This is a genomic window from Phaeobacter sp. 11ANDIMAR09 (genome assembly GCF_001294455.1).
Lineage (GTDB): Bacteria > Pseudomonadota > Alphaproteobacteria > Rhodobacterales > Rhodobacteraceae > Pseudophaeobacter.
On the sequence record NZ_LIKT01000007.1, the window covers coordinates 1 to 115343 of the forward strand.

The following is a 115343-nucleotide window of genomic DNA, read 5'->3' on the forward strand; positions in this document are numbered from 1 at the left end:
TATTCACCCGCCGCAGGACCAGTTCTTCGCCGCCGGGCAATCCCGCCTCTTCCAGAATTGCATGGGCCGGGTGGTCCCTGCCCAGCTCGAATTCCGCAATGACCTCTCCCTGGGCAGCCCCCTGGCGGACCAATTCAGCGCGTCCACGCCACCCCAGCACAAAACCAAGCGAATCCAGCAGGATCGACTTCCCTGCCCCGGTTTCACCGGTCAGCACATTCAAGCCTGGCTGAAACGCCAGCTCCAGGTGGTCAATGATCAGCAGATCACGGATATCAAGTGCACGCAGCATGGCCAGATGTATCGCCTTGTTCTTTCGGCAGGCAGATCAGAGCCAGCGCCCTTTGATCGACTGGCGGTAGATCTGGCTCAGCCAGTTATTGCCGCGATCCTTCAGTTTAAGCCCCTGCGAAGTCAGCAGTTTATAGCTGTCCTCATACCAATCGGTAGACTGATAGTTATGGCCCAGAATAGCCCCGGCGGTCTGCGCTTCGTCGAGCAGGCCCAAAGACAGATAGGCTTCGACCAGGCGATGCAGAGCTTCGGCCGTGTGGCTGGTGGTCTGGAACTCCTCGACCACAACCCGGAAGCGGTTGATGGCAGAAGTATAATGGCCACGGCGCAGATAGTAGCGTCCGATTTCCATTTCCTTGCCCGCCAGGTGATCAAAAGCGAGATCAAACTTGAGGATTGCGGAAGTGGCATATTCGCTGTCTGGGTAGACTTCGATCACTGTGCGCAGCGCCTGCAGCGCCTGGAAGGTCAGCCCCTGATCGCGGCCAACTTCGTCGATCTGGTCATAATAGCTCAACGCCAAAAGATACTGCGCATAGGCGGCATCTTCATCCGTCGGATAGAAATCTATGAAACGCTGCGCGGCACCGCGACTTTCCTCATAGTTTTTGGCTTTGTGATTGGCAAAGGCCTGCATGATCAATGCCTGTTTGGCATATTCCGAATAAGGGTAAAGCCGTTCGATTTCAGAGAAGTAGAAGGCTGCGTCCTTGGTGCGGCTGCGCGCCAGCTCGAACTCACCACGCTCAAAGATCTGCTGAGGTGTAAAGCTCTCCAGCGGCACGGTCTGCTCGGCGGCGCCACCGTCCCCGCCACATCCAGAGAGTGCTGCCATCAACAGAGCCGCGCTGATAAATTTGGCTCCTGCCTTGATGCCGATCATATCGCCTTAACCTCACCGTCTTTGACTTTCGGGTGTCATGCCCCGGGTTCTGCCCCGTTTAGCACATTCATCCAGCGTGCAAAACGTCTTTCATCCACATTGCCCCCACTTGGCAGAGAATGTTTGGACAGGTCAAGCCTGTCCGCTCGGTGCCTAGGCCACGCCGGCGGGGCTCCGCCTTTTGATACAGAAAAAGGCCCCGGAAAACAGGGCCCTCGCAACAATCTTGCCGCGCATCTGGTCAGTTACAATCAAAGCCAAAGGCTGAAGCCGGGCGATCAGGCCACGCGGCGGCTGATACGGGGAATTTCCGAGCGCACAAGACCCTGGCCTGGAAGGCGCGCGGTCATTGCCAGATCACAATCTACCTGGCGCATAGCACCGGGGGTCGCAAAGAGCGCACGCAGGAGCGTATTGGTCAGGGCATGTCCCGCCCGGTCACCAACATAGCGCCCCAGCAAAGGGCCACCCGCCAGCGCCAGATCCCCAAGCGCATCCAGCATCTTGTGACGCACAGGTTCATCTGAGTGACGCAGACCAGCCCCGCTCTCAACCCGGTTACCATCAAAGACAATTGCATTTTCACCAGGAACCCCACCCAGCGCCAGGCCATTGGCCTGCATGGCCTCAACATCGGCGCGGCGGCAGAAGGTGCGGCTGTCACAAAGTTCGCGTACAAAGGCGCCATTGCGCAAATCCAGAACCCGGCTTTGACGGCCAATTTCCTGCTCGTCAAAATCGATGTGGAATTCAATCATAAGGCGATCGCAGGGCAGCAATGTAGCAGTTGCCCCATCTTTTTCTACGGTCACCGGTTTGAGCACCTGGATCGCCGAAACCGGGGTGTTCAAACGGTGAACCCCCTGAGCCATAATCCCATGCACAAACTCCGCAGAAGAGCCGTCCAAGATCGGAACCTCAGGACCATCAATTTCAATCAGCGCATTGTGGACACCACAGCCGGCCAAAGCCGCCATGACATGCTCAACGGTGGAGACAGAAACGCCTGCTGCATTCACCAGTCGGGTACATAGAGCGGTGCGCTCAACATAGTTCCAAAGAGCGGGAACGATGGTATTGCCCAAAGCGATGTCAGTGCGTTTGAAAACGATGCCGTGTCCTGCTGCTGCAGGGTTGATCACCAGGCGTGTCGACTGACCAGAATGCAGGCCGACCCCTTCAAATGTCACTGATGCTTTAAGCGTATTTTGCACCTTGTGCTCCTGGTCCTTATGTCCGGCGACAGGCGCCGTGTTGGAGAAATAGGTAAGGATTTCACAAAAAAGCCACAACTCAATCTTTGTAACGGATTGAAACATGACTGTAACAGATAGGCAAAACACTGCTCAGTCGCGTATAAAATATTGTTTTTAAACAAAAAAGGGCCGCCTGAAGGCGACCCTTAATCTTGATTAGTGAAAAGTTAATTTGCCTGGCGGCGCAGGAAAGCAGGAATTTCGATACGATCTTGCTCTGCATCGGGCTCCTGTTGCTGAACCGGCTGCGGCTGTGGCGCTGCTGCCTGCTGCTGAATCGGTGGCTGCTGGCGCACGGGCTGCGGCTTTGCAGCCTGGGTTTCAGCGGCGCTACCGGTCATCCGGTGGATCAGAGAGTTGAGCCCAAAACGGCGTTGCTCGGAATGCTGTTCAGCTTCCGAAGAGGACGCTGCGGCCGCCTGACGCTGCTGCGGCTGAGCGGCTGGAGCCGACTGAACCGGCGCTTGAGCCGGAGCGGGCTGCGCCATCGGCTGCTGCCCCTGGGCCCGCGCCGCTGCCGCTTGCAGACGCACGATAGCATCCGCCGAAGGTGTCCCCGGAGCCGGGGCTTTGGGTGCTACAAAAGAGGCACCGGGCTGCTCTTCGGCCGCATCCGCCTGAGGCTGGAACGCAGGAACCTGTGGCTGATAGGCGGGCTGTGGCAGCCCGTCCTGGCCGGTGTCTTCGATCTCTTCAAAAATGTCCTCGGCCTGCTCTTGAGCAGCAACCTGCTGCACATCCATACCTTCGAACAGGGAGGGCTCCTGTGGCGCCGGTGCCGGCTCAGGTACTGCAACCTGAGGTTGCTCGATTGGGGTGCTCAGCTCAAGAGGAGCCGCGCGTGTCTGTTCGACGCTGACAGATTTTTTCAGCGGCGCCGACATCGGACGGCGCGGAACCGGAATCTCGGTCATCACTTCGGTGGCATCAATGCCCGTTGCCACGACGGAGACGCGCATCTTGCCTTCCATAGCCGTATCCAGTGTGGAGCCGACGATGATATTCGCCTCAGGGTCCACCTCTTCGCGGATGCGATTGGCGGCCTCGTCCAGCTCAAACAGCGTGAGGTCATGTGCGCCGGTGATATTGATAAGCACACCCTTGGCGCCACGCAGGCTGATTTCATCGAGCAGCGGGTTGGCGATGGCCTTTTCAGCGGCCTGAACGGCGCGATCTTCGCCCTCGGCCTCACCGGTCCCCATCATCGCTTTGCCCATCTCGTCCATCACGGCGCGCACATCGGCAAAGTCGAGGTTGATCAGGCCCGGACGGACCATCAGATCAGTCACGCCTTTAACGCCCTGATACAACACGTCATCGGCCATCGAGAAGGCCTCGGTGAAGGTGGTCTTTTCATTGGCCAGACGGAACAGGTTCTGGTTGGGAATGATGATCAGCGTATCCACGACCTTTTGCAGGGCTTCGACACCCTCCTCGGCCTGCTTCATCCGCTTGTTGCCTTCGAACTGGAACGGTTTGGTCACAACACCAACCGTCAGAACCCCCAGCTCACGGGCGGCCTGCGCGATGATCGGAGCAGCCCCCGTGCCTGTACCACCGCCCATACCGGCTGTGATGAAGCACATATGTGCACCAGCCAGGTGATCCACAATCTGCTCGATGCTTTCTTCAGCAGACGCCGAGCCAACGGAGGGGCGCGCCCCAGCGCCCAGGCCTTCGGTGACTTTTACGCCCAACTGGATCCGGCTTTTCGCCGCGTTTTGTTGCAGGGCCTGAGCATCGGTATTGGCGACGACAAAATCGACGCCCTCCAGCTCTTTTGCGATCATATTGTTGACCGCATTGCCACCTGCGCCGCCGACACCGAACACGGTGATCTTAGGGGCCAGTTCTTCCTGCCCGGGCATCGAAAGGTTCAATGTCATGCTCTTTCCGCCTGTTTCTTGAGCCCTCCCGCAAGGGCTATTCCTGTTAATCCGCTTCAATCCTACCGTGAAGGCGGAGTCTCGTCATCCTAAAAAACGAAATATACCACAAAATATGGGCCAAATTCGAGAAGAACCCGCAACTCTCCGCTCATTCAGGCAGATCTGGTAGAAAACGACAAACCATGACACAATAGAAAACAGGGCCCAGTGGCGGCACCCCAGGGTCCTTAGGTTTGTATGTATGGTTGCCTTCTGCTCGGCAATTCGGCGTCACTTTTTGCGACTGTTAAATCTTTGTTATCCGGTTTTCCCAGCCCTGTCACCCAGTTCGTTCCAGGTTTTTCCACAGGCTGGGGATATTTTTTTCTACGCTTACCAATTGTCCCGGAACCAGCGCACCGCACGGCTGAGTGATCGAGCCGGATAGCGGTCGACTGGCGTTTCAAAGTCCCACCATTCATCCTGCGGATGGGCGGCAAAGAGACAAAGTCCAACGGAAGCCGCAAAACCAGGGCCTGTGGCCGATTGCGGTAGGCCATGAACCCGCAAAGGACGCCCCAAACGCACCTGCTGCCCCAGGATCCGGGAGGCCAAACCGTCGAGCCCAAGGATCTGACTCGAGCCGCCGGTGAGAACGATCTGCTGGCTGGGAAGGTATTCGAATCCGGCGGCATCAAGCCGCGCGCGCACCTCTTCGAGGATTTCCTCGACACGGGGGCGCATAATGCCAATGAGTTCGGCCCGGCTGACGGTGCGGCGGTCATGCTCCCAATCGCCGGTATCACCGCCAATATCGATCATGTCGCGATCATCCACCCCAGTGGCATGAACGCCTCCGCAGAAGGTTTTAATCCGCTCAGCATTGGCCATAGGCACACCCAGCCCCATGGAAATATCGCTGGTGATGTGATCACCGCCCATCCGCACCGCATCGGCATAGATCATATGTTTCTTCATAAAGACCGAAATGGAGGTGGAGCCGCCCCCCATGTCAATGCAGGCCGCGCCCAGCTCCTGCTCGTCCTCGACCAGTGCCGCATAGCCTGAGGCATAGGCCGAAGAGGCAATTCCCGCGAGCTCCAGATCGCAGCGTTGAATACAGCGCACCAGATTTTGCACCGTTCCAGTATCCACGGTCAGCATATGCATATCCACCGCCAGGGTCTGCCCCAACTGGCCACGCGGATCTGCAAGGCCAGAGCGGTTGTCCAGCGCAAAATTGACCGGCTGCGCATGCAAAACTTCGCGATCTGCCCCATATTCCGGCACCTCGCAGGCGGCCAGAACCTGGGCGATCTCTCCCTCAGAGACCTCCTGGCCCTCCAGCTCCAACCGGGCATCCAGCCCATAGGATCGCGGATTGGCCCCTGAGAAACTGGCGATCACGTGATCCACACGCACCCCTGCCATTTTCTGCGCCGCCTGCACGGCGGTACGAATGGCGCGCTCGGTTTCCTGCATGGCGGTGATTTCGCCAAACTGTACCCCACGAGACCGCGTGGTCGCAGCGCCAATCACCCGAAAGCCAGATTGCCCTGCCAAGGAGCCAATGGAATTGTCTTCGCTGAGCCGGCTGGAGCCATCGAAGCGCAGCACCAGGCAGGCAATCTTGGAGCTGCCGATATCCAGAATGGCAACGACACCACGCTGCATCGCCTGACGGCGCATCTGCCGCATCGCGCGCTGGGACTGATAAAGATCCGTCATCCTACAACCCACCCTCGTTCATTTCTCTGATGCGCCACCAGTTTTCCACTGCTTTCTCCGTCATTCGAACTGTCGGCCGTGCCGCAATCCGCATATCCACCGCCGCGACATCGCGCTCCAGCAGATCCTGTACTTCACTCACCACGATCACCCGCTCCAAGGCCTGGACCGGCTGGTCCTGCGGCAGCATGATGCGCTGCCCGCGATCCAGCACCACGTCCCAGCGGCGCTTCCCAATGCGGACCAGCCCGCGCAGACGGGTGCCAAGAGGGCGGGCGGTGGCAAAAAGCGCCAGGGCCTCAGCCGCAACAAGATCCGCGGACTCGCCTGCGATCAGAGGCAAATCCGGGTGCATGGCCCGCCGCCCCAGCTCAGCCACATGAGCCCCCGTATCGTCCAACAAGGCCAGACCTTCGTGGTTGCGCCAGATCAGAGCGGGGCGGCGCTCTTCCACATCGATCTGCAAAATGCCTCCGGGGCGAATGCGCACATTGGCGGTTTTCACCGGGTCCAGGCTTTCGATCTGCATCCGGATCTGCGCCAGATCCAGGTCAAAGGAGCTGACCGGAAATTCCAGCGGCATCACTTCACGTACATCCTGCGCAACCGAAGTCCCTGCCCCGTCTATGGCCATGACATTGACCATGAATTCGGGGCGCTCTTCGATTGCGGCCCAGAGTGCGCGCAGATTGTCACCAACCATCTCGCGCCGGGACCCATCCGCCAGAAACGCGCCACCAGCGGCAAGCATAAGGCACAGCGGCACGCCGTATTTCAGCCCAAAGCGAATACCAGGCGTGAGCATCCAGCGCTGCAACCGATACTTCAGGCGCGAGGGCGCTGGATCGGCCTGGTTGCCCTTGCGCTTAAACTGGCCCTTCAGCGTCCGCATGATGCATCCTCAACCAGCCAGGCGCACAGAGCCCCAAAAGAAATCCCGCAATAGGCCGCCTGTTCTGGAGCCAGTGAGGTCGGAGTCATACCGGGCTGATTGTTTGTCTCCAACAGGATCAGGCCCTCGGCCCCCTTGGTCTCATCCCAGCGAATGTCTGTGCGGCTCAGCCCCCGACAGCCCAGAGCGCGATGGGCACGCAGCGCGTAGTCGCAGCAGAGGTCGCGAACATCAGCCGGAAGATCCGCCGGGATCACATGACGTGAGCCGCCAGCCTTGTATTTGGCATCATAGTCATACCAGCCATCGGTAAGAATATCTGTCACCTCGAGGGCCCGATCTCCCAGCACTGAAACGCTAAGCTCGCGTCCAGGAGCAAAGGCCTCGACCAAGACCTCATCCGGCATATCGGGAGACAGTTGCGGCGGCCCATTGGCCGCCTCATGCACCAGGTATATTCCAACACTGGAACCTTCATTGTTGGGTTTCACCACATAGGGTGGCGCCATCACATGCGCGGCCATCACCGCATCTTTGGCAAACAGGCCACTGACCATGATCGGCAGACCTGCCTCCTGGAACACCATCTTGCTGCGCTGCTTGTCCATCGCCAAGGCCGAGGCCAGCACGCCAGAGTGAGTATAGGGCAGCCCCATCCATTCCAACAGCCCCTGGACACAGCCATCTTCGCCCCAGCGGCCATGCAGGGCGTTAAATACCACATCTGGTTGGAGTGCCGTCAGCTGTGCATAAAGATCCGGACCCGCGTCCAGTTCAACCACATCATATCCTTCGCCCCGTAGTGCGGCTGCGCATTCACGCCCACTGGACAAAGAGACCTCGCGTTCAGCTGAAGGTCCGCCCAATAGTACCGCCACTTTCGGGAGTGTTCTGCTCGACTCACCCACGATAGCGCCTCAAAATTATCGGGCTTTTCGCCCTTGGTTATTGGAGCCCTTGAAATTGGCCCGCTTTGTTATCGGGACGTTGCCCGTATTTTTGTCTGGGTCGTTGCCCATCGTCATTATTAGGGGGCCTAGCCCCTTTTTCACTGCAAGATCCAGGACCTTGCCTCCCCAAATGGCCGCCTGATGCCACCGAGAAAAAAACATGTGCCCAGCTCTCAGGGCCCTATGCCATCTTAACGCCGCATGTCTTACCGGAGTATTAACAGCGCCTTTACCAGTCTTAAGATTACCCCTGCCCGCGGTCACGCCCCATTGGATCAAAAATACATTCAAAAGTCCCCAAATTGCCCCAGAGCGGGTTGAAAAGGCGACTAATTTCGGAATGTTCCGAGGCTACTCTTGCGTCAATCATATTCTTTTGGCTGGGGTTCTCCGACCCGCATGATTTCCCACTTTAGCTCTATGCCGGAATTGGCGTAAACCTTTTTTCTGACATCTTCGCCCAAAGTTTCCAGATCTGCGGCAGTTGCGCCACCGGTATTGATCATAAAATTAGAGTGCTTCTCGCTCATCTGTGCGCCACCAACGCGCGCGCCGCGCAGCCCGGCGTCGTCAATTACCTTCCAGGCCTTCAGATCCTGAACGTCATCCGCGCGCCCCGTAGAGGAAAACCCGGCAGGATTGCGAAAGGTCGACCCGGCCGAACGTTCCTTGGTGGGCTGGGTCTCATCCCGCTTTTTCAGCTGCGCCTCCATGCGCGCGTGCAGGGCTTCGGGCTCTGCTGCATCGGCGCGCAAAGTGGCTGACACCAGCACCGCGCCTTCGGGGAGTTCAGTCTGCCGGTACTGAAATTGCAGCTCTTGCCCGGTGATCTGGCGCAGCTCTCCATGGCGTGTGACGATCTGGGCAGAGACAAAGTGATCCGCAATATAGGAGCCATAGCAACCAGCATTCATTCGCACCGCTCCACCAATGGAGCCCGGAATTGTACGCAGGAACGTAAGGTCGAGCCCGGCGTCCGCCGCCTTGCGCGCTACATGAGCATCCAGCGCCGCCGCTCCCGCAGTGACCAGATCACCCTCCGTCTCGATGGTGTTGAAGCCGCGTCCCAGACGGATCACCACCGCCCGCAAGCCCCCGTCTCGCACAATAAGATTGGAGCCAACACCCATAGGAAACACAACCACTTCGGCAGGAAGTTCAGCCAGGAAATGCTGCAGATCCTCAACATCAGCGGGCTGAAACAAATAGTCGGCCGCACCGCCAACCCGTAACCAGGTCAAGTCTGACAAGCTACGGTTCGCCGTCAGTTTTCCTCTAATCCCGCGAATGTCCATTCCTAAGCCGTTCCTCATTCCGTCCGCTTTGAGCCGGAGTTTACGTCAAATGCGCATCGTCCAAACTGCCTTTTGCCCGTGATCGCAGGCAAAGACAACGGCCCCGCCTCAGACAATAGCTAATCCGCTGTGGGTTCAGTCCAAGCCTGTCTCGGACTTGTCAGCACCTGACCCAATATTTGAACCAAGCCAGCGCCCCAGATAGATCACCGGCCAACGCAGCACACTCACCCCGGCGCAAAGCACGCCCAGCCCCCACCAGGGGCCGTTTTCATAGACCACATAGCCCAAGAGCGGAATGCCAATTGCGATCAATACATAGGCGCGTCGCCAGTGATTGTCCTTGCTGGGAAACATGGCCAGCAGATTGGCCAGCAGCGCCCAGACTGCGGCAAGCGTCAGCGAGAGTGTCATTGTACCTCCTCCTTTGGCTCGCGCCATTTTCTCCAGTAATAGCGGATTGGGCGGCGATACATCGACCCCACGGCAAACAAGCCAAAGGCCACAGCCAACCAGCCGAGCTCGATCCCCATCCAGATCAACAGCACCGGGGCCAAAAACAGAAGAATGCGACCCGGCACAAAGTGCCGTTCAACCGGAAGCATCGCCACCGCCGTGGTGGCCAGAACCCACAAAATTCCAGCGATCAGGCTCACATCCAGCCCCCGATAGCGGTGGCAAGCGCCAAAAGCGACAGCAGCAGCCCCACCACAGGAACCGCCATTGGCACCTGAAACGGTGCCTCGGGCTGGCGGCGCTTTTGAAGAATGAGGGCCAGGTTCACCAAGACAAAGACAGAGAGCAGTGTCGTTGATGTGGCCTCCGCCAAGCGCGCGACCGGCAGCCAATAGGCGGCAACCAGAACCGCCACACCAATCATCACTGTGGCACGCACCGGGGTGCCAAAGCGCGGATGCGCGTGGCGAAAGGCGGCCAAGCCGGTTGTCCGTCCGCCCAACCCATAGAGCACCCGCGAGGCCATGACGATCTGCGCCAACACCCCGTTCAAAGCCGCAAAAACCGCAATGGCAGACAAAAAGCGCGCATTGCCCCCCTGCGACTGCTGCCAGACCAGCGCCAGCGGGCTCTGTGATCCGGCCAGTGCCTCCAGCGAAACCGTGCGCACCGCTGCCCAGCACACCAGCGCGTAGATCACCGAGGTCACAGCCAGCGAGAGTACAATCGCCTTGGGCAAAACGCGGGTTGGATCGCGCACTTCTTCGGCCATATTGACGATGTCTTCAAAACCGATGAAAGCAAAAAAGGCCAGGACCGCGCCAAAGGCAATCCCCGTGGCAACACCCGGCGTCACGAGGGCCTCAGTCAGCAGCGGGGCGGCAAGCCAATCCGGGCTGGCGGAGGTGGAAAACCCCGCCCAAACCACCAGCGCCAGGCCCAGAACCTCGATCAGTGTAAAGACAGCCACCAGGGCAAAGCTTTCGAGCACGCCGACAATAGCAACCAGGATCAACGCCAGCCCCATGGCCACAATGGCAATCTCTGAGCCCAGCCCAGTGGCAGCGGCAAAATACCCAGCCCCTCCGCGCAGCACCGCCCCGGCAGAAACTGTCCCGGCCAGCACCACAGCCAGCCCGACAAAAACGGCAAAATTCTTGGAATTGAACCCCTGCCCCACATAGGCGGCTTCCCCTGCGGCCTCTGGCAGGCGAGAGGAAAATTCAGCATAGGACAGTGCAGTGGGCGCTGCGATCACCCCGGCCAGCAAAAAGGCCAGCGGCGCCAAAACTCCGGCCTCCCCCGCGACGGCCCCCACCAGAACATAAATCCCGGCCCCCACCATGACGCCAATCCCATAGGCGGTCAAAAGACCTAATCCGATGCGACGCTTCAGATGTTCGCTGCTGGACTGGCTCATGGGAGAGGTTTCCTTTGCTCTAGTAGAGGGTCACTTTTTCTGCAATCGATCCGGCAGACCATTGGCCCAGGCGCTGATTGTCCCGGCGCCAAGGCAGACAACCATATCACCAGAGCGCGCCTGCTCGCGCACCAGGCGCTCCAGATCATCTTCATCCAACAGCGCCCGGGCGTGACGATGACCATGGCGGATCATGCCTGCCACCAGATCATCGCGGCTGGCGCCGGGAATTGGATCTTCTCCGGCGGCAAAGACTTCGGCGATGGCAACGACATCAGCCTCGTTAAAACAAGCGCAGAAATCTTCAAACAGATCTGACAGGCGCGAATAGCGATGGGGCTGATGCACGGCGATGACCCGCGCGCCCGGCGTATCGGCAATGGCTTGGCGCGCGGCCTTGAGCACCGCGGCAATCTCAACCGGGTGATGGCCGTAGTCGTCGATGATGGTGACGCCGTCCACTTCACCTACCTTGGTAAAGCGGCGATTGACGCCGCCAAAATTGGCCAGGGCTTCGCGAATTTCGCTGGTATTCATGCCCAAATGCCGGGCCACGGCCACAGCGGACAGGGCGTTGGAAACATTGTGATCGCCCGGCATGGGCAGGCTGCAGCCTTCGATCACCTGCCCCTCGGCCTGCAGATGGATGTCAAAATGCGCAACCCCGGCCTTATAGGTTAGATTGGTGGCACGCACATCTGCCTGGGCGTTAAACCCATAGGTGACAACCCGGCGATCGGTGATCCGCCCCACAAGGGCCTGCACCTCGGCGTGATCGGTGCAACAGACTGCCACGCCGTAAAAGGGAATATTAGAGACAAACTCGTGGAAGCCATCCCGCAGCCTGTCAAAATCCCCCCAATGCTCCATGTGCTCGGGGTCAATATTGGTCACCACCGCAATGGTCGCAGGCAGGCGATTAAAGGTGCCGTCGCTCTCGTCGGCCTCCACCACCATCCATTCGCCCTGCCCCATGCGGGCATTCGATCCATAGGCATGGATAATGCCGCCGTTGACAACAGTAGGGTCAAATTTGCCCGCCACCATGAGCTCTGCCATCATGGTTGTGGTGGTGGTTTTGCCATGGGTGCCGCCAATGGCGATATTGGATTTGAGCCGCATCAGCTCGGCCAGCATCTCGGCCCGGCGCACCACCGGCAGGCCACGACGGCGGGCCTCGTCCAGCTCGGGGTTGCCCGGTTTGATGGCGGAGGAAATCACCACGACCTCAGCCTCGGTCAGGTTTGCGGCCTGCTGTCCTTCAAAGACCAGCGCGCCCAGTTTTTCCAGCCGCTGGGTGATCTTGGAGGATTTCAAATCCGAGCCCTGCACCACATAGCCCAGGTTCAGCAGCACTTCGGCAATGCCAGACATGCCAATGCCACCAATGCCAACAAAATGGATCGGGCCTACGTCACCGGGCAGTTTGGTTGCTGGGGTCATCACTATCCTTCCTCAGCCAGTTGCTCGACCAGAGCCACCAATCTTTCGGTGGCGTCGGGAACACCGGCGCTTAATGCGGCAAGCGACATTTGCTGTGCCGCCTGCGGGTTACTCAAAACTGCCTCGATTTGCGCCGACATGGCAGCGACGTCAAGAGCGCTTTCGGGAATAAGGATCGCAGCCCCTGCGTCTACCAGCCCACGGGCATTGGCGGTCTGGTGATCCCCAGTTGCCGCCGCATAGGGCACCAGAATGGACGGGCGACCGATGACGCTGATATCCGCAACCGAAGAAGCCCCAGCGCGCGAAATCACCAGCTGGGCCTCGGACATGCGCGCCGGTACATCATGGAAGAAGGGCTGCACATCCGCAGCAATGCCATGTGTTTCGTAGAATTCACTGACCCGCGCCATATCCTCATCGCGGGCCTGATGCGAGACGCGCAGGTATTGGCGGATCTCTTGTGGCACAGCCGCAATGGCCGCAGGCACCACATCCGACAGAATGCGGGCGCCCTGGCTGCCGCCCATCACCAGGATCGACATCGGGTAATCCCCTGGTGATATATAGCCAGCCCCCGCCCGCTCCAGCACCGCGCCCCGCACCGGATTGCCGACGTGCTCATGGGCTACGTTTTCGGGCAGCTCGGTCGGCCAGGTGCCACAGGCAACCCCGGCAACCCGGGTGGCAAACAGCTGGTTTACACGGCCCAGCACGCCGTTTTGTTCGTGGATCATCCGGGGGCGCTTTAGCAGGGTCGCCGCGCCCAGAGCCGGGATTGAGGGATAGCCACCAAAGCCAATCACCGCATCAGGACGATCGCGCCGCATCTGCCAGGCCATCGACAAAACACCACCCGCGATCTTGGGCGCCACTAGGGCCTTAGCCAACAGCCCGCCGCGGGCAAAGGTGGCCGAAGACACCTCGGTAATTTCAGTGGTATGGGGAAAGCCACCAGTGTAGCGCGCGCCCCGTGCATCCGTCGACAGCTTGACCCGCCAGCCTTTGCGCAACATCGCCTCGGCCAGAGCCTGGGCGGGAAACATATGTCCACCGGTGCCACCGGCCGCCATCAAAAGCAGTTTCTGTGTCATATCAATCGCGCTTCTTTGCTTGGGTCTGGCCCCCGGTGATCATTCCGGTGCCAGTCGTTTTGGGTCTTCTTGGGCTCAGCCGCGCCCGCGGCCACGCAGGAAATCGGCGATCTCACCCTGCGGCCTGGCACGGGTAAAAGACAAGAGCATCCCCAGGGCAATCCCGCCGGCAATCAGCGAAGACCCGCCGTAGCTGACAAAGGGCAGCGTCATGCCCTTGGCTGGAAGCAGCCGAACAGCCACGCCCATGTTGATGATCGCCTGCACGCCAAACATGCAGATCAGACCGGTGCCCGCCAAACGAATAAAGGTATCGCGCTCCCGCATCAGTCGAAACAGCGAGCGCACCACCACCATGGCGTAAAGACCTATCAGCACCAACACCAGGATCAGCCCGTATTCCTCGGCGGCAACCGCCACGATGAAATCGGTATGGGCATCGGGCAGCGACCATTTCACCTGCCCCTCTCCGACGCCAACGCCGAACAGCCCACCTTCGCGGATCGCATTGGTGGCATAGCCCATCTGAGTGGTGGGATCGATCTCGGGGTTGAGAAAGCCGTCGATGCGGCGAGCAAAGTGCTCGGAATTGGAATAGGCAACAACGCCGCCCAGGACCACAACGCCTGCCATCCCCACCAGCAGCAACATCGGCGCACCAGCGACAAAATACATCACACCCCAGCCAAACAGGATCAGACAGGCCTGGCCAAAATCGGGCTGCAGCACCAGCATCATCACCACTGCCATACAAATCCCAAAGGAAATCAAAGTGCCAGGAGGGCCGTTGATCTGCTGACTAGACGAAATCATCCAGGCGGCTACTACGACAAAACCGGGTTTTAGAAACTCGGAAGGCTGCAAGGAGGCAAAGCCGAGCGAGTACCAGCGCACGGCTCCTTTGCCAAAGTCAGTGCCCAGAATAGGCAACAGCGCCAAGGCCAGAAAGGCACAGGCAAAGCCAACAACCGCCAGACGGCGCACCAGCTGCGGCGACATCATCGAGGTCAGGATCATCGCCATCAGCGCCGTGCAGCCAAAAATGGCCTGCCGCTGTACATAGTGAAAATTGTCAAACCCGTTGCGCTCAGCCAGCGGCACCGAGGCCGCCAACCCCAGTAGCAATCCCAACACAAAGAGCATCAGAATGCAGGACATGGACCACTTGTCCAGGGTCCGCCACCATTTCGGAAGGATCGGTTCACCTGTGGGTACAGGAACCGCTCCATAGACCATCTCAGTCATGGGTTTACCGCCAGTCTTGCCTCAAAATCAGCCCCGTTTTCGGGGTCATTGCAGGCACAGTAACCGCAAACCATTGCTCAAGCCAGCCTTTGAATGGTTAACGGGCAGGAAATCGCGAGGGGGCACGGCAAGGCCTGCCCTCTTGCGTCGCCGGGGCATCCATGGTCGATGCTGCGCATGTATATAAACACCGTGATTCTTGGCGCTGGCGCTGCTGGCATGATGTGTGCCGCCCATGCAGGTGGCGACTGCCTGGTGATTGACCATGCCAAATCTCCGGGTGAGAAAATCCGCATCTCCGGCGGCGGGCGTAGCAATTTCACCAATCTGGACGTCACCCCGGAAAACTACCTGTCGCAGAACCCGCATTTCTGCAAATCCGCCCTGGCCCGCTATACGCAATGGGACTTTATCTCGCTGGTCGACCAATATGGCATCGCCTGGCATGAAAAGACTCTCGGCCAGTTGTTTTGTGATGGATCCGCCAAACAAATCGTCGCTATGCTGGTGGAAGAACTAACAAAAGCGGGCGCCCAGCTCTGGCTACTGACCTCTCTTGAAACCGTGCAGTATGAAGACGGCCACTACCAGCTGACCCTGCTGCGCGAGGGCAAGCCGCACAAGGTCCGTTGCAAGAACCTGGTCCTGGCCACCGGCGGCAAAAGCATCCCCAAGATGGGCGCAACCGGCCTGGCCTATGACATTGCCCGCCAGTTTGACCTGCCGCTGATTGACACCCGCCCCGGTCTGGTGCCCTTCACCTTCCCCGAGGGGCGCTTTGCCACCTTAGCCGGCACCGCCCTGCCCGCACGTCTCTCCAATGCGCGGACCAGTTTTGATGAGGCGCTTTTGTTCACCCATCGTGGTCTCTCTGGCCCCGCGGTGTTGCAGCTCTCCTCTTATTGGCATGAGGGCGAAGACATCAGCGTCAATCTAATCCCGCAGACTGATCTGTTCACCCTGTTGCGCGACCAGCGCCAAAGCCAGGGCCGCCGCGCCCTGACAAATGAGATCGCCCGCCATCTACCCAGTCGACTGGTGGAGTTTCTGGCCGCGGAGTTCTCCATCACCGGCCGTTTGGCCGATCAGTCTGACGCCGCGCTACAGGATCTCTGCAACGCCCTGCAACATTGGCCTCTCACCCCTGGCGGTTCTGAGGGCTATCGCACCGCCGAGGTCACCCTGGGCGGTATCGACACCGATGCGCTGTCGTCCAAAACCATGCAGGCCAAATCACAGCCCGGTCTTTTTGCCATCGGCGAGGCGGTCGATGTCACCGGCTGGTTGGGCGGCTATAATTTCCAATGGGCCTGGGCCTCGGGCCATGCGGCAGGGCGCGCGATCGCAGCTACCACCTGCCCCCCTCAGCCGCTGTAGAATTTCCGTTTCGGAGTCACCCTCGCCTGTCCGCTCCAGACAGGAGGGGACAGGCTGGATCAGGAGGGGTCGCTGCGGGGCCCCGCTCCCGGCGGGGATAGGGGCTATGTCTTTTGAACCGGACGCGGCTCCTGTCAGCAAGAGCTTAGGCTTGGGTGCACCGCAACGGATTTTCCGTTTTGGTGACCCCGAGCCCCAACCAAAATCCTCGGCAAAAAATCAGCCCAAATGCTTGTGGACTTCCGCAATGAAATCATCACCGCGCTGCTCAAAATTGTCGTATTGATCAAAACTCGCCGCGGCCGGAGCCAAAAGCACCACATCCCCCGGTTCGGCCTCTGCCACCGCGCAGGCAACCGCCCGCTCCATTGTGGTGCAGACCTCGGATTCAACATCCAACTGCATGGCAAAACCGGCGGCCTCGCGGCCAATCACATAGGCCTTGCGCACCGTTTCTGTCTGACCCTTGAGTGCAGCCAAGCCGCCCTCTTTTTCCAGCCCGCCGCAGATCCAGCGGATATTCTTGAAAGCGCTCAAAGCTTTGACAGCGCTGTCCAGGTTGGTGGCCTTGCTGTCATTGACATAGCGCACGCCCGCCACCTCTGCCACGGTCTGGCTGCGATGCGGCAGGCCTGGATATGTCGCCAGCGCTGCCTCGATCACTCGGGGCGCCAATCCCAGAACCCGCGCCGCCGCATAGGCCGCGCAGGCGTTTTGGTGGTTATGGGCACCCGGCAACCCGGTCATCTGGCGCAGATCAATCGAGGCCACCTGCCGCCCCTTGCGCATCTCGCTCAGGAACCCTTTGCGGGCAAAAACCTGCCAGCCGGGGCCCGTGAGCTTGCGCCCCGAGGCCACCCGGATCACCCTGTCATCGCTGGCCGCCTGCGACATCTGCCCCGCCAGAAACAGGCCCTCATCCTCATCCACGCCAATAATGGCCCGGTCCGGCCCGCCCTCGGCAAAGAGCCGGCGTTTGGCGGCAAAATACCCTCCTACCCCCGCATGGCGGTCAAGGTGATCTGGAGATAGATTGGTCAGAATTGCTACATCCGGGGTCAGGGCGCGGGCCAGTTCGGTCTGATAGCTGGACAGCTCCAGCACCACCACGCCAGCCTCACCGGGCGGATCGATGTCCAACACCCCCCGGCCGATATTGCCGGCCATCTGGCTGTCACGGCCTACGCTTTCCAGAATATGATGTAACAGCGCCACCGTGGTGGATTTGCCGTTGGAGCCGGTGATGGCCACCACCTTGGGCGGCTGATCCAGCATGTCCCATCCCTGGGCAGGCAATGAGGCAAAGAACAAGCCGATGTCATTGTCCACGGGCACGCCTGCCTCCAGCGCGGCCCGGATCACCGGGTTGGGCTGTGGGTAAAGATGCGGGATCCCAGGCGAAGTCACCAGCACGGCAACATCATCAAAAGCCCCCCGTTTGTGCAGATCGCGCAGCTCAAACCCCTCAGCCTCAGCCCGCTCACGTGCCTGTGGCTGGTCATCCCAACAAATGGGATTGGCACCGCCACCCAGCAAGGCCCGCGCGGTAGCCAGCCCTGACCGGCCCAACCCCAAAACGGCGACAGTTGCGCCTTCAAACCCTTGAACCGGGATCATTGCATACACTCCGCCTGCACTTCATTTATCCAGATATTGAGCAGATGGGCCAGGCAGGTGCAAGCGAGTCTAGCTACAGGAAGTACTTTCCGAATACACTTTTGGGCCACAACGCCTTGAAAGCCTCAGCTTTGTCGCTCACATGTGACGACGCAAATTGGCGCCTAAACGACGATCTGGCCACTAGCCACTGCCATAGCCACCGTATGGGTTGAGTTGAGTGCTCCCAACTTGAAGCGAGCGCTCTCGAGATAGACCCTTAAAGTGTGCTCTGAGATCGAAAGAGCCTTGGCCACCTGTGCCCGACTGTAACCAATTGCAAGTAATTGCAAAGCATCTACTTCGCGCTGCGAAAGGGTCTCTTTTTCTTGTGGCACTGTTTCGCGAAGTGTTTCCGCCTCTTCAAAACGTCCCAATTCAGTTAGCAATTCCGCAAATTCATTCAACCGCGTGGAGTACACAGGGTGGTGTATGCCAAGTGACTTTCGCGTAAGTTCCAAGGCTTCACTTAGTAGAGGTTCGGCTCTATTAAACTGCCTAGAAGCAACAAACAATTTTCCCAGCTGGGACAAGTATTCTGGGTAGCCAATGCCACCTTTTTCTAGCACCTCATTGCCCAATCGCTGACTAGCTTCGGCCAATGCTCTCCCACTCAATCCCGTGACTTCCTGCACAGCATCGACAAAGCTGCCTTCCGAACAGAAAAGTTTGGTCATAGCTTCGTAAAAGGAGACTTTCATTGCTATTCGTCCTCAGAGATCACATCCGCTACAGTAATGGACGCAAACTTTTCCGCCACACCCTCAAATTCCAAACCTTCAGATGCTAGAGTATCTTTGATAATTGCCTCCGCCAATCGCAGCTTTACCGCTTCCCCGACCCCACGTCTTAGTAGTCTTTTCGAAACAGTCTTTGGCTCCAAGTCCAATATATCAATATCTTCGCGAAGGCATTTAACTTGGACCTTCACAACCGGAGAGATTTTTTTCATTGGCTCCACGTGTTTGACTTTCATCAATGGATCAGTTCGATCAAACGCTTGTCCTAACAGATGTTCTCCTCCTACTGGAGAGAAAGACCAACGGTTATTGCCATCCAAATCAACGGAATGCTCGACTAACGTTCCGCTTGCTCTTAACTTTCGAGTTGATTTGGTCGTCTCGCCCACCTTTTGAGCGGCGTTTGCAGTTAGACGCAGGTTTCCTTTCGCGCCGAGTGGCGAAACCTCTCCAGAAACCTCCCCACAAATATCAGCCCCTTTCTCTTCAGTCCTCTCTTGTTCATAGGTTGCTTCAACATTCAGGCGGTCACGCCGAACGCTAGATTTGGGGATCTTTAGCGGTTCTTCAACACTCACAACCACATCTGCTTTGCGTAACCGCAATCGGAAACGGACGGACTGCTCTGGTTCGCCGCCAAAAACCGCCTCTTGAAAACGAACATGCATGAAAAAATCGCTTTCTCGGTTCTCTTCACTGAATCGAGTGTACCACGACTCAACAGATACGATTTCACTAAGCGACTTAGACAGATTCGACTTCAATGAGTAGCCTCCCGTTGCAAAAAATAACCCACTTCAAAATACAGAAATCCGCACGCACTCCACTTCGACTCCAAGATGGCTCGGACAAAATTGCGGACCTACCGCACTTTCAGGGTGGCCAGACCAATCATCGCCAGGATCAGCGCGATGATCCAGAAACGGATCACAATCGTGGGCTCGGCCCAGCCCTTTTTCTCATAGTGGTGATGGATTGGCGCCATCAGGAACACCCGCCGTCCGGTGCGCTTAAAGTAAAGCACCTGAATGATCACCGACAGGGCCTCCAACACAAACAAGCCGCCAACGATGGCCCAGACCAGCTCGTGTTTGGTGACCACCGCAATCGCCCCCAAAGCGCCGCCCAGGGCCAGCGAGCCAGTATCGCCCATAAAGACCGCAGCGGGGGGCGCATTGTACCACAAGAAGCCCAGACCACCGCCAAAGAGCGCGGCAGCAAAGATCAGGATCTCTCCGGTGCCCGGCACGTAGTGCACATCCAGATATTCGGTGAAATCGACTCGGCCCACCGCATAGGCAATCACGCCCAGGGTGCCCGCTGCGATCATCACCGGCATGATCGCCAGACCATCCAGACCATCTGTCAGGTTCACCGCATTGGCAGAACCCACGATGACGCAGATCACAAAGGGCACGTAGAAATAGCCCAGATTTATCAATGTATCCTTGAACACCGGCAGGGCCAGCTGGTTCTGCAGCGCCTCGGGGTGAAAGGCCCGTGCACAGAGCGCCGCGATCACCGCGATTATGATCCCCAAAAGCAGCCGCACCTTGCCAGAAACCCCGGCGGTGTTCTGCTTGGACACCTTGGCATAATCATCCGCAAAGCCGATCAGCGCAAAAGAGAGCGTCACAAAAAGCACCAACCAGACAAAGGGATTGTCTAGCCGTGCCCAGATCAGGGTCGCCGTCAGCAGCGCCCCAACGATGAGCAACCCGCCCATTGTGGGGGTGCCGGCCTTAGTGAAATGCCCCTCTGGGCCGTCATCGCGGATCGGCTGCCCCTTGCCCTGTTTGCGGCGCAGCACATTGATCAGCGGCTTGCCAAACAGAAAGCCAAACAGAAGCGCCGTCATAAAGGCGCCCCCTGCCCGGAAGGTGATATAGCGGAACAGGTTGAAAAAATCGCCGCCATCCGACAGGGCCGTCAGCCAATAGAGCATCTCGGATTGATCCTCGCCTTTACATAGGTTTCAAGATTAGCGCTTGCCATGACCCAATTCCCGGATGCCGTCAACGATCTTGGACAGCCCCGCACTCAATGACCCCTTGGCCAGCACAATATCGCCACAGCCCAATTGTGTGGGCAAATCTGGCAGCACATCCTCAGAGGTTGCGTAGTGCGATCCACGCTTTTCCGCAGGTAGAGCTTGATGGAGGTGGGCCATAAGCGGGCCAATACAGTGCACCCTGTCTATGGCCTCCAGTGCCGCCAGATCAGCCAGCCCCGCATGCAAGGCCACCTCCTGCGGTCCTAGCTCGCCCATGTCACCAAGATAAGCAATCTTGCGCCCCTTGACGCCCGCATCAGATCCCAGATCCGGCGTTGCCGCCAGTACAGCCAGCGCCGCTGCCATAGAGGTCGGATTGGCGTTGTAGCTGTCATCAAGAAGCAGCAGTTTGCCGCCCTCCATGGCGACCTCAACACGCGCGCCGCGCCCCTGTACCGGTGACCAAAGCGCCAGCACCTGCGCGGCCCGCTGTACATCTGCGCCAACCGCCGCCACACAGGCCAGCGCGCCCAGGGCGTTCATAGCAAAATGCGCCCCCAATGACTGAATGGTGAGCTGCATCTGCTCAGCGCCACAGCGCACCTCTGCCAGAGTGGCCTCCCCACTGATTTTAGTGCTCAGCAATTTATACTCTGTTGCACCCTCACCAAACCACTGATGGGCAACCCCAAGTCTCTGAGCCTCAGCCGCCAGAATCTGCGCCTCTTCGATATCGGCGTTGAGAACAGCGATACCCCCGAGCTCCAGCCCTTCCATAATGGCGGATTTTTCACGGGCAATGCCCGCCACATCCTCAAAGGCCTCCAGATGCACAGCAGCAACCGTAGTCACCATGGCCAAATGGGGGCGGGCCTGACGCGCCAGCGGCGCGATCTCGCCGGGGTGGTTCATGCCGATCTCGATCACCGCAAATTCCGTGTCGCGTGGCATCCGCGCCAGCGTCAGCGGCACCCCCCAGTGATTGTTGTAGCTGGCCACCGCCGCATGGGTACGGCCCTGATCTGCCAGCATGCAGGCCAGCATTTCCTTGGTGGAGGTTTTGCCAACCGAACCGGTGACCGCAATCACCTTGGCCTGGGTGCGCGCCCGCGCGACCTGCCCCAGGCCTTCAAGCGCCGCCTGAACATCTTCGACGATCAGCAAAGGCGCATCCGCAGCCACGCCTGCCGGGCGATGGGTCACCAGGGCCGCGCCTGCGCTCTTCTCCAGCGCATGAGCCACAAAATCATGGCCATCACGGGCCGCCTTTAGCGCGACGAAGAGATCCCCCGGCTGCAAGGTACGGGTGTCAATCGAAATCCCCGAGACTTGCCAGTCGCCTATGGCCTCACCACCTGTCGCCGTTGCGGCCTCTGCCGCCGTCCAAAGCGCGCTCATATTGCTTTTCCATCCAAAACGGCCACCGCCATGCTGGCCTGTTCCACATCATCAAAGGGCAAGATATCCGTGCCAACCACCTGGCCGCTCTCGTGGCCCTTGCCGCAGATCAACAGCACGTCGCCTGCGCCCAGCATATCGACCCCGCGCAGGATTGCCTCAGCCCGATCGCCGACCTCCAGCGCATCCGGGGCGCCGCCCTTGACGGCGGCGCGGATCAGGGCGGGATCTTCCGTGCGGGGGTTGTCATCGGTTACAATGACAACATCCGCATTGTCCTGCGCCGCCTGGCCCATCAGGGGGCGCTTTGTGGCATCCCGGTCCCCGCCGGCGCCAACAATCGCAATCAGCCGCCCCAAAACATGCGGGCGCAGCGCCTTGATCGCCGTGGTCACCGCATCCGGGGTATGGGCGTAATCGACAAAGACCGCAGCGCCATTGTCGCGGGTTGCGGCATGTTCCATGCGGCCGCGCACCGTGGTCAGCTGCGGCAGGGTGTCAAAGACCGCTGCGGGGTCTTCCCCCCCGGCAATCACCAGGCCGCAAGCCAGAAGCACATTTTCGGCCTGAAAGCCGCCGATAAGGTTCAACCGCTTCTGGTAGGGTTGGTCGTGCCAATTGAAGCGCAGGTCCTGCCCGGTGTCATCATAACGCAGCCCCGTAAGGCTGATATCGCCCAAGCCCCGCCCGATGCTGATCACCTCTTGCCCGCGGGCTGCGGCCACCGCGCGCATCTCTGCCCCGCGCGGGTCATTCATATTGATCACCGCGACGCCATCCTCGGGCAGAACCCGGCGAAACAGCCCGGCCTTGGCGGCAAAATAGGCCTCAAATGTCTCGTGATAGTCCAGATGATCCTGGGTGAAATTGGTAAACCCCGCCGCCGCCAGCTGCACCCCATCCAGACGGCATTGGTCCAGCCCATGGGACGAGGCCTCCATCGCCGCATGGGTAACACCGGCCTCTGCGGCCTTGGCCAGGGCGCGGTGCAGTGTGATCGGCTCAGGCGTGGTATGGGCCAGCGGATGACTCCAGGCGCCTTCAATCCCGGTGGTGCCAAGGTTCACGGCCTCATGGCCCAGGGCGCACCAGATCTGGCGCACAAAGGTCGCCACCGAGGTTTTGCCATTGGTGCCCGTCACTGCAACCATGGTCTGCGGCTGGGCGCCAAACCACAGAGCCGCCGCATAGGCCAGCGCCTGACGCGGGTCTTCGACAATCACCACAGCGGCATGGCTTTCTTCGAGCGGCTGCGCCGCAATCTTGGCGCCAGCGGCATCGGTCAAAATCGCCACAGCGCCCTGCTCCAATGCCGCTGGGATGAATTTAGCCCCATGCACCTGACTGCCCGGCAGAGCGGCAAAAAGCGTGCCCTCTGCCACGCGACGGCTATCAACCGCGAGGCCGGAAATCAGCGGATCTGCGCCGCCACGAGCGGTGAGGCCCAGCTCGCTTAGGGGGCGGAGGTCGGAAGTATCGTCGGGGTTGCTGCGCATCTGCGGCCCTCACCAGGTATTAGGCCCGGGATCACTCGCCGGGGTCAGTTTGAAGTGAGGGTTATACCAGTCACCTCGGTGGGTTCAACTTGTGGTCTGAGCCCCAAAAGCGGCGCCAATCGCCCAATCATTTCCGCTGCCACCGGAACGGCAGTCCAGCCCGCTGTGCGGCGCTCTTCGCCATGGGCAATGACTGAAGGTTCATCCAGTGTCACCACCAGCACATATTTGGGATCATGGGCCGGAAAGATCGAGGCAAAAGTGGCGATCACCTTGTCCTCATAATACCCACCGCGCGGTTTGGGCTTGTCGGCAGTGCCGGTCTTGCCACCGACCTGATAGCCGGGCACGCGGGCAAAGCTCGCGGTGCCTTCGGTTACCACCTGACGCAGCATGGTACGGGCTGCTGCCGCGGATTCTTCGGACATGATACGACGCCCCAGCTGCGGGCCATCCTGCTTGAGGATGGTCGGGCTGACATAGCGCCCCCCATTGGCCACAGCCGCATAGCCAGCCGCCAAATGCATCGGCGTCGTCGAGATCCCGTGGCCATAGGAGATGGTCATTGCCGAGAGCTCGGACCAGTTCTTGGGCAGCAGGGGCTTACCCCCCTGGGCCTCAACGATCTCAAAGGGTGTGGCCTCCAGCATGCCCAGCTGCTGCAGGAAATCCTGCTGACGCTCAGCGCCAATTTGCTGCGCCAAGCGGGCGGTGCCGATATTGGAGGATTTGACAATGATCTTGGTCACTGACAGCTCATTGCCGTAGTTGCGGAAATCCTTGATCGAGAATTTCCCCCACCGCAGCGGTCCGCGGGTGTCAATGACGGTGTCCGCATTCACCAGCCCCAGATCCATGGCCTGAGCCGCCGTAAAGATCTTGAAGGTCGAGCCAAGCTCATAGACGCCTTGAACTGCACGATTGAACAAGGGGCTCACCGATGGGTCAAAGCCCGAGGTCGGCGGCGCGGGGCGCTCATTGGGATCAAAGTCAGGCAGCGAAACCACCGAGATAACCTCGCCGGTCTGCACATCCATCAGGATCGAGGTTGCGCCTTCGGCGTTCATCAGCTTCATGCCGCCGTCCAGCACCCGCTCAGCCGCTGCCTGCACGGTTAGATCCAATGAGAGCTCAAGAGGTTTGGTGCCATTGCCCGGGTTGCGCAGGTAGTCGTCAAACTGTTTTTCGACGCCTGCCACCCCGATCACCTCGGCGGCGCTGACCCCTTCCTTGCCAAAACTCGCACCGCCCAGAACATGGGCCGCAACCGAGCCATTGGGATAAAGGCGCATCTCGCGCGGGCCAAACAATAGGCCGGGATCTCCAATATCATGTACAGCTTGCTTTTGCTCGGGGCTGATTTTCTTTTTGATCCACAAAAACTTGCGTGATCCGGTGAATTTCTCAAGCAGGTCGGCATGATCAAGATCCGGGAAGATCTCGACCAGTCGGTCCACCGCATTTTGCGGATCAATCAGTTGCTGGGGCTGCACATAGAGCGAGTGTGTCTCAAAATTGGTCGCCAGAATGCGCCCCTGGCGATCGACGATATCAGCCCGCTGCATGGCAATTGCGCTGCCCGCCACGCTGGCAACTGGCTCACGCGGTTCAGAGGTCGCCATGACCCCCATCCGCGCGGCAACCGCTGCGTAGGCACAGAGAAAAAACACCCCCAGAACCAACAGGCGCCCTTCGGCGCGCTGGCGCGATTTCACCTGCATCTCGTCATGGCGTTGACGGATATTCTCTTTCTCGATGACGTCAGGGTTTTCGCCTTTAGCGCGGGCATCCAGAACCCGGGCAAGGGGGCGCAGCGGTTTGCGGATCATTGGCCGGGCTCCTCACCACTCTGGGCGTTCAGACCCGAGACATCAACGCCTTCGGTAATCAACAAAGCTGGCTGCACCGGGTAGGAGACCTCATCTACCCGCCCGAACTGATCAGGGCGCAGCGGCAACAAGCCAAGGCGTTCAAAGTTGAGCTCCGCCAGTTCCATCAGCCGGTCAGGACGGTTGAGATAGGCCCATTCCGCCCTGAGCACACTAAGCCGTTCCTGCGCAGCGCCGATTTCACGTTGCAGCCCACGGGTCTCTTTTAGCACCTGCTGGGTGGCGTAGTTTTCGCGGTAGGCCCAAAAGGCGAGTCCAAAGACGGCCAGAGCCGTCAGCGCATAGAGCAAAGACTTCATTTTCGCCCCTCTTTCAGCTGAGGCATGCTCAGATCCTTCGCGGTGATCGGCGCCGGAGCCGCCTCGGTCCGTCGGCCAACCCGCAATCGGGCGGACCGGGAGCGTGGATTTTCTGCCAGTTCCTCGTCATCGGGACCCACGGCCTTGCGGGTCACCAGTTCGAACTGCGACGGCACCTCTTCGATTTCAGGCGCATAGCGGTTGGCGCGCCCGGTCTTGTTGGCCCGATGCTGAAAGAAGCGCTTGACCATGCGATCCTCGACAGAATGGAAAGTGACAACCGCCAGTAGCCCGCCGGGCTTGAGCGCACGCTCCGCCGCCAGCAAACCGTTGAACAGCTCTTCGTATTCGGCATTTACGGCAATCCGCAGAGCCTGAAAACTGCGTGTCGCAGGATGTGACTGGCCTGGTTTTGAACGCGGCAGGCAGCCCTCAACCAGCTGAGCCAGCTGCAGGGTTGTGGTGATCGGTTCCAGCTCGCGGGCCTTGACGATGGCCTTGGCGATACGGCGGCTGGCGCGCTCCTCACCAAAGTGGAACAGGATATCGGCCAGCTGCACCTCGGAAAGTTCCGCCACCAGATCCGCAGCCGACGGCCCGGCCTGCGACATCCGCATATCCAACGGCCCGTCGCGCATAAAGGAAAAGCCGCGTTCCGCCAGATCCAGTTGCATCGAAGATACGCCAAGATCCAGCACCACGCCGTCCAGATCCTGAGCATATTCATCCATTTTGGAAAACACACCCTGCTGCATAATCAGACGGTCGCCATACTCCCCGGCCCAGGGTTTGGCGAGCTCAAAGGCCAGCGGATCACGGTCGACGCCGATGACCTGACCGGCTCCAGCCTCAAGCAATCCGCGGCTATAGCCGCCCGCACCAAAGGTACCATCCAGCCAACGCCCCGACACAGGCGCAACCGCTTTGAGAAGGGGGCGCAGCAGAACCGGAACATGGGGAGCAGAGGGGGCGGGGTGTTCCGTGGTCATTTCTTATGCGCCTCCGGCGCCATCAAGGAACTCCAGCGGGTCAAACCCTTCTGGCAGCTCATCCATCCATTTGTCGGCAAGCGCCATTTCTTCTTCTTCATAGGTCTCGGGCTTCCAGATCTGGAAGGTATCACCGGCCGCCATAAAGAAGGCTTCTTTTTCCAAGTCGATCTTGTTGCGCAGCTTGGCTGGCAACACCAGGCGACCCGTCTCATCAATTGTGGTGGGAAAGGACTGGCCATGAAACAGGCGCTGCAGCATCTTGCGCTGCATAGAACCACGCGGCAGAGCGTCGATTTTGTCATCGACCTCTTCAATCGCTTCGATGGTGTAGCATTCCAGGTAGTTGCGGCGATGGTCGCCATAGACGATAACCAGCTCCGGATTCTCTCCGGACTTCCAATTCGGGTCGCTGGCTTCGATCACACGACGAAAGGAGGCCGGAATCGATACCCGCCCCTTTGTGTCCACCTTATGGTGGCTTTCGCCTCTGAACCTACGGCCCAAGAATTCGCCCTCTACCTGCGCCCGGCGGCGCGTTGCCTTCCCCAGAAACTAAGGAAGGCGGGTTGATCTGCTGCCACTGATCAACCCGCCTCCTAATTCCCGCTTAGCGGGGTGTCCGACTGCGCGCGCCACCTGGGGGGATGTCTGCTCGCCCGCGCGCCGGATCTCTCATTGTTCGGATGAAATGAAGGCCTGTATGAACCTGCTTATTATTATGAGCTGGGGTCTTTAGCGCCCCGATGTGCTCTTCGTCGCATCCGATGAATTAGGGATACTATGGGAAATCATGGCCTGACAACCCACTATTAAAAAAACTCGCCACAATACCGCCTCGAACGCCGCAGAGAAGCCACATTTCATTAACCATATTCTGAAAAATATCGCCCTATTTGCGCCAAAAGCGGCATCAAACACTACATATAGTGAGGCAAAAAAGTTGTAGAAAGGCACAAGGTTTGGCCCATGAAATCCCAACTCGAGACCAACTTGTTAACAACAGATTAAGAGTTCACTTAATGTTCTAGCCTCAATCTGTGCATAACTCTGTGGGTAATGAGAATCGAAGGCGGACTCAGCGCTCCGATTCGGAAAAACTGCACTGCAAGGGAGAGCTCATGCCCCATCTCGTCCCAAAATCGGACCCCGAATTCCCATGGGTCCCATAATTTCCCATATTCGCAAATTCAGCGCATATCACCCCTGGGTTGTGACGAGGGCTGCGAGCCCCGCAGGATCAGGCGAGTTTTGTAGAATACCTCAAAACTCAAGCCGACCTGTAATGCCCAAGGCGCCCACTCATACTATTGGCGCCTCAGACAAGGGAAATAGCAGCACGGCGCAACGAGGCCTAAGCCATGCCGCCCGCCACAAGCCCCTTGGCAATTTGTGCATAGGCCTCAGCAATTGGCCCCGCTCCTGTGGCGACAGGCCTACCGGCATCCCCGGCCAGGCGGGTGTCAAGATCAATGGGCAGCGCTCCGAGCAAAGGCAGACCCAGCGCCTCGGCCTCGGCCGCGACACCCCCATGACCAAAGATATGATGCTCACCGCCACAATCCGGGCAGGTGAAGAAGGACATGTTCTCGATCAGACCCAGAACCGGCGTCTTTAGGGTTTTGAACATATCCAGCGCCTTGCGGGCATCTATAAGTGCAACATCCTGCGGCGTGCTGACAACAATGGCGCCGCTCAATTCGCTCTTGGTGCAGAGGGTCAGCTGCACATCCCCCGTTCCGGGCGGCAGATCAACGATCAGCACATCTAACTCGCCCCAGTTCACCTGGCCCAACATCTGTTGCAGAGCCCCCATCAGCATGGGCCCCCGCCAGACGACAGCCTTGTCTTCGGGCACCATAAGACCAATGGACATCAGGGTGACGCCATGGGCGTGCAAAGGTTCTATCACAGTGCCATCGGAACTGCTTGGCCGCCCAGAGACCCCCATCATACGCGGCTGGCTTGGGCCATATATATCGGCATCCAGCAAACCAACGCGCCGCCCCTGCCGCGACAGCGCCACCGCCAGGTTGGCACTGACGGTAGACTTCCCCACGCCTCCTTTGCCAGAGGCCACAGCCAGAATACGGGCAACCCCTTTGGGTTTGATTGGTCCAGCTTGGGCTTTTGAGTGTCCGCCAATTTTTAGACTTGGCGCTGCGCCCGCCTTAGGCGGGGAAGACGCAGGCGCATCTGCCGGACCATGGGCTGTCAGCGCCACCGAAACAGCCCCCACCCCGCTGAGCGCCAGAACAGCGGCCTCCGCCGCGCGACGCAGAGGCTCCATGTGTTGCGCTATTTCGGGGCTTGGGGCTTCGATGACAAAACGGACCTTAGCCTGCCCCTCTGTGCCCGGCATCTCATCAAACCTTAGCGCACGCACCATATCCCGAGATATCAAAGTACCCCCATCCGGCAGCGCCAAGCGCTCCAGCGCGGCTTTTACCTGTTTCTGTGTTACCGGCATGTCCCGCCCTCCTACGCCCGATTCCCAAGGCCCACCCCTAGCTCAAGGAGCTGTCTTGGTGAAGCAGGCAGCCTGGACCCGCCCGGCCCATTCCGCAAGGGAAAGCAGGCAGAGGGTCCGAGCAAGTTGCCCCATCGGAAAGCAGAAATGGACAATTTCGCCCAAAAAACAGCCTGTTTACAAAAGGGTAACAATCAACCCATGCAAATGCTGCATAGCAGAATTGCTTTCAAAGGGGATTGTGCAAGTGCAGCATTTAGCTATTTTGAATTCAAGAAACGCCGAGACCGGCACAACACATTAGACCAGTTCTGAGGATAGACCCGATGGCCGCTGTAAACCAAATCGCAACACCTAAGTCTGTATTCTCGTTCCTGCCAATCGCCTGGTTCGACGGGCTGAGCACAAAATTCGCGCGTTACCGTCTGTACCGCGAAACCTACAATGAGCTCTCCGAGCTTTCGGGGCGTGATCTGGCAGATCTGGGTTTGAACCGCTCGATGATCAAACGCGTCGCCTATCAGGCCGCATACGAAAACAACTAATAGAGATCAGGCTCTTTTCTCCTCCTCCCTAAAGAGCCTGTCCTACGCGGTGACATCCTCCTCCTCCCTGATGTCACCGCACCCTATACCGGCCAAGCCGGAACAGAATACATCTGGATCTCCTCCTCCCTTGGTCCCGATGTTGTCATGAACGGCGGTGCCCCCTCCTCCTCCCTGGGCGCCGCCGTTTCTTGTTTTTGCCCTTTCGAACCCGATTGCGCTGCTCTGCACCGGAATGCGCCTCACAACTACCCCCCCTTCGCGCCCCGTGGCCCTCGGCACGGCGACAGGAGCTGGGCTCAGAGGGCTCTCTGGCAGCAAGAAACGCCCCAGATCATTGCTTGGCCCGGCACTCAAACAGCTCGGGAAAGATCGCCAGCTCTGCGGAGAAGCCTGGGTAAACACCGGGCTCGGTGGATCTCGCCCGGTTTGCACTGACGGTTTGCACCGCTCATGTAAAAAGCATGGGGTTTCACGTCAGTGCCGACCGACCAAGGCTGAACCCCTGGTACGGAAACCTGCTAAAACAGGCAGGCCGAGCGTTCCCTGGCTTCAGGTTTTAACTGGGCATTTCCGCAGGTTTTCCTCTCCACCCCGACAGTTCTCGACCAGGGACGAAATCGGGGCACAATCCGGCCCAGGCAGCCCCTGAAAACGTGGCGACTGTTGCGGATCTCAACAGTGGCAAGGGGGTGGCGGGGGCGCCGAGACAGTTTACTGTCTCGGCGCCCCCGCCCGGATCGGATCGCTCTGCGATCCGATCCGGTGATCTTTCAGATCACATATCGCCTCAAAACGGGACATCATCCGAGCCGGTTGAAGCAGTCTCACCACCTGCAGAAGAAATAAAGCGGGCAACCACCTTTTTCACCCCGGCCTTTTCAAAGCTCACTTCCAGCTTGTCGCCTTCAATACCTGTGATGGCACCATAGCCAAATTTCTGGTGAAACACCCGATCGCCCAGGGTAAAGCTGGAACTCGCCGTCAGATCAATCACCTGGCTCTGCGCCGCTTTGGGCTGGGCAGTCCCACGCTGCGCTGAACGCGCCTGCATGCGCTTCCACCCAGGCGAGTTGTACCCATCAGCCTGGGCCACCTTGGCATCAATGGTCGAGCGCACCGGCTCAGCCGCACTGGCCGCAGCACCATAGCCGCCCCCATAAAGGCCGGGTGGCGTCAGCACCTCGACATGCTCTTCCGGCAGCTCATCCACAAAGCGCGAGGGCAGCTGCGACTGCCATTGGCCAAAGACACGGCGATTGCCAGCAAAGGAAATGGTACAGATCTCTTCGGCGCGGGTGATGCCGACATAGGCGAGACGGCGTTCTTCCTCGAGCCCCTTGAGCCCGCTTTCATCCATCGAGCGCTGCGAGGGGAACAACCCGTCCTCCCAGCCCGGCAGGAAGACAGCCGGAAACTCCAGCCCCTTGGCCGCATGCAGGGTCATGATTGAAACCTTCTGGTCCGAATCCTGTTTGTCATTGTCCATCACCAGACTGACATGCTCCAGAAAACCCTGAAGGTTTTCAAAGTTCTCCAGCGCCTTGACCAGTTCCTTGAGGTTTTCCAGACGGCCCGGACTGTCCGGGTTCTTATCCATCTGCCACATGGCGGTGTAGCCGCTTTCATCCAGAATGATCTCGGCCAACTCCATATGGGAGACATCAGCGTCCCCAACCATACGCCCCCAGCGCGCCAAATCTTCGACCAGGCGCCGCAGGGCAGCGCCACCCTTACCCTTGATCGCGCCAGCCTCCACAGCCAGCCGCGCGCCCTCTATCAGCGACACGCCGTTTTCGCGAGCAAAACTCTGAATCGTCTGCTGTGCTTTGTCACCCAGGCCACGTTTGGGGGTGTTCACAATCCGCTCGAACGCAAGATCATCATCAGCTGAGGTGACCATGCGGAAATAGCCCATAGCATCGCGGATCTCCAGGCGCTCGTAAAAGCGAGGCCCCCCAATGACGCGATAGGGCAGACCGATGGTCAAGAACCGATCTTCAAAGGCGCGCATCTGATGCGAGGCCCGCACCAGGATCGCCATATCATTCAATCCAATGGGGCGCTGACCGCGAGTCCCACGCTGGGTCGCCTCGACCTCTTCGCCGATCCAGCGCGCCTCTTCCTCGCCGTCCCAGTGACCGATCACGCGAACCTTCTCGCCCCCCTGGGCAGCGGTCCACAGCTCCTTGCCCAAGCGGCCGGAATTGCCGCTGATCACTCCTGAGGCGGCCGCCAGGATGTGTTCAGTCGAGCGATAATTCTGCTCCAGCCGCACCACCTTGGCGCCGGGGAAATCCTTTTCAAAGCGTAGGATATTGCCCACCTCGGCCCCACGCCAGCCATAGATCGACTGGTCATCATCGCCAACGCAGCAGATGTTTTTATGACCGCCCGCCAACAGCCGCAGCCACATGTATTGGGCAATATTGGTATCTTGATACTCATCCACCATGATGTATCGGAACCAGCGCTGATACTGCGCCAGAATATCGCTATGGGTCTGAAAGATCGTCACCACGTGCAGCAGAAGATCGCCAAAATCGACGGCATTGAGCTCTAGCAGACGGCGCTGGTACTGGGCATAAAGCTCTGGCCCGCGATGGTTATAAGCACCCGCCTCTGAGCTAGGCAATTTCTCCGGCGTGAGTGCCCGGTTCTTCCAGTCATCGATGATGCCCGCCAGCATCCGCGGTGGCCAGCGCTTTTCATCAATCCCCGCAGCGCGGATCAGCTGTTTGAGCAGCCGGATCTGATCATCTGTGTCGAGGATGGTGAAATTGGATTTCAGATGCAGGGTGTTGCGCCGACGTGGTGCCGCCGATGCTCCCAAATCCCCATAGGGGTTCGGGTTTTCCGATTCCTCAACCTCTTCGACAACTGCATCCGAATTTGGCGAGGCTTCACCGCAAATCAGCTCCGCATGGCGGCGCAGCAGCTTTACGCAGACCGAATGGAAGGTCCCTAACCAGGGCATGCCCTCGGCAGGTTGCCCCAGCATAGTGCCAACCCGCTCTTTCATCTCGCGCGCGGCCTTGTTGGTAAAGGTCACCGCCAGAATCTCGTTGGTGCGGGCTGAACCGGTGTTCAGCAGGTGCACAATCCGTGCCGTCAGCGCCTTGGTCTTGCCCGTTCCGGCGCCAGCCAACATCAGAACCGGCCCCTCCAGGCATTCCACGGCTTCTCGCTGGGCCGGGTTCAGCCCATCAAGATAGGGGGTAGGACGGGCCGCCATGGCCCGGGACGACAGGGAGGCGCCCTCGAAGGCGTCCATTTCATCAAAACTGCTCATGGCCATAACCCTAGCGTGATTCAACGCCCGAGAAAAGGGGACGTTCGCATTCTGTTCGCCACTTATGTCGGGATTAAACTGCGTCGAATTTGACGGAAAATGCGCAACCCAGAGCTGGTTCCCTACTGCAATTTTCCCTTTTATTACGATATATTTAACTCTCAAAGCGCATCGTGACCGGGACGAGAAAGCCAGGTGAAACATGAGTAATAAGTTTAAGCCGCTGATCCATGGAAAGTTGCGCAGCCTCTTCCTATTGGTCTTGCTGCTGGGGATGGCTGCCGGATCCATCTGGGCCATTGTAGCGGTCCCCACTCCGGTTGTGGACCGCATGCTGGAAGCAGATATCCGCCAGGAGTCACAGCTCTGGCAGCGCCGTGTTGTCCTACACCTGGAAGACGCGGAGGCAACACTTGAGGACGGGATTATCACGCCCTCGGACGCCAAGTATCTGAATCTTATGCCCGAAGCATCAGATGTCTACCGCTTTCGCCTGTTCAACAGCGACGGTATGATCTTCTGGTCCACACGGCCGGAGGAGATCGGAGAGTATGAGTCGCGCGCCTATTTCGACACCATCGTCGCCCAGGGCGAGACCTTCTATATGCATGAAACTCTGCCCACCTCCGAGATCGACGGCATTCTTATGCATGTGGGAGACAGCTATGCAGCGGGCGCGCGCGAGGTGGCTCAGATCTATGTGCCCTTGATGCACAATGGCCATTTTGATGGCGCCATTGAATTCTTCACCGATATCACAGAGCGCCGCGATACCTTTGTCAATCGCGCCCGCCTTTCGCTTATTGTCTTGACCACGATTGCTTTTGTTGCGCTTTCGGTTGCGGTCTACATGACCTTCAGCGCCAATAGCATGCGGATGAAGCAGCTGAACGAGCGCAATGAAAGCGAGCGCGCCATTTTGGACGAGCAACTGCGCCTGGCCCGCGAAGTGCAGCTGCTGGGGGAGCTGAACGAATGGCTGCAATCCAGCCGTTCGCTGGACGAGCTGTTTGACATGGTGGCCCGCTTTATGACCCACATCCTGCCCGAAGCCGAGGGCAGCGTTTATGTCTATTCAAACTCGCGGGATGTCCTGGATGGCTGTGCCAGCTGGAACGGCGGCACGCATAAGGATCACATCCACCCAGAAGAATGCTGGGGGCTGCGCCGGGGGCGCACCTATGAGTATGGCTCTTCCGAAATCGACTTTGTCTGTGAACACGCCGAGCCACATGACGGCCGCAGCTACTACTGCTTCCCGATCCTGGCCCATGGCGAAACCGTTGGCTTGATGCATCTGCGCGCGGCCCAAGAAAAGGGGGACAATTTCAGGGAAAGTAAGAAATTGGCGCAGATGTGTGCCGAGCAAATCTCTATGGCCATTGCAAATGTGCAGATGCGCGATCAACTGCATGACCAGTCGGTGCGCGACCCGCTCACCGGATTGTTCAACCGACGCCACATGAATGACTCGCTGCGCAAACTGATCAATGCCAGCCAGAACTCTGGCAAGAAGCTCAGCCTCATTGCACTCGACGTGGATCACTTCAAGAAGTTCAACGACAACCATGGCCATGATGCCGGCGACATGGTGCTGCGCGCTGTAGGATCGGTTCTGGAACAGGCCTGCGATGTTGATGACATTGCCTGTCGCCCGGGCGGCGAGGAGTTCACCCTGATCGTGTCCGGCAGCAGCCAGGAAGATGTCATCACCAAGGCCGAATTGTTGCGTCAGGCGGTTGAGGCCATTGTGGTCCGCTACGGCGAAAAATCCCTGCCGCGGATCACCATCTCGCTGGGGGTGGCCCATTACCCCGCCCACGGCACCATGCCGCAGGATCTTCTGCGCGCCTCGGATGAGGCGCTTTATGATGCGAAGGCAAAGGGACGCAATCAAGTCTGTATCGCTTCCGGTGCCGAGGTTGAGCCTCGCGCGCCGCAGGAAAAGACACAGTTTGGTCCCGAGCGCCCCGAGGACAGCGCCGTGGCCTGACGGCGGATGCCGTCTTCCGGCCCCCTCTTGCCAAACCATCATCTCCGCTTATCAATGCGGGGATGGATTTGCATCAACACTGCCCCGGATTGTCAGACCTGCGCGCACGGGCCAAGGCCCGCCTGCCCCGCTTTGTCTGGGAATATCTCGACAGCGCCACCGGCACCGAGGCCACCAAGCGACGCAATCGCGAGGCTCTGGATCAGATTGGTTTTCTGCCCTCGATCCTGCATGGACCACAGGAGGTGGATCTGACAACACGCCTGCTGGGGCGGGACTTGCCGCTGCCCTTTGGCATAGCGCCCGTGGGCATGTCCGGCCTGATCTGGCCTGACGCCGAGGGCCAGCTGGCCCGGTTTGGTGCCAGCTCTGGCATCCCCTATTCCCTGTCGACGGTGGCCAGCCAATCCCCCGAGGATCTGGCCCCACACCTGGGGGAGGAGGCCTGGTTCCAGCTCTATCCCCCCAAAGATGAAGGCATTCGGCAAGACATGCTGGCACGCGCCCGTATCGCTGGCTTCAAGACTCTGGTGCTGACTGTAGATGTCCCCGTGGCCTCGCGACGCGAACGCCAGGTGCGCTCGGGCCTGACCCAGCCGCCGCGCTTGACCCCGCGCCTCTTGGCGCAGGTCGCCCGGCGTCCCGCTTGGGCCATGGGCATGGCGCTCAAACACCGGGCACAGGGCGGCATGCCGCATATGCGCACTCTGGACAAATACATCACCGAAAACAGCCGAGGGCTCTCCTCTACCGCCCATATCGGCTATCTGCTGCGCACCTCCCCCGATTGGGACTATGTGAAATGGCTGCGCGACAACTGGCAGGGGAGCCTGGTTATCAAAGGCGTGATGCGCGCAGAGGATGCCGCTCCGCTGGAACAGCTCGGCGTTGACGCGCTTTGGGTGTCAAACCATGCAGGGCGCCAATTTGATGCCGCCCCCGCCGCAATCGAGATGCTGCCGGAACTGCGCGCTGCCACCCAACTGCCGCTGATTTTTGACAGTGGCGTCGAGGGCGGATTGGACATCCTGCGCGCCCTGGCTCTGGGGGCGGATTTTGTCATGCTGGGGCGGGCCTTTCACTTTGCACTTGCAGCATTGGGCGCCAAAGGCCTGCCGCATCTGGCAGAGATCCTGAGCAAGGATCTGGAGGCCAATATGGGGCAGCTTGGGCTACGTTCCCTGGCAGAGGCGAAGACTTTGCAAATTCGCAATCTGACGTTACGGGCGAATGTGAAAACCCTAAACACCTGAAACATGTAGCAAAGCCTGCGAGCGACTTTCGCTCTTCTTCCACGGATTGTGGCACCGGAGACGGGGTTAGACATATGTCAGTAGCAATGACCAAAGATTCGCTACGGCCTGATTTGCACAAAATTTAGGCGAAAAAAGAAGGGCCCTGCGCGCAATTTCAGCCGCAAATGCTGCATCTGCACAGAAAACTGACGGATTCTAGCCGTATGCGAGCGCAATCATGCCGCAGATACCCAATACTACGGCTATACCAGTGGCTAAGATGTAACTAACACTTCGCCAACCCTAGACTACTCCGAGGAGCGACAATGCCTGATTTCAAGAAGATCCTGATTGCAAACCGGGGCGAAATCGCCATTCGCGTCATGCGTGCTGCAAATGAAATGGGCAAACGCACGGTTGCCGTCTATGCCGAAGAGGACAAGCTGGGCCTGCACCGCTTCAAAGCCGATGAGGCTTACCGCATTGGCGAAGGCATGGGCCCGGTTGCCGCCTATCTGAGCATTGACGAGATCATTCGCGTCGCCAAAGAGTGCGGCGCCGATGCGATCCACCCCGGCTACGGCCTGCTGTCGGAGAACCCGGATTTCGTCGATGCCTGCGCCCGCAACGGCATCACCTTTATCGGCCCCAAAGCCGAAACAATGCGTGCACTGGGCGACAAGGCCTCGGCCCGTCGCGTTGCCATTGAAGCCGGTGTGCCGGTCATTCCCGCCACCGAGGTGCTGGGCGATGACATGAAGGCCATCGCAGAGGAAGCTACCGAAGTCGGCTATCCGCTGATGCTCAAGGCCTCCTGGGGCGGTGGCGGTCGCGGCATGCGCCCCATTCACGGCCCGGACGAGCTGGAAGAAAAAGTGCTGGAAGGTCGCCGCGAGGCCGAAGCCGCCTTTGGTAATGGCGAGGGCTATCTGGAAAAGATGATCACCCGCGCGCGTCACGTCGAGGTGCAGATCCTGGGCGACAAGCACGGCGAGATCTACCACCTGTTTGAGCGCGACTGTTCGGTGCAACGGCGTAACCAGAAAGTGGTAGAACGCGCGCCCGCCCCCTATCTCTCTGAGGAACAGCGCGCCGAGATCTGCGAGCTGGGCCGCAAGATCTGTGCCCATGTAAATTATGAATGCGCCGGCACCGTTGAATTCCTGATGGATATGGAGAGCGGCAAGTTCTACTTCATCGAGGTGAACCCCCGCGTTCAGGTGGAACATACCGTCACCGAAGAGGTCACCGGTATCGACATCGTTCAGGCGCAGATCCTGATCGCCGAGGGCAAACCCATTGCCGAGGCCACCGGCAAGGCCGCGCAGAGCGAGATCCGCCTCAATGGGCACGCGCTGCAGACCCGGGTAACCACTGAGGATCCACTGAACAACTTCATCCCCGATTACGGCCGTATCACCGCTTACCGTTCGGCCACAGGCATGGGCATCCGTCTGGACGGCGGCACCGCCTATGCCGGCGGGGTGATCACCCGCTATTATGACAGCCTGCTGACCAAGGTCACCGCCTGGGCACAGACCCCAGAAAAGGCCATTGCCCGTATGGACCGCGCCCTGCGTGAATTCCGGGTCCGCGGTGTGTCCACCAATATTGCCTTTGTTGAGAACCTGCTGAAGCACCCGACCTTCCTCGACAACAGTTATACCACCACATTCATCGACAATACGCCGGGCCTGTTCCAGTTTGCCAAACGCCAGGACCGCGGCACCAAGGTGCTGACCTATCTGGCGGATATCTCCGTGAACGGCCACCCCGAGACCGAAGGTCGGGCCGCCCCTGCGGCAGATCTGAAAGAGCCGCGTGCACCGCATGTGGACCCGGCGCCGCTGCCCTATGGTACCCGCAACCTGCTGGAGCAAAAGGGCGCCCAAGCCGTGGCCGACTGGATGAAGGCCCAGCGGCAGTTGCTGCTGACTGATACCACCATGCGCGATGGCCACCAGTCGTTGCTGGCCACCCGGATGCGCAGCCATGACATGATTAAGGTGGCCCCTGCCTATGCACAAAACCTCAGCCAGCTGTTCTCGGTGGAATGCTGGGGCGGCGCGACCTTTGATGTGGCCTATCGCTTCCTGCAGGAATGCCCCTGGCAGCGCCTGCGCGATCTGCGCGAAGCCATGCCCAATGTGATGACCCAAATGTTGCTGCGCGCTTCCAATGGCGTGGGCTATACCAACTACCCCGACAACGTGGTGCAGGAGTTTGTCCGCCAGGCGGCGGAGACCGGCGTTGATGTGTTCCGGGTGTTTGACAGCCTCAACTGGGTGGAAAACATGCGCGTCGCCATGGATGCGGTGGTCGAGAGCGGCAAGCTCTGCGAAGGCACCATCTGCTACACCGGCGATATCCTCGACCCCAACCGGGCCAAATATGACCTGAAATACTATGTCGGCATGGCCAAGGAGCTGGAGGCCGCAGGCGCCCATGTTCTGGGTCTGAAAGACATGGCCGGCCTGCTGAAGCCCGCCGCCGCCCGGCAGCTGGTCAAAGCGTTGAAATCCGAAGTTGGCCTGCCGGTCCACTTCCATACCCATGACACCTCGGGCATTGCCGGGGCCACCATCCTGGCGGCCGCAGATGCCGGCGTCGATGCGGTGGATGTTGCTATGGACGCCTTCTCCGGCGGCACCTCGCAACCCTGCTTTGGCTCCATCGTCGAAGGGCTGCGCAACACCGACCGTGACACCGGGCTGGATATCGCCGCAATCCGCGAAATCTCAGACTACTGGGAGCAGGTCCGCGCACAATATGCCGCCTTTGAAAGCGGCCTCGCCGCCCCTGCCTCGGAGGTTTATCTGCACGAAATGCCCGGTGGCCAGTTCACCAACCTCAAAGCGCAGGCTCGCAGCCTTGGTTTGGAAGAGCGCTGGCATGAGGTCGCCCAGACCTATGCCGATGTGAACCAGATGTTTGGCGATATCGTCAAGGTGACCCCCTCCTCCAAAGTGGTGGGCGACATGGCGCTGATGATGGTCTCTCAGAACCTCAGCCGCGCCGAGGTCGAAAGCCCCGACACCGAGGTCTCCTTCCCTGACAGCGTCGTCGACATGATGCGCGGCAACCTGGGCCAGCCTCCGGGCGGCTTCCCCGAAGGGATCACCGCCAAGGTGCTCAAAGGCGACGCCCCCAATCTGGCCCGTCCCGGCGCCCATCTGGAGCCGGTGGATCTGGAAGCCACCCGCACCGAGCTCAGCCAGCAGCTGGAAGGCAAAGTGGTGGATGACGAAGATCTCAACGGCTATCTGATGTATCCCAAGGTCTTCCTCGACTACATGGGGCGTCACCGCCAATACGGTCCGGTGCGTACCCTGCCCACCCGCGCCTTCTTCTACGGCATGGAGCCCGGCGAAGAGATCACCGCCGAGATTGACCCCGGCAAGACGCTGGAGATCCGCCTGCAAGCCATTGGCGAAACCGACGAGACTGGCGAAGTCAAAGTCTTCTTTGAACTCAACGGCCAGCCCCGCGTCATCCGAGTGCCAAACCGTCTGGTCAAGGCCAGCACCGACAGCCGTCCCAAAGCCGAAGCAGGCAATGCCGATCACATCGGCGCACCAATGCCCGGTGTTGTGGCCAGTGTTGCGGTACAGGTCGGCCAAGAGGTGCACGAGGGCGATATGCTGCTGACCATTGAGGCAATGAAGATGGAAACAGGTCTACACGCCGAACGCTCAGCCCGTATCAAGGCCCTGCATGTCTCGGCGGGCACTCAGATCGATGCCAAAGACCTGCTGATTGAGCTGGAAGAGCTAGGCACAGAAGACTAACCGGGCCAAGCTTTTCGGCTCTCTGCGCTAGAATAGCTCAAAACCAAAAGAGCCCCGAAGGAATATTCCTTCGGGGCTTTTCTTCATCGTGCGAGCCCTGCCCCCAACCTCAGCGGCAGCCTTTGAGGCCACTCAAGTCGGTACACAAAGGCCTGTTCATTCATCCTGCGCTATCTTTCGGCCTCTGTCAGGCATCGCGCCAGACGGGCCTGTGAGGGCTGTCGCATTCAAGCACATAGAAACTAGGGGCAAGATATCTATGCTCCCCCGCCGCCGTCATGCCCCAGCGGGAGTGCTGCCAACGCAATGCCATAACGGCCCAGGCTTCTACCGGAGTGACGACAAGCTGCCCGCCCAAATCGCATTGCGCCTGTAGCGCCTGCTCTTGAAGAGGGGGCACTGACAGGGCCTGACCAGAGGCTTCAATTCCGTCATCGGTTGAGTCTATGCGGGTGCCAGCCTGCACCACCAACCCCGACACAACTGCCAAGGACAAGGCCGTAAGCCGCATCGTTTCTTTGAACTTTCCCACGGCGCTCTCCCTTACTTTTACGCTGCTGTATTACCCAACGTTCATGGCACCGCTTTCCGTCGCAGGAGACGCAAAAAATTACCCTGTCCCTTTTTCCCAAGGACCCGCAGCAGCAAGACCCTGGGAAAAATCCTAGGTCAGAAATGCCTCCCAATCAGAATTACAAAATCTGCGCATTTTTCTCTTGTGCCTGTGGCTCAACCCCACTAGAAGCCCCCTCACCAAATGGTGCGCGGGCGTAGCTCAGGGGTAGAGCATAACCTTGCCAAGGTTAGGGTCGGGCGTTCGAATCGCCTCGCCCGCTCCATTTTGGATTTCGAACAGGCCACTCCTTCTGGGGTGGCCTTTCGCGTTCCAATGGGTGACTCTAACGCAGCCTTGCGTGGAATCAGCTTTGCGCATAGGAACAGATCCAGAACACCAAAACAAGAAACAGGCAGGCGGCACGACATGCTCACATCCGTGGAACTTTGCGCAGGGGCTGGCGGTCAGGCGCTGGGACTGGAACGCGCCGGCTTTGATCACACCGCATTGGTCGAGATCGACAAGCACTGCTGTGCCACCCTGCGCCACAACCGCCCCAACTGGAACGTGCTCGAAGAGGACCTGCGCCTGTTCAAAGACGACGCCAGCGCCTACAAAGGCATTGATCTACTGGCTGGCGGCCTGCCCTGCCCGCCCTTTTCCGTCGCGGGCAAACAGCTGGGCGAAAAGGATGAGCGCAATCTCTTCGACGATGCCATTCATATCGTCGATTCGACCCGTCCCCGTGCGGTCATGATCGAAAACGTGCGCGGCTTTCTGGATGCCGCCTTTCATGACTACCGCGAAAAGCTGAAAAAGCAGCTCTCCAAACTCGGCTATGAAACCGATTGGCGCCTGCTCAATGCCTCTGACTACGGCGTGCCGCAGCTGCGCCCGCGGGTGGCAATTGTGGCGCTGCGCAAGGAATACTCAGACCAGTTCAACTGGCCGGAACCACTGCCACACAATCCGCCCACCGTGGGCGAAACCCTGTTGGACCTGATGAAGGCCCGCGGCTGGCGCGGTGCCGACGACTGGGCCGCCCAGGCGGATGAGATTGCCCCGACAATCGTCGGGGGCTCCAAAAAACACGGCGGGCCGGACTTGGGCCCAACACGGGCCCGGCGCGCCTGGGCCTCTCTGGGAGTTGAGGGACGCACCATCGCCTATGAGGCACCAGACCCTTTCCACAACGATATGCCCCGCCTTACCGTGCGCATGGTGGCCCGCATCCAGGGCTTCCCGGATGCCTGGCATTTCACCGGCGCCAAGACCAATGCCTATCGCCAGGTTGGCAATGCCTTCCCGCCCCCCGTAGCCGAGGCCGTGGCCCGCCAGCTGCGCGAGGCCATCGCCCGCCCTGCCCTGCGTGTGGTCTCGAAATAGCCACAGCCACAACAGGACGCCTCCGATCCAAAAGCGCCTGTCCTTTCCCTTTCACCTTTCTATAAATATTCAAATTCACCGATTTCGGCCCAGACCGAGGTAGATATGAAACGCAGCCTGCCGCCCAGTCTCATTGCCCCGGGTCACCCGGATTTCGACGCTCTGACCGCGCTGGCAACAGAGATCACTGCCCGCGCTGGTGGGACGCTGGAGCTGCAGCAGAGCTTCCCGGCCATGCTGCGCGCCTGCATTGATGATGTCATCATGACGCCCAAAACCGGACGGCGTGCCTATGAAGAGCTGGAAAAAACCGAAAAGACCTATATCGGCACCCGCGTCGAGATCGAGCTGCGCGCCCTGTTGCGCCTGCCTCGGGGACGGCTTGACACCGAAATCCTGGGGCGGGACATGGATATCAAAAACACCATGGGCAGCAATTGGATGATTCCAACCGAAGCCCTGGGCCAGCCTTGCCTGCTGGTGGCTGCCGATGAGGCCCGCGCGCGCTGCTATCTCGGGCTGATTATCGCCCACCCCGATTACCTGACCAAAGGCAAAAACAAGGATGGCAAAGCATCAATCTCGGCGGCAGGCTTTGCCAATATCCTCTGGCTGATCTGCGATCAGGCCTACCCTGCCAATTTCTGGCGTCGACAACCTGCCGAGATCGTCACCGAGATCTTTGCCCAGCCCACCGGCAATGCCCGCATGGCCTGCCTGTTTCGCCTTATCCAAAATCAGCCCATCGCCCGCGATGTGGTCGAAGCCGTAGCCCAGCAAAAGGACTTCATGCGCCGCATCCGCTCGGACAAGGGCCGTGGCACCCGGGACCTGCTGGAACAAGAGGGCATCCTGCTGCTCTCGGGCCAATACGACAGCCAGCTGATCAAGGCGCTGGAGTTGCCCCATTGCAGCGGCGCAGAATTCATCTCCTCAACGCCCCAAGGCAAGCGACACCAGGGCCTGGCTGCGCAGGCCGGGTTCAACCTGCCCCAGGGTCTCTAAACTAGCGGCCACGTCCAAGCCCTCTGACCAAGCTGCCTTTAGCGCCCGCAAAGAACCGCCCCTGCACCACGGACAAGAGATGCCCCGCCCTGCCCCTGCACCGATTTGGGGGAATGCAGAATTCTTACGCCCCAAGTCACTTTCCCTCTTGCGGCCTCGCTGGGGATTGCCTAAACACCGCTTCACCAAATGTAGCGCGGGCGTAGCTCAGGGGTAGAGCATAACCTTGCCAAGGTTAGGGTCGGGCGTTCGAATCGCCTCGCCCGCTCCATTTGGACCAAACAGGCCGCCAGATGCATATCGCATCGGCGGCCTTTTGTTTGCCTCGCACCCCCTTCTGCGCTGCAATCAGCTTGCGTCACCGCGGTGCAAAAAACTCTCCCTCCCCGTCACTTTCCCTCTTGCGGCCCCTCCCGGCTTTGCCTAAACACCGCTTCACCAAATGTAGCGCGGGCGTAGCTCAGGGGTAGAGCATAACCTTGCCAAGGTTAGGGTCGGGCGTTCGAATCGCCTCGCCCGCTCCATTTGGACCAAACAGGCCGCCTGATGCGTCTCGCATCGGCGGCCTTTTTGTTTGCTACCTGTCCTGGTGTTTTTCGACCAAAACAATCCAGTGCTCCTGCCTCGGGGAAATTTTGATCAAATTCCTTTGACCTCTCCAGTAAAACAAGACAAAGCTAGCCGCAACAGCGTGGCACCCCAGCGCCTCGCCTCTTCACATTACCTTCGCCCATGTCCCGAAAACATGCGCCCAACCAGAGGAATTCCACAATGGCTCCAGTCGTTTACCCTACCACAAACCTCACCGCGACCGAACAGATGTGCCTGGAACGTGGCGAGGGAATCTATGTCTTTGATAGCGAAGGTAACAAATACATCGAAGGCCTGGCTGGGCTGTGGTGCACCTCGTTGGGCTACAACAACACAGAGGTGGTCGAGGCCATCACCGAGCAGTTGAACAAACTGCCCTTCAGCCACACCTTTGGCGGCAAGACCCATCAGCCGATCATCGACCTGGCGGAAAAGCTAAAGGCCATGGTGCCGGTAGAAGACGCCTATATCTTCTTTGGCAATTCCGGCTCGGATGCCAATGACAGCCACTACAAGATGCTGCGCTACTATTTCAACGCCATCGGCAAACCGGAAAAGCGCAAGATCATCACCCGTGAGCGCGGCTATCACGGTGTCACCGTCGCCGCCGGCTCGCTGACCTCGCTGCCCGCCAACCTGGCGCATTTTGATGCCCCTGTTGAGGCCCTGAGCATCCTGCGCACCGATGCCCCGCATTACTACACCGGCCGCAAGGGCAACGAGACCGAAGCGCAGTTTGTCGACCGCATCCTGAAAAACCTCGAAGATCAGATCCTGGCGGAAGACCCCGACACCATCGCCGCCATGGTGATGGAGCCGATCACTGGCGCCTCGGGTGTGATCGTGCCGCCAGAAGGCTACTACGAGAAGCTCCAGGCCCTGCTGCGCAAACATGGTATTCTGGTCTGGGCGGACGAGGTGATCACCGGATTTGGCCGCACCGGCGCCGATTTTGGCTGCACCACCATGGGCATCAAGCCCGATCTGATGACCTTTGCCAAACAGCTGTCGTCGGCCTACTTTCCGATCTCGGCCAGCATCATTCCCGGCTGGATGTACAAGGAAATGATCGCTCCCTCAAATGAGGTTGGCGTTTTTGGCCATGGCTACACATATTCCGGCCACCCCGCCGCCTGTGCCGCCGCGCTAAAAACGCTCGAGATCTACGAGCGCGACAATCTGTTTGAGCACGCAGCCGAAGTGGGTGACTACATGCAGGCCCAGCTGCGCGAGATCTTTACAGATCACCCGCTGGTGGGCGAGGTACGCGGCAAGGGCCTGATCGCAGCGCTGGAACTGGTGTCGAACAAAACCACAGGTGCCACAATTGCCGGCGGCAAGGGCGGTGCCACCGCGGTCAAGGCTTGCCAGGACAATGGCGTGATCCTGCGCGCAGTGGCGGGCAATGCCCTGGCCTTCTGCCCACCGCTGATCATCACCAAGCCCGAGATTGACGACATGCTGGCCCGCGTCAAAACTGCACTGAACAGCAGCTACGAGAGCCTCAAGGCCGATGGGCTGGTTGAGGGCTGATCCTGCATCGGTTCAAACAAAAACGCCCCGGATAACTTCCGGGGCGTTTTTTGTTGCATGCTGATGTTAGCAATTTTGGCTCAGAAGACCTTGAAGGTCATGGTGGTGAGCGAGCGCTCAATATTGGGGATCACCAAGAGGTGCTCGTTGATGTATTTGCCCACATCCGCATCCGAGGGGATATAGAGCTTCATCAGGAGGTCATATTCACCGCTGGTGGAATAGAGCTCTGAGTGAATTTCGCGCAGGGCAATTTCCTCGGCCACGGAATAGGTGGTGCCGGGTTTGCAGCGGATCTGGATGAATACGCAGGTCGACATGGGGCGTCCCTCTGGTCTTTTGGGTCAAGTGATTTGCCGCCCAAGCTGGCATGCAGAGCCGCCGGGCGCAATGGTCGCAGCTCATCCGGGCAACAGAGAATGGCGATTGCCCCGCTAGGGCCTTGAGCCAGCCCCCCTCCCCACCCTATAAGTGGCGCGCAGATAGCAAGGAATTCCCATATGCGTAGCGCCACGATCAGCCGCCAGACCGCCGAAACCAAAATCACGGTCGAGATCAATCTCGACGGCACCGGTTCTTATGACAACCAGACCGGGGTTGGTTTTTTTGACCATATGCTGGACCAACTGGCGCGCCATTCGCTGATCGACATTACCATTCGCGCCGAGGGCGATTATCACATCGATGATCACCACACCGTCGAAGACACCGGCATTGCCCTGGGCCAGGCTCTGGCGCAGGCGCTTGGCGACAAGAAAGGCATCCGCCGCTACGGTGAATGCCACTTGCCGATGGATGACGCCCAGGTTCGTTGTGCCCTGGACCTTTCCGCGCGCCCCTATCTGGTCTGGAATGTCGAGATCCCAACGCAAAAGATCGGCACCTTTGATACCGAGCTGGTACGCGAATTCTTTACCGCCTTTGCCACACATGGCGGTATCACCCTGCACATCGACCAGCTGCATGGCTTCAACAGCCACCACATCGTCGAGGCCGCCTTCAAGGCGGTGGCCCGCGCCCTGCGCCTTGCGGTCGAGACCGATCCGCGCAAATCCGACGCAATCCCCTCGACCAAAGGCGCGCTCTAGCTGCGCCACTTGATCGCATAGGCTCCCAGACCTCAGGCCGGTTGCTCAACCGGCCTGTTTCTATCGCGCCTAAGCAACCACTCTGCCAACAACATATTTGGTACCCAGCAGGCCCAGGCCACTAGCGTATAGCCCAATTCCTCGCCCAAGGTCGCAAAAAGAAACGGCAAATATAGCCGCAGAGTCACAGCCGCAAAGGTCAGCGCCCCGGACCGGATCATCCAGACCCGATGCTCCGCAATCCGTCCCTGCATCGCCAGCCAGATGCCGCGCCCAGTTGTTCCCAGCCACAAAAACGCCAACAGGCCAAACCCCAGCCCAGCAACCAGCCCAGAGCTGGTGCCAATTGCCATGATCAACCCACCCAGGCCCGATACCAAAATGGCCCCCCCATAACCTCGCCCGATCCAGCGATGCAGGTGTGGACGCCGTTGACGCAGGGCCCGCCAAAACTGAAAGGGCAAGAGCGCCAATGCCACTGGAGCCAGACCAATATGCGCATAAAAGGCCAGGGGGCGCTCAAGGGCGTGGTAGGCGACAAAAGGCATGGAAAGCTCCACCCCAATCAAAAGAAACCGCCAAGATGCCAGGGCGATCAACAAACACAAAATCCAAAGAGCACCGTTCCGCAGCTTTGGCAGGGTCGTAGAAAGGGACATGTTTCCTCCAACTTTACGCTGTAAACTTTACATTGTAAAAATCACGTCACCTTGACGCTGTCAAGTTGCCTGTTATTCTGCGCCTCAAATGGCTGATCTGACCGGAAAAAAACCACATCACCACGGCGATTTGCGCGCCGCTCTGATCCAAAGCGGCATCGAGATTCTGACCGAATCCGGGCTCGATGCTCTGACCCTGCGTCGCTGCGCTGCCCGTGCGGGCGTCTCTCATGCCGCACCTGCGCATCATTTTGACGGGCTCGCTGGCCTGCGTGGCGCCATTGCCAAAGAAGGCTTTGACCGCTTTCGCCAACAGATGCTGCGCGCCCGCGCTGTCGGAGGGCAAGACCCCAAGGGGCGTATTCTGTCACTCTGCCGGGGCTATCTGGAGTTTGCCGTCGAAAACCCTGGACTTTTCACCCTGATCTTCAGCTGCGGTCCGATGTCCCAGTTTGAAGAAGACATGAATGCGGGTAGCGCCACCGCCTATGGAGTTCTGCGTGAGACCTGCGCGCCCTTTGTGCCCAAGGATACTGATCCGATGGTGATTGAAACCCAGGTCTGGTCGCTGATCCATGGGTTTTCCCACCTGTTCCTGGCCGGCACCTTTGGCCCCGGCCATGGCCCCCCTGATCATCACCGGCTCTTTGCCCCGGTAATGGCCCTGTTGCAGGAAATTGGCACAGATCCCGCGCCAAAGTGACCAGCCGGCCTGCCCCGCACTTGACCTTTTGCACAAATCAAGAGAGGTCTCAGGCACAATCCCAAGAAAGCGCAGACCTGCCATGCTGACAGCCATCATCGACTATGAATCCGGCAATCTCCATTCTGCTGAAAAAGCCTTTCAACGTATGGCTCAGGAAATGAATGCTGGTGAGGTTGTTGTCACCTCCGATGCGGATGTGGTGGCTCGCGCCGACCGTCTGGTGCTGCCCGGCGATGGTGCCTTTCCAGCCTGTGCCGCTGAATTGCGCGGCCACAAGGGCATCTATGAAGCCATGGTCGAAGCCGTCGAGCAAAAGGGCCGTCCCTTTCTCGGCATCTGCGTTGGCATGCAGTTGATGGCGACAACCGGCCACGAATATGAGGACACACCCGGCCTGGATTGGATTGCAGGCGATGTGGTCAAGATTGCGCCTCAGGATGCCAGTCTGAAGGTGCCCCACATGGGCTGGAACGATCTCATCCTCAACCAGCCGCATCCGATCTTTGACGGTATTGCCAGTGGCGATCACGTCTATTTTGTGCATAGCTATCACTTCCGCGTCGCCAATGCGGCTGAACGCCTTGCCCATGTCGACTATGGCAGCGATGTCACCGCCGTGATCGGCCGGGACACCATGCTGGGCATGCAGTTCCATCCGGAAAAAAGCCAGGACGTGGGTCTGCGCATGATCGGAAATTTCCTCACCTGGGCCCCCTAACACAGGTTGCGAGGCGGCGCGCAAACGCCCCCTTTCACCTTTCTACAAATATTCAAAATCCACTGCCCGCCAAAGGTACAGGCCTCGCTGTTCTGCGCCGCCTCAGCCAAAGGTGCGCAGCGACACCGGCGCCACGCCATAGGCCTTGCGAAAGGCGCGGGTAAACCCCTCGGGGGAGGCATAGGCATAGCGCCGCGCCACTGCCTCCACCCGGTCACCCTTTGCCAAATCCTGATGCGCCAATGTCAAACGCCAGCGCCGCAAATAGCCCATGGGCGTCTCGCCGACCTCAGCGGCAAAAAGCTCCGCAAACCGCGACAGCGACAACCCCGCCTCGCCAGCCAGGTCGGCATTGGACCACAACCGACCCGGATGGTCATGCACCGCCACAATCGCACGGCTTAACCGTGGGTTTGCCAGACCTGCCAGCAGCCCTGGCTCAGTTGCGCCCTGTTCGATCTGATTGCGCAGCAGCCGCACCATCAGCACTTCCCCCAGGCGATTGACCACAGATTGCGCCCCACAGCGCCTGCCGGTGCTTTCTGCCAGCATGACCTGCAGCAAATCACGCGTTTCAAAATTTTCCACCAGGTCAAATTCCACGCACTTCGGCAGAGCAGCCACCAGGGGGTTGTGCCCAGCGCCCCAGTCGACCCTGACGCTCAGCAGCACCGCGTGCTCAGCTTTGATGTCCACCTTTCCGCGAGGAAAAAACACCAGACGGTCCGGTGCGCTGGGCGCGCCCAGCGCCACCAGATTGGCGTGAGACAGTGGCGCAGGATGCACCGAAAGCTGGAACCGCTCCATCAACGTCGTAAGCCGGTCCATCCTCTCTCCCCCTCGCAGCCATCAGCAGCACGACCACAGTCTAGCCAGCTGTGCTGGATCGGCCAAGAGAGTTTTCGGTGTTTTGGTTTGGTTTTTCGGATTTATCAGTTGAAAATTCCTGCAATACCTCCCTCAATCACTCAAACCTACAGGAGCCATCATGCTTATTCCCCGTCAGAAAACCCCCGATCTGAACCTGCCGCTGCTGGGTGGCGGTCAGTTTGACCTGGCCAGCGAGGGCAGCAGCCGCGGCACTGTGATCTGCTTTTACCGTGGTTTGCACTGCCCGATCTGCGCCAACTACCTGAAGGAGTTGGAAAAACGGGTTGCTGATTTTGCTGAGCGCGGCGTGACCTGCATCGCTGTTTCCTCGGATGGCGAAGAGCGCACCCAGGCCATGGCCGACAAGATCGAAGCCAGCGGCCTGCGCTTTGCCTATGATCTGCCACTGGATGTGGCAAAATCCTGGGGGCTCTATATCTCCACCTCACGCGGCAAAACCTCCATCGGCATCGAAGAGCCTGCGCTGTTCTCCGAACCCGGCCTGTTCATGGTGACCCCAGAGCAGACGCTCTACTACGGCTCGACCCAGACCATGCCCTTTGTACGCCCCCATTTCTCGGAACTGGTTGGCGCGCTGGATTTTGCCATCGCCAATGACTACCCGGCGCGCGGCGAATACATCGGCGACGTCTAATTCGAGATCCCCTCTAACCAAATGCCTGCGACCATCACTCACGGATTTTGCAGGTCAAACCGCCGCTTTCACAATTTTGAAAGTGGCGGTTTTTCCATGCCCGCCCCTACACTGAGGGAATGGACAGAGAGAGGCTTTGCAGGCATAGAGAGGCTCCCGCCCAACGAAGGCATAGACGCCACCCGTGCAGACCAGACTTGAAAAATTCGACTATGTTGACGGACGCCACCGCTACTGCGTGTTGCGGCTCAGTCAGACGCTGTTTGGCGAATGGTGTCTGGAACAGGCCAAAGGCCCCATAGGTGCCCCCGGTGGTCAGCAGATCCGGGCCTATTACCTCCAGCACGGCGAGGCCCTGCAAAGCTATGAAACCATGCGCGACAGCCAGGTCAAACGCGGTTTTGTGCCAATTCCGGTGCAGCTGGGACTGCTGTAGCAGCCCCAGCATGTGTTTTTAGTGCCTCCGGTCGATCAGATCATTTGACCCGCGTCCAGGTCTGTTTCGAGCAGATCAAGCCACCAGCCACACAGCCCCGCAGCGCCAAAGAATTGCCCTTCAGATCCATCTTACCGGTGTAGATCTTGTCATTCGACGGCCGCCAGACCTCGCCCGTGTAATAGCCCTCGCCCTTGGCAACCATATCGATCACCAGGGTCTTGCCGATATTGGGCGAGCTATACTCGCCTGCGTCATTGAAGGTACGGGCGATTTTGCCACAGATTGCCGCGCCGCAGGGGGCCATTTCGATATGGGCATAAGAGCCGTCATCTGGTTGGGTTTTCCAGGTACCCAGGATTGGATCCGCCAAAGCGGCCCCCGCCAGGGTCAGCCCCGCCAGCGCCGTTGCCAAAAACATCTTCATCTTGTCTCTCCCTTTCGCCTTGCATGTCGTTTGACCGTCTCACCGCACCTAGTCACAAATATTTGGCACAGTTTTGCGACTACAGTGACGCAGGCGAGGCATTTCAGGCAAGGTTGACTTTGGGTCGCGTTGCAATTCCACCCTGCCCCGTGCAAAACACCGCCTAACAGCTATGGCCAGTTCCGCTGGCCCCACACCGGCAAGACCAAGACCAACACAAGGGCCGCGCATATGATTCTCTACCCCGCAATCGACCTCAAAGACGGCCAGGCCGTGCGCCTGGTACATGGCGACATGGAGCAGACCACTGTCTTCAACGACAATCCCGCTGCCCAGGCGCTGGAATTTGTCAAAGCAGGCTGTGACTGGTTGCATTTGGTGGATCTGAATGGCGCCTTTGCCGGCGAGCCAGTAAATGCCGCTCCGGTTGAGGAAATCCTGAAACAGTGCAAGGTGCCTGCGCAGCTGGGCGGCGGCATTCGCGACATGAAGACCATTGAGAACTGGATCGACAAGGGGCTGGCGCGGGTGATCCTGGGTACGGTCGCGGTGGAAGATCCCGACCTGGTGCGTCAGGCCGCGCGCGAATTTCCCGGCAAAGTCGCCGTTGGCATTGACGCCCGAAATGGTCGCGTCGCAACCAAGGGCTGGGCGGAAGAAACCGATGTCATGGTCACTGACCTGGCAAAATCCTTTGAGGACGCAGGGGTTGCCGCCATCATCTATACTGACATCATGCGTGACGGCGCCATGAAAGGCCCCAATGTCGAAGCCACAGCCGCGCTTGGTAATGCGGTCTCAATCCCGGTAATTGCCTCGGGTGGGGTTTCATCGCTGGACGATTTGCGGGCGTTGAAATCCTGCGGCGCGCCGCTCAATGGCGCAATTTCCGGCCGCGCGCTGTATGATGGGGCAATTGACCTGGCCGAAGCCCTCTCGGTCATGAAGGGCTAATCTGCCATGGGTTCAGTCCGCGCAACCGACCTGCCGCATTCCAGCCTGCTGTTTCAACAACCCGCAGGCATCAAGCCAGATGACTTTGTGGATTGCTACGCCAAGCCCAGTGATTGCCCGCTTGACGAAGCGGCGGAGCGGGCCTTTCGTTTCCCGGCCTGGGTCTCGGCTCTGATGCGGCTGCGCAATCTGCTGGTGACTCCATTCGGGCTGAACACTGAGGTTACCTCACCGAACAAGATAGGTTTCTTCCCGCTTGTCACCCGCTCCGAGACCGAGCTGATCCTGGGGCTGGACGATAGCCATCTGGATTTTCGCATCTCGGTCCTCAAACAGGATGGCATGATCCATTTTGCCACCTGGGTGCGAACGAAGAACCGGTTTGGCAAAATCTATCTGCGTCTGATCATGCCCTTCCATGTGCTGATCGTGCGCAATGCGGTGTCACGGGTCTGATCCGGTGTCAAATTTGCCTCTCGCCTCTATGCCGCCAAAACCAGCGACTGGCATTTTACCCCACCCCATGGCATTGACCCGCCATATCCACAAAAGGAAGCCCTGACGTGCTGAAAACCCGCATCATTCCCTGCCTTGACGTGGCTGATGGCCGCGTAGTCAAGGGCGTCAATTTTGTTGGCCTGCGCGATGCAGGCGATCCGGTTGAATCGGCCAAGGCCTATGATGCCGCCGGCGCAGACGAGATAACCTTCCTCGATATTCACGCCACCCATGAAAACCGCGGCACCATGTTTGATGTGGTGCGCCGCACTGCCGAGCAGTGCTTTGTGCCGCTCACCGTTGGCGGGGGCGTACGTACCCGCGAAGACGTGCGGGCACTATTGCTTGCGGGCGCCGACAAGGTCTCCTTCAACTCAGCCGCTGTCGCCAATCCAGATGTAATCGCCGAGGCCGCAGACCAATTTGGCAGCCAGTGCATTGTCTGTGCGATTGATGCCAAAACTGTGAGCCCGGGAAAATGGGAGATCTTCACCCATGGTGGCCGGCGCCCGACCGGTATTGATGCAGTGGAATTTGCCCGCACCGTGGTTGCCAAAGGCGCCGGAGAGATCCTGCTCACCTCGATGGATCGTGACGGCACCAAGGCGGGCTTTAACCTGCCGCTGACCCGTGCCATCTCGGATGCGGTGCATGTGCCGGTAATCGCCTCGGGCGGCGTTGGCACCCTGGACCATCTGGTCGAAGGCGTCACTGAGGGCGGTGCCTCAGCAGTGCTGGCCGCATCCATTTTTCACTTTGGCGAGTATTCCATTCAGGAGGCCAAGGAACATATGGCCGCCGCAGGCATCCCAATGAGGCTGACATGAGCATTCTGCACGATCTCGAAGCAACCATCATCAACCGCAAATCCGCGGATCCCAAAAGCAGCTGGACCGCCAAGCTGCTTGCCAAGGGGCCGGAGAAATGCGCCGAGAAATTTGGCGAAGAAGCCATCGAAGCCATCATCGAAGCGGTCAAGGGCGATCGGGTGAAACTGGCCTCCGAGGGCGCCGATGCGCTCTACCATTTCCTGGTGATGCTGGCGGCGCGCGATGTCCCGCTGGATGATGTTCTCGCAGAACTGGCCAAACGTAAAAGCCAAAGCGGGTTGGACGAAAAAGCCTCCCGCGCAAAAAGCTAGTTCTCAGCCCCCTTGTCTGCCGGGTCTAGGGCCGCCCCGGCGGCCGCGCGCCAGCGCGGCTTACCCTTGAGGCGGCAAACCCAATACAATTAATCTGGCTCTCTGAGGGGCAGGACTGCCCCTCAGAGGCTTCTCAGAAAATGCCTTTGCCGGGCCGCAGGCCCGGCTGGGCCCAACGGGGGAGGGTCAATCTTTGATTGGTCCGAGACAGGCGGGAGCCCCTGCCCTCTTCAGCCGCTACAGTTTGGAAGAGATAATTCCGGTAGCAAAGCCCCCCATGCGCAGCTCACCAAACAGGCGCTGGTATTCGATCTTGGGGCAGCGGTCCTGCACCACATCCACCCCGCGCGCCTCCGCCAGAGCCGCTGCCTCGGCATGTTCCACCCCGATCTGCATCCAGATACATTTTAACGCCGGAAACACCTCCAGGGCCTCCTCCACGATGGGGGGCACCGCCTCGGAGCGGCGAAAGATGTCCACCATATCCACCGGATCGGTGACCGCCGACAGGCTCGGCTGAACGATTTCCCCAAACAGGCGCTTGCCTGCATGGCCGGGATTTACCGGGATCACCCGATAGCCCTTGAGGCCAAGATAACGCGCCACGTAATAGCTGGGGCGGACCGGGTTCATAGACACCCCAACAACGGCAATGGTTCGGTTGCCTTGCAGGATGGATTTCAAATGGCTGTCACTATAGTCTGGCATGCCCTAGACCTAGCTGCTGTACGCACTTCCGCCTAGCCCTCAAACGACAGAAAACTGACGCGATCGACCCAATAAGGATGCAGCTCAGCACGCGCCCTAAAAAGGACGCCCGGAAGCAAAAGCTCCGGGCGCGAGGTATGGAACGAGGGACAATGAAATGATCTACGGTGGTTCCACTCCGCAGTCCCTATAGATGTAGGCGGGCAACAGTGAAAAAAAAGATGCTGCCCGGTCTTTTTTTCGTGAAATCAGACAGTCCTGCAAAGCTTCAGTCGCGCAGAACCGCCGGCCAATTGCCCCGGGCTGCCTGCAGTAGTTCTCGGGCCTCCTGCTGCCAGATGGCCTGGACAGAGGCGTTGTTCAGCAACAACAGCTCGCCATCGTCAATCCGCCAGAGCCGGGGATCACCAGGGGCCAGGTAGCCCTGCGACATGGCATAGGCACAATAGCCGCCAAACACCGGAGCATAGGCGCGAGGGTTCGCCTCAAACCGCGCCTGATTGTCCAAGGAGACAAAGCGCCAGACAACGCCCTTCCACATCAGGGCGTGGTTCTGATGGCCCACTACGGCTCCCTCACCCTGGAAAAAGGCCACCACATCATAGCCATCCAGCGCGACACCATTGCGCGCAGAAAAGATCGGCACTTCTGCCCGCACAGAAAGCGGCGCAAAGGAGACGATCAGTGCCAAAGCAACAAGGATAGGGCGCAGAGCCAAGGGAACCTCCAAGAGGGCGAAAATGGGAACAGGGCCAAATCTGGCGTAGAAAAACCATTTTGCCTAGTGAGATTACGCAGTTGTGATCGCAAAGAGCGCAGGATCAAACAGAGAAAGCCTAGTCAAAGATGTCTTCGACGATATCGACGGCTTCGGACAGAAACTTATGCAAGAGACCTTTGCGCTTTTTCACCTTCTTGCCCTTGCCCCGTTTATCGGCGCCCGCCTTGCCCTTAGCCCCCTTCACCTTCTTGCCCGTTGATTTTGCGGCCCCCGGCTTGGAGCTTTCTGCCCCAGGCAATCGCGCGCCCTTTCCGGGGGTCAGGGGGCGGGCCTTTTGGCTGGACAACGGCGCCCCGCAGGTGCCGCAGATCAGCGTCGAAACACTTCCCCCGCCCCGCGCGGGTCCCGGCACAAAGCTAGACTGGACGCCGCAATAACAACAGCTCAGTATCTTGCCACCATGGGCCCCGGATTGTGCCATTCGCCTCTTACCCTATTTTCTTTTCGGCCCTAAGACCGTTCCAGACTCGCATATAGGGCGATTGCCGCCGCATTTGAGACATTGAGCGAGCCAAAACCGCCTGCTGCGTCAATTTTCACCAGATGATCGACAGTTTCCTTGGTTTTCTGCCGCAGACCAGGACCTTCGGCCCCGAGCACCAGAGCAACAGGCAGATCCTTGCGCCCTTCAAGGCAGCTTTCTATTGTCTGCTCGGCCTCGCCATCCAGCCCCAGCACCACATAGCCCATATTTTGCAGCTCGGTGATGGTGTCGGCCAGGTTGCGCATGCGCAAATAGGGCTGGCGTTCCAGAGCACCGCTTGCGGTTTTTGCCAGTGCCCCTGTTTCCGGCGCAGAATGGTGCCTAGTGCCAATGACGGCGCTGGCTCCAAAAACCTCGGCCGAGCGCAGGATCGCGCCGACATTATGCGGATCAGTCACCCGGTCCAGCAAAATCACCCGCGGCACCTCGGCGCCGATGCAATTGTCCGACAAGGAGCCCCAGTTCAGCGGTTTCACTTCCAGTGCCGCGCCCTGATGCACCGAATTCGGATCCAGCGGCGCGTTGAATTTACGCGGCTCTACCAGCTCAGGCGTGATACCGGAGGCTGCAATCGCCTCCTCCAATTTATTCTGGGCATTCAGCGTCACGATAAGACGCAGTTTTTCCCGCTTTGGGTTCATCAGCGCATCGCGCACGGCATGCAGGCCAAACAGCCACACATTGTCGACACCGGCTTTTTTGTGCTGCTCCTTTTCGATCACCCACTGGGGCTTTTTCGTGGGTTTCTTGGACATCGTTCTCTCCAGCAAAAGGAATTTTGAGTTAGGGCAAAAAACTTGCGTTTTTTTGGTTGACGCCCCTTGGGTGCGCTAGTAATCACCCCCTCACAGCAGGTCAACAGCGACTTGCTAGTGGGCGACAGGCCGCAAGGTGTGGCAGGGGACTGTAACTCCCTCGCGGAGACGCACGCCTGGTTCGATTCCAGGGTCGCCCACCACTTCCTTCTCAAGTAGGAAGTGAAAAGAAATAGACATCAATAACTTACAAGAAATTCAATTTTCACCTTAGTGATATGAGTTGAAAATCCCGTAAGGAATCCCGTAAGTTTTCCGCACCACCACAGCCGATCACAAGATGGCGGAGGTCCGGAAAATGCCCAAGAAGCGTGCCCCATACTATTGGCACCGGGGCGGATATTATTTTCGCAAATGGGTCCCTAAGTGGTATCGGACGGTTGATCCTCGACAGCCCTTAGGATCTGCCTGCACACTAAAGATGGGCTGGAGGCCGCCGCTGTAGAAAAGGAAGTCCAAGCAAACTGGGATGCCCGACTTGCAGGACAATCCAACGACACGACATCAGCTTGGAAATCCGCACTTAGTCTGGCAGCGACGAAAGGCTTTTCCTATGTGCCCGCCGCTGATCTGGCCAAGGGGCCGCTGCATGACATAATCAACCGCCTCGAAGCTCTTCCAGCTTTTCACAACTCAGTCCGGCTTTGTTGCACAAATCGGGGTTTGGGCACACTTCGCCTTTCCCCAGACGGACTTTTCCTAAGGGCTCTGGGAGGAGTATGCCAAGAGCGGTGTAGCGGTTCAGAACCGCGATCCGGATCTGGAGTTCAGCGACCCAAAGGCCCCGTCCCTCCGCGATAGGGGATGGCCACGCTCAACGTCTTTTGGCGGCGGCACAGAGTGCTCAAGTTTGGTATTTTCCAGCCAAAGCCTGCCAGTCGCAACAAGCTCTCGACGAGGCCGGTCGTCTGACGAACGGGCATGCCCAATAGCACCTTAATCGTAAGACAGACCTGGGTTGCCGCGCCGCTGAACTTGCTCTGACGACCGCGCTTGCCAGTCGACCTGGCATACCATTCCATATCAGGATCAAACCAGATCGAAGGCGAACCGTGCTACCTCAGCGCCGTGTTGAACGAAGGCCAGTTCTGGGTCTTGTACGTCGCAGGGAACCAACCGCTCATGCGCCGTTGCTACTCCACTGGATTCAAATCCCTCAAACCCTTTGTGCAACAAGGTCGCGACGATGGATAATTCGCGATGCAGTCTAAGCGCTCAATCAAATATCATTTCCTAGATTTCAGGATCACTGAAACACCTGCAAAAGCCCGCCCCAACAAGCTTGGGGCGGTAGTTCAAGGAGCTGCTATTGTGGTTCAACCACCAATGCGCCGGACTTCATGGCATCGATCAGTTTTGCGACCTCGTCAACAACTTCGACCGGGATATCCGGGTGGAAGGACCCGATACGCATTGCCAACTCGTTGCTCATGTTTGCCCGATAAAGCTCGCCGTCCAGCTCACCTGCGGCCGCCCGCTCCAGGTAAGAGCGCATGTTACCGCGCACATCCAAGATCGCGGACTGCAGAATTTCCGGCCATTCATTGATTGCATCACGGTAGATCCCAATGCCGTAGACGCCCTTTTCCTGCACGGCCTGCATAGCCCCGAGCGTTGCGCTGTCCATGGTCGGCCAAACAACATCCGCGCCCTGCGAAATCTGATTCAAAGCGGCCTCCTTACCTTTGGCAATGTCGTCCCAGTCGCCCGTCCAGGTCACCAGTACACTGACGTCAAGGTTTGCAGCCTTGGCGCCTGCCTCATAGCCCGCCACAGTATCCGTGGTGAACTTGAACTTTTGCGCGGCGATGATGCCAATCGTGTCGGATTGTGTCATCGAACCGGCAATATAGCCCATGAGATAGGCAATCTGACTGAAGTAAAAATCAGCATTGGCAACGTTCTCCTTGGTGCCAAGGCCATTGTTGACCATGAACATGGTTTCCGGAAACCGGCTTGCGACACGTTCCACGGCGTCCTGGAATTCACCACCATGGCCGATCACCAGGTCATATCCGCGACGGGCGTAGTCGCTGAGCACTTCGATCTGCTCGGGCTGGTGCACGCTTTCGGAAAAGGTGGTCTCAAAACCAAGGGCCTCACCGGCCTGCGTCAAACCTTCAAACCCTGCCTGGTTCCAACCATTGTCAGAAATTGAACCTGGCATCACAATAGCGGCCCGTTCAAAGTCATCGGACGCTGCAGGACCGGCCAACATCAGTGCCGCAAGTCCTGCTAAGATGTTATGTTTCAGTGTCATTTATCTTCCTCCCGAGTTGATATGTCGTCAAAGTTTGCAGGGGGAAGCCGGACGTGAAAAGCGATGGTTTCTCACGTCACGGCTGAGTTTTATCTATGCTCGCGATCATAAGGCAGTCCCACACTGGCCGGGGCACTGGCCTTGGCCCCCAGGATCACCAGGGCGATCAAAGAAGCGATGTAGGGCAGGATTAGGAACAACTGATAGGGCACTTCCGGCGATGAGAACTGCAGTTTGAACTGGGCCGCGTCACAGAAGCCAAAAAACAGAGCTGCACAGACCGCACCGATCGGTGACCAGCGTCCCAAGATAATGGCAGCCAGAGCGATGAACCCTTTGCCGGCACTCATGCCTTCGGCAAAGACATAGACCTGTGAAAGGACCAGATGCGCCCCCGCCAGAGCTGCCAAGGCACCGCTAACCGAGATCGCAAGATATTGCAGGCGAAAGACCGGGACCCCCGCCAGGTCGGCGGCCTTTGGGTTTTCGCCCACTGCACGCAAATCCAGCCCCTTATGCGACTTCATGAGCCAATACCAAGCCAGGACCGCGATGCCGATCAGCAGGTAGAACAGCGGGTCTTGTGAAAACAGTGATGGGCCTAGGACCGGGATGTCTGTCAGCAGCGGTATGTGGATTTGGGTGAACCCTTCAACGCGCGCACCACCGGCTTGCGCTCCGAAAATCTGGCGGGAGAGAAAGGCGGTCAGCCCGGCCAATAGTAAGTTGAGGGCAATACCTCCGACCAGTTGATTGATACGCAGGCGAATGGACATGTAGCCGAGAAAAAGCCCCGAAATCAGACCGCAGATAACGCCGCAACCGAGCCCGATCAGAGCAGAGCCCGTCGCAAAGGAACCTGCCGCTGCCCCCAGGGCACCGGCCAAGATCTGGCCCTCCAGACCAATGTTGTACAACCCGCTTCTTTCCGCGATCACGCCACCTAGGGCGGCAAAGGCGATAGGGGTGCCCAAACGTGCGGTTCCGGCCAGGACGTCGCCCAATAAAACAAGATCAAACATGGGCTATGCCTCTTTCTTTTTACTGTGCTTCTGGCGGCCAAACAGGCCCCCTATCAGCAGGTTTTTCAGGATGGGTTTCGATGAATTTCGCGGTGCAACAAGGGCAGCAGCAACAAAGACGACGACAAGCCCCTCGACCACTTCGATGACAGAGCTGTCAACACCGATAGCGCGTTGCATCGTACCGGCCCCCGCGGACAGCCCGGCCAAAAACAGAGCAGTCAATGGCGCGACAATCGGGTTGAGAGCCGCAAGAAAGGCGACAACAATGCCGTCGTAGCCATATCCGTCACTGAACAAATGGAAGAGCCGATACTTCAAACCGATGACTTCGATTGCCCCGGCCATGCCCGCGAGGCTCCCGCCGATCAACATGGCGCGGATGATGGTCTTCCTTTGATCCACTCCGGCGTATGCGGCTGCCCGGGCATTGCGGCCAACCAGGTCTAGCTGGAACCCAGAAGGCGTGAACCGCAGCCAGAAATACAGAATAAGCGCCATGGACAGCCCAAATACGAACCCCGCATGGGCATCTGAACGGGGCATCACAATAGGCAAACGATAGGCTTCAGCGACCTCATTCGAATAGGGATAGGGAGCCCCCTCTGCCAAGAGTGGTCCGGCGACAGCATAGCTAACGATGTGGATCGCCACGAAGTTCATCAAAAGCGTCACAATGACTTCGTTGGTGCCGCGATAGGCCTTTAGATAAGCTGGTATCGCGGCCCATAAGGCTCCGCCGATGGCGGCGGCCAGAAAGATCAGCGGCACCCCCAGCACAGTGGGTAGGTCCGGGGCGGTTAATGCAAAGACCGTGCCGAAAAGCCCGCCTATGTATATCTGGCCTTCGCCTCCGATGTTAAACACGCCCGCGCGCATCGGAATGATCACAGCGAGGCCAGCCAAAAGCATAGGCGAGGCTTTCACCAAGGTATTGGAAAACCCCCAATAGTTCAGAAAGGATTCAAAAAACAAAACCTTGTAAGCTGCAAAAGGATTGTGCCCGTCGAACAGGATCAAAAAGCCACCGACGGTCAATGCAAGAAGTAAGGCTAATGCAACTCTGCGCTGCATGACCAAGCTATTCATACTACCTCCTCCGGCGATGCCGTCATTAAAAGCCCAATGTTCTGAAGCGTGGTGTTCTGTGGATTGACAACTCCGGTGATGCGTCCAAACGCCATGACGGCCACGCGGTCTGAGATCTCCAGAACATGTTCCAACTCTGTCGAGATATAGAGCACCCCGACGCCGCTCTGGGCGACGGCGCGGATCTGGTCCTGAACGAATTGCGTTGCCCCGACATCAAGACCTTTGGTCGGTTGCACGACCACCAATAGGTTCCGCGCTCGAGCGACTTCGCGGGCCATAACGATCTTTTGCTGATTGCCGCCGGACAGGGCTGAGGCATTCAATTTTGGATTGGACGGGCGAATGTCATAGGCTTTGACGGCGTCTTCAGCGATTTTGCCGATGGCGCGCCTTGAGATCATCCCACCGGACATGAACTTGTCCTCACCAATCGAGCGAAAGGCGAAATTCTCTTCGACGCTCAGTGACAGGACTAGCCCCTCTGCGTGGCGATCTTCGGGCACAAATCCGATGCCATCAGCGATGCGCGCAGCGATGGAACTACCGGAAATCTCCTTGTCGCCGAGAAGGATTGTCCCGCTCGTCTGCCGCTTCAACCCCGTGATCACTTCGCTGAGTTCGGTTTGTCCATTGCCGTCAATGCCCGCAATCCCAAGGATCTCCCCTGCGCGCAGAGTTAGATCAACCTCCTTCAAAATCTCAGCACCGCTGGAGGTCGTGAGGCTGACATCAGAAACAACCAACGCTTTCGCGGCTTGCGTCGTATCCAGGCGCATCTCTTTGGTGTTTGGTTTCTCCGTGGGTTGGTCAGCATCAGCTTGCCCCATCATTAGGGCCGACATCTGGGCCATGGGTGTGCTCGCCACTGGCAGAATGCCTTCAACACGGCCATGGCGCATGATCATGACGCGATCCGCAATCTCTCGGATTTCGTCGAGTTTATGGCTGATGAAAAAGACCAGGCACCCAGTGGCAACAAGCTTGCGTACCCCCTGCAGGAAAGGCGCCACTTCGGTTGGAGCAAGAACACTGGTGGGTTCATCCAGGATCAGGATCGACACGTCGCGAAACAGAGCCTTCAGGATTTCTACCCGCTGCTTCATGCCGACGGCCATTTTGGCTACAGGCACATTGAAATCCACGGTGAAGTCGAAATCATCACATAGCTGGCGAATACGCGCGCGCGCCGCTGGGCCACGTTTTTCACGAGGAAGCCCGATCAGAATATTTTCCTCTGCGGTCATGGCGCCAACCAGGCTGAAGTGCTGGTGGATCATGCCAATTCCGTGCTCGATCGCCGCTGCGGGACTGGTGACAGAAATCTGCACCCCATCCAGTACTATCTGGCCACTGTCAGGCTGATAGAGACCGATTAAGACGCTGGCGAGCGTCGTTTTTCCTGCACCGTTCTCGCCCAAAATCGCGATGCATTCTCCCTTTGAGGCAAGTAAATTGACATCATTTAGCGCGCGCACAGCACCGAAGGTTTTTCCCACCCCTGTGACTCTTAAGAATTCTTCCAAAACGACCTCCCAACTTTCGCACAATTTGACGGGAGAACGCCGAACCACCTCAACCGATATGTTTTCATTCGACAGCTGAGAAATTCATACGCACGCAGTTGGCAAAGTGGGTTACGATGCTAGGGCGGCAAACAGATCCAAAGGAGATCAAAACAGCGAGATATGGCAAAGATACCGTCTTTAAAAAGCATTCAGGCCTTTGAGGCAGCCTGTCGGCACCTGAGCTTCAAGGACGCCGCGGATGAATTGTGCGTAACGCCCACCGCAGTCTCCCATCAAATAAAGTCGCTAGAAGAACAGCTCGGTGTTCCCCTGTTTCACAGGCTAACGCGTGCTTTGAAGCTGACGGAGGATGGGGCGCGTTACGCGCCGTTTATCATTGAAGCTTTCAAGAACTTTGAGGCTGCGACTCTTGCGCTAGAAGAGGATGTGCTTGAGGGGACCCTGACCATATCCACAACCGGCTCCTTTGCTGCAAACTGGCTGAGCCCAAGGTTGCGCAGTTTCTATGAAAAATACCCCGATATATCGGTGCGTGTCCTGTCCAGCGATCAATTGGTGGACTTTAAAACAAGCAACGTGGATGTAGCCATTCGCTATAGCTCTGGAGACTATTCAGACAGCAATGTTGTATGGGTTTTGAATGACAAGGTTGCGCCGGTTTGTAGCTTGGAAAAGGCGAAAACGCTTGTAAACGCTACAGACTTGCTTGGATCCAAACTCATTGAGTACAAATGGAGCGGGTTTTCAGAAGCAGATCCGAGCTGGGCAAGCTGGATGAACGCCGTTGGATTGGCGGACAGAAAAGTCGAGCCCTATGTCACCTATTCCGAAGAACACATCTGCTTGTTGACGGCAAGTGATGGGCATGGCGTTGCTTTGGTCAGCCTGCTGGCCGCAGCACGCTTTCTGGAAAGGCAGATGCTTGTAGCCCCCTTTGACACAGCACTGGACAACAAAAGCTACTTTCTCGTTTGCCCGGAAACATATGCCAACCGGGCGCGTGTGCGGGTATTCCGCGATTGGTTGCTTGATCAGGCCGATGAGTTTCGGGAAAGCGCAGTTGGTCAAAGGTTCTTTGAAGACTGACACTGCAACCGGGCGCCTTTGATGAGTTCACTCGTCGGGTGAATTCTTGTCATTTTTAAACTGCGCGGGGTCATGCGTTTCTGGACATCCAATCTGGAGTTTCAGCGCATGCAAAAATATGACCCTTCGAATCCTGATGGCCTTAACCAAAGCTTGGAGAACGCCATTTCTGGCAACGGCGTTCCCGTACTCTCGCGGCGCTATACCATTCCGGCGCGCTGCGGAGCCGCGGTGCGACTGGATGCGGGGCAATGCCTGACGATCACCAATCCCAGCGGCTGGCAGGTCTGTGATTTCTGGGCGTTCAAAGCCAGTGATCTGGGCGAGTTCATGTCCATGGAGCATGTGCACACAGACCTCCTATCGGTGTCTCCAAAAGTCGGGGATCGGCTGGTCAGCAACCTGCGCAATCCCTTGCTGTCTCTAACCCAGGACAGTTCGCCGGGTGTACATGATACTCTGATCGCCAGTTGTGATTGGAACCGCTACAAACAGCTGGGCTGCACGGAATACCATGACAACTGCGCGGATAACCTACGGCAAGCATTGCTGGCGATCGGTCAAAAAGCACCGCATGTGCCTGCGCCGTTTAATCTATGGATGAATGTCCCGATCAAAGCAGACGGGGCGCTTGATTGGGAGCCGCCGGTTTCCAAGCCGGGGGAAACGATCACCTTTCAGGCGGAGATGTCGGTCTACGCGGTGATGTCAGCCTGCCCGCAGGACATCACTCCGGTAAACGGGTCCGAAGGCAAACCGGCAACACTAGAATTTGTTGTACATGATGGGTGACGGTGGAAGTATTTTCTCGGCCCGTTGGGTTCTTGTTGATGCGTTTCACAGCCGCAAAGATTGTGCGATCCATGTCCAGGATGGGAAGATCGGTGAAATTGCCCCCCTACAAGACCTGACCTCGCGGTTTCCTGCGGCCGAGGTCCACATAGGCGAGAATGTCGCGATCCTGCCTGGCTTTGTGAACGCACATCACCATTGTTTCGGGGTGAATCTGGTCAATCAGGGTATCTCTGACGACCTGCTGGAGCCATGGATATTCGCCACGGCTGGTGCGGCTGCTATCTCGACAAAAACATCGACTGAATATGCTGCTCTACGCCTGCTGAAAAATGGTGTGACGGCCCTCGTTGATGCCTGCACCGCCGGAGAAACAGCGAGGCTCGCGGAGGTAAAAGTCCGCGAAAAACTAGAGATCTATACCGGCCTGGGCATGTCCTGCGCCGTTGCTCCAGGAGAGCGCTGGCAAAATCGTATCGTTCACCCATCAGGGCAGGACCATGCCTTCCTAACGAATTTGCCAGAGCATCTGTGTGATAAGCTGGAGCGTCAGCACCTTACCCGTGCGCGGTTGAACCCGGCCGAATACTTGGATCTCATTCTTCGCCTGGCGGAAGAACACGCGCTGGCCGAGACATCAGACGTCTGGTTCGGGCCGACAGCTCCCCATTGGACCAGCCCGCAACTCCTGAAAGAAATCGCCTGCGCGGTAAGAGAACGAGGCCTGCGTATGCAGACCCATGCAGAGGAATCCCTGCTACAGCATCTATCCGCTGGAAGGCCTGACAATAAAAACCCCGTCGCAGAACTGGCAGATGTCGGTTTATTGGGCGAAAACTTGTCCTTGGCCCATATGGTTTGGGCGGACGAATATGCTCTTCGGGAAGTGGCCGAGACGGGTGCGCATATCGTGTGCAATCCAAGTTCAAATTTGCGGCTTCGTTCTGGCATTGCACCCGCGTCGAAAATGAAACGCCTCGGCATCAATCTGGCGCTAGGGATGGATGGAACCAGCCTCGCGGGTGACGACGATATGTTTGCCGAGATGCGGCTGGCGCGGAACCTATATTGGTCCGCTGATCCCTTGGAGCCTGGCCTGACTGCGCAGGATGTCTTTGACATGGCCACAATGGGCGGCGCGCGATTGATGGGAATGGATCAAAGTATCGGCAGTCTAAATGACGGCAAACGTGCAAATTTCATAGTTGTCAGCTTGGACCGTCTTCAGGGCCCTTGGTTGGCGGAAAGTGTTGACCCCGTCGAGCTGCTCGTCAGCAGCGCCAAGACTTCGGATATCCAGTCTGTCTATGTCGGTGGCTCCTTGACCGTATCGCAAGGCAAGGTCTGCAATCGCAACGAACACGATGTCCTTGAAAACATAAACGAAGAAATGCAGCGCGCGGCTGATCAAAGGCTAAGCACACAGGACTATGCAATCGTCAGGTCCGCCTTGCTGCGGTGGTATGACAATTGGCTGACGCATAGCGCCCAACTCAGGTGACAAGGAGCAAAGTAAATGCAGAAGAAAATCACATGGCCTAATGGCGCTCGATGCGCCTGTGCGATCACTTTCGATATTGATGCCGACAGTTTGATCCATATCTCCAAACCAGCAGACGGACATGACCGGTTGTACCCCATATCGATGGGCCGATACGGCCCGACAGTTGCCATCCCGCGGATATTGGAAACATACAAAAGACTGGGTTTGAAGCAGTCCTTTTTCGCACCAGGTTGGGTCGTCGAACAATACCCGGATGTTATGGGATCCATCCTGAAGGAGGGTCATGAAATCGGGCACCATGGGTATTTGCACGAAGACCCAACGAGCCATAGCCCTTCAGAGCAGGAATACTGGTTTGAACGCGCGCTGGAGTCCCACGCGCGGGTCCTTGGCAACAAACCAAAAGGCTATCGTGCGCCGGTTTATAACGTGACGCAGGGCGTGATTGATCTGTTGAACAAGCATGAGTTTGAGTACGATAGTTCGCTGATGGCCGATGACCTTCCGTATGTTATGCGATCAAAGGGACGGTCCCTGATCGAGCTGCCAGTGCATTGGGGCACGGATGACTGGCCGCAGTTCGCCCACTATGATGAGATCGGTTATATGATGCCTGTGGCAGGGCCTACTGCGGGACTCTCGCCTTTTTGGGAAGAATTCGAGGCCCAATATGAGGCCGGCGGCTTTTGGATTGGTATCTGGCATCCGTTTCTGACCGGGCGCTTGGCGCGCTGGCGGCAAGTCGAAAAATGGCTGGAGTCGGTCTTGGATCGGGGAGACGTCTGGTTTGCGTCACTCGAAGAGATAGCGCGACATGTCCGGTCGCAATATGGCGCCGATGCCGAGAGTGTTCGCGTTGAAGAGCTGCCTTACTATAGCGCCCCGGTCTTGACCAAATGACAATAGAACAACGGGCGCAGGATTTTTTGGCGGCTCTGAATGCGCATCCAAACATTTTTACCGATGTGCTAGAAGACAGGCTACTGGCGGATGCTCGTGCAGCGGATGCTAGGCAAGAGCGTGGAACCCCATTAAGCCCGCTTGACGGGCAGTTCTTGGCGGTAAAGGCCAATATCGATGTTCAGGGCTTCCGCAGCCACGCGGGATCGCGACTTTACCGTCCTGAGCCAGCGCAAAGTGACGCAGCAATCGTGGCCCGGATACGGGCGGCAGGGCTCATCGTCATTGGGCATACGAATATGTCTGAGTTTGCTTTCTCAGGACTGGGCCTCAACCCGCACTTTGGCACCCCGCCCAATGCTTTGAGGCAGGATTTGGTGCCTGGCGGGTCCTCAAGCGGGTCGGCTACGGCGGTTGCATTGGGGCTGGCGGATTTGGCCCTAGGTACGGACACTTCCGGTTCTGTCCGTATCCCAGCCGCCTGCCAGGGGATCATCGGGTTTCGTCCCTCTATTGGTCGCTATGACGACATCGGAATTTTTCCACTGGCTCCTTCGCTGGACACGCCAGGACCTCTTGCCCGATGTGTTGACCCGATCCTATCGCTGGATAGCTTGCTCACCGGAGATCGTAACCCCGGAAAAAGGTGCAAGCGCATAGTATGCCTAGAAGAGCAGTCATTGGCCGATTATGCACCTGAGATCGAAGCTATGTACCACAAAGTCGTAGAGCAATTGGCGGATAGTGAGTTTGAGTTAGAGGTCCGGACCATCCACAGCTTTGCCCGGGTCAACGATCTGTTTCATACATACGGAACACTTGTCGGGGCCGAAGCCTATCGCCTGCTCAAAAATGTCATTCAGACGGATCATACAGCCCTGGACCCCAGAGTAAGAGATCGCCTTTCTCACTCGTCAACAATCAGCGATGAAAACATGCGCATATTGCTTGCTGCGAGGCAGATGATGATTGAAACCTTTGAGGCCGAACTGCAGGGTGGCATGCTGCTCTACCCAACTCTTCCGTCTCCGCCTCCGTCCATTCAGGACGTCATAGGCGATCCGACCACATTCGGGGGGGAGAATGCGCATATTCTCTCGGTGTCGATGAAAGCCGCATTCCTGAATGCGCCGACAATTTCTTTACCGGTTGGATCAGGGGCACCAGGATGCAGCCTCTCGCTGACGTCCAGCACGGGTGCAGATAAGGACTTGCTCACCACCGCGGCCCGGCTGGAGGCAACGTTTAAGGCGATCTGTGACAGATGAACTTCTTTGGAGATCGGCGAAATTCTCTTCATTTGTAAGACGTTCACCCAGGCTTCACCTTCAAGGAGACCATTCAATCCATAAAGGTGAAGACATGACCACAATCCTTAGAATTGACGCGAGTGTGCGTCGAACCGACAATTCTGTTGCTGCCTATAACTCTATTTCCAGAAGCCTTGCGGACAGTTTTGTAGCGCAGTGGGAAGAGGCTGAACCCGAAGTAGAAGTTATCCTGCGAGATGTTGGCATGACCCCACCGGATTTCATTTGTAATGACTGGATTGCATCGGTGTTTACGCCTGACGCCGAGCGCACAGAACAGCAAAAGAAGCTGGTGAGCCTCTCTGATACTCTGATTGACGAGCTTGACCGCGCTGATGTTCTTCTTATTTCCACCCCCATGTACAACTATGGCATGCCCGCTGCGCTGAAGGCCTGGTTTGATCAGATCATCCGGATAAACAAGACTTTTACTTTCGATCTTGGTCGTGGTGATTTTCCCTTAGAACCCATCATGTCTGGTAAAACTCTTGTTTTGCTGACATCGGCAGGTGAATTTGGGTTCGAAACAGGTGGAATCCGTGATGGGTCCGGTCACCTCTCTGCGCATATCAACACACTTCGAAACTACCTTGGCGCCGAGCACATGTTTGAGGCTGCTGCAGAATATCAGGAATTTGCGGACGAACGTCACGATTCATCGGTCGCTTCCGCACATGCCCGCGCCCAGGAAATTGCGCGGGACCTTTCTTCATAGGCCCTACACAACATTTAGGCGGAACCCGCTGATGAATGTGGGTTCCCAAAATCTTATTGGCCTTTGAGATTTCTAGTCTCAGCAATAGGGCCGTTTCAAAGGTCGAATGACTGCTTCAGAGCAACTGCGCTGAAGCCTTTTGCCGCCGATCAATGGCAGCTAAGAGCCGTAGGCTCCATTGGATCGATCCAAAACACCGACTTTGCAAATGTCACTAGCTGCGCATAGCCACCGTTACCCAAATTCCCCGATGGTCACGCGAGTCTTCAAGGGCGGTGGAGGACTGTAGCCTGCCCTTTCTAGACATGGTGCTAGGCGCGGCATTGAGCATGCCGCGAGGCCAATGTCGTTAAGTGTTTTTCCTACAAGCGGCCATTCAGAGAGCAATTTCGGGCTTGGGGTTTGCGGCGTGATGCACCGATCTTCATTGATCAGTTTTGCAGACTGTAAGCTCAACCACTGCTGCCAAGGATGCGTAACCAGCTTCGTTTCATCAAACTGGAGGTGATTGAACTTTGGACCTGTTTATCCGGACCTTGATTTCGGACAGTCTGGTCCAGCTTTGCAAGGTCACAGGCAAAGCCAGGGCGCTTTCTACAAATTCCCAAGAATAGCTGATCACGGAAAAAATCGTCCCGGCAGTGATCCCCGGCAGGCCCGTGGCAATTCTAAGATTGAATAAGATCATTCCAAGAAGAACAATAAAGATCGCCCCATAAAGAGCGGCCTCGGTGTCTGACAGGCGGACTTCAAGGCGGCGCAGACGCAGGAAATGCGCCAGCATGGGGCGGAGGGCCCGGCCTTCCAACAAGCTCACCTGCTTTTCGCTCTGCTGGTTGAGCGCTCCGTTCAAGCGGTAGAACCGGTGGTGAAAACCTGCGTATATTGCAACCATGGCAAAGGTCGCCCCCACCGCTACCACTGCCAGGTTTGGTGAAAATGCATAGAGAATAGCAACCGACACCAGCACCTGCACCCCCGCTGCAACAGCTTCGGGCAAGGTGTCTTCCAGAAAGTCGACAAGTTCACGTCCCATGGAGAGCTGCGCGTTCAAGGTTGAGACTTCTATTCCGTCGGATCGTGTCACCTGCGCCTTACCCAATTCGACCCGGATGGCGCCGTAAACCCGTGTGTCATAGACGCGCCGGATCACCGCCAGCCCGATCAACAGGGCCATGATCCCTGCCAACTGCCAAAAAGAAGTGCTGCGCCCCTCTAGCAGGTCATCGATGGCAAAACCGATGAACAGCGGGATCAGTGCCATTAGTGCCGTCTCGGCAAGGATAATAGCCCAGGTCAGGGCAATGCGCAGACGGAACACGCGAAACAGGGAGCCAACAGTCAAGGAATGGGAGGTCAGCATGGCAGATCACTCTTCATAGTGGACCTTGATACGCACCGGACCCGAGGGAAAGGAAGCCGCTGAAAAGTCAGGGTCATCGCCGGAGTTTGCAGCACCAGAGGCACCTAGGCCTTCCAGAAGTGTGGTCCCTTCAAAATTCAGATCCTGATCGCTGTTCTCATCGTGGAATAGGAAAATGGCATAGGGCCCCGAAGTCAGGGCGCGAAACTGATGGACCACCTGGCCCATGTGGGCTGGAATTTCGGCAAAATCTACCACCTTGTCGAAGTCCAGTCTGTCAAAGGCCTCAGCCTGGTCGAAAACGGCAACCAGCACCTCTCCGCGATCATTGCGCAGCCCTTCGACTGTCAGTGTGACCCCTTCTGCAAGGGCGCCAAGCGGTAAAACTGCCCCGAAAAGGGTGAGTGCAAAGAGTTTGTTCATAGGGTAGCCTCGGTGGTTGAATTGGCATGAGGGGTGGATTTGAACACCCCGATTATGTCCTCTGAAATGGCGATCAACACTGGCACGAGAAGCAGCATCAGGGCCGTTCCAAACAACTCGCCAAAGGCCAGCGATACGGCTGCCGGGATCAGATATTGCGCCTGCTCAGAGGTTTCGGTCAAAAGCGGCAACAGGCCAATGACCGTAGTGGCCGTGGTCAGAAAGATGGCCTGAAACCGGCCAATGCCTGCGTCATGCAGGGCCTCGGCCACGGTTTCGCCTTCGTCGCGCGCCTGATTGTAGCGGGAGATCATGACCAGACTGTCATTCACCACCACCCCGGTCAGTGCCAGCATGCCAAAGAAGGAAAACAGCGACAGGGAAACACCCATGATCAGATGCCCGACCGAGGCCGCGATAAAGCCAAAGGGGACGATGGCCAGGATCACAACGGGTTGCCAATAGCTCTTGAGCGGTACGGCCATAAGTACATAGATCAGCACCGCGGCCAGGATCAGCGCCCGGATCAGCCCGCCCTGGATCTCCCCTATTTCCTCCAACTCACCTGCGGCGACAATCTTGACCGTCGGGTACTTTGCGACCAACTCAGGCACCAGCTCCTCAAACACCGCCTGCCCGACCTCTGCTGGGGCCACGCGGGTCCGGTCGATTGAGGCGGTAACGGTGTTCATCCGACGGCCATCCCGCCTGTGCACTGCACCGGAGACATAAGCGCCTTCGACCTCGGCGACAGTATCCAGCGGTACCCAGACACCGGTGTCACTGCGCAACCGGGTCTGCATCAGGTCGTTGATCGTGTCGCGGGCCGCGCGGGCGTTTTGCACGATCACACGCACTTCGGCCCCGTCGCGGCGCACCCGTGTGACCTCGGCGCCGCCAAATCCGTTTCCGATCTGGCTGGCCAGTGTTTCCGCCGTAAAGCCTAGGTTGCGCGCCTCAGAGCGCAGACGCAGCTTCAGCTCTGGTTGGCCTCCGATCAGCTCATCGCGGATATTGTGCACTCCATTGATCACACTCAGAAAGCTGCGCATTTCATTGCTGGCGGCCCGCAGCAACTCTTCATCCTTGGACATCAAGCGGATACTAAAGCCGCCTGCCAAGGCCTCTGATCCGGTAAATTCCAGCTCATTCGCGCCCTCAACAGCGCCGACCCTGTCGCGCCAGGCCCGGACAACATCCAGGATTGGCACCTCGGGGCGTTCGGCCACGGGCAGCATCTCTGCATAGATTTGCGCACTGCCAGCCCCGTCAACGATGGTAAAAAAGGTTTGGATGGGGGCCTGCTCCATCCCTGCGGCGATCGCCAGTTCAGCGTTCAGCGCACGGCCCTCGGATTCGATCCGATCAATGTTGTCGCGTGTCAGCGCAAAGGGCGCCCGCGCGTCCATTTCCAGGCTCACGGTGATCACCTGACCGGGCACATCCGGGAAAAAGACGGTTTTCACCTTGCCCTTGACCAACAAGCCAAGCCCTAGCGCTGCTGCGGCGACAAAGAGCACCAAAACAGCATATCGATGGCGCAGGGAAAACTCCAAGGTCGGGCGATAAATCTGATCTCTGAACCACATCAAGCCCCCCTGGGCGTTGTCCTGAACGCGTCCCCAGAGACGGGTCAACAGGTAGCGACGCGGGGTGTCCAGCGGCACATGCGCCAGGTGCGCAGGCAAGATGAATTTGCTTTCGATCAGCGAAAAGATCAGCGACAGGATGACAACGCCGGAAAAACCTGCCAACACCTTGCCCAGAGGATTATCGATCAGCAGTAGCGGATAGAAGGCGGCAATAGTGGTCAGCACGCCAAAAACCGTTGCCACGGCGACCCGCTCAACCCCGCGTTCTGTGCCTTTGATATTGTCGTCACACTTTCTGCGTTCTTCAAAGACGCTTTCGCCAACAACAACAGCGTCATCCACCAAAATACCAAGTGCTATGATCAGGCCAAATGTGGTGACATCATTCAGCGAGTAATCAACCCATTTCGACCCAGCCACCGCAAGCGCTCCCATGACCGAAATCGGAATGCCCATGGCGACCCAGAAAGCCAGACGTACATTCAGGAAAATCGACAGCATTAGAGTGACCAGCAGCAGCCCCTGCACCCCGTTTGAACGCAGCAGTGCCAAGCGGTCCGAGATATAGCCTGCACTGTCCCCCCAGACTTCGACATCGACCGTGGGTGGCAGCTGTGGTTCAAACTCTTCCACCACCTCCCGGACAACCCGGCTGATATCAAGCAGGTTCTCCTTTTGACCTATAAGCACCTCCATGCCGATCGTGGGATTTCCGTTCAGGCGGAACAGGAAGTCGCCATCCAGAAACCCATCTTCGACACGGGCGATATCTGACAGGGGTACAAAAGAGCCATCGGGGCGCTCAATGATCGGCAAAGCCGCATATTCCGGGGCATAGCGGGCGCGGTTATCAGCCCGCAGAAAGATGGTGCCGCCCTGGGTGCGCAGCTGACCTGCCTGGAAGGTCAGCGAGTTGGACTGAATGGCTTTGGTGACATCCGCCACGTTTAGGCCGAACTGGCGCAGACGTTCAGGATCGACCTCGATCCGTAATTCGCGCGGGATCAAGCCCCAAATTTTCAGGCGAGAAAGCTCCGGTTCCGCCAGCAGGGTTTCTTTTAAACGCTGCGCAAGGGTCTGCAGAGTGGCAGGGTCGGTCTGTCCATGCAGGTTCACATAGAGCGCCGGAAAATCATAGCCCGAGGCCTCAATCACCGGACGACGCGCCTTGTCCGGCAGGTCGGTCAGCCCGTCAATGCGAATGCGGACACGATCCAGCACCTTTTGCAACTTCTCGCCCCCGGCCCGGCGGACAGAGATGCTCGAATAGCCGTTGCCGGACTCTGAGGTGATGGAGCGCACCCCCTGCAAGCCCTCGAGCGCCTGCTCAACCTTCTGGGTGACCAATTCGTCGACTTGAGAGGCCGTGGCGCCGGGGTAATCAATGGTGATCGTGACGCTTTCCGGGGGAATGCGCGGGAACCCTTCGATCCGGATCGACAGTACCGTTTGCACGCCAAGGAACAGGATCAGCGCCATCATCAGATTGGCCGCGACCGGATTGCGGATGAACCAGGATGTCAGGGCATGCATGGATCAATCCTCCGCCAGCTCGGGCGCGACGCGCTGGCCCGGAAGAAACGAGGCAAGGGGCGTTTTTGCCACGCGCCATGGTCCTGAAAAATTGACCAGATCTGGCGCAGCAATGGTGATTTTCCCGTCAGAGCGAAACAGTACTTTGGGGGTGTGGCGCAACAACTGGTCCTCGCCATCCACCAGCCAGATGTGACCGGCCCGGGTCAGGGTGGTTTCCGGCAGGGTCAGGGTATCGGCAATTTCGCGGCCCATAAATGTGACACGCAGGAAATCCCCGCCCAGCACACCCTGGGCTGGATTTGACACCTCAAGATAGACTCGCATTTGTCGGGTTTGCGGATCCAGAAACCCACCCCCCTGCCGGATATCAGCAAGCCCAAGAGGGCGCCCATCACGGTGAAACAGCTCAGCCTGACCGCCGGCGATCGGGTGCTCCAACAGGGACCAATCTTCTTGGCTTAGCTCGGCCATCAGCTCGAATTGGCTGTCATCCGACAGGGTCAGCAGGGCCTCGCCCACCGATACCGTCTGACCAAGGCTGGCGGTGCGCTGGGTCACAAAGCCGGAAAAAGGTGCGGTGACGCTGGTATCGGCCAATTGCTGACGGGCAGCGGTAAGCTGGGCGCGGGCGGACGCCACTGAACGTTCAGCAATCCGCAAATCAGGCAGGCGAAGGGCAAGATCGTTTGGAGGCTCCGTGCCATCGCGCTGGAATTGTTTGCGCGCAACCGTCACGTTGTTTTGCGCCCGCAACCGCGCCAATAGCGCTTCTTCCAAGGCCATTTCAGCCGCAGCTCTAGCCGTTTCATATTGACTGCGTTCAATCTCAAACAAAGGGGTCCCGGCTACAACTCTGGTTCCGGCCAGGGCGCCTTCATGCACGGTCAGAATGCGGCCGGAAACTGCGGCCCGGATTTCGGCGTTCCATTGCGGGCGCAGCTCAGCAAAAACCGAGATCCGCGCTGCGGTTCTGGCCTTTTCGACCGCAAGCACAGAAACCATCTGTGCGGGCGGCGGCACATCGCTGCGCGCTACATCCACCGTGTCCTCGGTTTCGGACAAGACAATCAAAACGGCGGCAAGCATAACAACTGCAAACACAATAAACACCCAGCGGCGGGTGGCTGTAGTGCTTGTTTCCAGTGTTTTATTTGGCAAGGCGGTCCCCTTCAGGCGTTGATTAGGCGAATCGAAGTCCGTGTTGCAGTCCTCGGTGATTTCACATATATAGTGAACGATCGTTCGTTCAAGAGGAAGAAATGACAACACCTGACAGCCCCCCCAGCAAACGGGACAAAGAACTGGCCGCGCGCCGGTACAAGATTCTGGAGGCCGCCGTGATGTGCTTTCTTGAAAATGGCTTTCACCAGACCGGTGTGCGTGACATTGCCAGCAAGGCGGGCGTAAGTCTGGGAAACCTCTATAATCATTTTTCGGGCAAGCATGATGTTCTGATTGAAATCGCCCGGCTTGAACGTGCTGAACTAGATCCCTTTATTCGGCAGCTCGAAAAACCGGGGCCGGTGTTGAAGATCTTCGACCGGTTCGTCAGCGGCTATGCAAAATATCTCTCGGCGCCGGAAAACATTATTCTGTCCATCGAGATAAGCAGTGAGGCCATCCGTAAGGAAGACCTGGGAAGCCTCTTTTCTGAAAACCGACAGGCTTTGGTTGAGGCTTTGCAACACCTGGCACAAAGGGGCGTAGTTGAGGGTGTTTTTCATCTGAAAACCGAGCCTGAGGAAGTCGCGCAAATGGTTCTGGAACTCATCGAGGGCCGAGCCTACCACAGCGTTCTCATGGGCGCGCCCATGCGAAGACTGATCCCTGGTTTGAAGGCCTTTCTTTGCTCCGCCCTGGGGGTGTCCACATAACCTCCCCTGAAATTTTCTCACTGAAGACTACGCAGGTGATCGCAGCGAAGCATCAGCTTCAACCGGCAGGGATCTGCCAATTGAGCTTTGACTTTGAAGGTTAGATCCCGGTTCGTCTTCTTTGATCCGACACCCAGGCAGCAAGCCGTTTGAGACCAATACCAGTCCGAAATTCGAACTCTTCGAAATGAAAACTCCGGGGGCTCACACCATGTCGGCGCAAACCTGGTTGCAATGCTTGTCTAAAGGAGACCGGACCACAGAAGGACACTTGTGCTTGCGACATATCTTTATCTGAGAGCTCGGCGACAAGATCTGCTGTTAAGCGTGAACCCTCCTCCGAAGCGAATAGGTGAAGGCGGAGGTTCGGCTTGGCTTGCACCACTTCCTCCAGCTCTTGAAGATGAGGCGCATCGCCTCGCGACCTCACACAGAAGAACAAATCAACAGGCCGGGCATCCACTGAGAGGGCGCGCGCCCATGTGAGAAATGGCGTAATACCGATCCCCCCCGCAATCCAAATCTGTGAACGGTCGCCTGCCCTTCGAAACCGTCCAAACGGACCTTGTATTTCAACGCGTTGTCCTATGGCAACCCTATTGCCAAGATCCGTGGTGAAGTCGCCCAAAGCCTTTATCGTGACGCGAATTGACCCGTCTGCACCGATATTAGAAAAGCTGAAAGGATGGGGTTCAGGTTTCGTCGCCCCGACGAAACGAAAAATGCCAAACTGTCCGGGAGTCGGTTTGAGACCTTTGCCCTTTGGTTGCATTGATATCGCAAGTGCGCCGCCTGTTCTCTCCAATTTTTCGATGTCATAAGCCCGTGAAGGCCGGACCCCATCGGGCAGAAGCATCCAGAGATATGAGGCAAGGCCAATGGCACAAAAGCCTGCGGTGTAGAGCCCTGCTGGGTCGTTCATCGAAAAGGGTTTCAAAATGAAGATGAAATGGAAGGTCCCGGCGGCAAAGAGGCCGCCCATGGCTTTGTGGGTCCATTTCCACAGATGATAAGGAATAAAGGTCGCAACCGAGATAACCACTAGGATTAGCAGGCCATAAAGACTGAGTTCGCCCAGGGTCTCGGCAAGTTCGTTGAGAGCCGTTTCCCGTCCTAGCCCGTCCATTTCTGCGTCAATCGTATCATGTAGCAGAACCGCCGCCATTGCTAGAATGCCCGCCCACTTGTGAAGGACGTAAACCCGGTCAAGCCCCCCAAAAATTGTTTCAACTCCAGGCAGCCGGGTAGACAGAACCTGTCCCCAAGCCATCAAGACCAGCGCAGCGAGGCCAAGATATTGCGAAAACAGTGCGATCTGGTCTTCCACGTTCGGCAGCATCGCAAGCTGATAGGCCGGAAAGAGCGTCGTGGTAGAAATTAGTACGAGTCCGATAGGGTTCATGAGCGCTCCTAGCTTTCGGTTTTTTCAACACATCAGCGTCGACGGCTCGAACACTTACAGCAAAAACTTGCAGCACGCGAGAAACTCGAAGAAGATTGTGAACCGGTGTTCGCCAGTTGAAAACTAATCGCTTTGTGCCCAGCCTTCCATGAAGAACACGCCATTGGGGAAGCCCTCCCAGTCATTCGCGGCAGCGCGGAATAGCTGCAATCTGGGCTCCCAGCTGCCTTGCGGTGGTGCAGCATCACATCTGCAGCGAAATCACCTAGACCTTAGCTGGACGATGACTGATGCCAGGCCAAAGCGGCCCCATACCTAGTGGCCGCTTTGGCGGGCCAGCACATGCAAATCCGACAGAGTCCAGGCTTTCTCTGAGGTTGCGAACCGCTCTGACCGTATAGACCCAAATTCGACATTCATTCTGTGCAACTTTCAGGCTAATATCTGCACCGCCACAGAGCGTTTCTGGCCCACAGGAACTTGATACCGCACCAACATCCGTGGTCAGCAATCTGACTATGAGATGATATGCCGAAACAGGCCTAACCGCCTATATAGAAAAGACGGCAGATCGTGCCTCACTGGCCTAATTTTGAATTAAAGCGTCTTCCCACTCGGAAAGGAACCTGGCTCGTTTCAAACTGTCAAGAAACGTCATCAGAGCTGGCTCCAGTGCTATTGTTGCTCGGCCGATTCCAGTTTCGCGTAGTTTTAGGGCAGGCAGCGAAGGCTTTCCGTCGGCAGAGCTTGATTGCAGAGCAATAAGGTGGCGCATGAAGTTCCCGGCGATGTCCGGGGCTTGCGTGTCTTTTGAGACAAAGGCTGTTCGCATCATTGTTGTCGGAAAGTCAGATGGATAGATGATTTCAAGCGCGTCTTGACTTTCGACGCGCGCCGCCGCGTAGCTGCTCAACACGTTGTAGGCCATGACGATCTTGCCGTTGGTCAAATCATCGATCATTTCACCAGAGCAGCAATAAAGGCGCGCATCAAGCGCCCCCATGACTTCCATCAAGCGCCAAAATGTTTCTGACGCACGCGCGTCTTGTGTGGCAAACAAGTAGCCAAGCCCTGAAGCGCGCACATCATAGGTGCCGACCTTGCCACGAAAGACGCCGGGACGCGCGCGCAACGCTTCGATCAGTTCCTGCCGCGATTGGGGGATTGGCAAATCCGCGAAGGCCGAGCGGTTGACAACGATGGCCGCCGGTTCTGATGTGAAGGCATACAGGCTATGCCTCCACTGAGCCCATGGCGGGTGCGACACGCCCTTCAATGGCAAAGCAAACCCGTCGTTGACAAGCTTCAGTTGCAAATCCATGGCGCTGGAAATGGCTATATCGAAGGCCGCCGGCCTGGCACGCATGCGCTTGTCTACAGCTGTGGTTCCCGTAACGAGATACTCAATCGAGACGGTCGGATTCTGCGCCACGAAGGTCTCAATAATCTGCGCAAACAAATCTGTATCCGTGCTTGAAATGATGCGTAAGGGTCGGCCCTCGGCTGCCTCATTGAAAGACCGGCGATCTTCCCATTCCTGTGCCAAGGTGGCATGGCCCAACACTATGAGAATTAGAGCGAAATAGTAACGCATGCGCCGCCCTCCGATAGGTTCGCAAGTTCGATCTCGCCGCCATGGGCCGCAGCGACATCCTGAACGATCGTGAGGCCCAAACCTGATCCGATTGAGCCTTCTGCGTTTTTGCCGCGCTGGAACCGCGTGGTCAGGGTTTTGATCTCAGGATCCGGAAAGCCGGGGCCGTGGTCACGGACGGAAATCTGAACTTTCAGCGCCGCCGTGAGAGTGATTTCGATTGTGCTGTCAGGGGGGCCGTATCTCATGGCATTGTCGATCAGGTTGCGAATGGCGTTTTGCAACAAAATGGGGTCGCCCGCGTAAGCGACGACAGGGTCACCATGCACGACAAGAGACAGGTCTTTCATATCTGCGATCGGGTTCATCCGTAACACCAGATCCTGCACGAGATCGACAAGGTCGATTTCCTGGCGTTCAAGGTGGTCAGCGCGAAAGGTGATCATCGCGTGGTCCAGAAGCTGCCCCGCAGCGCGCGAACTTTCGTCGATGGCCCTGATCATCGAGCGCATCGCCTCGCGGTTCTCTTCTTTATCGACGCGCTGCAGCGTGGCTTCGGCGTAAGAGCGTACAGTTGCAAGCGGTGTCCTGACACGGTGCGCGGCTTCGGCGATGAAGTCTTCTGATTGGCTGAGCGAGTGATCAAGCCGCCCCATCAAAGAGTTGAGCGAGTTCACCAACGGAGCCATTTCCTGAGGAACAGGTTTTTTGAATGGGCTGAGGTCTTGTGGACCTCGCCGTGTAATCGAGCTGGTCAGCTTGTTAAGCGGCCCCATTGCCACCGAGGTAGCCCAAAACGACAGGGCAACCGCAAGGACAAAGAAGCCCCCCCCAATCAAGGCTGCATTGCGTGAGATGCGATCCAGTGTTTCGGCCATCGCATCCTGCGTTTGAGCCAGCACAATCTGTATTTCGGTACGCCTGTCGGTTCCGATGAAAATGCGGCTTGCGCTGACCTGTCTTACGGTTGCCCCCCGCAACAGGTTGGATTGGATAGCCTTGCCGGTTTCGCCATAAAATTCAAGATCTTGATAGCCGGACAAGAGGGCACCATCCTGATAGATCGCGTAAAAAACGCGATCATCCGCAGGTGTGCTGAGCATCGAGAAGGCGGCATAGGGGATGTCGACCTCAACCACATCATTGCGAATGGATGCGGCATCGAGAATAGACGTGACCGAGGCGGTCAAAATACTGTCCTGCCCTTCCTGGGCTACCTGAACCGCGTAGTTGCGCACTGCGAAATACAAAAGCAGCGCAAGCACTGCGGCCCCACTGATCAACGTCAGGGCCAGGCGCGCCCTCAGAGAACTGGATATCGCCTGACTATCCACCATGATCGAGTCGATACCCGAGGCCACGTAGCGTCGTGATCTTGACGTCGGAAGCCTCAAGATGTTTGCGCAAGCGACCGACATAGACCTCGATCGCGTTCTCCGAAACATCATCATCGTAAGAAAACAACCGGTCTGCCAGTTTTTGCTTGGAGAAAACCCGCCCTGGGGCGCCGAGAAACAGCTCCAGTAGCCGCAGTTCGCGATTGCGCAGCGTGATGACTTGGCCGCGGATAGAGAGGTGACCAGCAACCGGATTGAAAACGATCCCTCCCATCTCGACAGCCGTCTTGGCGCTGCCAGATTTGCGGCGCAGAACCGCACGGCAGCGAGCCTCTAGTTCGGCGTGATCAAACGGCTTGGTCACGTAGTCATCCGCCCCCAGATCAAGCGAACCGATTCGATCTGAAACCTGGCTGCGCGCTGTCAGGATAATGACCGGCGTGTCCACACCCCGGGCTCGATGCCGCGAAAGGAAGTCGCGTCCATCCCCATCGGGAAGCATGATGTCGAGAAGGATGAGGTCATATTCTCCAACATCTAAGAACGAAGTTGCGTCCGCCAAATTCACCGCATGATCAACGACATGGCCGTCAAGACGAATGCGTGTACTTACAGCATTGGCAAGCTCTTGGTTGTCTTCGACCAGTAGGAATTTCATGTCTTTCTCAGACTGTCTCCACAGTGTGACAGGTTAGTGTCAGGTTGATGTGCTCTGTTCCCTTCAACTGAGCCGCAACACGGACAGTTGTCAATTGGGAGGAAAAATAATGAAGAGTTTCGAATTGGGCCGCCGCGCCCTTCTCGCCGCTGTAGCCGCTGTGGGTCTTTTGGGATCCGCAACTGCCGGTGAACAGGACGCCTTGGACAGCATCCACTTCTTGATCCCCGGAGGCGCGGGCGGCGGTTGGGACGGAACCGCACGCGGAACCGGCGAAGCCCTGTCCAAGGCAGGCCTGGTGGGTAACGCGACCTATGAAAACATGTCAGGCGGCGGCGGCGGCAAGGCCATCGGCTTCTTGATCGAAAACGCCGATAGCAACCACGGCACGCTGATGGTCAATTCAACCCCGATCGTCATCCGTTCATTGACTGGCGTGTTTCCGCACAACTTCCGCGATCTCACGCTGGTTGCGGGCACAATTGGTGACTACGCAGCGATTGTTGTGAACAAGGATAGTCCTCTCAACTCAATGGCAGACTTGCTGGCCGCCTTTGACGCCAATCCTTCGGCGACAGCTATCGGCGGCGGCTCGGTTCCCGGCGGTATGGACCACCTCGTGGCAGCCATGGTGATGGAAGCGGCTGGCAAAGATGCGCTTGGCGTCAAATACATCCCCTATGATGCAGGCGGAAAAGCCATGGCGGCGCTGCTGTCGGGCGAGATCGCTGCCCTTTCGACCGGGTTTTCGGAGGCGGTTGATCTGCTGAATGCGGGTGAAGTGAAGATCATCGGTGTGACAGCTCCCGAACGTGTCAGCGCAGCGCCTGAGGCGATGACCATGAAAGAGCAAGGCATCGACACAGAATTCGTCAACTGGCGCGGCTTCTTCGGCGCGCCCAATCTGCCGGCCGACAAGGTGACCATGTATCAAGAAACGATCGCCAAGATGTATGAAACACCTGAGTGGGAAGAGGTTCGCGCCCGCAACGGTTGGGTCAACATCCACAATTCCGGCGAGGATTTCCTGAACTTTCTTGAAGCACAGGAAAAGGCCATCGGCGATTTGATGAAGAAGCTCGGCTTCCTGTGAAAAACCAACACAGCAGAGCGAACCTCGCTCTGCTGCACCTAAAGATGCCTTGGGAGGGGACGTCATGGCCTTGGATCGTTGGATCGCACTTGTTTTGCTGGGCATCTGTATGGCCTATGGCTACACAGCCTGGTTTACGATGGACGGCAGTCTCGCGCCCTTTATTCGGCGCAACCCGGTCTGGCCGAGCACCTTCCCCAAAGTTCTCTCGATCCTTGGGATCATCGCTTCGCTGATCATATTGTTTGGGATAGAGAAAAGCGAGCCGAAGCCGGCTGAGATCGACTATCGACGTCTGCACGAGTATCACCTTGGACAAGCACTCTTACTCCTGGCGCTGATGGTGACCTACGCGCTGTGCCTGCGCCCCCTTGGGTTTATTTTCTCAACTTCGGCATTTCTTTTCCTCGGCTCATTCACTCTGGGCGAGCGAAGATGGCACTTCATGCTACCCGTCGCTCTGATCGCGACATGCGTTGTCTGGTATCTGGTGCAAGAGGTTCTTGGCATCTACATGCGCCCGCTGCCGGGCTTTATCATCGGAGGCTGACATGCTCGAAGGACTTCTAATCGGCCTGCAAACGGCCATGTCATTTCAAAACCTTGCGATGGTTATTGCGGGGTGCCTGATCGGCACCTTTATCGGCATGTTGCCAGGTCTTGGCCCGATGTCGATCATCGCGATCATGATCCCTGTAGCCATTTCAATGGGTGACCCGTCCGCCGCCTTGATCTTGCTGGCAGGGGTTTACTATGGTGCGATCTTTGGCGGATCGACCTCGTCGATCTTGCTCAATGCGCCCGGCGTTGCGGGCACGGTTGCGTCAAGTTTCGACGGCTACCCAATGGCGCGGCAGGGCAAGGCCGGCAAAGCCCTGACGATCGCAGCGATCGCCAGCTTTGCAGGCGGGACCATCGGCGCGATTCTCCTCATGGTGTTCGCGCCCGCGCTCTCATCTGTCGCGTTGTTGTTTCACTCGGCCGAGTATTTCGCTCTGATGGTCGTCGGCCTGTCTGCAATTGCTGCTTTCGCAGGAACAGGCCAGGTCGCAAAAGCGATGATCATGACCCTTCTGGGCCTTATCATGGCCACGGTCGGCGAAGGCGCGCTCTTCAATCTGCCACGCTTCACCATGGGGATCATGGACCTGCAGTCAGGCTTTGGGTTCATTACGCTCGCCATGGCCATGTTTGCCCTGCCCGAAGCGCTGTTTCTCGTGCTCAAGCCCAAGAACCTTCAGGACGATGACGGTGAAATCAAAGATTTGCGCATCACAAAGGCCGAGGCCAAGGCCATTGCACCGGTAATCGGTCGTCAGTCTCTACAGGGTTTTTTCATCGGCGTTCTACCGGGCGCAGGGGCAACAATTGCCAGTTTTCTCGGTTATGCCGTTGAGCGCAATATTGCGCCGAAACATGAACAGGACGAGTTTGGCAAAGGCTCGATCAAAGGCCTCGCTGCGCCGGAAAGCGCCAACAATGCAGCCTGCACTGGGTCCTTCGTGCCACTATTGACGCTTGGCATTCCGGGTTCAGGAACGACAGCCATCCTACTGGGGGCTCTCATTGCTTTGAACGTTTCGCCAGGGCCCCGCCTGATGATTGATGAGCCGCAGATCTTTTGGGCTGTCATCATGTCGATGTTCATCGGCAATCTCGTTCTCCTGATCCTCAACCTGCCGCTGATCCCCTATATTGCCAAGGTTCTGTCGGTCCCCCGCAACTTTCTGATCCCATTCATCCTCTTTTTCACACTGATGGGGGCCTACATCGGGCAAAACAACGCGACCGAGCTTTTGCTTCTCGTCGGGTTCGGCATCTGTGCGACCGTGTTGAAATTTGCTGACTATCCGTTGGCGCCGCTGCTGATCGGCTTCATCCTCGGCGGTATGATGGAGGATAACTTCTCTCGCTCGATGCAACTTTATGATGGCATCGCGTTCATCTGGGAACGCCCGTTGACTTTGGCACTCTTAGTTGTCGCAGCACTTTTGGTTGTGCTGCCAAGTTACCGCGCCCGCCGTGCAAAAGCCCGAGCAGCGGGTGTTGCTGAAGGTGATTGATAGTATGAGTTATGCGGGAGAGAAGTAGCCGCCGACCAGGATCAGGCTTGCGACGGTCAGCCAGTCGGACCGGAACTGGCAGAGGGTGGCTTTACAGTTACAGCGGTCAATGCAAGGGTTTGATCATTATAATTAAGGATCCTCTCATGCGCATTATTGCAAGCACCCTCCTCAGTCTAAGCCTTGGCCTGTCATTGGGAGCCGCGGCTCTGGCCGCCAATATCGCAGGAACCGATGGACACAACTCCATCGGGACTCTGCCCTGTAGCGCGCAGGAAGCACAGCTTTTGACCGACTGCCATTTTGAAGCACTGCGCAAAGAAGACGGCTCCTTCACACTTCGAATTCTTCTGCCTGGCGGAGATGTTCGCTACATTTATGGCCAAGACGGAAAGGTGACCGGAACAGACAGTACCGGGTCCTTGGCCTCAAAGCGGCTCAAGAACAAGACGATTGTGCATATTCGCCCGGCCGAAGTGTTTGAAATCGCAAACGAGTTGATCGACGGCCAATAGGTGACATTCTGCGTATCCCAACAGCAGAATTCGGTGACCGCACTAGGCCTCTTGCCGCACTCGGACCGCACCTCGACTGCCACGAATGAAAGAGTTACTCCCCCCGCAAAGGGGCGGACCTGTGCCTACCAGAGATAAAGGACTGAAAGATGTTTCGCGTTACGCTCATTCTAGGCTGCCTCATGCTGTTGGGGTGCAAGGAAGAAGACGTCCAGACAGATGAGATCATCCGGGGGCTGAAGGTTCACACAGTAGAAGCCACGGAAAGCTCCAACATCCGACGCTTTCCAGCAGTGCTTGAACCCTCCGAGCTGACCACATTGTCCTTTGAAGTTGGTGGCGCCTTGTCCGCTATTGACCTCAACGTGGGCCAGCGCATCAGCAAGGGCGAAGTGATCGCGACCTTGGACGAAACCTCGCTTGCCTTGCAGGTTGAGACCGCAAAGGCGGCTGTCACCCAGTCCGAGGCCGCCGCCCGTAATGCCTTGGAAACCAGTGCGCGCCAGGCTGAGCTCTTTGAACGCGGCAGCACCACACGTGTGGCCGCAGATGATGCCAAGGCTGCGGCTGATCAGGCCGCTGCCGTCCTCCTCCAGAGCCAGAAATCACTGGAAGTGGCTCAGGAGAACCTCTCCAAAGCAGTGCTCACCGCCCATATGGATGGGATCGTCAATTCTGTCGATGTGACCTCTTATTCAAATGTGGCAGCCGGGGCCTCAGTCATCACGCTCTATCCTGCCGATTCTTTTGAAGTGAAGTTTTCAGTCAATTTCGACACCGTCAGCCAGCTTGTGGTTGGCAAACGGGCCGAAATTCGACCTGCGGACCGGCCTGACCTTACCTTGTCAGCCGTCATCAGCGAAATCGGTTCGCGCGCGGATGCGGTCTCAAGTTTCCCGATTGTTTTAGAGCTCACCCAGGAAAACCCATTGCTCAAAGCAGGCATGGCGGTTGAAGCCGCCATCGAGCTGCCGCTACCTGAGACCGCAGGGTTTCTGGTGCCGCTGAGCGCCATCCTCAAAGAGGGAGATGGCAACGGCCAGACCGGTGCTCCCGAAGTGTCAAAGGCCGAGGTATACCTGTTCGATCCCGACAGCAGCACGGTGAAACGCCGTGAGGTCTCCGTCGCTGGGATCCGCGAGAACTCGCTGATTGTGATTGATGGCCTGCAAGCGGGGGATCTCGTGGCCTCGGCCGGCGTGTCCTTTCTCAAGGAAGGTCAGAAGGTCAATTTGCTGACGGCCGAGGAGAATTGAGGTGGACGGGCTTGCACGATTTGGCATTGAGAAATCCCGCCTGACACTCCTCGTTATGATAGGCCTGCTGCTCATCGGTTGGTTGAGCTTTGTTGGGCTTCCAAAACGGGAAAATCCGGCGATCACCATCCGGGCTGTGAATATCACGGCCATGTTCCCCGGCATGACGCCGGAGCGGGTGGAGAACCTGATCGCAATCCCGCTTGAAAGAGCGGCGCGCGAGATCGGCGAGGTCGAGGATATCTCCACTCTGGTGGTTACCGGTCAGGTAACTATGAGCGTCGCGGTTGGAGAGGGTATTCCTGTGGACGATCTGGAGCAGATCTTTACCGATATCCGCACCAGAATGGACAGCACCGCCGCAGAACTGCCGGAAGGAACGCTGGGCCCCTTTGTGAACACCAACTATGGCGATGTCGCAATCGCCACGATCGCAGTGACAGGAGAGGGCTTCTCTTATGCAGAGATTTCCGACGCCGCCGAGGATCTGCAGACAGGGCTCTATCAAGTTGAAGGGGTTACCAAAGTCACCCTGTCCGGAGAACAGGACGAGCGGATCTGGCTTGAGCTCGACAGCCGTCGTCTGGCCAGCATTGGCGTACAACTCCCCCAGGTCATTAGTGACCTCCGGGCGCAAAATGTCATCCTGCCTGCCGGAAGCATTGATGCAAATGGCACCTCGATCCTGTTGGAAGCAGATGGAAACCTGACGTCGATCGAAGAGATCGAGCAGATCCTGACCAAGCTCCCTCAGGGAGATATTGTAAGGCTGCGTGACCTGATGACGGTGCGCAGAGGCTATGTCGACCCTGTCCAAAAGCCAGTCTATTTCAATGGTCAACCCGCTGTTTTGGTCAGCGTCGAGATGTCAGACGCCGATGATGTGCAGAAACTCGGGCGTCGGTTGATCGGCGCCATTGCCGCGCTCGAGCAAAGCCAACCCATCGGCGTCTCCTATAGCGTTTCCACCTTTCAGGAAACCAATGTGACGATTTCGATCAACGGAGCCCTGACCAATGTCGGGCAGACCTTTGCAGTGGTCATCGTGGTGATGCTCTTGTTCCTTGGCCTGCGCCCCGCGCTGATCATCGCCAGCATTGTGCCTTTCACAGTCACCTTTGCCCTGCTCGCGATGTCCTATTTTGGTATCGATCTGGAGCAGATCTCCATTGCTGCGGTGATTATTTCGCTCGGGCTCTTGGTCGATAACGGGCTGGTAGTGGTGGAAGATGTCGCCGCGCGCATTCGGCAGGGAGCCTCCCCCAAAGAGGCCTCAATTGCCGCCAGTGGACAGTTCTTCATCCCCCTCGCCGTGGCCTCGGTGACCACCGTGGCCGCCTTTTTGCCGATGCTCATCCTCGAAGGCACCACCGGTGAGTTTGCCTTCTCGCTTGGCGCGGTCGTGGCGATCATGCTGGCGGGATCTTGGCTCACGGCCCATTATATTCTGCCGTTCTTGGCTGCAAACCTGCTGCGCCGGCAACCTGAACAAGACAAAGGTGAAGGCCTGCTGGTCAGAGCCTACGGCAGCCTGATCCGGCGTTTCATCCGGTTTGGCATACCTGCCGTCCTGGGCAGCTATCTCTTGGTGGCCTTCGGTGTTTCAACCTTTGGCTCGCTCCGTTCTGAGATGTTTCCGCTGTCTGAGCGTTCGGAATTCCTGGTCTATGTTGACCTGCCCAAAGGCAGCTCGATTACCGAGACGCAGAAAGAAGTGCTGTTGATCGATGACTGGCTGCGAGATCCAGCAATAAACCCCGGCGTTGCCAATACCACCCTGTTTGTTGGCCATGGCGGACCGCGATTTTACCTGGCGCTGTCACCTGCAGACACGGATCCAGCCAGCGCCTTTATAGTGGTCAACACCCACAGCTTTGAAGAGGCCGTCACGGCCTCGGACAGAGCCCGGCGGCATTTGATCGAAAACCACCCTGCGGTTCGCGCACGTGTCACTCGATTGTCTATGGGCGGCAGTGAAAGTGGCATCGTCGAAGTTGAAATAGCCGGCCCCGACGCGGATGTGCTGCTGGAGGCTGCACATAAGGTAGAGACGGCTTTTGCCAGCGTGCCCTCGATGATCCTCAATCAAAACGACTGGGGAAACAAAAGGCTTACTGTTGGTCTCGATATCCTGCAGGAAAAGGCCCGTCAGCTTGGGGTAACATCCCAAGATGTTTCCAATGTGATGCAGGCCTATTTTTCCGGGACCGAGGTTTCCGTCTATCGGGAGCAGTCAGACCAGATCCCGATTGTGATACGCGCCGAAGATGTCTTTCGAGACAGTCTTGAAGACCTGCTCAACATGTCGATATCCACAGACAGTGGCCTGGTGGCGCTGGATCAGGTTGCAGTCTTTCATCCCCGCCTAGAGTTGGCTCAGATCCGACGCGAAAATCAGAAGCGACAAATCGTGATTTCGGGCAAAAGCGCTACCTTGCCCGCTGCCCAGGTGGAAAAGTTGATTGCGCCCAGCCTCGCGGCATTGGATCTCGGGCCGGATTACACAGTGGTGATTGGGGGCGAAAGCGCCGATTCAGCCGAATCCAATGCTGATCTCATTGCAGGTATGCCCTATACGCTGATGACCATGATTGCTGCGCTTGTGTATCAGTTCAACTCGGCCCGCCGCGTGGCTCTGACCTTCATGACGATACCTCTCATCGTCGTCGGAGCGCCGCTGGCCTTGCTTGTCACCAATCAGCCTCTGTCCTTCTTTGGCATTCTTGGGCTGGTCTCGCTCATGGGTATCATTATCAACAACGCCATCGTGTTGATTGATCAGATCGATATTGAACGACAAGATCTGTCTTTGGATGAGGCCATCATTGCCGCCTCCAAAAAGCGGCTCAGCCCGGTTCTGCTAACCTCTCTGACAACAATCCTGGGCCTGCTCCCCATGGCGATTGTTGGCGGGGCTTTGTTTGAACCCATGGCGACGCTGATGATCGGGGGCTTGCTGTTGGCCTCTCCTTTGTCACTGATCTTCGTGCCCCTTTCTTATCGTCTGTTATTCTCAGATCGGCGAAGGCAGCACGCGGAGGCCTGAAACCTGCGGTGATTTGAATTGCCGATCTTATGAAGAGCCCCAAGCCGGATCCTTCCTGATCCTTGCTTGGGGGTATAGGAGGCCCGAAACGAAGCGCTCAGCGCTGGTGTTCCAAGAGCTCTGCTGTTTGGTTTCTTGACGCATTACAATTCTTGACAAAACCTGTAAGGAAAAATATGGGTCCCTCTCATATCTTTTCCTCGAAGCGAGGTGTTGTAGGGTGTCCCTCCTCTTCAGCGCCCAGCCATGCCATTCAATAGCTGTGTAGGTTCGCGCCTGTCACAGCGCGTTGGAGCAGTCTGGTGCGCCCTAGCTTCGTCTCAATACCTTCGGTCCTTTCGAATTTTGGATCTTCAGGGTTTCCAATCCGGTTCCTTCAACTGGGCCTACTGGCAGCTGTCTTGGCTTTCACGTTGCCCTCTAAGGAGGCCAAATCTCAAGCCTTTCCTGTTTTGATCGAACACCAATACGGCGAGACGAGGGTTCAATCTGAACCAAGTCGCATCGTGTCTCTCAGTTTTATTGGGCACGATTTCTTGTTGGCTCTGGGTAAGCCGCCGCATGCGCTGCGCAAATGGTTCGGCCCACATCCCTATGGCGTTTGGCCCTGGGCCGTCGAGGCACTGGGCGAGGCCACGCCAATCGTCATGCAGGGCGAAATCGACATTGAGGCCATTGCGGCAATGCAGCCGGATCTGATTGTGGGTCAATGGTCAGGAATGACGAGGCGTGAATATCAACTGCTATCACGCATTGCCCCAACCGTGCCGCCGCAGACGCGTTTTGGAGATTATGGCACCCCTTGGCAGGAAATGCTGCTGACCCTGGGGCGCGCCACGGGACGCCTGGATCAGGCCGAAGAGATCATAGACGGCATTGACGCGCGCTTTCATGATATTCGCCAGGCCCACCCAGAGTGGGAAGGGGCCAGTTCCGTTATGGTCTGGGCAGGCCAGATTGGGGCCTATAACGCCCGCGATATCCGCGGCCAGTTCATAGAAGCCCTGGGCTTTAAGGTGCCGGAAGCCATCAACACCCAGGCCTCCTTCAACAATTACTACGTGTTGATCCCGCCAGAAGACCTGTCCCCCATCGATGTTGAAGCCCTCATTTGGCTGGATGCAGGCGGCTCTGTCAGTCAGCTTGAACGGATGCCCCTGCGCCCGACCCTGCGTGCCTATGGGGAGGGCCGGGAGATCTATGCTGACGTGCTGCTCTCCGCCGCCCTGTCCCATTCCAGCCCCCTGAGCCTGAACTACGCGCTGGATCGCCTGGTGCCGCTGTTGGAGGCTGCCATGGATGGTGACCCCGCCACCGCTGTTGCAAGCACAGCCGAGGCAGGCCTGCTGCCAGAAGGGTTTTGACATGACCATTCTCGAAACCACATCGCCGCGCTCTGAGCGTCGCGCCTCCACCCGCCAGATCTGGCTGCTGACGGTCCTGTTGAGCCTGCTCCTTCTGTCGGCCCTGTCGCTGCGCTTCGGCCTGCGCCCAATCAGCTGGGACAATATCTGGGAGTCCTTTGTGGCCTATGATGCCACAAGAGCTGATCATCTGGTCATTCAGGGCATGCGGCTGCCCAGGCTGCTCGCCGCCTGGTTGGCCGGAGCCGCGCTCGCCGCTTCCGGGGCTTTGATCCAGAGCCTGACCAGAAACCCGCTGGCGGATCCCGGATTGCTGGGCATCAATGGTGGGGCTTCGTTGGGGGTGATCCTCTGTATCTTTCTGCTGGGCATTTCCGACCCGGCTTCCTTTGTCTGGGTTGCCATGGGGGGCGGTTTGGCCAGCACCGTTCTGGTGTTCTTTCTGGGTGGCGCGGGTCGAGGCACCCCATTGCGGCTGATCCTGGCAGGCGCAGCTCTCAGCGCGCTGTTCCTGGCCCTTGGGCGCAGCCTCTTGCTGATCAGCCAGCGCAGCCTGGATGTCTATCGCTTTTGGGTACTGGGCGGTTTGGACGGGATTGAGATGCCAACGCTGGCGGCTCTGCTGCCCTTCTTTGCCTTGGGCGCGGCCTTTGCGGCGGTTTCTTCCTTCAACCTGAACGCCATGATGTTGGGCGAGGACACCGCCCGCAGCCTGGGCCTGCGGGTTGGGCTGGCGCGTGGGCTTGCCGTTTGTGCCATTGTCTGCCTCTGCGGTGCCACAGTGTCGATGGCCGGTCCAATCGCCTTTGTGGGTCTGATCGTGCCCCATATGGCGCGGCATTTTTCGGGCGCGGATATGCGCTGGTGCCTGTTGTTTTCCGCGTTTCTGGGGGCCGGGCTGATGATCCTGGCCGATCTCATTGGGCGCTTGCCGGTCTTTGGCGGCAATATGCAGGCCGGGGTGATGGCCGCCCTTCTGGGAGGACCCGCACTTGTCTGGCTGATCCGCCGCAACGGGAGCACTGCGCTATGAGCTGGAGCCTGCGCCTGCCCTTCCTATCCCTTTCCTTCTCAGCCCGTGCCGTTGCTGTTGGCTCCTGCCTCTTGCTGTTGGTCACAGTGGGCTCGGTTCTGGCGCTACGGCTTGGCAGCTATCCCTTTACTGAGACCAGCTGGCTCAGCGTGCTGTTGGGCGCAGGTTCAGAGATTGAAAGAATGATCCTGATGGATCACCGCCTGCCACGGATCTTGACAGCCCTGGGGGCCGGTGCCTGTTTTGGCCTCTCGGGGGCAATGTTTCAAACCATGATGCGCAACCCGCTGGCCTCGCCGGATGTCATTGGCTTCAACGCAGGCGCCAGCTGTGGTGCCCTGATCGCGATTATTCTGACCGGCGGCAATGTGCTGCTGGGAGCCTTGATCGGCGCGCTACTCACAGCCATTCTGGTTGTAAGCCTGGCCTGGAAAGAGGGCTTGCCCCCCCAACGCCTGGTGCTGATTGGGCTTGGCATTGGCTTCGCTCTGGCGGCCCTGTCCGATCTGCTGCTGAGCCGGACCGACGCCAGAACCGCTGCCGATATGGCAGAATGGCTGATTGGCACGCTGAACGCGCGCGATTGGCAGGATGTCTGGCTGGTCTGGTCCGGGCTGCTCCTTTTGGCTCCGGCGCTTTTCTGGATCCATTTCCCCTTGGCCCGGCTTGGCCTGTCGGATGACCTGACCAGCAGCCTCGGCCTGCGGCTATCGCCGCTGCGCCTGGGGCTCACCGGTCTGGGTATTCTGCTGGCGGCCCTTGCCGTTTGCACCGCCGGCCCCCTGCCCTTTGTCGCCTTTGCCGCCGGACCAATTGCGCGTGCCCTGGTGCCCAATGGCAAACCCGCCCTGCTGGGGGCAGCTGTCATTGGCGCCCTGCTGGTGCTGGCAGCGGATACGGCCTCTCGCATGGTTCCCAGCATTCAACTGCCCGCGGGCGTCTTTACCGCCCTGATCGGTGGCCCGGTGATGATCTGGCTACTGATGGTTCAATTTCGCAAAGGAAAGCTCTGAATGAATGCCCCTGCCCGCCTGCACGCCAAAGCCCTGTCGGTCGCCTTTGCCAAGACCCCGATCCTGAAAGATCTGACCGCTGATATTCCGGATGGCAAGATCACCGTCATTGTCGGGCCCAATGCCTGCGGAAAATCCACCTTGCTCAGATCCCTGGCGCGGCTGCAAAAACCCGACAGCGGCGAGGTCTTGCTGGATGGTAAGAGCATCCACAAACAGGCCAACCGCTCAGTTGCGCAGCGCTTGGCTATCCTACCTCAATCGCCCAGCGCCCCCGAGGGGCTGACAGTGCAGGATCTGGTGACGCGTGGCCGCACGCCCCATCAATCGGCACTGCGACAATGGTCTCACCAGGACGCCGAGGCTGTGGGCCGGGCACTGGAGCTGACCGGCATGGCCCCCTATGCGAACCGCCCTCTTGAGGCCCTGTCTGGTGGTCAGCGGCAACGCGCCTGGATTGCAATGGCCATGGCGCAGGACACCGAGATCCTGCTGTTGGATGAGCCGACAACCTACCTGGATCTGCCGCATCAGATCGAGCTTCTGTCCCTGATCCAGTCGTTCAACCAGCAAAGCAACCAAACCGTGGCCATGGTGCTCCATGACATCAATCTGGCCGCGCGCTTTGCAGATCACATCATCGCCCTGCGCGCGGGCGCCATCTTCACCAAGGGCAGCCCAGCCGAGGTCGTCACCCGAAACAACATGGAACAGGTCTTTGATCTTAGATGTCAGATCATTTCCGATCCGGTGCACAGAACCCCCCATGTCATCCCCGAATAGGACTGTAGCATGACGATAAACCAAAATTTCCCGATTGATGCCACCGCCCTGCTGACCGGTCTGTCTTATGCCGACATGCGGCAGGTGATGCTGAACCAGGCCCAAGAGCACGAGCTGCAGGTCGTGGAGGACAGCGAGACTGCGGTCAGCATTGAGGTGCCCTCCTTTGGGCTGTACCGATTTGAACCCACACAAGAGGGGATCCGCATTCGGATTTCAGCAGCGCTGCCGGACCGTTTGTTCATGCTCAAGGATAGCTTTAGCGAAACCCTGACCCACCTGCTGCCCGAGGCGGCAAAGGATCTGCGCTGGTCGGATAGCGCCCCCCTGTCCAACCGCCCGCCAAATCTGCACTTTACCAGGGTCGTCTCAATCACCCCGGTGGGAACCGCATTCCTTCGGGTGCGCATCAGGACCGATGATCTGAGCAGTTTTCAGGATGACGCCATCCATTTCCGTCTGCTCTTGCCCGCCGCCGATTGTAGCGAACCGGAATGGCCCAGCCTTGCCGAAAATGGTGCCACGGTCTGGCCAAAAGGGGAAAAGGCACTGCATCGCCCGGCCTATACCACCCGTTGGATCGACCGCGATTCCGGACTGATGGATTTTGACGTCTTCCTGCATGATGGTGGCCGTGTAACCAACTGGGCTCGGGGCGCCAGCACTGGTGATCTACTGGTCATCGCTGGCCCCGGCGGCGGCGGCATTCCAGAGAGTTCCAAGGTCTGCATCTTTGCCGATGAAACCGCCTTTCCAGCGGTGGCGCGCATTCTCGAAACCCTGCCCGCCAATAGCGAGGGCCAGGTCACTCTGGTCGCCACCCTGGGCGCGGATTGCGGCTACCCCATCACCGCGCCAGCAGGCATCACGCTCACCTGGCTCACCCGCGAAGAGGCCCAGGATCTGCCGCAACAGGCTTTGGCGGCGCATCAGGAATACCCGGATCACTTCCTGTGGCTCGCCAGCGAAAAGTCAGACGTGACGCCCGTGCGTGAAGCCCTGAAGGCCGACAAACCAGCCCCTGGAACCAGCTACCTCGCCGCCTATTGGAGCAAGCCATGACCTCGCACATCACCCTCTCCGCTGTCCTTTTGTTGGCCACTGCCTCCTATGGTGTGGCGCAAGAAACGGCCCAGGCCCCGACCTCTTCGGCGCCCGTCCTTGCCGCACCCACTGTGGACAGCACGGGCAGTGGGCTGGTGACGCCGCCTATGTCACCAACTGATTTGACTGCCGCGCGCCCGACCCTGTCCTCCCCTGTCGAAGGCACAGCGGCAGAGGCCACCGCGCCAATGGCAGCGCCTGCGACACCTGCTGCCGAGGCGACGGCCAGCAACAGTCCAACCACAGCCGTGCCCGCCTCTCCCTCTCCCGTCTCACCAGAGGCCTCCGATCCTGCCGCAGCGCCTGCCGAATTGGGCGATGAGACCACGCCGAGTTCAGCAGTTGAACTGCCCGCACTTGAGCCGCTCAGCCGACAGGACGAAATGCTGCTACTGGCCGAGGAAACCTCTGGCAAAGCGATGAAATTCCTGCGCGACGGCGGGCCTTCGATCTGGGCGATTGCGGCGCTTTCGGTGATCACCCTGGCGCTGATCCTGTGGAAGATCTGGCGCCTCGCCCTGATCGGTGCATGGTCCCGCGGCAAGGCCAGCAAGGCGGTCTTGGCCTATGAAGCCGGTAGCCCGGCGGCGGCTCTGGCCATTGTTGAGGGGCGGATGGGCATTCGTTCCAAGGTGGTCAGCGCTGGATTGACGGCCCTGCGCCAACTCCCCGAAGACCGCGCCCGGGAAGAAACCGCAAGGATTGCCAAAAAGCACCTGGCGCAGGCAGGCACCGGGCTGGGCGCGCTGGAGCTGATTGCAACCATTGCGCCTCTGCTGGGTCTGCTGGGCACGGTTCTGGGCATGATCGCCGCCTTTCAGGCGCTGCAACAGGCGGGTTCCAAGGCCGATCCTGCGCTGCTGGCCGGGGGCATCTGGGAGGCCCTGCTGACAACGGCCGCTGGCATGGCCGTGGCCATTCCGGCTTCGGCGGCCCTCACCTGGTTTGAATCCGTCATCACCCGCATCCGTCAGGATATCGAAGACAGTGCCACCCGGCTGTTTGTCGCCCAGGCACCGCAAGATCTCCCCATGGCGGCCGAGTAAGGCAATGCAGTTCACCGAAGCCAGGCGCCCGAGGCGCAAACCTAGCCTGACCCCAATGATCGACGTGGTCTTCTTGCTGCTGGTCTTTTTTATGCTGGCCTCGCGCTTTGGCAGCGATGCGGTGTTGGAGCTGCCCCTTGCCGGGCGCGGCGGTGACTACACCGGGCCGCCACGGCTGGTGGGGATTGGGGCGGGCAATCTGGATCTGAATGGTGTTCCTGTTGCCGACAGTCACCTGCCCCAGGCGCTTGCGCCGCTGATGTCCTCGCCGGAGGATATCCTCATCCTGCGCGGCCGCGATGGGGCTGATCTGCAACGTATCATCGACGTGACGACCCTGCTGCGCGACGCCGGGCTGGTCAACGTCGTGCTGGTGGAGTGAGACGCGCAATGGATCTTTCTCCTCCTGTGAAACGACCCCGCGCGGAATCCATCGTGCCGATGATCAATGTGGTGTTTCTGCTGCTGATCTTCTTTCTGATGACTTCGCATCTGGCGCAGCCCGAACCCTTTGAGGTCACGCCGCCCGGTGCCAATCTTGAAGCAGAAGCCGAAGCTGAACCTGTGCTCTATATTGATGCCGAGGGGCGGATGCATTTTGACGGCGTCGAAGGTGAGGCCGCGCTGGAGCTGCTGGCGCGCGCAAGTACCGATACTTCGGTGGTGTTGCTGCGCGCTGACGCCAAGCTGGAAGCCACCACTCTGGCCGGCATTCTGAAAAAGCTGGCTGCCGCGGGGCTTGCCCGTGCCGAACTGGTGGTGACCCCGCAATGAAACGCACCGCAGAAGTCACCCTCTTTGCGGGCCTGGCCGCGCTTATTCATGTCAGCCTGTTTGCCTCGGCCCCGGAATCTGGCGTGCAGTCCAGCGGTGCCGGGGGCGAGGCCATGGTCTCGATCGAAGCCGCCAGTGCCACGGTTGCCGAAATGGTCGAGACCTGGGACCGCCCACCGCCGCGCCCGCAGATGCTGAAACCGGAGCTGGAACAGCCTCTGGCCCCAACGGAGGCGCCGCAGATGCCAGAGTTTGAACTGGCTGATGCGCCGCGTGCCGCTGTGCTTGTGGCCCTAAAGGAGCCGGAAGAGGCGGATGTGGTGGAGATTGATCAGTCAACGCCGCCCCCACCGCCGCCACCTGAACCGGAGCCCGATCCTGAACCTAAACCTGAACCAAAGCCTAGAACCAAGCCAGCGCCTAAACCAGTCGCGACGCCGCCAACCGCGCAGACCTCTAATCAGACCTCTGCTGGTCGCGCAGCACAACGGGCTGCCGGATCCGGTGGCGGGGCTCAGGCGGGAGCCGCGGGCGGCGCCAGTGCGGCGACCATCTCGGCAGGGCAAAGGGCAAAGCTACAGTCGATCTGGGGGGCAAAAATCCGCTCCCGGATTGAGCGACGCAAACGCTATCCTGCAGGGGCACGCGGTTCTGGCCGGGTTGTCCTGCGCATTACGGTGGCGGCCAGCGGCGCGCTGGTCAACTACCGGGTCGCCAAATCCTCAGGCGTTGCTGCCTTTGATCAGGCCGCGCTAAAGGCGGTCGCCCGTGCCGGAAAATTCCCCAAAGCCCCCAAAGGTATTGGCGCTTCTCAGTTTACCTTCAACCTGCCGATGAGCTTTTCCAAGTAGCGCCGCACCATTCCCGCAGCATCGCCACACAAAAAACCCCGCGCCCTATCAACAGGGCGCGGGGTCGTCGTTTTTCCTGTACTTCCCATGTGCAAATCAACCTTCAGTCGGCTTGCACATGGGATGGCTTTAGAATTTGGAGGTCAGGGTCAGCGCCACATTTCTGCCTTCGCCAAAGTAGCAGGCGCCGGACTGGCAGGTGCTGATGTAGCGCTCATCTGTGAGGTTGCGTACATTCAGCGCCACCAGCCAGTTGTCCCGGCCATAGGACACCGCCGCGTCATACAGCGTATAGGACGGCGTCAGATAAGTGCTGGCACCATCCCAGGCTTCGCCGTTGTAGCGCATGCCCGCGCCCAGCTTCCAGCCGGCCATGGCCCCATCAAGCGGTTCATAATTCACCCAAAGCGAGGCTGCGTTTTTGGGCACTTGAGCGATGTAATCCCCCTCGGCATCCTCGGTGTCGAGATAGGTATAGGCAAAATTGACCGAGACATCGCCAAAACGGTGGAAGGCCTCAAGCTCAAAGCCCTTGGCCCGTGCCTCTCCGGTTTGTACCTGAAAGCCTGGATTGGCGGCATCTGCAACTGTCAGATTGGATTTGGTCAAATCAAAGGCCGCAACCGCCAGCAGTGTATCTGTGCCAACGGGTTGATACTTCAGCCCCAGCTCGAACTGCTCTCCCTCGGTTGGCTCAAATGGGGTTCCATTGACATCGGCGCCAATGGCATCTTGGCGGAAACTTTGGGCATAGCTGAGGTAAGGGGCCAAACCACTGTCAAAGCGATAGAGCACCGCTGCGTTTCCGGTCCAAGCGCTGTCCTGTGCGGCCACCGTTGTGGCGCCAAAGCTGCCATTGCTGGTGCCGGTCTCGATATCGCCATAGCGCAGACCAAGATCCACAAAGAGCCGATCTTGGAAAACTGCGCGCTGCTGCACGTAGAGGCCCCATTCGGTGATGGTATTACCCGCCGTATCCGTCACCGTGATCGGGTTGAACCCGCCATAGGTTGGGTTGAAAGGATCAATGGGTGCGACCTGGGCCCCATAGCCGGTATCGCTGTCATAGTAACCCTGAGTATAGCTGGCCCCGAGGATAGTGCGCATCTCAATGCTGCCCAGGCCGTATTCAGCTGTTGCGTAGCTGTCCACCCCCCAGGTCTTCAGCTCATTTTCGGCCCGGTAAAACGTCCGGTTGATGGTGCCATCCGGGTTGTAGCGCCCGTTGCCAGTGTTATCAAAGGCCCACCAGGCGTGCTGATACAGAGACTCGCCTTCCAGGTAGCGCGCACTTGCATTCATGCTCCAGGTCGCATTGAAGCGATGCTTGAACATCGCGGTGAGCGCGCGCTGCTCGGTGTTATAGGTGTCAAAGCCCGGCTCACCGATAAAGGTGTCACTGTCGAGGTAGGTCCCGGTGCCAAAGCCGGTTGCCGGCAGTAATGTCCCATAGATCGAGGCAAACTGGATCAGCGGGCTGCCATCGTTTTTCTGATAGTTCGCCAGCACCGTCAGTTCAGTATCTTCACTGGGCCGCCAGGTAATCGAGGGCGCCAAAGCAATGGCATCATCCTGGGAGAAATCAACAGAATCCTTGGACTCTCGCAGCAACCCGACAAAGCGATAGCGCAGCGTGCCGGCCGCGTTCAAATCGCCGCTGACATCCCCGGCAATTTGCATCCGATCATTGGAACCCGCCTGAACCTGCACCATGTTATCGGCTTCCTGTGCGGCTGTTTTGGAGGTTGTATTGACCACCCCTCCAACAGAGCCGCTGCCATAAAGCCCAGAGGCCGGACCTTTGAGAACCTCAACACTGTTCAGCATAAAAGTCTCGGGTCTGGTATCGTTGTAAAACCCAAAGCGCGAGGGCAGCCCGTCATGCAGCGTCGAGGGCGAAAAGCCGCGGATCAGAGACCAATCTGAGCGGGCATCCTGGCCCCATTGGCCGCCAACAATCCCGGCCGAGTACTGCAGAACCTGGTCGACGCTTTGCGCGCCGCGCTCGGCCATCTGCTGCGCGGTGATCACGCTGACAGAGCGGGGGGTTTCCAGAAGACTGTCGCCGGTCTTGGACACTGTTCCGGTGTCGAGCGCAACGCTCTCGCCAAAATAGGCTTCCTCGGTCGCGCCCGAGACATTGATTTCTTGAAGGTCAACAACCTGAGCCATAAGAGGCGTTGCCGCCATCAAAGCCCAAATCGAAACGGTCGTTCGGTGTAAAAGCATATCCCATCTCCGCCTATGCTGCGGTTATTGTTTTTGCCTGACGGAGAGCTGGGTATAGCTGCGCTAAGAACTCCGGTCAGAGAGGTCAAGAGTGGCGCGGCCCGCACGTCATCCTGTTGCTGATTTGCCATATTTTATGTGAATTTCCGGCGGCATCTGCGGAAAGCCTTCCTGAGATTGCCCCAGAAATTTCCCCCGGGGATGGTCGCGGGGGGATCACGACAGGCTCATAAGATCCAGCAACAGAGATTGCCGCCACAGGGCCGGATCATGACCCCCACTGCGGATCGATACCGCAACCTCAGCGCCCTTCCTCTGCAGATGTTTTGCAACCCGCTGAGACGCCGCAACCATGTCCGGGCGGCCAAACAGCCCACCACTCTCATAACAACCAACAGAAAATCGGGCGCGCAGGTGCCGCAGATCGGTGGCAGCCATCAACTCTGCAAAGCCCGGCCACCAGAAAGACCCCGACAGCGCGATCACCTGCTGAAACCTCTCTGGAAAAAGCAATGCCGTATGCAGTGCCGCCAGGCCGCCCAGACTGGCCCCGGCGATCTGCGTTTGCGCTGGCGCAAAACTGCGACCCAGAACCTGTTCGACCCTTGGCAGCAGCTCCCAGGTGAGCGCGCGGGCAAAGGCAGGATTGCACCCCAACTCCTGCACCCGACTTGCTCCATGGCCTGCCCCAACATAGACCACACTTGTGGCAGGGATCTCGCCAGACAACTGTGCCAAGGCCAGCTTTCCGGGCAGCTGCAAGACCTGTTCGCATCTCTCCCCATCCAACAGGAACAACAACCGCTGCGGATCTGACCGCGCCAATGCCTGTGGCGGAGCTTGTATGTAGATGTCACGGGGGGCGTTCAAAAGGCGACTGTGAAAGGCGAAGTGATGGCTTTGCCCCAGATCGTTCAGCAGTGGCTGCCTCGCTGGGTGCGCGCCCCGCTCGCGCGACAAGTCGATGGTGCTGAAGGCCTCCTGATGTCCCTGCCAAGCGCCAGACAGGGTATCCGGGTTCATAGGGTCTGGCCTCAGGCTTTGCCCGACAGCGGCGCGAAACGCATCCTGCCTTTTGGTCTGAGACGGCGGGATCTGCGCAAACCGATAGGCCAGCGCCAGATCCCGGGGCACCCAAACCGTGCGAAACCAGATGTCGCTGCCTTTGATCTGCCAAAGCGGCAGATGCTCAGCACTTGGCCCGCCAATCAGCCAGGGGTGGCTTTGGTCACCGCCGCGCCACACAAAGGTCAGGCACAACCGCCCCTGCGGATCTGGCTCTATGTCTTCCACAACCGGACAGGACAGCCGCGACATGGCCTGCCAGAATAGCCGCCCGCCCTGTCGATATTTATCCTGTGAGAAAAGATCTCTGAGCCAGGGACTTGGGAGAGGTTCTGTTCCCGGCCAGATCCAGTCAGGACGCACATTTTCCATCGCGGCTCGGTACCTCTGAAAAGGGCCTCAGGTGGCCCGTCAAGCAAGACTTGCCAAAGAAAAGCGACCCCGGAACATCCGGGGCCGTCGGTTTTCATGACATGTCTGAGGCCTAGAAAGCCAATCGTGCTGTGACCGCAAGCGAGCGCCCAGGTTCGCCATAGGCCAGTACCCGACCATTGTCGCTGCCCTGTGTGGCCCGCGAGATATAGTAGCTGTCGAACAGATTGTTGATCTCGGCACGCACCGTAAGCCCCTGAACACGGGCAGGTTTATACTCGGCAAACAGGTTGACCACCTCATATCCCGGCAGTGTGGCATTGGCGAGATCCAGCGAGAGAGCCGCCTCGGCGGTGCCGCCAACTCTCCAATCGGTTGCCACATCAAAGGCGCCTTGGATGGCAAGGATATGCCCCATGGGCTGCGCCGCATAATAGTTGGTGGTGTTGGAGATTTGGCCGTCCTCGGTCACATCGGCATAGGTATAGGTGCCGCGCAGATAGCCTGATGCGAAACTATAGCCCAGCGAGGCATCGATGCCTTCGGTGACAATATTGCTCGAGGTCGCCTGATCTGCGCTGTTGCGGGTGCGGATATTCTCGGCATCGGTGCGGAACAGAGCAAAGCTCGCACCCCAGTTGCCTGTGTTCACCTGCAGGCCGATACGCATGTTTTCAGTCTCTTGCGCCTGCATGCCCGCGTAGTTCACCCAGGGATAGGAATAGTTGATGATCGCGGTTTCGCCCAGCTCATAGCCGCCCCAAACCTGCGAATAGGCGGCCTCCAGCGTCACCGCATCGCTGAGCGCATAGCTGCCTGAGACATTGTAGGAGAAGCCGTCGTCCGAAAGCTTGGTCCCGTCCCAACCGGTGAAATCCTGATGATCCGCCCGCAGGCCATAGGACAGGGAGAAGGCATCGGAAAGGTCAGACCGCATCTGGGCAAAGATACCGATATTGCTGGTTTTTTCAGTGTAGGGACCAAAGGAGCCGCCAACCAATGCCGGATCAGTGTATGTGCCCTGAACGGCCCCACCAGTGCCTGTCTGTTCAAAGAAGTCGATCCCAGCTGTCAGGCTATGATTGCCAAACAGGAATTCATTCTGGATCTTGCCATTCCAGGTCTCGACCTCGCCGCCCCACAGGGGCCGGGTGTAGCTCGGGTCGACCGGGTCACCCTGATCGAGGAAGCTGGAGGAAAAGCCAAGATGGATTTCAGGGGCGAAACCGCCGGTGGCGTTTTCATTCTTGAGCGTCAGGCTGTAGTTGCTTTGTTCGACCTTGGTATCAAACAGCGGAAACACTGCCCCTGTGAGGTCGCCAAAATTTGGCCGCGCCTGCCGCCAGCCGCTGTCCTGACTTCCAGATCCAGAGAACTCCAATCGGTACCCATTGTCCCATTGGTAGGCGATCTTCCCCAGGAAGGAGCTCAGATCTGCGGCGGAACCGCGATAGGTCGTGCCTACTCCGTCCTCATAGTCATCGCCTGTCGCCTTGGATCCATACAGAATATATTCAAAAGCGCCCTGGCGACCAAACAGAGTCAGGTCGCGGCGGAAGGTGGCACTGTTGCTGTCATAGGACAGGCTGGCCACCCCGCCGAAATTATCGCCCTCCTGCAGCAGGTCCGCCGCATCCTTGGTCTCGTAAGAGATCGACCCCGCATTGGCCCGAGGCCCATCATCGGCGGCGGTAACACCGGGTTTGATGGTGGCTGCTTTAAACAGGGCCGGATCATACATACCGGTAGTGGCGTGGTGGAAGACGCCATCACCTTGCAGGGTGCCATCGATGGTCACGTTCATCATTGAGCTGTCCAGACCATTCACAAAGGTCTTGTTGCCGGTGGGGATGACTGAGCTCATTACCGAGGCTTCACCGGCAAACAGATCTGACATCTCGCGCGGGGCGAGATCTTCAAGAGTTTCGCCAGATAGCGCGACAGTGCCGTGCTGGTTTTCAACGTCACCACTGACATTGATCTGATCCAGCAAAATCTCTTCAGCCGCAGTCAGTCCGGGCACCAGGGCTGTGGTCATCAGCAGAAAAAGGGAAAGTTTTTTAGTGGCCATTTTCGCCTCCTAAAGGATGGGGTCAATGGCTTGGTCCCTGCAGGGTTTTGGTGCTGGGATTGGCTGGCGTTAGCTAGTGAGGGATGCTTTTTGAGTCTTCAAGGGGTGCGGGCGCAAATATTTTCAATGCGAGGCATGCTGCCACAGCTCGGCGCGTTAAACGACCACCAGCGGTCTTTCCTCTTCCAAAATCACCCTTGCATCAGTGTCAAAAACCGCGCGCAGAAAGGCTTCACTGACCACCTCAGCGGGGGGGCCGGCGGTCTCTACCCGCCCCGCCTTCATGGCGACGATGTGATCCGCATATCCTGCGGCGTAGTTGATGTCATGCAGGACAATGACAATGGTGCGCCCCTGCTGGGCCGCCAGGGTTTTAAGCCGCGACATCAGGCTGCGCGAGGCGGCGATGTCCAGGTTGTTCAATGGCTCATCCAGCAGCAGGTATTCGGTGTCCTGCGCCCAGGCCATGGCAGTATAGGCACGCTGGCGCTGCCCGCCCGACAGGGTATCTAGAAACCGGTGTTTTATCTCTTGCAGCTCAAAACTTTCCAGAACATCGGCAATAATCTCACGGTCCTTTGGCCCCAGCCGACCCCGACTGTAGGGATAACGGCCAAAGCCAACCAGATCTTGGACACTAATGCGATGGGTGCTGGTCAGAACCTGCGGCAGGATCGCCAAAAGCTGCGCCAGATCACCATGGCTGATCTGCCCAAGATCCCGCCCGTTGATCTCGATCTGGCCGGATTGCAGGGTCTGCAGGCGTGCCACCAGCGACAAAAGCGTTGATTTCCCGGCACCATTGGGCCCGACCAGCGCCGTCAGTCCCCCCTGTGGGATATCTAGGTCTACTCCTTGCAGGATGGACTGCCCGGCAATCTGGTGGCCGACATTGCGGATGCGGATCATGTGCTGCCCTTTCGCAGGATCAAAATCAAAAAGACCAACCCACCAAGGCATTCCACCACAACGGCAAGCGGGGTTTCAAAGTGCAAAATGCGCTCTAGCACCAGTTGCCCGCCCACCAATGTGATGCCGCCAATCAAAATGGCAGCAGGCAGGAGGTGGCCATGGTGCCAGCTGGGGATCACCCGGTACGTCAGGCTGCTGACCAAAAGCCCCAGAAAGGCCACCGGCCCCACCAGCGCGGTCGAGACCGACACCAGCACCGAAATCAACATCAGCACCACAAGCTGCCCTCGCCGCGGGTCCGCCCCCAGACTGACCGGCAGCACCTCGCCCAGGGCCAGAACATCAAGCCGATGCCGCATCCGCCAAACAGCGCCCCAGGTCAGACAGACAAGAGCGGCGCTCACCAGCAACAGATCTGGATCGGCTTTGTTAAAGCGCGCAAAGGAGGCCGATTGCAGCACTGCAAATTCGCTTGGGTCAATCAACCGTTGGATAAACAGCACCAATGATCGAAACAGCACGCCCAGGATGATGCCGGTCAGCACCATGCGCATCAGATCACTGCTTTGGTCGCGCAACAGCAGCGTAAACAGCGCAACCGACGCCAGGGTCAGCAAGATCAGATTGATCAGAAACAGCGTCACCTTGGGCACCAGCGCATAGCCCCCTGCCCCCATCCCAAAGATCATCAGGGTCAGGATCAACAGAAACAGCGCATCAAACCCCATGATGGAGGGGGTCAGAATGCGGTTATGGGTGATGGTCTGAAACAGAATGGTCGCGGTTGAGACCGCGCCGCCAATCAGCAAAAGGCTAGCCAGTTTCTGCACCCGAAACAAGAGGGTAAAGCTCCAGCTTCCCTTGGCCCCAAGGGTCAGAAACAGCGCCGAGACCACGACCAGCGCCAGGATCAGCCAGAGGAAACGAAGCCTAAGCATGCCGCGGCCTCGCATAGATCAACCACAAAAAGGCCAGAGTGCCCAGCACCCCAAAGATTGTACCTACCGGCACCTCATAGGGATGGCGCACCACTCGCGCCAAGATATCGCATCCCAGCACAAAGACCCCGCCCAACAGCGCCGTCACCGGCAGGGTGACCCGCAGATTATCGCCCAAGTGACGGCTGATCAGATTGGGAATGATCAGCCCAACAAAGGGCAACATGCCCACCGTCACCACGGTCAGCGCCGAAACCAGCGAAACACAAAGCAGCCCCATGGCCATAACCTGGCGATGGTTGAGGCCAAGGCTCAGGCTCATGTCGCGCCCCAACCCCAGAATGGCAAACTGATCGGCGATCAGATAGCTGACAAAGGCGGCAATTCCCGCCAGCCACAACAGCTCATATCTCCCCCGCATCACGCCGGAAAACTCGCCCAACATCCAAACATCAATGTATTGGATCAGATCCGCCTGATAGGCGATGAATACCATCACCGCGCCCAAGATACCGCCATAGACCAGTCCCACCAGCGGCACCAAAAGGGGCTCGGTTGGCGGCAACCGCTGCACCAGCGCCAAAAACCCAAGCGTGCCCAGCAATGCGGTGACGGCAGCAAGACTCATCTTGACCGCCAGCCCGGCGGCTGGGAACAGCAGCACAGAAAGCAAAATCCCCAGCGCCGCCGCCTGCCCCGTGCCTGCACTGATTGGCTCGACAAATTTATTGCGCACCAGGATCTGCATGATCTGGCCGCTAACCGCCATGGAGCAGCCCGTCAGCACCGCCGCCGCAGTGCGCGGCAGACGGCTGACCACCAGCAATTGCAGCGCCTCCGGATCTCGCAACAGCGCCATCGGGGTGAGATCAATCACCCCGACAAAAATAGACAGCACGGAAAGCAAAAGGATCGAGCCGAGACAGATCAGCAGCCAGAGGTGCGGCATGGGTTAGCCATTCGCCTCAAAGGTTGCGATCAGCTGGTCCAGCACCCGGTTCATCGACTGTATCCCACCGCCCGCAATATAGAGGCTTGCTGCGTCCAGATAGACCACCTGGCCGTTCTGCCAGGCCGTGGTTTGTCGCACCAGATCATTGTCCAACGTGGCCTTTGCATCTTCGCCGCCCTGGCCAATGGCCGACAAGCGGTCGACGACAAACAGGTAGTCTGGATTGGCGTCACGGATGAACTCAGCCGAGACCGCCTCCCCATGGGCATTCAAGCCCAGATCAGCAGCGGCCTGTGGCACCTCGAGCGTGCTATGCAGCCAGCCAAAGCGTCCATTGGCCCCAAAGGCAGAGATTTTGGGACCGTTGGTCATCACAATCAGCGCGGTGCCTTTGCCACGCGCCAGAGATTTGGTCTGCTCCAGCTTGGCTTGGAAGTTTTCAAGCAAGAGTGTCGCTTCGGCCTCCTTGCCAAACAGGCGGCCATAGTCTTCGAGCCTTTGCAGCGCCAACCCCACTAAATCATCGCCATAGATGGTCATATCCAGGGTTGGGGCAAACTCTGCCAACACCTCGGTCTGGGTGGATGAGCGCCCTCCAGCAAGGATCAGGTCTGGCGCCAGCGCATGGATGCTTTCAAAATCGGGCTCAAACAAGGAACCCACAACCTCGGCCCCCTGTGCCACCTCGTCCAGGTAATCAACATAGAGATTGCCGATGACACCCGCGGGTTTTACCCCCAATGCGGCAAGCGTATCCAAGGCGGCGACATCAAAAACGGCCAGTTTTTCAGGAAGGGCTTCAACCTGTTGTGTCCCTCGATAGGTCCGGATCTCGACAGGGTCGGCAAAGGCGGCGGTACTGCAGGCCAGTGCTGCAAGGGTTATCAGCGTTTTCAACATTGATCTCTCCATCAATATTGCATGGCTGACCGAAGCTGGCTCTGCAGGGGTTTTGTCATGTGACTATTGAATTGTATTTGCCCTGTCCAGCGCTTCCGGGCTGCAGGCAAAGGCCAGTGCTCCATCAAAGGTCGCTCCAGACCAGAGGTTCTGGCTCTTCGCGAAAGGCAAAGCGCAACAGATGGCTTTCGACCACCTGACAGGTCTGCAGCATCTCCTCCTTTGAGGGGGATTCAATGCGGAGATGCAAGCTGTCCGTGGTCACGCGAAGCACCGCAAGCCCGCAGATGAACTGCAGATGCACCGCGCCGTCCCGCTCCGACACCTGGATCTTCTGGGCGAAATGGCGTGCCATGGTGGAGAGATACCCAGCACTGCGCAAAGACCGGAATTCGGCCTGGGTTTTAAACATCTTCTTCTGGCTAGGCTTGATGACTAACATTCTGGCTTTCCCTGATTTTTCATTTACTTGGGGTGTTGAATTCTGCATGGGCCGCCGACTAGAGTATCCGCGACCCATCCAGCAGGTTTCCCTATGACAGCCAGAGACGACTCCAGCAGTGCCGACTATTTTGGAGACAACACCCCTGTCGTTTCCTACAACCGTGTGTGGTTCAACATCATGCGCGCCCAGCGCAAATTCCTGCCGCGCATTGCCAAAGCGCTCAAGACCTGCGGCATCAATGATCCGATCTGGTATGAAATCCTGCTTGAGGTCGAACTGGCCGGCCCCGATGGCCAGCCCATGGCCGCGCTGGAGGATAAGCTCTTTGTCGCCCAATATGCGCTGTCGCGCCATGTTGCCCGGATGGAAAAAGCAGGGCTGCTGCGGCGCGCATTCATTGCTGATGGACGCCGCAAACAGATCCTGTTTCTGACCGAACAGGGCAAGGGCATGCACGCCCGGATCTGGCCGGTCTACTGGGAGGCCATGCAAAAAGAAATCGGCCCTCATATGACAACGGACGAGGCCTATGCCCTCTCCCGCCTGCTGATCAAACTGCTGCCCTGAAACCATCTGGCTCCAGGGCAGCGGCGCAAGAGTTTAGAATTTCACCACCGCTTCGACGACAAAGGAGCGTCCAGGTTCGTTCATAGTCTGGAAGCCTGCAAATTCGCCCCCATAGGTGGCGCGATCCGCATAGGTTTCATCAAACAGGTTGTTGATGCTGCCGCGAAGGGTCACACCGTTCCAGGCAGGCGGTGAGTATTCGGCAAAGACATTGGCCACAACATAGCTTGGCAATTCTTGGCCTGCGTAGGATCCGCCAGCGTCATAGGCTGCCGCCGCTTCAATACTGCCGCCCAGCAGGGTGTTGTATTGCGCCAGCTCCTGCTGCACTTCCACAGCAATGACATGCCCCAAAGGCGCGCCGAAGTCCCGCAGATCAAAGTTGCTCGACGCAGCTCCATCGAGCGAGGCATCGCTATAGGCATAGGTCAGACGCGCAAAGCCGCTGGCCCAGCCATAGGTCGCGCCGAGGTTGACACCCTGGCTTTCAAAATCAACGACGCTTGTACCGTCCCGCGCATCATCAAATTCAGTCTTGAACAGCTCACCGCTGATGGTCCAAGCCCCCGGTGTCCAATCAGCCCCGATGATGATGTTCTGCGCGCGAGACGGCCGCAGGCCAGAATAATCACGCGTCTGCCAGAATTCAAAACTGTCGCCGAGGTCCAGACCACCAAAGACATTCGAGTATCCTGCCCGCAGCGCGAAGTCATCCGTGACGTCATAGACCACCGACAGATTCCCACTGGCACCACTATGGGAGGAGGTATGAATGGTATCGGTCGGGAGCCATTGATAGCCGGTAAAATCCTGCCAATCATAGCGCATACCGGCAGAGATGCTCAGACGATCCGTCGGCTCAAGACGCGCCTGGGCAAAGATGCCGATATTGTCGGATTCTTCCGAAGCGGAATCCGGTGTTACCCAAGAGCCAGAAATCGACGTCTTACGGTTCTGGATATCGACACCGGCGGTAATGCTGTTGCCTTCAGACAGGTGGAATTCGTTTTGCAGCACCAGGGAGTAGGTGCGCGAGGTTGAATTGGTGGAGCCGGCCCAGGCATCATTGGGGCGGTCCACATCAGTGCCCGAATAGCCAAGGGTTGCGGAGGGATCCCAGAGGCCAGTGTTGTTTATGTTTTCATAGCGCAACGAGTAGTTATAGCGCTTAATCAGATAGGCATATGTGCCGCCTGAGCTTGGGCCAAAGTTCGGCTTATCGTTGCGCCATTCCTCGTCTTCAATCTGCTGCGCAGAGAACTCAACCCGGTGACCCTGCTCGGACTCGTAGCCCAGCTTCAGCAGACCTGCGGTCATATTGGCCGCGGTTCCGGTCATCTCAGTTCCGTCGCCGTCCTCAAAATTGTCACCCGTGGCGCGTTTGGCATAGGCGACGATTTCAAAGCCGTTGCTTTCACCAGCCAGGGTCAGCGAGCCCTGTGTTGTCCCGCCGTTGTCGCCATAGCTCATACGTGCGATGCCGCCGACGCTTTGACCTTCGGTCAGGATGTCTGCGGCATCGACCGTTTCCATGACCACGCGCCCCGCCATGGCGCGCGGACCGGCATCTGCAGGCGCGACACCTGGATCAACCCGCACAGATTTCATCAGGCCAGGATCAAAAGCATTGGCGCTGAGGTGGTGGAAAACCCGGTTATTCTGCGACACGCCATCCACTTGAATTGCCAGGTTCAGCATGTCGATGCCATTGACAAAAATCTTCTGTGCAACCGGAATTGCACCGCCGACAGAGACACTGGCAATCCCGGCAAACAGGTCTTTGACATCCCCCATCCGGGCGCGTTCCAGCTCGGCATCCGCCACATAGACCGACGAGGATCGATCGGCGGCATTGCCCTTTTCATCTTGCTGGCGCACCAGGATCGGATCGAGCGAGATAACATCTCCCTCAAGCTCCTGCGCGGCGGCAGGCAGAACGGAAAGAAGAGTCAGCGCAGTCCCGCACAAAAGGCGTGCGCGCAGCGCGGCAGTTTGGATAGCCATGGTAGTCCCCAAGATTCAGGTTGGTGCTGGGCTTGCCCTGAATCGGGGCTGGCGAGGCGTTTTCGACAGCGGTTTTATGCCGATGCATCATAACATGCAAGTGCATGTTATGGCGATTCAACCAGATCTCTTTGCCAGTCACAGCAAAAGCGCCTCCCCCTTCCCGGCCTGGGGCCGCGCCAAGAGATCGCCATCCGTTTTGGGCAGATGCCGCACAGATGGCCCCTTCACAAACCCTGACCTGTCACTCAAATCTGGTGTGTTTCGGCTACCACGTGGGGGGCTGCAGCAGCGATCGTTGCCTCATCTGCCGTCCCGTTTGGAGCCCAAGAGCAAAAGGAAAACAAACGCTGATCCAACAGAGGTTGTGACGATGCCCACAGGGAGTTCTTGTGGGGCAAGCAGGAGCCGCGAAGCGATATCAGACGCGGAGAGCAGAACCGCGCCAATGAGTGCGGCCATAGGCAAAAGATTTTGATGCATTGGACCAGCGAGCCCACGGGCCACATGTGGCACCATGAGGCCAACAAAACCGATGACCCCGGCAACGGACACAAAAGCCGCCGTGGCCAAGGCGCTGATCAGGAACATTCGGGTCCGCAGCCGACCAACTGGCACGCCAAGGCTAGCGGCGGTGACATCTCCGGTCAGGAGAGCGTCCAGCCAGCGGCTGCGCCAAATGGAATAGGCTGCGATCAAAGCCAGTCCTGCGGCAACCAGCGGCAGGGTTTCCCATCGGGCCAGGCCAAGCCCGCCCAGCATCCAGAAAATCACCGAATGCGCTGCACGGTTGTCTCCTGAAAAAATCAAATAATTGGTTATGGCGACAAAAAGAAAGGACACGGCCAGCCCGGCCAGGATGAGCTTTTCCGGGGCGCTGCTTTGCAAGGCCCGCACCAGCAGCAAAACAATTCCAGAGGCGACAAGACCACCGCAAAAGGCCGCAAGAGGCAGTGTCCATACCCCCAGAATGTCCCCGGTGACAGTGATGACCAGCACCGCTCCGGCTGCCGCGCCGGAGGATAGGCCAAACAGAAAGGGATCTGCCAAGTCATTGCGGGTTGTGGTTTGCAGCACCACGCCGACCAGCCCCAAGCCAGCGCCAATCAAAGCCGCGAACAGCGCACGTGGCAGGCGCAGATCAAAGATGATCCGATGCATCGGCTCCGGTTCGAAATCACCGCCCCCCAGCCCCGAGGCAATGGCGACAAAGACCTCTGACACTGGCACATTGGTGGCCCCATAAAGGACCGATAGCAAAAGAAGGGCGACCAAAACGGTCGCCCCTAGTACCAGCGATAGGCCAAAGCGGCCCATATCAGTTGAGGCCCGGATGCATGGCCTTGGCCATCTTCTCGATGGCGGCAATATTGGCCGGTCCAGGTGTCAGCTCCTCGTAACGCAGCCCGACCCAGCGTGCGTTCTTGACCGCATCGACATGGGCCATGACCGGGTGTTCCTGCAGGAACCTAAAGGTCTCTTCAGCCCCATTCCCGTTTTGGTAATCCAACAGCACCAGGAATTCCGGATTGGCCGCAGCCACTGCCTCCCAGGACGTCCGCCCCCAGCTGGTGTCCAGATCATGGGTCACGCTGGCACCGCCAGCCGCCGCAATCATCGCGTCTGGGATGGCGAATTTGCCCGCAGTAAAGGGCGCATCCGCGGGACCATCCAACAGAAACACACCTGGCTTGGGCAGTTCAGCGGTCTTGGCTTCGATCGCTGCCAGTTGCTGTCGCCAGTCTGCAACCAATGCCTCCGCTTTGGTCTCCACCTGCATGACCTTGCCGAGGCGCAGAACGTCATCAAACAACAAATCCATGCTGGCTTTGGGGCGGTCCTTGTCCAGATGAACGCAGCTTTCGGTCAGGACCATGGTTTTGATGCCAAAGGGCGCAAGCGTATCTGGCGTAACATCCCCGCCCGGCTTCATTCCATAGTACCAACCGGCAAAGAACAAATCCGCGGAGGCCGAAATCAGGTTCTCGACTGTGGGATACTTGGGGGCAAGTTCAGGCACATCGCCGCGCGCTATGTCAAAATCCGGGCTGGTCTTGTACCATCCGGTAATCCCAGTGACGCCGACCATCTTGTCCTGCAGGCCAAGGGCAAAAGCCATCTCCGACATATTGATGTCATGCACCACCAACCGCTGGGGCGTCCTGTCAAAAACCAACGGTGTGCCGCAGTTGTCGACTGTTACCTCATAGGCGGCAGCACCACTAGCGACCCCCATGAGAAGAGCTGCGGACCATAGCGTTTTCATTGCGCGTTCTCCTTCAAATCTTGAAAATTGGTTTTGCGGATATCAAGCGCCGGGATCATCCGGCCCTCGTGCGGCAGGCGCAGATAGCTAACCCCAAAGGTCGCCTGAACATTTTCAGGGGTAAGCACCTCTGAGGCGGCGCCGAAGGCGACAAGCTGCGTCGATTTCATCAAGGCCGCATGGGTGGCAAACTCCGGAATCATCACCAGGTCATGCACGACCATGACAACGGTGATGCCCAGTGAAGCAACCAGGGAGAGCATGCGCCCTTTTGCGTCCGGATCCAGATGATTGGTGGGCTCATCCAGGAACAGGAGCTGAGGCTCCTGCGCCAGAGCCCGCGCAATATGCGCCCGTTGGCGCTCGCCCCCGGACAGCTGTGCCATGGGTTTAAGGGCCAGTTTTGAAAGCCCGGTGAGATCCAGAAGGGATTGAACAGCCTGAGCATTTTGAGGTGCCGAACGGCGCGCCGCGATTGGCAATTGCCCAAGAGCAACATAGTCCTGAAGCCGCAGCCGCCCATCAGGGGCGCTCTGCTGGCTGACGAGAGCGATCAGTGCTGCCCGCTCATGTGCTTTCATTCTGCCTAGGCTGGCGCCGCCGATAATCACCTCGCCAAGCGCCAAGGGTTCACTTCCTGAGAGCAGGTTCAAAAGGGTGGACTTGCCCGCCCCATTGGGCCCGGCAATTGCAAGGATCGCGCCCCGCTCTAGATCAAAGGACACGCCCGAGACGAGCGCATCTCCGTTGAGGGCAAAATACTCCAGATCACGCACACTGAGAAAAGCGGAAGACCCTGTCATTGTTTGCCCTCCAGTCGAGAGGCCGCAAGCCGTGCCAGGATCTTAGCGTACAACCTCTCAGGCCGTTCAGACGCTTTGCTCCAGCCAGTTTCACTCGCAAGGAATGGCTGCGCAAAAACCGCTATCGGCTTGATATCAGCCTCGGCTTCGATCTCGCCAAAGAGATACTGTGCCTTGCCAGGTCCCTGCAGCCCCACAGAAATGGGCCGCTCACAGCCCGCCATACAGGCGACGGCGCGCAGCGCAAACCGCTTGGAAACACGTTCAGCCAGCGCTGCGCGCAACTTGTTCGCCGCATCGACGCCCTTGCAGGCGGTGCAAATCAGAATGGAATGATCACTGGTCTCGGTCATGTCTCGCCTCGCAGCAAAGCGCGCGAAGTGAGAAGGTACCGGTCCCGTGAACACAGTTGTTTTGTGCCATCTAAGCCTCCTTCAGGACTCCCCGTCCTGGGTTGGGTGAACTACTGGATGGCAGGTCTCCTGACTCGCGGGTCGAGGCCTTGCTGCGCCTTCCCACCCCGAGGGGCAGTGGCCTGTTGCAGCAATGCTCTCCGCTCACAGTTGCGGGGGCAGTCACGGATTTGGCGCCTGTTGGCTACACCACACCGTATTCCCTTTTCATTTTCCCAAAGTGTCTTCGGGAAAAACCATCGAGGCTTTGTATGATCCGATCTTTTGCTCTGTCAATGACTATGGAACGTAGCGGGACAGGGTCAGGTCGAATGGACTCGACCGGGGATCCCCGTGCCGCAGCCAAGTTTTTAACTTTATCGATCTAGAACAACACCTTACGTACCACAGGCGGCGCCATGCAATCGACACAGATTGCGATCTTGGTGCCCGAACAATTGACAAAACACAGCCCGACCCCTACATCCGGTGACAGATATGGAGATTTTATGACCCAGTAATGTGGGGAGGCAGAGCGTCCTCCCGGTGCAAAACAGACTAGACCCAAACGCCCATTAAGTTGGGCGATCAGTGTTTTGCATTCTTCTCTCAGACACATTTTGCCCAGAGCCATCTCTGCGGCCGGATCATGAAAGATCACCCAATGACACGGGACTACTCCCAATTTCTGCCCTCTTCGCAGGGGCTAAAACCTGCGAATCCCCTGCTCTCGCCACTGGCGCGCCTTGGCTGGCAAAACTATTTCGCTCAGCATTGCGATGTTGATGAGCTGCGCAAGACACCACCAGTGCGGGTTGTCGAAGTGCACCGCAACGGGCTGCATGTACTGGGCGACCAGATCGACAGGCTGATTCCACCTGGACCCGACGCAACAGTGGGCGACTGGCTGTTGCTGGAAAGAGATCACCCGCATCGCAGCCGGGTTCTGCCACGTAAGAGCCTGTTTCAAAGGCGCGCGCCGGGGCGTGATCGCCGACGCCAGCTTATTGCGGCCAACGTCGATACCGCCTTTATCGTCAGCTCCTGCAACCCGGATTTCAACCTCGCCCGGCTGGAGCGCTACGTGGCGCTGGCCTTTGAGGCCGATGTCACCCCGGTGATTGTCCTGACCAAAGCGGATCTCTGCACGGATCCCAGCCCCTATCTGGCTGCCGCCACTACGATTTCAGATCGGGTGACCGCACTCGCCCTGAACGCCCTGGGCGCGGCCCCACGGGACAGGCTCGGCGATTGGTGCAAGCCGGGACAAACCCTGGCCTTTCTGGGGTCCTCTGGGGTGGGGAAATCCACTCTGACCAATGGCTTGATCGGTGAGACCAGCATCGCCACCTCGGGTATTCGCGAGGATGACGCCAAGGGGCGCCATACCACCACCCGACGGCAGCTGCATATGCTACCAAATGGCTGCGCGGTTCTGGATACCCCCGGCATGCGCGAGCTGCAATTGACTGATGTTGAAAGCGGCATTGCCGATCTGTTTGAGGATATTTCCAGCCTCGCCAAACAATGTCGCTTCTCAGATTGCCAGCATGACAGCGAGCCGGGTTGCGCCGTTCAGGCCGCTAGATCCCAAGGCGACATCCCCTCGGACCGCCTGTCACGTTGGCGCAAACTGCTTGCAGAAGAACGGTTTAACTCTGCTACTCTGGCGCAGCGCAGGGCGGATGACAAAGCCCTGCAAAAACGTATTCGCGCGTTTCAAAAGCACAAGAACCGCTAGTATCGACACGGATGCCCCCAGAGCTCAATACCACCAATGAGCTCTGGGATCCCATTTGTCAGACCTGCACAAAGCGCCAGCGAAGGAGGGGTTCACCCCTCAGCAAGGGCCTGTTCGACCCAGGCAACCAGCCCATTGAGATCACTTGCCCCCTGCACGGCCATGCCGTCGGAAAAGGCTTTGAAAGGCTCGACATTCATGCGGTTGACGCCAGAGACAACGACCATGCCCTGGGCCAGGGCCTCGCCGATGACTGGGCGCATGCCGCGCCCATCCGCTTCGTGCTTGCCAAATTTGTTGACGATCAGCACCTGCGGGCGCGGCGTAGCGTTCAGGCTGCTGGTCACCTGCCCCACAGCCTGCTCCAGCGCCTCGGGGTTCAACCGGCAGCCGCGGGCACCTGCGCCTAGGGATTGCGAAATGCGAATGGTCTCCCCCGCGGGCAGCACCCGCACATCCATATCGCAAAGCGTATCATCGCTGCATTCGGTATTGGTTTGCACAATGCCCGCCAGGGCAATGCCTTTGGCATGCAGCGCCTCTGCCAGGCTGCTGAGCAGCCGATCGGTGCCGCCACGGGTTTCGGTCATGACATAGGCCAGATGCATCACTTGCCCTCTCAACAGTGGTTTTCAGTTGCGGCCCAATTGCTACCCGCAATTCTGCCCCGGCACCAGAGCGGTCTTCCTGCGCCCCAGATCGAGGGCGCAAGCCAGAGATTTACAGGCCAAGCGCGCGTTTGCGTTCTTCCGCAAAGCCCTGGACGATGCGATCCGCAATCAGCGCCAGGATCGCCATGGCCGCCCCTGCTGAAATACCCAGGCCCACATCCGCTTGCCCCAGCGCCAGATAGATCGACTGGCCCAGACCGGTGGTGCCGATCAGCGCCGCAATCACCAGCATAGCAAAGGCATAGAGAATGGTCTGATTGAGCCCCAGCAGAATAGTCGGTGCCGCATAGGGCGCGCGCACATCCCGCATCATCTGCCAACGGGTCGCCCCCGAGGCAGTAGCGGCTTCGATCATCTCATCCGGGGTCGAGATCAGCCCCTGCCGCGTGTAGCGGATCATCGGCACCACCGCATAGGCAATGATCGCCAAGAAGGCCGAGAATTCGCCAATCTGAAACACCATCAGCACCGGGATCAGAAAGACAAACAGCGGAATGGTCTGCAGCATGTCGCAGATCGGCCGCACCAGACGCCAGGCCATGGGTGAAACCGCGCTGAGCAAGCCGATGCCGCCGCCCAGAACCGCGCAGGCAAAGACCGCCGCGCCGGACAGATAAAGCGAGAGAAGCGCGCGCTCCCACAGGCCCGAAACCAGAATAGTGACCAGCAGAACCAGCGACAACATCGCAAGACGAGGACCACCAGCAACCCAGGACAGGGCCGCCGCGCCAACCAGCACAAAGGGCCAGGGCAATTGCGACACGCCGGTTTCCAGAATACCCGCCGCAACCAGCACCACCAGACCCAGAGTCAGCTGCCCGCGCAGGGCCAAAGCCACGGCCGCCACGGCTGCGGCAGCAAAGACCCAGAGGCTCATCGCCGGGGTCCACTGAAAACCCCAGGTAAAGGGCAGGATCGCCTGATCCAGACCGATGCGCAGCGGCAGCAGCACATAGAACATGACACCATTCTTGAAGCTGTTCAGCGCCTCGGCATTGCTGCGGGTGAAATCAGTGAGCCAGCTGTCCAGCCCATCCGCCACCGGGGTCAGCATCTGATAGCTGCCGGGATCCCCAATGCGGCTCCAGAACAG

103 protein-coding genes, 4 tRNA genes, 1 pseudogene and 1 riboswitch (1 of these 109 running past the window's edge) are annotated in these 115343 nt (G+C 58.3%); of the genes and pseudogenes, 45 read left to right on the top strand and 63 right to left on the bottom strand.

Features of this window, described 5'->3' with window-relative positions:
- The 14 genes from AN476_RS07640 to ftsW all read right to left on the bottom strand — a co-directional run.
- Positions 1 to 292: AAA family ATPase (locus tag AN476_RS07640; RefSeq protein WP_157063706.1), on the bottom strand; the 292-nt coding region annotated here is incomplete at its 3' end.
- Between the two features lie 36 nt (positions 293 to 328).
- Positions 329 to 1177, bottom strand: a complete 849-nt coding sequence (locus AN476_RS07645; protein WP_054460410.1) for an outer membrane protein assembly factor BamD — start codon at positions 1175 to 1177, stop codon at positions 329 to 331.
- Positions 1178 to 1455: 278 nt separating this feature from the next.
- On the bottom strand, positions 1456 to 2391 hold the full coding sequence (gene lpxC / locus AN476_RS07650) for a UDP-3-O-acyl-N-acetylglucosamine deacetylase (RefSeq protein WP_054460748.1): 936 nt from the start codon (positions 2389 to 2391) through the stop codon (positions 1456 to 1458).
- 209 nt (positions 2392 to 2600) lie between these two features.
- Positions 2601 to 4319, bottom strand: coding sequence for a cell division protein FtsZ (gene ftsZ, locus AN476_RS07655; protein WP_054460412.1), 1719 nt, complete (start codon positions 4317 to 4319; stop codon positions 2601 to 2603).
- 375 nt (positions 4320 to 4694) lie between these two features.
- Positions 4695 to 6029 (bottom strand): cell division protein FtsA, encoded by a 1335-nt coding sequence (gene ftsA, locus AN476_RS07660; RefSeq protein ID WP_054460413.1) that lies wholly within the window; start codon positions 6027 to 6029, stop codon positions 4695 to 4697.
- 1 nt (position 6030) lies between these two features.
- Positions 6031 to 6921: a cell division protein FtsQ/DivIB gene (locus AN476_RS07665; RefSeq protein ID WP_054460415.1), complete on the bottom strand. Its 891-nt coding sequence runs from the start codon at positions 6919 to 6921 to the stop codon at positions 6031 to 6033.
- Positions 6909 to 7829 carry a D-alanine--D-alanine ligase gene (locus AN476_RS07670; protein ID WP_054460417.1) on the bottom strand — a complete coding sequence of 307 codons (921 nt, stop codon included), beginning with the start codon at positions 7827 to 7829 and terminating at the stop codon, positions 6909 to 6911. Before AN476_RS07670 ends, AN476_RS07665 begins: the two co-directional genes overlap by 13 nt.
- A gap of 404 nt (positions 7830 to 8233) precedes the next feature.
- The gene (gene murB, locus AN476_RS07680) at positions 8234 to 9166 is read right to left on the bottom strand and encodes a UDP-N-acetylmuramate dehydrogenase (RefSeq protein ID WP_054460421.1); all 933 of its coding nucleotides are present in this window, start codon (positions 9164 to 9166) and stop codon (positions 8234 to 8236) included.
- Between the two features lie 135 nt (positions 9167 to 9301).
- Positions 9302 to 9580, bottom strand: a complete 279-nt coding sequence (locus AN476_RS07685) for a DUF2484 family protein (RefSeq protein WP_054460422.1) — start codon at positions 9578 to 9580, stop codon at positions 9302 to 9304.
- Entirely contained in the window at positions 9577 to 9822 is a 246-nt protein-coding gene (locus AN476_RS07690) for a DUF2484 family protein (protein WP_083464269.1), read from the bottom strand. The genes AN476_RS07685 and AN476_RS07690 overlap by 4 nt, the downstream gene beginning before the upstream one ends.
- Complete coding sequence (locus AN476_RS07695; protein WP_054460424.1) at positions 9819 to 11042, bottom strand: APC family permease; 1224 nt, start codon at positions 11040 to 11042, stop codon at positions 9819 to 9821. The genes AN476_RS07690 and AN476_RS07695 overlap by 4 nt, the downstream gene beginning before the upstream one ends.
- A gap of 30 nt (positions 11043 to 11072) precedes the next feature.
- Positions 11073 to 12485: a UDP-N-acetylmuramate--L-alanine ligase gene (gene murC / locus AN476_RS07700; protein WP_054460426.1), complete on the bottom strand. Its 1413-nt coding sequence runs from the start codon at positions 12483 to 12485 to the stop codon at positions 11073 to 11075.
- 2 nt (positions 12486 to 12487) lie between these two features.
- A complete protein-coding gene (locus tag AN476_RS07705; RefSeq protein ID WP_054460428.1) occupies positions 12488 to 13579 on the bottom strand; it encodes a UDP-N-acetylglucosamine--N-acetylmuramyl-(pentapeptide) pyrophosphoryl-undecaprenol N-acetylglucosamine transferase in 1092 nt (363 codons plus the stop codon).
- Between the two features lie 75 nt (positions 13580 to 13654).
- Positions 13655 to 14824: a putative lipid II flippase FtsW gene (gene ftsW / locus AN476_RS07710; RefSeq protein WP_054460430.1), complete on the bottom strand. Its 1170-nt coding sequence runs from the start codon at positions 14822 to 14824 to the stop codon at positions 13655 to 13657.
- Positions 14825 to 15001: 177 nt separating this feature from the next.
- Between ftsW and AN476_RS07715 the strand changes: the two genes are divergently transcribed.
- On the top strand, positions 15002 to 16201 hold the full coding sequence (locus tag AN476_RS07715; RefSeq protein ID WP_054460752.1) for an NAD(P)/FAD-dependent oxidoreductase: 1200 nt from the start codon (positions 15002 to 15004) through the stop codon (positions 16199 to 16201).
- Positions 16202 to 16420: 219 nt separating this feature from the next.
- Here the strand turns inward: AN476_RS07715 and murD are convergent, their stop codons facing one another.
- The 11 genes from murD to AN476_RS07770 all read right to left on the bottom strand — a co-directional run bounded on the left by murD (position 16421) and on the right by AN476_RS07770 (position 29131).
- Positions 16421 to 17818, bottom strand: coding sequence for a UDP-N-acetylmuramoyl-L-alanine--D-glutamate ligase (gene murD / locus AN476_RS07720; protein WP_054460432.1), 1398 nt, complete (start codon positions 17816 to 17818; stop codon positions 16421 to 16423).
- A 164-nt stretch (positions 17819 to 17982) separates the two neighbouring features.
- Positions 17983 to 18558, bottom strand: a complete 576-nt coding sequence (locus tag AN476_RS23355; protein ID WP_054460434.1) for a LuxR C-terminal-related transcriptional regulator — start codon at positions 18556 to 18558, stop codon at positions 17983 to 17985.
- Between the two features lie 2 nt (positions 18559 to 18560).
- Positions 18561 to 19361, bottom strand: a complete 801-nt coding sequence (locus AN476_RS07730; RefSeq protein ID WP_157063707.1) for a hypothetical protein — start codon at positions 19359 to 19361, stop codon at positions 18561 to 18563.
- Between the two features lie 98 nt (positions 19362 to 19459).
- Positions 19460 to 20542 carry a phospho-N-acetylmuramoyl-pentapeptide-transferase gene (gene mraY, locus AN476_RS07735; protein ID WP_054460438.1) on the bottom strand — a complete coding sequence of 361 codons (1083 nt, stop codon included), beginning with the start codon at positions 20540 to 20542 and terminating at the stop codon, positions 19460 to 19462.
- Between the two features lie 36 nt (positions 20543 to 20578).
- Entirely contained in the window at positions 20579 to 21988 is a 1410-nt protein-coding gene (gene murF, locus AN476_RS07740) for a UDP-N-acetylmuramoyl-tripeptide--D-alanyl-D-alanine ligase (protein WP_054460440.1), read from the bottom strand.
- Positions 21985 to 23484: a UDP-N-acetylmuramoyl-L-alanyl-D-glutamate--2,6-diaminopimelate ligase gene (locus AN476_RS07745; RefSeq protein ID WP_054460442.1), complete on the bottom strand. Its 1500-nt coding sequence runs from the start codon at positions 23482 to 23484 to the stop codon at positions 21985 to 21987. The genes murF and AN476_RS07745 overlap by 4 nt, the downstream gene beginning before the upstream one ends.
- A 44-nt stretch (positions 23485 to 23528) precedes the next feature.
- Positions 23529 to 25313: a penicillin-binding protein 2 gene (locus AN476_RS07750; protein ID WP_054460444.1), complete on the bottom strand. Its 1785-nt coding sequence runs from the start codon at positions 25311 to 25313 to the stop codon at positions 23529 to 23531.
- Positions 25310 to 25672 carry a cell division protein FtsL gene (locus AN476_RS07755; RefSeq protein WP_054460446.1) on the bottom strand — a complete coding sequence of 121 codons (363 nt, stop codon included), beginning with the start codon at positions 25670 to 25672 and terminating at the stop codon, positions 25310 to 25312. Before AN476_RS07755 ends, AN476_RS07750 begins: the two co-directional genes overlap by 4 nt.
- The gene (gene rsmH / locus AN476_RS07760) at positions 25669 to 26661 is read right to left on the bottom strand and encodes a 16S rRNA (cytosine(1402)-N(4))-methyltransferase RsmH (protein WP_054460448.1); all 993 of its coding nucleotides are present in this window, start codon (positions 26659 to 26661) and stop codon (positions 25669 to 25671) included. The genes AN476_RS07755 and rsmH overlap by 4 nt, the downstream gene beginning before the upstream one ends.
- 3 nt (positions 26662 to 26664) lie before the next feature.
- Positions 26665 to 27132, bottom strand: a complete 468-nt coding sequence (gene mraZ / locus AN476_RS07765; protein ID WP_054460450.1) for a division/cell wall cluster transcriptional repressor MraZ — start codon at positions 27130 to 27132, stop codon at positions 26665 to 26667.
- Positions 27133 to 28015: 883 nt separating this feature from the next.
- Entirely contained in the window at positions 28016 to 29131 is a 1116-nt protein-coding gene (locus AN476_RS07770) for an Mrp/NBP35 family ATP-binding protein (protein ID WP_054460452.1), read from the bottom strand.
- A gap of 326 nt (positions 29132 to 29457) precedes the next feature.
- On the opposite strand from AN476_RS07770, the gene AN476_RS07775 reads away from it, so the two are divergent.
- Positions 29458 to 29676 carry a DUF1127 domain-containing protein gene (locus AN476_RS07775; protein ID WP_054460454.1) on the top strand — a complete coding sequence of 73 codons (219 nt, stop codon included), beginning with the start codon at positions 29458 to 29460 and terminating at the stop codon, positions 29674 to 29676.
- Positions 29677 to 30466: 790 nt separating this feature from the next.
- On the opposite strand, the gene AN476_RS07780 is transcribed toward AN476_RS07775, so the two are convergent.
- Positions 30467 to 32968: an ATP-dependent helicase gene (locus tag AN476_RS07780; RefSeq protein WP_054460755.1), complete on the bottom strand. Its 2502-nt coding sequence runs from the start codon at positions 32966 to 32968 to the stop codon at positions 30467 to 30469.
- Positions 32969 to 33170: 202 nt separating this feature from the next.
- Between AN476_RS07780 and AN476_RS07785 the strand changes: the two genes are divergently transcribed.
- From AN476_RS07785 to AN476_RS07795, 3 genes are all read left to right on the top strand, one after another.
- A complete protein-coding gene (locus AN476_RS07785) occupies positions 33171 to 34961 on the top strand; it encodes a diguanylate cyclase (protein ID WP_054460456.1) in 1791 nt (596 codons plus the stop codon).
- 62 nt (positions 34962 to 35023) lie between these two features.
- A complete protein-coding gene (locus tag AN476_RS07790) occupies positions 35024 to 36214 on the top strand; it encodes an alpha-hydroxy acid oxidase (protein WP_054460458.1) in 1191 nt (396 codons plus the stop codon).
- A gap of 308 nt (positions 36215 to 36522) precedes the next feature.
- Positions 36523 to 39984: a pyruvate carboxylase gene (locus AN476_RS07795; RefSeq protein WP_054460461.1), complete on the top strand. Its 3462-nt coding sequence runs from the start codon at positions 36523 to 36525 to the stop codon at positions 39982 to 39984.
- Between the two features lie 187 nt (positions 39985 to 40171).
- Here the strand turns inward: AN476_RS07795 and AN476_RS07800 are convergent, their stop codons facing one another.
- On the bottom strand, positions 40172 to 40516 hold the full coding sequence (locus tag AN476_RS07800) for a hypothetical protein (RefSeq protein ID WP_157063708.1): 345 nt from the start codon (positions 40514 to 40516) through the stop codon (positions 40172 to 40174).
- A gap of 232 nt (positions 40517 to 40748) precedes the next feature.
- On the opposite strand from AN476_RS07800, the gene AN476_RS07805 reads away from it, so the two are divergent.
- The 6 genes from AN476_RS07805 (at position 40749) to AN476_RS07830 (ending at position 45055) form a co-directional block, all read left to right on the top strand.
- Positions 40749 to 40823, top strand: a tRNA-Gly gene (locus AN476_RS07805).
- A gap of 143 nt (positions 40824 to 40966) precedes the next feature.
- Positions 40967 to 41926, top strand: coding sequence for a DNA cytosine methyltransferase (locus AN476_RS07810; RefSeq protein WP_054460464.1), 960 nt, complete (start codon positions 40967 to 40969; stop codon positions 41924 to 41926).
- A 105-nt stretch (positions 41927 to 42031) separates the two neighbouring features.
- Positions 42032 to 42931 carry a NaeI family type II restriction endonuclease gene (locus AN476_RS07815; RefSeq protein WP_054460465.1) on the top strand — a complete coding sequence of 300 codons (900 nt, stop codon included), beginning with the start codon at positions 42032 to 42034 and terminating at the stop codon, positions 42929 to 42931.
- Positions 42932 to 43127: 196 nt separating this feature from the next.
- A tRNA-Gly gene (locus tag AN476_RS07820) sits at positions 43128 to 43202 on the top strand.
- Between the two features lie 178 nt (positions 43203 to 43380).
- Positions 43381 to 43455 (top strand) — tRNA-Gly (locus tag AN476_RS07825).
- A gap of 247 nt (positions 43456 to 43702) precedes the next feature.
- The gene (locus AN476_RS07830) at positions 43703 to 45055 is read left to right on the top strand and encodes an aminotransferase (RefSeq protein WP_054460467.1); all 1353 of its coding nucleotides are present in this window, start codon (positions 43703 to 43705) and stop codon (positions 45053 to 45055) included.
- 80 nt (positions 45056 to 45135) lie between these two features.
- Here the strand turns inward: AN476_RS07830 and AN476_RS07835 are convergent, their stop codons facing one another.
- A complete protein-coding gene (locus AN476_RS07835) occupies positions 45136 to 45375 on the bottom strand; it encodes an Lrp/AsnC ligand binding domain-containing protein (protein WP_009809036.1) in 240 nt (79 codons plus the stop codon).
- A gap of 180 nt (positions 45376 to 45555) precedes the next feature.
- On the opposite strand from AN476_RS07835, the gene hisB reads away from it, so the two are divergent.
- The gene (hisB, locus tag AN476_RS07840; RefSeq protein WP_054460469.1) at positions 45556 to 46143 is read left to right on the top strand and encodes an imidazoleglycerol-phosphate dehydratase HisB; all 588 of its coding nucleotides are present in this window, start codon (positions 45556 to 45558) and stop codon (positions 46141 to 46143) included.
- A gap of 32 nt (positions 46144 to 46175) precedes the next feature.
- Here the strand turns inward: hisB and AN476_RS07845 are convergent, their stop codons facing one another.
- Positions 46176 to 46691, bottom strand: a complete 516-nt coding sequence (locus AN476_RS07845; protein ID WP_253279856.1) for a DUF2306 domain-containing protein — start codon at positions 46689 to 46691, stop codon at positions 46176 to 46178.
- A 199-nt stretch (positions 46692 to 46890) separates the two neighbouring features.
- Between AN476_RS07845 and AN476_RS07850 the strand changes: the two genes are divergently transcribed.
- Entirely contained in the window at positions 46891 to 47505 is a 615-nt protein-coding gene (locus AN476_RS07850; RefSeq protein ID WP_054460472.1) for a TetR/AcrR family transcriptional regulator, read from the top strand.
- Positions 47506 to 47587: 82 nt separating this feature from the next.
- Positions 47588 to 48226 (top strand): imidazole glycerol phosphate synthase subunit HisH, encoded by a 639-nt coding sequence (gene hisH, locus AN476_RS07855; RefSeq protein ID WP_054460474.1) that lies wholly within the window; start codon positions 47588 to 47590, stop codon positions 48224 to 48226.
- Positions 48227 to 48328: 102 nt separating this feature from the next.
- On the opposite strand, the gene AN476_RS07860 is transcribed toward hisH, so the two are convergent.
- Complete coding sequence (locus AN476_RS07860) at positions 48329 to 49054, bottom strand: AraC family transcriptional regulator (protein ID WP_054460476.1); 726 nt, start codon at positions 49052 to 49054, stop codon at positions 48329 to 48331.
- A 160-nt stretch (positions 49055 to 49214) separates the two neighbouring features.
- On the opposite strand from AN476_RS07860, the gene AN476_RS07865 reads away from it, so the two are divergent.
- Positions 49215 to 49751 (top strand): peroxiredoxin-like family protein, encoded by a 537-nt coding sequence (locus tag AN476_RS07865; protein ID WP_054460479.1) that lies wholly within the window; start codon positions 49215 to 49217, stop codon positions 49749 to 49751.
- 184 nt (positions 49752 to 49935) lie between these two features.
- Positions 49936 to 50187: a WGR domain-containing protein gene (locus AN476_RS07870; RefSeq protein ID WP_054460481.1), complete on the top strand. Its 252-nt coding sequence runs from the start codon at positions 49936 to 49938 to the stop codon at positions 50185 to 50187.
- 40 nt (positions 50188 to 50227) lie between these two features.
- Here AN476_RS07870 and AN476_RS07875 read toward each other — a convergent pair whose 3' ends face one another.
- The gene (locus tag AN476_RS07875) at positions 50228 to 50614 is read right to left on the bottom strand and encodes a DUF2147 domain-containing protein (protein WP_054460483.1); all 387 of its coding nucleotides are present in this window, start codon (positions 50612 to 50614) and stop codon (positions 50228 to 50230) included.
- A gap of 231 nt (positions 50615 to 50845) precedes the next feature.
- Between AN476_RS07875 and hisA the strand changes: the two genes are divergently transcribed.
- The 4 genes from hisA (at position 50846) to AN476_RS07895 (ending at position 53207) form a co-directional block, all read left to right on the top strand.
- Entirely contained in the window at positions 50846 to 51568 is a 723-nt protein-coding gene (gene hisA, locus AN476_RS07880) for a 1-(5-phosphoribosyl)-5-[(5-phosphoribosylamino)methylideneamino]imidazole-4-carboxamide isomerase (protein ID WP_054460485.1), read from the top strand.
- Between the two features lie 6 nt (positions 51569 to 51574).
- Complete coding sequence (locus AN476_RS07885; protein ID WP_054460486.1) at positions 51575 to 52024, top strand: DUF2867 domain-containing protein; 450 nt, start codon at positions 51575 to 51577, stop codon at positions 52022 to 52024.
- 107 nt (positions 52025 to 52131) lie between these two features.
- Complete coding sequence (hisF, locus tag AN476_RS07890; protein ID WP_054460488.1) at positions 52132 to 52893, top strand: imidazole glycerol phosphate synthase subunit HisF; 762 nt, start codon at positions 52132 to 52134, stop codon at positions 52891 to 52893.
- On the top strand, positions 52890 to 53207 hold the full coding sequence (locus AN476_RS07895; RefSeq protein WP_054460490.1) for a phosphoribosyl-ATP diphosphatase: 318 nt from the start codon (positions 52890 to 52892) through the stop codon (positions 53205 to 53207). The genes hisF and AN476_RS07895 overlap by 4 nt, the downstream gene beginning before the upstream one ends.
- Before the next feature lie 237 nt (positions 53208 to 53444).
- On the opposite strand, the gene AN476_RS07900 is transcribed toward AN476_RS07895, so the two are convergent.
- The 4 genes from AN476_RS07900 to rlmB all read right to left on the bottom strand — a co-directional run bounded on the left by AN476_RS07900 (position 53445) and on the right by rlmB (position 55935).
- Entirely contained in the window at positions 53445 to 53915 is a 471-nt protein-coding gene (locus AN476_RS07900; RefSeq protein ID WP_054460492.1) for a CoA-binding protein, read from the bottom strand.
- A gap of 268 nt (positions 53916 to 54183) precedes the next feature.
- On the bottom strand, positions 54184 to 54633 hold the full coding sequence (locus AN476_RS07905) for a YHS domain-containing (seleno)protein (protein ID WP_253279857.1): 450 nt from the start codon (positions 54631 to 54633) through the stop codon (positions 54184 to 54186).
- A 118-nt stretch (positions 54634 to 54751) separates the two neighbouring features.
- Positions 54752 to 55117, bottom strand: coding sequence for a hypothetical protein (locus AN476_RS07910; protein ID WP_054460497.1), 366 nt, complete (start codon positions 55115 to 55117; stop codon positions 54752 to 54754).
- Positions 55118 to 55146: 29 nt separating this feature from the next.
- A complete protein-coding gene (rlmB, locus tag AN476_RS07915) occupies positions 55147 to 55935 on the bottom strand; it encodes a 23S rRNA (guanosine(2251)-2'-O)-methyltransferase RlmB (RefSeq protein WP_054460498.1) in 789 nt (262 codons plus the stop codon).
- 119 nt (positions 55936 to 56054) lie between these two features.
- Here rlmB and AN476_RS22840 point away from each other — a divergent pair.
- A tRNA-Tyr gene (locus AN476_RS22840) sits at positions 56055 to 56138 on the top strand.
- A 633-nt stretch (positions 56139 to 56771) separates the two neighbouring features.
- On the opposite strand, the pseudogene AN476_RS22365 reads toward AN476_RS22840, so the two are convergent.
- The 5 genes and pseudogenes from AN476_RS22365 to AN476_RS07935 form a co-directional block, all read right to left on the bottom strand.
- Positions 56772 to 57119, bottom strand: a pseudogene (locus AN476_RS22365) (transposase); the annotation flags it as partial.
- 182 nt (positions 57120 to 57301) lie between these two features.
- Complete coding sequence (locus AN476_RS07920) at positions 57302 to 58255, bottom strand: BMP family protein (protein ID WP_054460501.1); 954 nt, start codon at positions 58253 to 58255, stop codon at positions 57302 to 57304.
- Between the two features lie 89 nt (positions 58256 to 58344).
- A complete protein-coding gene (locus AN476_RS07925) occupies positions 58345 to 59277 on the bottom strand; it encodes an ABC transporter permease (RefSeq protein ID WP_054460503.1) in 933 nt (310 codons plus the stop codon).
- A gap of 3 nt (positions 59278 to 59280) precedes the next feature.
- The gene (locus AN476_RS07930) at positions 59281 to 60366 is read right to left on the bottom strand and encodes an ABC transporter permease (RefSeq protein ID WP_054460506.1); all 1086 of its coding nucleotides are present in this window, start codon (positions 60364 to 60366) and stop codon (positions 59281 to 59283) included.
- Positions 60363 to 61865 (bottom strand): ABC transporter ATP-binding protein, encoded by a 1503-nt coding sequence (locus tag AN476_RS07935; protein ID WP_054460508.1) that lies wholly within the window; start codon positions 61863 to 61865, stop codon positions 60363 to 60365. The genes AN476_RS07930 and AN476_RS07935 overlap by 4 nt, the downstream gene beginning before the upstream one ends.
- Before the next feature lie 189 nt (positions 61866 to 62054).
- Here AN476_RS07935 and gcvA point away from each other — a divergent pair, with 189 nt between their 5' ends.
- The 6 genes from gcvA to AN476_RS07965 all read left to right on the top strand — a co-directional run bounded on the left by gcvA (position 62055) and on the right by AN476_RS07965 (position 68202).
- Complete coding sequence (gene gcvA / locus AN476_RS07940; protein ID WP_054460510.1) at positions 62055 to 62981, top strand: transcriptional regulator GcvA; 927 nt, start codon at positions 62055 to 62057, stop codon at positions 62979 to 62981.
- Between the two features lie 108 nt (positions 62982 to 63089).
- The gene (locus tag AN476_RS07945; RefSeq protein WP_054460757.1) at positions 63090 to 63773 is read left to right on the top strand and encodes a DUF1989 domain-containing protein; all 684 of its coding nucleotides are present in this window, start codon (positions 63090 to 63092) and stop codon (positions 63771 to 63773) included.
- A complete protein-coding gene (locus AN476_RS07950; RefSeq protein WP_083464272.1) occupies positions 63763 to 65274 on the top strand; it encodes an amidohydrolase family protein in 1512 nt (503 codons plus the stop codon). The genes AN476_RS07945 and AN476_RS07950 overlap by 11 nt, the downstream gene beginning before the upstream one ends.
- A 15-nt stretch (positions 65275 to 65289) precedes the next feature.
- Positions 65290 to 66177, top strand: a complete 888-nt coding sequence (locus AN476_RS07955; RefSeq protein WP_054460515.1) for a polysaccharide deacetylase — start codon at positions 65290 to 65292, stop codon at positions 66175 to 66177.
- Entirely contained in the window at positions 66174 to 67445 is a 1272-nt protein-coding gene (locus tag AN476_RS07960) for an amidase family protein (protein WP_054460517.1), read from the top strand. Before AN476_RS07955 ends, AN476_RS07960 begins: the two co-directional genes overlap by 4 nt.
- 94 nt (positions 67446 to 67539) lie before the next feature.
- Positions 67540 to 68202, top strand: coding sequence for an FMN-dependent NADH-azoreductase (locus tag AN476_RS07965; protein ID WP_039966362.1), 663 nt, complete (start codon positions 67540 to 67542; stop codon positions 68200 to 68202).
- A 493-nt stretch (positions 68203 to 68695) separates the two neighbouring features.
- On the opposite strand, the gene AN476_RS07970 is transcribed toward AN476_RS07965, so the two are convergent.
- Genes AN476_RS07970 through AN476_RS07985 form a run of 4 tightly spaced genes read right to left on the bottom strand, consistent with a single transcriptional unit; the run spans position 68696 to position 74274 of the window.
- Positions 68696 to 69565 carry an ABC transporter six-transmembrane domain-containing protein gene (locus AN476_RS07970; protein WP_054460519.1) on the bottom strand — a complete coding sequence of 290 codons (870 nt, stop codon included), beginning with the start codon at positions 69563 to 69565 and terminating at the stop codon, positions 68696 to 68698.
- Positions 69566 to 69571: 6 nt separating this feature from the next.
- Positions 69572 to 69988 (bottom strand): DUF2141 domain-containing protein, encoded by a 417-nt coding sequence (locus tag AN476_RS07975; protein WP_054460522.1) that lies wholly within the window; start codon positions 69986 to 69988, stop codon positions 69572 to 69574.
- On the bottom strand, positions 69985 to 73113 hold the full coding sequence (locus tag AN476_RS07980; protein ID WP_054460523.1) for an efflux RND transporter permease subunit: 3129 nt from the start codon (positions 73111 to 73113) through the stop codon (positions 69985 to 69987). The genes AN476_RS07975 and AN476_RS07980 overlap by 4 nt, the downstream gene beginning before the upstream one ends.
- Before the next feature lie 3 nt (positions 73114 to 73116).
- Positions 73117 to 74274 (bottom strand): efflux RND transporter periplasmic adaptor subunit, encoded by a 1158-nt coding sequence (locus AN476_RS07985; RefSeq protein ID WP_054460524.1) that lies wholly within the window; start codon positions 74272 to 74274, stop codon positions 73117 to 73119.
- 101 nt (positions 74275 to 74375) lie between these two features.
- On the opposite strand from AN476_RS07985, the gene AN476_RS07990 reads away from it, so the two are divergent.
- Entirely contained in the window at positions 74376 to 74990 is a 615-nt protein-coding gene (locus tag AN476_RS07990) for a TetR/AcrR family transcriptional regulator (protein WP_054460526.1), read from the top strand.
- 100 nt (positions 74991 to 75090) lie between these two features.
- Here the strand turns inward: AN476_RS07990 and AN476_RS07995 are convergent, their stop codons facing one another.
- From AN476_RS07995 to AN476_RS08010, 4 genes are all read right to left on the bottom strand, one after another.
- A complete protein-coding gene (locus AN476_RS07995) occupies positions 75091 to 76392 on the bottom strand; it encodes a ferric reductase-like transmembrane domain-containing protein (protein ID WP_054460528.1) in 1302 nt (433 codons plus the stop codon).
- 586 nt (positions 76393 to 76978) lie between these two features.
- On the bottom strand, positions 76979 to 77986 hold the full coding sequence (locus tag AN476_RS08000) for an ABC transporter substrate-binding protein (RefSeq protein ID WP_054460530.1): 1008 nt from the start codon (positions 77984 to 77986) through the stop codon (positions 76979 to 76981).
- A complete protein-coding gene (locus AN476_RS08005) occupies positions 77965 to 79323 on the bottom strand; it encodes a sensor histidine kinase (protein WP_054460759.1) in 1359 nt (452 codons plus the stop codon). The genes AN476_RS08000 and AN476_RS08005 overlap by 22 nt, the downstream gene beginning before the upstream one ends.
- The gene (locus tag AN476_RS08010) at positions 79313 to 79981 is read right to left on the bottom strand and encodes a response regulator transcription factor (protein ID WP_054460533.1); all 669 of its coding nucleotides are present in this window, start codon (positions 79979 to 79981) and stop codon (positions 79313 to 79315) included. The genes AN476_RS08005 and AN476_RS08010 overlap by 11 nt, the downstream gene beginning before the upstream one ends.
- Before the next feature lie 109 nt (positions 79982 to 80090).
- Between AN476_RS08010 and AN476_RS08015 the strand changes: the two genes are divergently transcribed.
- The 15 genes from AN476_RS08015 (at position 80091) to AN476_RS08085 (ending at position 95922) form a co-directional block, all read left to right on the top strand.
- Positions 80091 to 81074 carry a tripartite tricarboxylate transporter substrate binding protein gene (locus tag AN476_RS08015; protein ID WP_054460536.1) on the top strand — a complete coding sequence of 328 codons (984 nt, stop codon included), beginning with the start codon at positions 80091 to 80093 and terminating at the stop codon, positions 81072 to 81074.
- Between the two features lie 64 nt (positions 81075 to 81138).
- Positions 81139 to 81624 carry a tripartite tricarboxylate transporter TctB family protein gene (locus AN476_RS08020; protein WP_054460538.1) on the top strand — a complete coding sequence of 162 codons (486 nt, stop codon included), beginning with the start codon at positions 81139 to 81141 and terminating at the stop codon, positions 81622 to 81624.
- A 1-nt stretch (position 81625) separates the two neighbouring features.
- Complete coding sequence (locus AN476_RS08025) at positions 81626 to 83137, top strand: tripartite tricarboxylate transporter permease (protein WP_054460541.1); 1512 nt, start codon at positions 81626 to 81628, stop codon at positions 83135 to 83137.
- A gap of 146 nt (positions 83138 to 83283) precedes the next feature.
- Positions 83284 to 83652 carry a hypothetical protein gene (locus AN476_RS08030; protein WP_054460543.1) on the top strand — a complete coding sequence of 123 codons (369 nt, stop codon included), beginning with the start codon at positions 83284 to 83286 and terminating at the stop codon, positions 83650 to 83652.
- A gap of 149 nt (positions 83653 to 83801) precedes the next feature.
- Complete coding sequence (locus AN476_RS08035) at positions 83802 to 84908, top strand: efflux RND transporter periplasmic adaptor subunit (RefSeq protein ID WP_083464273.1); 1107 nt, start codon at positions 83802 to 83804, stop codon at positions 84906 to 84908.
- A gap of 1 nt (position 84909) precedes the next feature.
- Entirely contained in the window at positions 84910 to 87954 is a 3045-nt protein-coding gene (locus tag AN476_RS08040) for an efflux RND transporter permease subunit (protein ID WP_216598376.1), read from the top strand.
- Between the two features lie 452 nt (positions 87955 to 88406).
- The gene (locus AN476_RS08045) at positions 88407 to 89318 is read left to right on the top strand and encodes an ABC transporter substrate-binding protein (protein WP_256363942.1); all 912 of its coding nucleotides are present in this window, start codon (positions 88407 to 88409) and stop codon (positions 89316 to 89318) included.
- 1 nt (position 89319) lies between these two features.
- Positions 89320 to 90351: an iron ABC transporter permease gene (locus AN476_RS08050; protein WP_054460547.1), complete on the top strand. Its 1032-nt coding sequence runs from the start codon at positions 89320 to 89322 to the stop codon at positions 90349 to 90351.
- A complete protein-coding gene (locus AN476_RS08055) occupies positions 90348 to 91364 on the top strand; it encodes an iron chelate uptake ABC transporter family permease subunit (RefSeq protein WP_054460549.1) in 1017 nt (338 codons plus the stop codon). The genes AN476_RS08050 and AN476_RS08055 overlap by 4 nt, the downstream gene beginning before the upstream one ends.
- Entirely contained in the window at positions 91365 to 92147 is a 783-nt protein-coding gene (locus AN476_RS08060; protein ID WP_054460551.1) for an ABC transporter ATP-binding protein, read from the top strand.
- Positions 92148 to 92156: 9 nt separating this feature from the next.
- Positions 92157 to 93209 carry a siderophore-interacting protein gene (locus tag AN476_RS08065; protein WP_054460553.1) on the top strand — a complete coding sequence of 351 codons (1053 nt, stop codon included), beginning with the start codon at positions 92157 to 92159 and terminating at the stop codon, positions 93207 to 93209.
- Positions 93206 to 94297: a MotA/TolQ/ExbB proton channel family protein gene (locus AN476_RS08070; protein ID WP_054460554.1), complete on the top strand. Its 1092-nt coding sequence runs from the start codon at positions 93206 to 93208 to the stop codon at positions 94295 to 94297. Before AN476_RS08065 ends, AN476_RS08070 begins: the two co-directional genes overlap by 4 nt.
- 4 nt (positions 94298 to 94301) lie before the next feature.
- Entirely contained in the window at positions 94302 to 94679 is a 378-nt protein-coding gene (locus AN476_RS08075; protein WP_054460556.1) for a biopolymer transporter ExbD, read from the top strand.
- Positions 94680 to 94687: 8 nt separating this feature from the next.
- A complete protein-coding gene (locus tag AN476_RS08080) occupies positions 94688 to 95071 on the top strand; it encodes a biopolymer transporter ExbD (protein ID WP_054460558.1) in 384 nt (127 codons plus the stop codon).
- A complete protein-coding gene (locus AN476_RS08085; protein WP_054460559.1) occupies positions 95068 to 95922 on the top strand; it encodes an energy transducer TonB in 855 nt (284 codons plus the stop codon). Before AN476_RS08080 ends, AN476_RS08085 begins: the two co-directional genes overlap by 4 nt.
- Before the next feature lie 129 nt (positions 95923 to 96051).
- Here the strand turns inward: AN476_RS08085 and AN476_RS08090 are convergent, their stop codons facing one another.
- The 8 genes from AN476_RS08090 to AN476_RS08125 form a co-directional block, all read right to left on the bottom strand.
- A complete protein-coding gene (locus AN476_RS08090) occupies positions 96052 to 98151 on the bottom strand; it encodes a TonB-dependent siderophore receptor (protein WP_253279860.1) in 2100 nt (699 codons plus the stop codon).
- 216 nt (positions 98152 to 98367) lie between these two features.
- The gene (locus AN476_RS08095) at positions 98368 to 99468 is read right to left on the bottom strand and encodes an alpha/beta hydrolase-fold protein (RefSeq protein ID WP_172684807.1); all 1101 of its coding nucleotides are present in this window, start codon (positions 99466 to 99468) and stop codon (positions 98368 to 98370) included.
- A gap of 232 nt (positions 99469 to 99700) precedes the next feature.
- Positions 99701 to 101659, bottom strand: coding sequence for a TonB-dependent receptor domain-containing protein (locus AN476_RS08100; protein ID WP_253279861.1), 1959 nt, complete (start codon positions 101657 to 101659; stop codon positions 99701 to 99703).
- 156 nt (positions 101660 to 101815) lie between these two features.
- Entirely contained in the window at positions 101816 to 102568 is a 753-nt protein-coding gene (locus tag AN476_RS08105) for an ABC transporter ATP-binding protein (RefSeq protein WP_054460566.1), read from the bottom strand.
- The gene (locus AN476_RS08110; protein WP_054460567.1) at positions 102565 to 103509 is read right to left on the bottom strand and encodes an iron chelate uptake ABC transporter family permease subunit; all 945 of its coding nucleotides are present in this window, start codon (positions 103507 to 103509) and stop codon (positions 102565 to 102567) included. Before AN476_RS08110 ends, AN476_RS08105 begins: the two co-directional genes overlap by 4 nt.
- Positions 103502 to 104458: an ABC transporter permease gene (locus AN476_RS08115; protein WP_054460570.1), complete on the bottom strand. Its 957-nt coding sequence runs from the start codon at positions 104456 to 104458 to the stop codon at positions 103502 to 103504. Before AN476_RS08115 ends, AN476_RS08110 begins: the two co-directional genes overlap by 8 nt.
- A 3-nt stretch (positions 104459 to 104461) precedes the next feature.
- Positions 104462 to 105361, bottom strand: coding sequence for a siderophore ABC transporter substrate-binding protein (locus AN476_RS08120; RefSeq protein WP_054460572.1), 900 nt, complete (start codon positions 105359 to 105361; stop codon positions 104462 to 104464).
- Positions 105362 to 105485: 124 nt separating this feature from the next.
- Complete coding sequence (locus AN476_RS08125; protein ID WP_216598377.1) at positions 105486 to 105803, bottom strand: DUF2218 domain-containing protein; 318 nt, start codon at positions 105801 to 105803, stop codon at positions 105486 to 105488.
- A 93-nt stretch (positions 105804 to 105896) separates the two neighbouring features.
- On the opposite strand from AN476_RS08125, the gene AN476_RS08130 reads away from it, so the two are divergent.
- Positions 105897 to 106373 carry a MarR family winged helix-turn-helix transcriptional regulator gene (locus AN476_RS08130; protein ID WP_054460574.1) on the top strand — a complete coding sequence of 159 codons (477 nt, stop codon included), beginning with the start codon at positions 105897 to 105899 and terminating at the stop codon, positions 106371 to 106373.
- 33 nt (positions 106374 to 106406) lie between these two features.
- Here AN476_RS08130 and AN476_RS08135 read toward each other — a convergent pair whose 3' ends face one another.
- From AN476_RS08135 to AN476_RS08155, 5 genes are all read right to left on the bottom strand, one after another.
- On the bottom strand, positions 106407 to 108377 hold the full coding sequence (locus AN476_RS08135) for a TonB-dependent siderophore receptor (RefSeq protein ID WP_054460576.1): 1971 nt from the start codon (positions 108375 to 108377) through the stop codon (positions 106407 to 106409).
- Positions 108378 to 108680: 303 nt separating this feature from the next.
- Complete coding sequence (locus AN476_RS08140; protein ID WP_253279862.1) at positions 108681 to 109652, bottom strand: iron ABC transporter permease; 972 nt, start codon at positions 109650 to 109652, stop codon at positions 108681 to 108683.
- Between the two features lie 43 nt (positions 109653 to 109695).
- The gene (locus tag AN476_RS08145) at positions 109696 to 110643 is read right to left on the bottom strand and encodes an ABC transporter substrate-binding protein (RefSeq protein ID WP_054460580.1); all 948 of its coding nucleotides are present in this window, start codon (positions 110641 to 110643) and stop codon (positions 109696 to 109698) included.
- On the bottom strand, positions 110640 to 111446 hold the full coding sequence (locus tag AN476_RS08150; protein WP_054460582.1) for an ABC transporter ATP-binding protein: 807 nt from the start codon (positions 111444 to 111446) through the stop codon (positions 110640 to 110642). The genes AN476_RS08145 and AN476_RS08150 overlap by 4 nt, the downstream gene beginning before the upstream one ends.
- A complete protein-coding gene (locus AN476_RS08155; RefSeq protein ID WP_054460584.1) occupies positions 111443 to 111799 on the bottom strand; it encodes a DUF1636 family protein in 357 nt (118 codons plus the stop codon). The genes AN476_RS08150 and AN476_RS08155 overlap by 4 nt, the downstream gene beginning before the upstream one ends.
- 101 nt (positions 111800 to 111900) lie before the next feature.
- Positions 111901 to 112115: riboswitch (cobalamin riboswitch) on the bottom strand.
- A gap of 372 nt (positions 112116 to 112487) precedes the next feature.
- Here AN476_RS08155 and rsgA point away from each other — a divergent pair.
- A complete protein-coding gene (rsgA, locus tag AN476_RS08160) occupies positions 112488 to 113579 on the top strand; it encodes a ribosome small subunit-dependent GTPase A (RefSeq protein WP_371257333.1) in 1092 nt (363 codons plus the stop codon).
- A 92-nt stretch (positions 113580 to 113671) separates the two neighbouring features.
- Here rsgA and AN476_RS08165 read toward each other — a convergent pair whose 3' ends face one another.
- A complete protein-coding gene (locus tag AN476_RS08165; RefSeq protein ID WP_054460588.1) occupies positions 113672 to 114187 on the bottom strand; it encodes a DUF2478 domain-containing protein in 516 nt (171 codons plus the stop codon).
- A gap of 112 nt (positions 114188 to 114299) precedes the next feature.
- Positions 114300 to 115343: the 3' portion of a proline/glycine betaine ABC transporter permease gene (locus AN476_RS08170; protein ID WP_054460590.1), read on the bottom strand. Its footprint extends 1008 nt past the window's final position; 1044 of the gene's 2052 nt are visible here — the last part of the coding sequence; its start codon lies off the right edge, out of view; the stop codon is at positions 114300 to 114302.

Coding starts and splice junctions, on each gene's coding strand:
- mraY (WP_054460438.1), bottom strand. CDS start 20,542: ATGCTCTATTGGCTGACGGCCCTGTCGGATGGCGGCGATTTTTTCAAC.
- AN476_RS07930 (WP_054460506.1), bottom strand. CDS start 60,366: ATGAATAGCTTGGTCATGCAGCGCAGAGTTGCATTAGCCTTACTTCTT.
- AN476_RS08025 (WP_054460541.1), top strand. CDS start 81,626: ATGCTCGAAGGACTTCTAATCGGCCTGCAAACGGCCATGTCATTTCAA.
- ftsZ (WP_054460412.1), bottom strand. CDS start 4,319: ATGACATTGAACCTTTCGATGCCCGGGCAGGAAGAACTGGCCCCTAAG.
- AN476_RS08125 (WP_216598377.1), bottom strand. CDS start 105,803: ATGTTAGTCATCAAGCCTAGCCAGAAGAAGATGTTTAAAACCCAGGCC.
- AN476_RS07745 (WP_054460442.1), bottom strand. CDS start 23,484: ATGCGCAGCAACCCCGACGATACTTCCGACCTCCGCCCCCTAAGCGAG.
- AN476_RS08060 (WP_054460551.1), top strand. CDS start 91,365: ATGAATGCCCCTGCCCGCCTGCACGCCAAAGCCCTGTCGGTCGCCTTT.
- AN476_RS08055 (WP_054460549.1), top strand. CDS start 90,348: ATGAGCTGGAGCCTGCGCCTGCCCTTCCTATCCCTTTCCTTCTCAGCC.
- AN476_RS08145 (WP_054460580.1), bottom strand. CDS start 110,643: ATGAAAACGCTATGGTCCGCAGCTCTTCTCATGGGGGTCGCTAGTGGT.
- murC (WP_054460426.1), bottom strand. CDS start 12,485: ATGACCCCAGCAACCAAACTGCCCGGTGACGTAGGCCCGATCCATTTT.
- AN476_RS08070 (WP_054460554.1), top strand. CDS start 93,206: ATGACCTCGCACATCACCCTCTCCGCTGTCCTTTTGTTGGCCACTGCC.
- hisB (WP_054460469.1), top strand. CDS start 45,556: ATGCGTAGCGCCACGATCAGCCGCCAGACCGCCGAAACCAAAATCACG.
- AN476_RS07955 (WP_054460515.1), top strand. CDS start 65,290: ATGCAGAAGAAAATCACATGGCCTAATGGCGCTCGATGCGCCTGTGCG.
- AN476_RS07845 (WP_253279856.1), bottom strand. CDS start 46,691: ATGCCTTTTGTCGCCTACCACGCCCTTGAGCGCCCCCTGGCCTTTTAT.
- gcvA (WP_054460510.1), top strand. CDS start 62,055: ATGGCAAAGATACCGTCTTTAAAAAGCATTCAGGCCTTTGAGGCAGCC.
- AN476_RS08115 (WP_054460570.1), bottom strand. CDS start 104,458: ATGCCGCACCTCTGGCTGCTGATCTGTCTCGGCTCGATCCTTTTGCTT.
- AN476_RS07950 (WP_083464272.1), top strand. CDS start 63,763: ATGATGGGTGACGGTGGAAGTATTTTCTCGGCCCGTTGGGTTCTTGTT.
- AN476_RS08000 (WP_054460530.1), bottom strand. CDS start 77,986: ATGCGTTACTATTTCGCTCTAATTCTCATAGTGTTGGGCCATGCCACC.
- AN476_RS08005 (WP_054460759.1), bottom strand. CDS start 79,323: ATGGTGGATAGTCAGGCGATATCCAGTTCTCTGAGGGCGCGCCTGGCC.
- AN476_RS07875 (WP_054460483.1), bottom strand. CDS start 50,614: ATGAAGATGTTTTTGGCAACGGCGCTGGCGGGGCTGACCCTGGCGGGG.
- AN476_RS07995 (WP_054460528.1), bottom strand. CDS start 76,392: ATGAACCCTATCGGACTCGTACTAATTTCTACCACGACGCTCTTTCCG.
- AN476_RS07755 (WP_054460446.1), bottom strand. CDS start 25,672: ATGAAGTCTTTGCTCTATGCGCTGACGGCTCTGGCCGTCTTTGGACTC.
- AN476_RS08100 (WP_253279861.1), bottom strand. CDS start 101,659: ATGGCCACTAAAAAACTTTCCCTTTTTCTGCTGATGACCACAGCCCTG.
- AN476_RS07975 (WP_054460522.1), bottom strand. CDS start 69,988: ATGAACAAACTCTTTGCACTCACCCTTTTCGGGGCAGTTTTACCGCTT.
- AN476_RS08015 (WP_054460536.1), top strand. CDS start 80,091: ATGAAGAGTTTCGAATTGGGCCGCCGCGCCCTTCTCGCCGCTGTAGCC.
- ftsA (WP_054460413.1), bottom strand. CDS start 6,029: ATGACGGATCTTTATCAGTCCCAGCGCGCGATGCGGCAGATGCGCCGT.
- AN476_RS07865 (WP_054460479.1), top strand. CDS start 49,215: ATGCTTATTCCCCGTCAGAAAACCCCCGATCTGAACCTGCCGCTGCTG.
- AN476_RS07920 (WP_054460501.1), bottom strand. CDS start 58,255: ATGACACTGAAACATAACATCTTAGCAGGACTTGCGGCACTGATGTTG.
- AN476_RS08075 (WP_054460556.1), top strand. CDS start 94,302: ATGCAGTTCACCGAAGCCAGGCGCCCGAGGCGCAAACCTAGCCTGACC.
- AN476_RS08105 (WP_054460566.1), bottom strand. CDS start 102,568: ATGATCCGCATCCGCAATGTCGGCCACCAGATTGCCGGGCAGTCCATC.
- AN476_RS08065 (WP_054460553.1), top strand. CDS start 92,157: ATGACGATAAACCAAAATTTCCCGATTGATGCCACCGCCCTGCTGACC.
- murD (WP_054460432.1), bottom strand. CDS start 17,818: ATGATCCCGGTTCAAGGGTTTGAAGGCGCAACTGTCGCCGTTTTGGGG.
- rsgA (WP_371257333.1), top strand. CDS start 112,488: ATGAAAGATCACCCAATGACACGGGACTACTCCCAATTTCTGCCCTCT.
- murF (WP_054460440.1), bottom strand. CDS start 21,988: ATGAGCGCGCTTTGGACGGCGGCAGAGGCCGCAACGGCGACAGGTGGT.
- rsmH (WP_054460448.1), bottom strand. CDS start 26,661: ATGACCACGGAACACCCCGCCCCCTCTGCTCCCCATGTTCCGGTTCTG.
- hisA (WP_054460485.1), top strand. CDS start 50,846: ATGATTCTCTACCCCGCAATCGACCTCAAAGACGGCCAGGCCGTGCGC.
- AN476_RS07835 (WP_009809036.1), bottom strand. CDS start 45,375: ATGTCGACCTGCGTATTCATCCAGATCCGCTGCAAACCCGGCACCACC.
- AN476_RS07770 (WP_054460452.1), bottom strand. CDS start 29,131: ATGCCGGTAACACAGAAACAGGTAAAAGCCGCGCTGGAGCGCTTGGCG.
- AN476_RS07990 (WP_054460526.1), top strand. CDS start 74,376: ATGACAACACCTGACAGCCCCCCCAGCAAACGGGACAAAGAACTGGCC.
- AN476_RS07645 (WP_054460410.1), bottom strand. CDS start 1,177: ATGATCGGCATCAAGGCAGGAGCCAAATTTATCAGCGCGGCTCTGTTG.
- AN476_RS07705 (WP_054460428.1), bottom strand. CDS start 13,579: ATGACACAGAAACTGCTTTTGATGGCGGCCGGTGGCACCGGTGGACAT.
- murB (WP_054460421.1), bottom strand. CDS start 9,166: ATGGACATTCGCGGGATTAGAGGAAAACTGACGGCGAACCGTAGCTTG.
- AN476_RS07945 (WP_054460757.1), top strand. CDS start 63,090: ATGCAAAAATATGACCCTTCGAATCCTGATGGCCTTAACCAAAGCTTG.
- AN476_RS07750 (WP_054460444.1), bottom strand. CDS start 25,313: ATGATCCGCAAACCGCTGCGCCCCCTTGCCCGGGTTCTGGATGCCCGC.
- AN476_RS08165 (WP_054460588.1), bottom strand. CDS start 114,187: ATGCATCTGGCCTATGTCATGACCGAAACCCGTGGCGGCACCGATCGG.
- AN476_RS08130 (WP_054460574.1), top strand. CDS start 105,897: ATGACAGCCAGAGACGACTCCAGCAGTGCCGACTATTTTGGAGACAAC.
- AN476_RS08095 (WP_172684807.1), bottom strand. CDS start 99,468: ATGTCGCGGCTGTCCTGTCCGGTTGTGGAAGACATAGAGCCAGATCCG.
- AN476_RS23355 (WP_054460434.1), bottom strand. CDS start 18,558: ATGAAAGTCTCCTTTTACGAAGCTATGACCAAACTTTTCTGTTCGGAA.
- AN476_RS07790 (WP_054460458.1), top strand. CDS start 35,024: ATGGATTTGCATCAACACTGCCCCGGATTGTCAGACCTGCGCGCACGG.
- AN476_RS07775 (WP_054460454.1), top strand. CDS start 29,458: ATGGCCGCTGTAAACCAAATCGCAACACCTAAGTCTGTATTCTCGTTC.
- AN476_RS08020 (WP_054460538.1), top strand. CDS start 81,139: ATGGCCTTGGATCGTTGGATCGCACTTGTTTTGCTGGGCATCTGTATG.
- AN476_RS08085 (WP_054460559.1), top strand. CDS start 95,068: ATGAAACGCACCGCAGAAGTCACCCTCTTTGCGGGCCTGGCCGCGCTT.
- hisH (WP_054460474.1), top strand. CDS start 47,588: ATGCTGACAGCCATCATCGACTATGAATCCGGCAATCTCCATTCTGCT.
- AN476_RS08080 (WP_054460558.1), top strand. CDS start 94,688: ATGGATCTTTCTCCTCCTGTGAAACGACCCCGCGCGGAATCCATCGTG.
- AN476_RS08010 (WP_054460533.1), bottom strand. CDS start 79,981: ATGAAATTCCTACTGGTCGAAGACAACCAAGAGCTTGCCAATGCTGTA.
- ftsW (WP_054460430.1), bottom strand. CDS start 14,824: ATGACTGAGATGGTCTATGGAGCGGTTCCTGTACCCACAGGTGAACCG.
- AN476_RS08030 (WP_054460543.1), top strand. CDS start 83,284: ATGCGCATTATTGCAAGCACCCTCCTCAGTCTAAGCCTTGGCCTGTCA.
- AN476_RS08050 (WP_054460547.1), top strand. CDS start 89,320: ATGACCATTCTCGAAACCACATCGCCGCGCTCTGAGCGTCGCGCCTCC.
- AN476_RS07885 (WP_054460486.1), top strand. CDS start 51,575: ATGGGTTCAGTCCGCGCAACCGACCTGCCGCATTCCAGCCTGCTGTTT.
- AN476_RS07685 (WP_054460422.1), bottom strand. CDS start 9,580: ATGACACTCTCGCTGACGCTTGCCGCAGTCTGGGCGCTGCTGGCCAAT.
- AN476_RS08155 (WP_054460584.1), bottom strand. CDS start 111,799: ATGACCGAGACCAGTGATCATTCCATTCTGATTTGCACCGCCTGCAAG.
- AN476_RS07860 (WP_054460476.1), bottom strand. CDS start 49,054: ATGGACCGGCTTACGACGTTGATGGAGCGGTTCCAGCTTTCGGTGCAT.
- AN476_RS07815 (WP_054460465.1), top strand. CDS start 42,032: ATGAAACGCAGCCTGCCGCCCAGTCTCATTGCCCCGGGTCACCCGGAT.
- AN476_RS07665 (WP_054460415.1), bottom strand. CDS start 6,921: ATGCGGACGCTGAAGGGCCAGTTTAAGCGCAAGGGCAACCAGGCCGAT.
- AN476_RS07960 (WP_054460517.1), top strand. CDS start 66,174: ATGACAATAGAACAACGGGCGCAGGATTTTTTGGCGGCTCTGAATGCG.
- AN476_RS08150 (WP_054460582.1), bottom strand. CDS start 111,446: ATGACAGGGTCTTCCGCTTTTCTCAGTGTGCGTGATCTGGAGTATTTT.
- AN476_RS07695 (WP_054460424.1), bottom strand. CDS start 11,042: ATGAGCCAGTCCAGCAGCGAACATCTGAAGCGTCGCATCGGATTAGGT.
- AN476_RS08110 (WP_054460567.1), bottom strand. CDS start 103,509: ATGCTTAGGCTTCGTTTCCTCTGGCTGATCCTGGCGCTGGTCGTGGTC.
- AN476_RS07900 (WP_054460492.1), bottom strand. CDS start 53,915: ATGCCAGACTATAGTGACAGCCATTTGAAATCCATCCTGCAAGGCAAC.
- rlmB (WP_054460498.1), bottom strand. CDS start 55,935: ATGTCCAAGAAACCCACGAAAAAGCCCCAGTGGGTGATCGAAAAGGAG.
- AN476_RS07780 (WP_054460755.1), bottom strand. CDS start 32,968: ATGAGCAGTTTTGATGAAATGGACGCCTTCGAGGGCGCCTCCCTGTCG.
- AN476_RS07925 (WP_054460503.1), bottom strand. CDS start 59,277: ATGTTTGATCTTGTTTTATTGGGCGACGTCCTGGCCGGAACCGCACGT.
- AN476_RS07795 (WP_054460461.1), top strand. CDS start 36,523: ATGCCTGATTTCAAGAAGATCCTGATTGCAAACCGGGGCGAAATCGCC.
- AN476_RS07810 (WP_054460464.1), top strand. CDS start 40,967: ATGCTCACATCCGTGGAACTTTGCGCAGGGGCTGGCGGTCAGGCGCTG.
- AN476_RS07965 (WP_039966362.1), top strand. CDS start 67,540: ATGACCACAATCCTTAGAATTGACGCGAGTGTGCGTCGAACCGACAAT.
- AN476_RS07970 (WP_054460519.1), bottom strand. CDS start 69,565: ATGCTGACCTCCCATTCCTTGACTGTTGGCTCCCTGTTTCGCGTGTTC.
- AN476_RS07785 (WP_054460456.1), top strand. CDS start 33,171: ATGAGTAATAAGTTTAAGCCGCTGATCCATGGAAAGTTGCGCAGCCTC.
- AN476_RS07715 (WP_054460752.1), top strand. CDS start 15,002: ATGTATATAAACACCGTGATTCTTGGCGCTGGCGCTGCTGGCATGATG.
- AN476_RS07830 (WP_054460467.1), top strand. CDS start 43,703: ATGGCTCCAGTCGTTTACCCTACCACAAACCTCACCGCGACCGAACAG.
- AN476_RS07910 (WP_054460497.1), bottom strand. CDS start 55,117: ATGGCACAATCCGGGGCCCATGGTGGCAAGATACTGAGCTGTTGTTAT.
- AN476_RS07895 (WP_054460490.1), top strand. CDS start 52,890: ATGAGCATTCTGCACGATCTCGAAGCAACCATCATCAACCGCAAATCC.
- AN476_RS07980 (WP_054460523.1), bottom strand. CDS start 73,113: ATGCATGCCCTGACATCCTGGTTCATCCGCAATCCGGTCGCGGCCAAT.
- AN476_RS08090 (WP_253279860.1), bottom strand. CDS start 98,151: ATGCTTTTACACCGAACGACCGTTTCGATTTGGGCTTTGATGGCGGCA.
- AN476_RS08120 (WP_054460572.1), bottom strand. CDS start 105,361: ATGTTGAAAACGCTGATAACCCTTGCAGCACTGGCCTGCAGTACCGCC.
- AN476_RS08135 (WP_054460576.1), bottom strand. CDS start 108,377: ATGGCTATCCAAACTGCCGCGCTGCGCGCACGCCTTTTGTGCGGGACT.
- AN476_RS08035 (WP_083464273.1), top strand. CDS start 83,802: ATGTTTCGCGTTACGCTCATTCTAGGCTGCCTCATGCTGTTGGGGTGC.
- AN476_RS07850 (WP_054460472.1), top strand. CDS start 46,891: ATGGCTGATCTGACCGGAAAAAAACCACATCACCACGGCGATTTGCGC.